Here is a 115,343-nt window from a genome sequence, read left to right as displayed (position 1 = left end):
TACGTTTCCGTAACCTCCTGAAGCAATTACAACAGCGTGAGCTGAATGTCTTTCGATTTCTCCCGTAATTAAGTTACGAGCAATGATACCTCTTGCTTTTCCGTCAATTTTTACTAATTCAAGCATTTCGTGACGGTTGTACATTTTGATTTTTCCACGACCAATTTGACGGTTCATTGCAGAATAAGCTCCTAACAATAATTGTTGTCCGGTTTGACCTTGTGCATAAAATGTACGGGAAACCAAAGTTCCTCCAAATGAACGGTTGTCTAATAATCCACCATATTCACGAGCCAATGGCACCCCTTGAGCCACACACTGGTCAATAATATTAGCAGAAACTTCAGCTAAACGGTGTACGTTAGCCTCACGAGCGCGGTAATCTCCTCCTTTTACAGTATCATAAAATAATCTGTAAACAGAGTCACCGTCTCCTTTATAATTTTTTGCTGCATTGATTCCCCCTTGTGCTGCAATAGAGTGTGCACGACGTGGTGAATCCTGAAAACAAAATGCTTTTACGTTATATCCTAATTCTGCTAAAGTAGCAGCTGCAGAACCTCCAGCTAATCCTGTTCCAACAACAATAATATCTAAATTACGTTTGTTAGCAGGGTTTACTAAATTAATATGATCTTTATAATTTGTCCATTTGTCCGCAATTGGACCATTTGGAATTTTTGAATCTAATGCCATTATAATTGAATATTAATGATTGAAATGATGAAATAGTGCAATAAATACGAATCCTAAAGGAACGATTATGGAGAACCATAAACCAAAACCTTTTAAGCCTTTTGTATATTTATTATTGGCTCCTACTGATTGAAAAGAAGAACTAAATCCGTGACGTAAGTGTAAAGACAACAACACAAATGACAAACAGTATAAACCAGTACGCACCGGACTTACAAATTTCTCAGCTAATTCATGAAAATAACGAGTCTCATCAGCAGGATTAAATGCTACATATTTATATACCATTTCCGGAACCCAGAAATCATAAAAATGCAATACTAAAAATGCCAAAATCACAGAACCTGAAATAATCATGTTACGTGAAGCCCAACTTGCATTAGCAGCTCCATTGTAACTTGCATAACCTACTGGTCTCGCTTTTTTGTTTTGAATATCCAATACAAATCCCATGATAAAGTGAAAAATAACCCCTATAATAAGAATAGGCTGAATAACAAATTGAACCAAAGGATTCAATCCCATAAAATGAGAAATCGAATTAAAAACATCAGCACTGAAAACTGACATCATATTAATAAAAAAATGCTGCGCTAGAAACAACATCAAAAAAAGTCCTGAAAGTGCCATAGCTACTTTTTTTGCTATTGACGATTTCAATAATCCAGATTTTGCCATAATATTTTAGAATATAATTTAAAAAGTACACAAAAATAAATCAATTAGTAACGAACTACAACCTTTTCGTTCTTATTTAGAAACGTTATAAAGTTTTTATTAAAAATCACTCCTTTCAGCAGATAAAAAAAATACAATTAACTGAATTACAATTGATTACAAATAAAAAAGTTTAAAAACATAAAAAAACGACTGTAAAAACAAATTAATTATTGTTATTTAGACGCATAAAAAATACACATTTAATAATTTTTACAGTAAATCCCTTTAAAATCAACAAAAAACACAAAAACACACTATTTTGTGTAGTTAAAAAAACTGCTTTTCCAATATGGGATTTTATCTTTGCTTCTTCATAAAAAAATGAAAATGAAAACAGGAATTGACGCACTATCATTTGACGTAGCCAAACTACATTTACCTATAAAAACATTGGCAGAAGCCAGAAACATAGAACCTGAAAAACTTGAAAAAGGACTGGGTTTGCTAAAAATGACCTTGCCGGACGTGCATCAGGACAGCGTAGTTTTTGCAGCAAATGCCCTGACCAGATTAATCCAGGACAACTCCATTAACTTAAGCGAAATTGCAAGAATCTATGTAGGAACCGAAAGCGCTATTGACAATGCAAAACCTATCGGTTCTTTTCTGATCGATTTGATGGAACAAAAATTTGGTGAAAATACCTTAGCCGAATGTGATGTGGTCGATTTCACGTTTGCCTGTATTGGCGGTGTGGATGCTTTGCAAAATTGCCTTGACTTTATCAAGTTAAATCCTGATAAAAAAGCCATTGTTGTTACTACAGATTTTGCCAAATATGATTTAAATTCCACCGGAGAATACACTCAGGGTGCCGGAGCAACAGCGATGTTAATTACTGTGAACCCAAGAATCATTGCTTTCGAAAACCATTGGGCAACCAATACTAAAGGTGTTTTTGACTTTTTTAAACCACACAGAACTATTTCGAAAGAAACCATTACCGGAAACCCAAACAACGAAGCCTGGTTTGATAATTTAGAAGCCGAAATTGAAATTCACAAAGACCAGCCGGTTTTTGACGGTCAATATTCGAACCAATGTTACATGGACAGAACCCGTAATGCTTATTTCTCATTCAAAAAATTAAAACAAACTTCAGATACTTTATACCAATCCTGGAACAGCATTATCATGCACCTGCCGTATTCGTTCCAAGGTCGGAGAATGCTGTCTGAAATTTATGCTTTGGATGCCGAAAACTCCATTATTTCCGGTAGCGAAACTCCGGCAGAATACCAGTCTAAACTGAAAGAGACCAGCAAAACGCCTGAGTACAAAAACTTTGTGGAAGAGAAATTAATGCCTGCCGAATTAGCTTCTTCACTAATTGGAAACTTATATACAGGTTCCATTTTCATGGGATTCTTGTCGACTTTAGCGCATTTTTATGATTCGGAAAAAGAAATTGCAGGCAACACTTTTGGATTTTTGGCTTACGGAAGTGGTTCCAAATCAAAAGTATTCGAAGGAATCATTCAGGACGAATGGAAATCGGCTTTAGCCAATGTAAATCTTTTCGAAACGCTGAATAAAAGTTTCGAAATTGATTTTAATACCTACGAAAGTCTTCATAAAAAAGAACAAAAACAAAGCGTTCAAACTCCTAAAAACGAATGGATTTTAGATAGAATCGAAAAAGAAATTCCAAATCTTATTGGTGCCCGTTATTACAAATGGATTGATTAAATTTGAGATCATAAATTACTATAATAAAAAACTTTAACCTATACACTTAGTTTGTCATTCCGACGAAGGAGGAATCTCATCAAACTGCTCACGCAACGAAGATTCCTCCTTCGTCGGAATGACAAGATTGTGGTTATGTCTATTTATAGTATTTAGTATTTAAAAGTTAAATAATACAAATAAAAACTTTCTCAAATGAAATACCATCAAATTGATCGCCATTTATTTATAAAAAATCGCAGCAAATTTACGGCTCAAATGAAGCCTAAAAGTGTCGCTGTTTTTAATTCGAACGATATTTATCCCGTGAGTGCCGACAGTACTTTGCCGTTTGCACAACATCGTGACATTTTTTATTTAAGCGGAATCGATCAGGAAGAAAGTATTTTGCTGCTTTTCCCCGATGCACCTTATGAGCATCAAAAAGAAATCTTATTCCTGAAAGAAACCAGCGAATTAATCGCTATTTGGGAAGGGGAAAAACTAACAAAAGAACGTGCTTTTCAAATTTCAGGGATAAAAACAGTTTACTGGCTACAGGATTTCGAAAAAATATTGTTTGAACTAATGACTTATTCAGACACTATTTACATCAACACTAATGAACATTACCGTTCGCACGTGGAAACCGAAACCCGCGAAGCCCGTTTTGTAAAATGGTGGAAAGAAAAATACCCTGCTCATCAGGTAGCTAAAAGCAATCCTATTTTACAACGCCTTCGTTCGGTAAAAGAAAGTGAAGAACTGGATTTGATTCAGCACGCCTGCAACATTACCGAAAAAGGTTTCAGACGCATTCTGGAATTTGTAAAACCAAATGTAATGGAATACGAAATCGAAGCCGAATTGATTCATGAATTCGTTCGTAATCGTTCCAAAGGTTTTGCTTACACCCCGATTATCGCATCGGGAAACAACGCTAATGTGTTGCATTATATAGAAAACAACCAGCAATGCAAAGCAGGTGATTTGATTTTGCTTGACGTTGCTGCCGAATATGCTAATTATTCCAGCGATTTAACCCGAACCATTCCCGTTTCGGGCCGTTATTCCGAAAGGCAAAAAGCAGTTTACAATGCCGTTTTAAGAGTAAAAAACGAAGCAACTCAGATGTTAACTCCGGGAACGCTTTGGAAACAATACCAGGCAGAAGTTGGCAAAATAATGTCTTCAGAATTATTAGGCTTGGGGCTTTTAGACAAAGCCGATGTGCAAAATGAAAACCCGGAATGGCCGGCTTACAAAAAATATTTCATGCACGGCACTTCACACCACATGGGACTCGACACCCACGATTACGGAATCCTGACCGAACCGATGCAAGCCAATATGGTTTTTACCGTAGAACCTGGAATCTACATTCCCGAAGAAGGTTTCGGAATCCGCTTGGAAGACAATGTTGTTATCCAAGAAACTGGCGAGCCTTTCAATTTAATGAAAAACATCCCGATTGAAGTGGAGGAAATTGAGAGTTTGATGAATAGCTAGTTTACAGTGTTCAGTAAATAAGTATTCAATTGACAAAAACAAAGCGAAACGGCTCACAATAAATGTAAGCCGTTCTATTATTCTACTTTTAAATCTTTTACCATTTTTTGTATGCTAAAAATTTCCCATCAAGCATAATCTTAATACGATCTCCTTTTGGATTTTCTTCTTTTTCAATATCCATAGTAAAATCAATAGCACTCATAATACCATCGCCTGCTTTTTCGTGAATTACTTCTTTTATGGTTTCGCCATAGACTAAAACAATTTCATAAAGTCTATAAATTAAAGGATCCGTTGGAGGCATAATAGCACTAACTCCCTTTTCAGGAAAAATTTGCAAAGCTTTTTCGACATCAGTATCTAAATTTAGTATTTCGCAAATTATTTTAGCTTCATTGGCATCAAACGTATTTTGTCCCAAAATTGCCGAAGTAGTCCAAACTATATTTCTATTTATAGCCTGAGCAATATACTGATAGGTAATTTGTTTTTGTTGTTTGGCTTCGATTACCATTGCTGTGCAAACTTCTCTATTCATATTAATTAATTTTAAAATTAGACTTATTCATTAAAAATACAAATCGAAGAATAAATCCGCAACGATTAAGCTCAATTTAAAACAATAAACACTCAAAAACATATTTTTTATTGCGAAAAGTCAATTTTAACCAAACCAAAAAAAATCCCTTAATAACTATACGTCATTGAGGGATTTTAAATTTATCACTTGGTTTTTATTATCCAATTTTTGCAATTTGCACATCCAATGCAAATTTTCCAGTAGCTTCATTTTCATTGATTAATTCGAAAAGTTCTAAAGCTCTACGAGCATTTTTCTCTTCTTCTCTTTGCTCTGAAACATACCACATCATAAAATCTTCAGTAGCATAATCATTTTCTGCTCTACATTTTGCAATTACCTTATTAACCGCTTTAGTTACAGCAATTTCGTTTTGTAAAGCAATTTCAAACACTTCTCTAAAAGAAGCAAATTCTTGTTGTACTTCAGGAACAGAAGGCGTGATCGCAATTCCTCCCATATCAGTAATATACTTAAACACTTTTAAAAAATGCTCACGTTCTTCTTCGGCTTGTTTATATAAATATTCAGCTGTATTAGCATAACCGTTTCTATCCAACCAAGCTGCCATTGCTAAATATTTGTTAGAAGCATCGCTCTCAATTTTAGCTTGCAGGTTTAATATCTGTTCAATTCCCTCAGTTAGTGAAGTATTGGTTCTTAGTAAATCTTTCATGACCTTTAAATTTTATACTACTAAATTATAAAATATAAAGGGATAAGGCTATACGAATGAGAAATTTGTATTTATTCTAAGTAAAATCAAACTAAATTTACGGTTAATATATCGCAAAGCATCGAATGTAAACTCAGGGTAAATTTTGTTCCGTTTAATAATTCTCTAAGTTGAACTATTTCGCAAATAGTAAGCTTACGAGAGAAGTTTCTTTTGGTAGTTTCAATCAATTGTGCATCTGATTGGTCTGATAAATCATAAAGCATATTCAAAATATCAACACTATTTACTTTTCTTTGAAAAATCAAAAAATCCTGAATTTTATAAGTAGAAACAGTATCCGCAAAATTAATAATGACACTATTAGTTACATCACATTGGTAACTATATCCTTTTTCAGTTTCAAATAAAACGTTAGTTGTCAGATCACTCACTTGATTCATAATGCTAAAATAATGCAGCAAATTTATATAAATTAAATGGATTCTACACATAATTAAGACTCATTTAAAATAACAACTACAGCTTTTAGAGTTAAATTTTGAAAATTTTCATCAATATTAGTGTCAAAATCTTACTTCTTTTTAACTCTAAAATTCCATCATTATAAAAACATTTAAAAGAAAACCAAAAAATAACTTTTTGCAATCCTTAGATAAAACTTTATTTTTGCACAAATACAAACCTTTCACTTGAAACAAATTCAATTTAAAAACACTAGCATTTCTTATACTGATTCCGGCAAAGGAACGGCTATTATCCTGTTACACGGTTTTTTGGAAAACCAAACGATGTGGGATGCTTTTGTACCTGAATTTTCTAAAAAATACCGTGTCATCACCATTGATTTATTGGGTCATGGTGAAACCGATTGTATGGGTTATGTTCACTCCATGGAAAATAATGCCGATGTGGTTCATGCCGTTTTAGCTGAATTGCGCATTCGAAAAGCAATCTTTGTTGGACATTCTATGGGTGGTTATGTGGCTTTGGCTTTTGCCGAATTGTATCCGGATTACATCAAAGGATTAGTTTTGTTGAATTCCACTTCAAGAGCTGACAGCAATGAACGAAAAGCAAATCGAGATCGAGCCATTAAAGCCGTAAAACAATCTTTTGCTAATTTTATCTCACTTTCTATTGCAAATTTATTCAGCGAAGAAAACCGCGAAAGACTCCAAGACAAAATAGAATTAGTAAAAAAAGAAGCTTTAAAAACACCGCTTCAAGGAATAGTAGCTTCGCTGGAAGGAATGAAAATAAGAATGGACAGAGAAGTGTTATTGCATTTAACTCAATATCCAAAAATGCTGATTCTGGGAGAAAAAGATCCTGTTTTAAATTACGAAGAAAATTTAGAGCAAATTGAAGAAACGGCTGTTCAATTAGTCACTTTTCCTGATGGACACATGAGCCATATTGAAAATGAAACCGAATTGACTAAAGTTTTATTGGATTTTTTCAAGAAGATTTAAAACTAAACTTTGTGTCCTTTGTGGTTAAATATTTTCTTCAAATGACTTTTCTGGATCTAGAATCTCTTTCAACAACAACACAATTTGTTCCAGATAATTAGTCATTATTTCTTGATTAATAATTTGCTGAACGTCTTTATCGACTTTAAATTGGAACGGTAAAAATCCTGATTTTAGATTTTTAAAGGAAATAATCCCCGCTTCTATTTGTTTTCCGTTGGCTTGCTGTTCATACATAAACGCATAAGCCAGAACCTGAATTATTTTATCATTTTTAAGCTCCTGAGTCAGTCCGTTCCAGGTTTTCAGACTAACACTTGTTTTTTCGACTTTACCGGTCTTATAATCTATAATGCGAATGATTCCGTTGCGCTCTTCAATTCTATCTACTTCTCCTCCAATTTTTACACGAAATGGCAAATCAGGGTGCTCTAAAAATCGTTCATAACGTTGTTCCAAAGCAATAATCTTGACAGCATCACCAGCTTTTATGCTTTCTAATTCCATTTTTAAAAAATTAGACACATTGCGTTTTGCTACTTCAAAAGCTAATAGGTTTCGTCCTTTCTTAATTTCTCCTTCTTTGTAAACAATTTTAAATTGCTTTAAAACCTCAGCATCAATCAATTTGAAACAATTGTCAATATCCGATTCTGAAATAAATTTCCCAATAAACGGTTCATATAAGACTTTTAAAGTTTCGTGAATTATGGTTCCTAAAGTATTCAAAGCGATGTTCTCTTCAACTTCTTCTACTTCTCTAATTCGCAATATTTTTTGGAAATAAAATTGAATCGGATTCCGCATATAACTTGTCAAAGCCGAAGGAGAAAATCCTTCTTCAGCAATTTTTTTCAAACGCTCCATTACCGCTGGTGATTTTTCTATCACCATTGGCGAATAGGCTGTTTCAGGTAAAACAGCATTGTAAATTTCGTGCGATAAATTATGACTTTGTTGTTTTTCGACTTCTAATTGCGTGATAAAACGGCTTTTTTCACCAGCATCGAGTCCTTCGCTTTCGGTATTGTACAACAAATAAATATTCTTAGCCCGTTGCAACAAATGATAAAAGTGATAGGTATAAATAGCATCTTTTTCTTTGAATGTAGGCAAGCCCAGTTCTCGTTTCACATCATAAGGAATAAAGGAATTTTGCGATTTCCCCGCCGGAAATTTACCTTCGTTCATTGAAGTGACAATTACAGTGTCAAAATCCAAAACACGACTTTCCAATACTCCCATAATTTGCAAACCATTCAGCGGCTCACCTTCAAAAGAAACTTCAGCCAAATCAATTACTTGCTTATAAATGGCATGCAAAGTTTCGATTTTATCTATATGCTGGTGTTTCGAATAATAATTAATCAGTTTGTTAATCACTTTAAAAATAGCAAAAACAAAGGCTTTCGTAATCTTCTCCTCTTCATTATCATTGCTTAAATTTTCTTTTATAGCCAATAATAATTTTGAAACCGCTTGCAAAACCGCTATCGAACCTTCTTCCCATTTTTGAAACAACAACAAAAATAAATCAGTCGGATTAGCATTCAATTCCATCAATTTATGATGGCTAATAAAAGTATAATTATTCTTGTTGATGACATCAACCAAAGCGGTGGTTTTAGCATAAGGTTCCACCAAAGGATGGGTCAAAATATCCAAAACATCTTTATAATAAAACACATAACTTTTTGCATTTCTGGACAAAGCGTTGGTGTGCATTTTGAACAATTTGGCAATCAAAATTTGGGCAGGATTATTTTTGCTTGAATAACCCATTGTGATATTCAAAGCTCCAACTGTGGACGGCAAAGAATACAAAAGCGGAACTAATAGATTTTCCTCACCAAGTACAATCGCTACTTTATCCAATGATGTTGTTGGATTTTCTTCTATGATTTTCTCAATAATACTTCCTGAAATTTTGGCTTGTCCAATGCTTTTTGGCGTTCCAATAATCTGAATATTTTTAGACTGCGAAAAATCATCCACAATCCATTCGAAAGGATTGGTTTTATAATGCTTCCAACTTTCTTTAAATCGACGCAAAAACAATCCTGCATCATGATAAGGATCATTTAAAAAAGTTTGGTCGGCATCCCAATAAATTTTAGCTTGGTCATTCGAAATCAAATGCTGAATAATTTTTTCTTCGGAAGCATTCAATGCATTAAATCCTGCAAAAATAAATTGTTTATCAGTAATTGAATTCGAAAAATGATTTAGATTTTCGACCGATTCACGATAAATTAATCCTTGATACCCGATTCCTTTTTGAAGTAAATGTGCATATAAAGATTGGTAATATAGAGGTAGTAATTTCCAAAAATCAATATATTTTTCAAGCAATTGGGTTTTGTTCTCCACTTCAATTCCCCATTTTTTAATATCTTCAATATCCTTTAAATAAGACAAAACATGAGACGGATCTAATAAATAACGGTCAATTTCATTAAAATCCTGTAAAAGTGTTTTCGCCCAATTGGCAAACAACTCAAAAGACTGTTGGCTTGATTTGTCCGTTATAGATAAGTAAACTTCGTAGAATTCAAATAACAACTCTATTGGATCAACAGTGCGAACACCCGCAATATCCTGAATAAAATCTTCTATGCTAATAATCTCCGGAGCAAGAATATTATTTTCAACTTGTTTTTTAAGCGCTTCAATCAAAAAAATCTTAGCTCTTTTATTAGGCAAAACTACTATTGTATTAGCTAATTTAGCTGAATATTTTTCAATTAAAACTTGGGCAATCTTATCTAAAAAAGTACTGTTTATCATTTTATAAAAATAAAAAAAACGCCCCGATAAATCGGGGCGTTCCTATAATTATTTAGAAAGAAATTATTTGATTAATTTCACTTCAGTTCTTCTGTTTAATGCTTTTCCAGCAGCAGTTTTATTAGTAGCAACTGGCATAGACTCACCATATCCTACTGATTTCAATTTACTAGAAGAGATACCTCTATCAAGTAAAGCATTTTTAACTGCAGCAGCTCTAGCCTCAGAAAGTTTTTGGTTGAACGCATCAGAACCATCGCTATCTGTATGTCCTTCGATTAAGAATTCAGAGTTAGCATAATTTTTAAGCAATGCAGCCATAGCATCTAATCTCTTAGGAACATCAGCAGATTTGAAAGTAGATTTTCCAGAGTTGAAATAGATAAATCTAGCTTGAGATTTAAGAGCATCCATAGCTTCCTCAGTTACTTCAGGACAACCTTTGTTGCTAGCTGGACCAGCAACTTCAGGACAAGCATCATCTTTATCAGCTACACCATCTTTATCAGTATCTGGCCAAGGACAACCTGCATTTTCTTTAGGACCAGCAACATTAGGACATTTGTCATCTTTATCAGCTACACCGTCTTTATCAGCATCCGGACAACCTTTTAAAGAAGCTAAACCAGCAACATTAGGACAAGCATCTTCTGCATCAGTGATACCATCACCGTCAGCATCTGGACAACCTTTTAAAGAAGCTAAACCAGCAACTTCAGGACAAGCATCTTCTGAATCAATGATTCCGTCTCCATCAGTATCAGGACAACCATTGAATTGTTTTAAACCAGCAACTTCAGGACAAGCATCTTCTTTATCGTAGATTCCGTCTCCATCTGTATCTTTTCCACCAAATTTGAAAACAATACCTGCAGTGTGTTGAGCATGAGAACGAACTAATGGATCAGAAGTTCCAAATGCTTTTTTGTATGTTGTAGCAAGAGCCAAACCAACATTTTCGGTAAACCAGAAAGTCAAACCAGCACCAGCATTAACTGTTCCAAAACTACTATCTCCCAAGAAAGTATAACCTCCACCTAAGTGTAAGCTTGGATCAATTACTTTAGATTTAATTAAATTCATGAAACTGTATTTTACATTTCCATCAATTCCATAGTACATTAAATCTCCAGGATTAACTACATAATGATCTTGTGATGGATTACCATCCCACATTACTAATTTATCAATTTTGTTAACAGAACCTTGAAGACCAACAGAAAAATTACTTCCAACATAACGAGACACGCTCAAATAAGATACAGAAGGAAGAATGTTCCAGTTCTCTTTTACATTAAATGGCTGAGAAAAATGGTCATCTAACCATCCTCCAGGTCCACCTGCACTAGTTCTAAAATCTACAGCATTTACTCCAAAAGCAATAGCCCATGGGTTGTTACTGTCCTGCGCCTGAGAACTTATCCCCATAGCCATCAATACAGCAACAAAAAGTTTGTTAAGATGTTTCATACTTAAAAAATTTAATTACAATTTAGTTAATTATTAACAAAAGTAACGCGTAATTCTTTAACTACAAAATAGAATATTAAAAAAAAAGTTATAAATTACGACTATCAACTCCTGTTAATCACTACAAAAGAACCACAAACTCAATACAGCAATGAGTTTTAACAACAAGCTTACTATATTAACAAAACTTCTAAAAATAAGAAATTATCAACTTTTTTACGATAAAAAAACTAACAAAATAACATCAAATACAATTATTATGCAAAATCAAAGCCCAACAACCTGAATATCTTCGCTTATATAAACCAGTACTTTCTTTTGAACTTTAAATCCCATCTGCTCAATTGCATACTGATAATCCTCTAACTGTCTATTGTATTTTGCGTTAGGAATACCTGTTTTATAATCCAGTAAAAAAACGGCTTTCTCTTGTGTAATTACCATTCTGTCAGGCTTTACAACAGCCCCTTTTTTCTGTACAATAGTTTGTTCATTTAATACTTGATTTCCTTCTGCGAAAAACAATTCCAATTCTGTATGGTTTACAATTTCCTGAATCTTTTTATAAACCAATTCTTTCTGTGTTGAATTAATCAAGCCATTTTCAATTGCCTTATCAACTGCTAAATCCACATCCTTTTTTGTTTTTACAAAAGACAAAATTTCATGAACTACATTACCATATTCTATCGATTCCTGCTGATGAGTACCCCACATTAAAGCTTCTCTTTGAGCTATTTTGATATTTTTAGGATTTAATGTTACAGCAACATTTTCAATTGGTTTCGAAGTATCAATGTGTTTTGTCTCTGAAGAAATTTTTATTCTATTTCCAAATCCATATTCCAATTTACTTTCATCAAAAAGCCCTTTATTCATCAAATAATTAATAAAAAAAGCACACATATTATTTTTTGGAATCTCTCCTTTTTTGGACAAATTCATATTAGAAACAACATATAATTGTTCTTCTGCACGTGTCAAAGCAACATAAAGCACATTTACATTATCCAACAATTCTTCCTGCTTTTTTTGATCATAAACCAATTTAGCTTCTTCCCCAAAGCCTTCCACAGCACTGCTATTATCGATTAAAGCCTTTGGTAAACCTAAATCCATTTCTTCAGCATCGAGCCACAACTTATCTTTTGGTTTTCTATTATAATCTTCTTCTGCAAAAGGCATAATTACAACTGGAAATTCCAAGCCTTTCGATTTATGAATCGTCATAATTCGAACTGCGTTATTCCCTTCTGGCGAAGGAATACTGAATTTTTCTCCATTTTTATCCCAGAAAATCAAAAAATCAGCTATCCCTGCCTGATTGCGCACATCGCGTTCCAGGACAATATCTAAGAAATACTGTATGTAAGCATTGCCTATTTGATTAGCGGTAGAAAGGAATTTCGAAACAATAATCTCAACAGCTTCATAAAGAGACTTTTTTCGAATATTTTGAAACGAAAGCGAAATATCAAAACTCATCAGCCATTTTTCAAAATCAGCTTCTTGTTTTTGTTGCATTCCTTTAGCTATAAAATCATGAACAGGCATTTGGTCTTGAATATTTTTGGCGATATAATGCAAGAAATTGGCTTTCGATTCTAAATCGGCATTGTTTTTAAGGTATTTTAAAAGATGAATAATCAATCTAACTTCGGTTGCATTTTGAATCATCAAAGTTTCTGAAGACAACAACGGAATATTTTGCTCCGTCAGATAACTAGCAATTGCAATTCCCTCGCTTCTTTTACGGGTTAAAATCACAATATCTTTGTATTCAAAACCTTGTTTTAAAACTTTTTGAATTGTATTTAAAGTAGCTAAAACATATAATTCTGTTTTATCTAACACCTCTTCCTCACTTTCTTCAGCTGTTTCTGTCTTTGGAATAAAAGAAATATTGACATAACCTCCTTTTTTGTCATTTATATGTTGATGACTATGATTTTCGTATAAATCTTTATAATCTGGATGCTCAAATTCAGATGATAACAACTTGAAAAAATCATTATTAAATTCGATAATTTGAGAATAGGAACGGTAATTTTTATCCAGATGTTCTAATTTTTTATCCGGATTATTAAACGGATTATTGTCTTTACTCAATTCAATAAATTGCTCCGCTTTTCCACCACGCCAACGATAAATTGACTGTTTAGGATCTCCCACAATCATCAAAGTTCCCTTTTCTCCATAATCATCCTGACCCGAAAGCGCATTATCGATAAGCGGAATCAAATTTTGCCATTGCATCTCCGACGTATCCTGAAATTCATCAATAAAAAAGTGTCGATACCGCTCACCTAATCGCTCATAAATAAAAGGAGCCGGTTGATTCTGGATTTCACGATGGATAATAGCATTAAATTCGGATATCGAAAGAACATTTTGTTCCTCTTGGATTTTAGCCAACTCATTACTCACCGTATTCAATAATGAAAGCGGCGTTATGTTTTTCAGGAAAGCTCTATAGAAATTTACTTTTTCATTATTAATATATATTGTTGAGAGAGTTGAAAGTAATTCAGGAATAATCTGTTCAATTACATATTGATCTTTTGATCCTTTTTTAATTTTAATTGATTCAAAAGTCTCAAATTTATGATTGTTTTGTCTCGTATCGTTATTAGCTATAAAATCTAAATGTTTTGGAAAGGTTCCATATGGAAAAGATTTCAAATCAATTCCGTTGTTTTCAATTAACAACAATGCAGCTTCGGCAAAGGCTACATTTTCCTTTTCCAAATCTTTACAAACTACAAGCAGTTTCTTCTTAATTTCAACAAACTCTGCAATGGATTTATCATGAAATTGAGTAATTTCATTTCGGTTGTTTTCATTCAAAACCAACTTACCTGTTTCCATTATCTCTCTGGAAATATCCCAGGATTTATCGTCATCGGTTTTTTCCATCGTAAAATCGATGAGCAGCTTAGTTAAGGTTTCGTCTTCACCGGCTTGAGCAATAATGGCATCTATGGCTTCTGTCAACAAATTTTCGGTATCTAAAGTAACTTCAAAAGTCATTGGCAAATTCAAATCGTGGGCAAAAGCACGAATCACTTTATGCGTGAATTTATCGATTGTCGAAATATCAAAAGCGGCATAATTATGAATAATATGCTTGATGATTTGCTTTGATTTGGTTTTAATTTGGATTAACGAGAGTTGTGTATCGATAGCTAAATCCCGCATTAAATCCTGTGCTTTTTTTGAAGGCTCCTCTTTTGCAAATTCAGACAAACTACCTACGATACGGCTTTTCATTTCGTGTACCGCTTTATTAGTAAAAGTGATAGCCAAAATATTGCGATACGCATCATTTTTTGGAGCAATTAAAATGATTTTCAGGTATTCTTTGACCAATGCATAGGTTTTTCCAGAACCTGCAGAAGCGTCGTATATAGAAAAGGAATGTCTTTGCATAAACTTTTTGTTGTTGATTATCCAATGCCCTAGCCCCGATAGAAGCGGCATCCTCTTGTATTGCGTTAGCAAATACAAGAGATAAAGCGGATAGCGGGAAATAGCTCCTAAAAATCAGAAACTATAAAATTGCATTTTTAATGCTTAAAAGTAGTATTTTTGCAGTATGGAAACAAACAGACAGAAAAAAATAGGCGGAGTTATCCAAAAAGATTTGGTGGATATTTTGCAAGGTGAAGTGAGAAAAAATGGAGTTAGTAATTTGGTTATTTCGGTATCCAAAGTGTCGGTGACTACTGATTTATCTGTGGCTACAGTATATTTAAGTATTTTTCCTCAGGAAAAAGCACAAGAAACATTGGACGGAATTAAATCGAATACGACCTTAATTAAGCATGATTTAGCACAAAGAGTTCGTAAACAATTACGCAGAGTTCCTAATTTGGTTTTCTTTATTGATGATTCTTTGGATTACATCGAAAAAATCGACAATGCACTAAAAAACCAGGAAAACCCTATTGAAAACAGAGATTTATTAGAAAAAAGAAGACAGTTCTAGCAATTGAATTTCCCACTATACATAGCCAAACGCTACATTCGTAGCAACAGTAAAAACAATGCCATTAACATTATTAATCGCATTGCGAGCATGGGAATCATTGTTGGCGCGATGGCTTTGTTTGTGGTATTATCGGTTTTTAGCGGACTGAAAGTTTTTAGCCTTTCGTTTAGCAATGATATTGATCCTGATTTAAAAATAACCAGCACCTTAGGAAAATCGTTTTTTGTCACACCTGATCAGGAAGAACAAATCAAAAAAATTGATGGCGTTGTTTCTTATTCTAAAATTATCGAGGAACGCGTTTTATTTACTTTTGACAACAAACAGGAAGTAACTTACCTCAAAGGAGTTGATTCTAACTACAGCAAAGTCAACAACGTCAATAAAATTATTTACAACGGTCAATGGCTTGAAGACAATACTTATCAAGTAGTTGTAGGTTTTGGTCTGGTTCAAAAACTTTCGTTAGGACTACTCGACTTCAATAAACATTTGGAAGTTTTAGTTCCAAAAGCCGGTAAAGGAAACATAGAAAATGCCGAAGAGGCATTTAATTCATCGGAGATTTTCCCGATAGGGATTTACGCCATTAATGAAGATTTAGATTCCAAATATGTTTTTGCCAATTTAGATTTGGCTCAGGAATTACTGGAATACAAACCCAATCAAATTTCGGGAATTGAACTTAAAGAAAAGCCTAATGTTGATGAAAACGCTATCATCGAAAAACTAAACACTATCTTTAAAGGAAAAGTAACTGTTAAAAATAGAGCGCAACTCAATGAATCCTTATACAAAATGTTGAATACCGAAAATATTGCCGTGTATTTAATATTTACCCTTGTGATTATTGTTGCCCTTTTCAACCTGATTGGAGCATTAATTATGATGATTCTTGACAAAAAAGGAAACCTGAAAACCCTTTTTAATCTGGGAACTGAAATCAAAAATTTGCGTAAAATATTTTTATTGCAAGGTACTTTATTGAGCTTTTTCGGCGGACTTATTGGACTCGCTATAGGAATTATAATTGTGTTATTACAACAACATTTTGAGTGGATTATGATTACTCCAACCCTTGCTTATCCTGTTGTTTTCTCTATCGAAAATGTTTTAATAGTAATGGCTACAATTATTACTCTTGGATTTATCGCTTCGTTAATTGCAAGTAGTCGTGTGAGTGAAAAGTTATTGGATTAGATAAAGATTCAATTTAGGTTTCTATTATAAAAAAAGATAAAAACCCCCATTAGTACAAATACCAATAATTCTGGCCAGTATTTTTTTTATTTGGCTAACTCTAGGTTTTACCTCTTCAATAAATCTCTCTTTATCAAATTTAAATAGAAGTATCAAATAGACTATTCCTAAACAAAACAAGATTAAGAAAACAGAATCATGATCTTCTCTTGCATAATAATCTCTCAAAAAGATTCTACACAAAACAGAAATAAGGAAAATCCAAGAAATAATTCTCCCAAATATTTTGATATACTTTTTTGCTTGTTGATTTTCCATAATCTATTTCAAAACATTGTTTTAATGTCTTGTAAATATAGTATCAAAAACTAATTGAAAGAAAAAAAGTACAATTGCTTTTTTTACACCAACTCATAACCTGAATATGCTTCCTCAATCTCATTCAAGACAGCATATAATTCCTCCGGATGATCTAAGGTCACTAATTTTTGTTTGTAGCTTTTAAACGAATGGATTCCTTTGAAATAATTAGTATAATGAGGACGGGTTTCAACAATTCCTAATCGCTCTCCTTTCCAATCCATAGCCCAGGTTAAATGGTTACGCACTGCTTCCACCCTATCAGCAACAGTAGGTTTTGCCAAATGCTCTCCTGTTTTGAAATAGTGTTTTATTTCGTTAAAAATCCAAGGATAACCAATAGCAGCACGACCAATCATGATACCGTCAATACCGTATTCATTTTTATAATGCAATGCTTTCTCAGGACTGTCGATATCGCCGTTCCCAAAAATTGGCATAGTAATTCTAGGGTTGTTTTTTACTCTTGCAATGTGTGACCAATCCGAATGGCCTTTGTACATTTGAGCACGAGTTCTCGCATGAATACTCAAAGCCTGCACACCAATATCCTGTAAACGTTCGGCAACTTCATCAATATTAATCGAATTATCATCCCAACCCAAACGGGTTTTTACCGTTACAGGAAGATTAGTACTATCAATTACGGCTTTTGTCAAACGCACCATCAAATCAACATCTTTCAATACTCCAGCACCAGCACCTTTACAAACCACTTTTTTAACCGGACAACCAAAGTTGATGTCAATTAAATCCGGATTTACTGTTGTTACAATTTTTGATGACAATGCCATCGCTTCTTCATCACCACCAAAAATCTGGATTCCTACCGGACGTTCGTAATCGAAGATGTCTAATTTCATTCGGCTTTTAATGGCATCACGAATCAAACCTTCAGAAGAAATAAATTCAGAGTACATCATATCGGCTCCGTGCATTTTACACAATCTACGAAATGGCGGATCGCTCACGTCCTCCATAGGTGCAAGTAAAAGTGGAAAATCGGGTAATTCTATGTTGCCTATCTTAATCATCTTCTGAAATTTGGCGCAAAATTACAACTTTTAGATGAAAAGATAAAGGAAGAATCAGGAAAGACTTAATTATAAAGCTTTTAGTTTATAAATTATAAACTTTGAAGCTAGCGAATTTAGCGTATATTTGCAGATTAATCGGCTGGTTTTTGAGTTTGCGTTAGGGACTGAAATGACATCTTTTGTAAAACAAAAACAACAGCAGGATATACAATATTGATATTTAGACAAAATGAAAAAGATAAGAAATTTTTGCATTATTGCACATATTGACCACGGAAAAAGTACACTTGCTGACAGACTTCTTGGTGCTACACAAACCGTTACAGCTCGTGAGGAAAAGGCGCAATTACTGGACAACATGGATTTGGAGCGTGAACGTGGGATTACCATTAAGAGTCATGCCATCCAAATGGAATACAAATACAAGGGCGAAGAATATATCCTAAACCTGATTGACACTCCGGGACACGTAGATTTTTCGTATGAAGTTTCCCGTTCGATTGCCGCTTGTGAAGGTGCACTTTTAATTGTAGATGCTGCACAAAGTATTCAGGCGCAAACCATTTCGAACTTATATTTAGCTTTAGAAAACGACCTGGAAATTATTCCGGTTTTGAATAAAGTAGATTTACCATCTGCCAATCCTGAGGAAGTAAGTGACGACATTATTGATTTATTGGGATGTAAATTAGAAGATATTATTCACGCATCGGGAAAAACCGGTTTTGGTGTTGAAAATATTTTAGCTGCCATTATCGAAAAAATTCCTGCTCCAAAAGGAAATCCTGAAGAACCACTACAAGCCTTAATTTTCGATTCTCATTACAATCCGTTTCGTGGAATCGAAGTTATTTTCCGTGTGGTAAATGGTGAGATTAAAAAAGGTCAGAAAATCAAATTCATGGCTACCGGCAATGAATATTTTGCTGACGAAGTGGGAACTTTAAAATTAAATCAGGTTCCTAAAAATGTAATTTCAACTGGTGACGTAGGTTATTTAATTTCGGGAATTAAAGAAGCCAAAGAAGTAAAAGTAGGTGATACTATTACTGATGCAAAAGTTCCAACTACCAATATGATTACAGGTTTTGAGGATGTAAAACCAATGGTTTTTGCCGGAATTTACCCTGTAGATACTGAAGACTACGAAGATTTGCGTTCTTCTATGGAGAAATTACAATTGAACGATGCTTCGCTTGTATTTACTCCGGAAAGCTCGGCAGCTTTAGGTTTTGGTTTCCGTTGCGGATTCTTAGGAATGTTGCACATGGAAATTATCCAGGAACGTTTAGAACGTGAATTTGACATGACTGTAATTACTACAGTTCCTAACGTTTCTTATCATGCGTTCACTAAAAAAGAACCGGATACCATTTTAATTGTAAACAATCCTTCTGACTTACCGGAACCATCAAAACTGGACAGAGTAGAAGAACCTTATATTAAAGCAACCATCATTACTAAAGCCGATTTTGTTGGAAACGTAATGAGTTTGTGTATCGAAAAACGTGGATTAATTACTAATCAAACTTATTTGACGACTGAAAGAGTTGAATTGAATTTTGATATGCCATTGGCCGAAATTGTATTTGATTTCTACGACCGTTTAAAAACAGTTTCTAAAGGTTATGCTTCTTTTGATTATTCTCCAATTGGAATGCGAACTTCAAAATTGGTTAAACTAGATGTATTGTTGAATGGTCAAAACGTGGATGCGCTTTCTGCTTTAATTCACGAAGACAACGCCTATAACATTGGTAAAAAAATGACAGAAAAATTGCGTGAGTTAATTCCGAGACAGCAATTTGACATTCCAATTCAAGCTGCAATTGGAGCAAAAATTATCGCTCGTGAAACGATTAAAGCACTTCGTAAAGACGTTACCGCAAAATGTTACGGTGGAGATATTTCACGTAAACGTAAATTATTGGAAAAACAGAAAAAAGGTAAAAAACGTATGCGTCAAGTAGGAAATGTAGAAATTCCGCAAGAGGCGTTTATGGCTGTTTTGAAATTGAATGACTAGTTTTTTTCTAGAAAATAGAAGAAAGAACAAAGAATATAGAGAGAACCTGATGATGAAAATTGTCAGGTTTTTTATTTAGGTCAATTAAATTTCTTAACTTTAATAAAAATTTTAGTTATGGTCTTAATTATAAAAAAGAAAAACACCAAAAAAGAAATTGATTCTATTTTAGAAAAGAAAGAGAAATCTGCTTCTAAAAAAGGTAACCTTTCTAAACATTTTGGGAAACTAAAACGAAATATTGACGGATTAGAATATCAATTGGAAACAAGAAAAAATGAAGATTGACTTTTTAGCCGACACTAATTTTCTGATTTATTTACACGAAGGAAAGCCTTTTATAGAACCCTTTTTGAATTATAATTTTGGTATTTCTTTTATTTCAGAAATAGAACTTCTAGGTCATAAAAACATTTCTAAACAAGATGAAAAATCCTTAAAAGGTTTATTAAAAGACAGCTTTGTTTTCAATTTTAGTGAAGACATAAAACTTCAAACTATCAAATTAAAGCAGAAGTATTCTATAAAACTTCCCGATGCAATAATTGCCTCAACAAGTATTATTTTTCAAATCCCATTAATTACTTCAGATAAAGGATTTAAAAGCGTTGAAGAGTTAGATTTAATTTTACTTGAAAATTAGATATTCTACAAAAGGCGTTTATGGCGGTTCTTAAACTGAATGACTAGTTTTTTATAGAATATAGAGAAAACCTGATGATGAAAATTGTCAGGTTTTTTGTTTAAATTCAATTTCCAAAAACAGCAAAACTGTATCTTTGAAGTAAAAAATCATACTCATGTTTGATGAATCTCCAAAACGATTTGACCGCATTGTAGCCATTTTGATTCAATTGCAATCCAAAAAGATTGTAAAAGCGCAGGAATTGGCCAATCGTTTTGAGGTGAGTTTACGAACTATTTATAGAGACATCCGTACGCTGGAAGCTTCGGGAGTTCCTATTTATAGTGAGGCAGGTGTTGGTTATGCTTTAATGGAAGGTTATCGATTGCCGCCTGTAATGTTTACCCGAGAAGAAGCCAGTAGCTTTATTGCGGCAGAAAAATTAATGCAGAAATTTACGGATGTGACTCTTGGTAATCATTATGCTTCGGCAATGTATAAACTAAAAGCCGTACTTCGAAGTGATGATAAAGATTGGGTTTCCAGTATTGAATCGAATGTTTTGATGCAAACATCGGAGAAACTTTTTAATGATAAATCACCGAATACTTTAGCCACCATTTTTGAAAGCATCGCCGAGAAAACGCAAGTAATTCTTTCGTATGAAGCCATTGATGCCGATGGAATTACGATGCGACATATTGAGCCTGTTGGTGTTTTTCACGATAACAATAATTGGTACATGCTAGGCTATTGTCATTTGCGAAAGGATTACCGTCAATTTCGAACTGATCGGGTACACGGAATTAAAAAAACAGTAATTCCTTTCTCGATAGAACATGAGGCTTTAGAAACCTATTTGGATAAAAACAAAAATATTCCGACTACTAAAATTCGAATTCTTGTAGATAAAAAAATTGCCAAATATTTAAGCTCTGAACGAAAGTACCACGGCTTTGTTTCTGAAAAGAAAATCGACAACAAAATCGAAATGACTTTTATGTCTTGTGCTACCTTGGAAGGATTTTCGCGTTGGTACTTGATGTTTGGCGATTACGCCACCATATTAGAACCAGAAGGATTGAAAACCAGAATTCTGGAATTACTGGAAATAAACAAACAACGACTTTTATAAAAAAGATCCTAAAACGAAATTCATCTAATGTTTTATTTATAAACCATTAAGAGATTAAGATGAGTTAAGTCTAAATTTTTCTTAATCTCTTAATGGTGAAAATCAAATTTTATCTTTCCCAGAAAAAAGGAGGTTCGATTCCCAAAGCACGCAGATACACATAAGCCTGACCGCGATGATGCACTTCATTATCAATAAAATATAGAATGTTCTGAATGATTGGGAACTCATATTGACCAAACAAATTAAAGGTTTCATTAAAATCCTCAATAGATAATTGTTGCCAATATTTATTAATTTCAGCAGTAGCTTCATCCCATTTTTGCAGATATTGGGCTTTGAAAATTAATTTTTCTCTTCCTTCTTCATTATAAGGCTGAACTTCTCTATTTACAATTCCTTTCATAGCAGGCGCTGCAATAGCTAAAAGTTCATCTGCTAGTTTTGAAAAAGGTCTCATTCCGCCAATTGAAAATTCGAAGAAGTCTTTCTCGGGAAATATTTCAATTACACGACGTGTCAAGGCGCGGTGTCCTTGCCAATGTTGCAATAAATCTTCGGGAATGATTACTTGTGCTGCTAGTGTTTTCATAATTTTAAAGTTTTAATTTTTTACTTCTTCAAAAGTAGATACAGCTGGTGACAACAGTTTGTCAGTAGTATTTTTATTTTTTTCGAAAAAAAATAATACAAGCTATTATTCCTCCAAATAGATTTTTTAATTGGTCAAAACCTTTGCTCCCGAAGCTTCGGGATTGTATCTTTGCAGCTTTGAAACTTACAAACTATGATTGAAGATAAAAACCCACAACGTACCAGCATTGCTCAATTGGGCGAATTTGGATTGATAGACCATTTGACTAAAAATTTTGAAATCAATCAGGCTTCTACCTTAAAAGGAATTGGTGACGATGCAGCTGTTTTAGATTTCAAAGACAAAAAAGTAGTGGTTTCTACTGATATTATGGTTGAAGGTGTTCATTTTGACCTGGCTTATATGCCGTTGAAGCATTTAGGCTACAAAGCCGTAGTATCGAATGTGTCAGACATTTGCGCCATGAATGCCAAAGCCACTCAAATTACAGTTTCGATTGCGGTTTCGAATCGTTTTCCACTAGAGGCCTTAGAAGAATTATTCCACGGAATTACATTGGCGGCCAATGAGTACAAAGTGGATGTTATTGGCGGTGACACTACTTCTTCACAAAAAGGATTAATCATCAGTATTACTGTTTTAGGCGAAGCTGATGAAGAAGAAATCGTCTATAGAAATGGTGCTAAGCCTACTAATTTATTAGTTGTTACTGGCGATATTGGAGCAGCTTATATGGGATTACAGGTTTTAGAAAGAGAAAAACAGGTTTTCCAGGTAAATCCAAATTCGCAACCTGATTTAGAATTATATACTTATTTAATTGAACGCCAGTTAAAACCCGAAGCCCGCAAAGATGTTCGTACTTTATTACATGCTTTAGAAATAAAACCTACTTCAATGATTGATATTTCAGATGGATTATCATCAGAGATTATTCATTTATGCAAGCAGTCAAAAGTGGGATGTAATTTATACGAAGACAAACTACCATTAGACCCGCAATTTATCAATGTGTGTGAAGAATTTGATATTGACAGCACTACAGTAGCCATCAACGGTGGCGAAGATTACGAATTATTATTCACCATCCCAATTGAAGATTTTGACAAAATCAAAGGAAATCCTAACTTCTCTATCATTGGTCACATGACCGAAGAAAGCGAAGGAATTCACCTTGTAACCAGAGCCAACACTAAAATTCCATTAAAAGCGCGTGGCTGGAATGCCCTGAGCGAATAATAAAACCCATATCTAAACAAGCGGCAATCTGAAATTTATTTTTGGATTGCCGTTTTTTTATCACTCTATTTTAATACTAAAATCCTAAAAAAGACAAGAATAAACCTGCATAAATTTGGTTTACACCAAAAATTTATACTGAATCAAATTCAGAAACTTTATTAAATGTATTCATAATAGCGCAACAATTCATCCAATAAAAGAACTGTTGCATCATCAGGCTATTGCTAACTTATTGAACTCAAGGCATCATTTGGCTTTAAAATTAATCATCCTCAAAAAGGAACTCTCTGCCATTATATAACTGTTATACCGCATTTTTTCAAGTTATTTTTTTTGACTAAAAATTTTATTAAGAATATATTTATTCGTAACTTGAATTGTATTTTTTATAATTAATTAAAGAAATAATTGTTTAATATACAATTATTTACTCATTAATTCAACTATTTACTAAAAGGGCAAAAAAACAACTAAAACTCGGTTTTTTAACTACATATTCACTACTTTTTTTTAAATACAAAAAAAGCACAAACTACTGATTTTTAGGGTGTTTACAATAAAAAAACCACTCATTTAACTACATTTTTATTGTTGTTAAAATTGAGGCTGTTAAATCCATCTAATTTTACATTATCGAAATCGAAATACTGTTTCTAAACTACAAACTAAAACACATTAACGATTTTGTAAAACCAAAATTATTAACAACCAAAAACAAAAAATTATGGTCAAAATGAAAAACAGTATGTATTACATTTTACTATTATGTAACATGCTATTTATTGTACCAAACCTAGTTGCCCAAACTGCAACTAAAAAGATTTCCGGTCTTGTTGTAGATCAAAAAGGAGAACCGCTAATTGGGGCAAGTGTATTAATCAAAGGAACAACTATTGGTACAATAACAGATGTAAATGGCGCATTTACTTTACCGCTATCAGGCAACTCTGCTGTATTGCAATTTTCTTTTATTGGATTTACTTCAAAAGAAGTACCCGCTAATGGACAAGATCTTAGAGTAGTACTAACCGAAGATTTTAGCGAATTAAAAGAAGTAGTAGTACAGGTGGGTTATGGTACGGTAAAGAAAAAAGACGCAACGGGTTCAGTATCCCAAATCTCAGCTAAAGAATTTAATAAAGGAGTCAATGTCACTCCGGAAAGTTTAATTAGCGGTCGTATTTCGGGGGTTAATGTAACTGGCGGAGGAGCTCCTGGTGCAAAAGCAGACATTAGAATCCGTGGCGGTTCGTCTTTATCAGCGTCGAATGAGCCTTTAATTGTATTGGACGGACTTCCGTTGAGTAATGCAGTGCCAAGCGGTGCTACCAGTATTCTTTCTACAATTGATCCAAATGACATTGAATCTTTTACTGTTTTGAAAGATGCTTCTGCAGCGGCAATTTACGGTTCGCGTGCAGCCAATGGGGTAATTGTAATTACTACTAAAAAAGGAACAAAAGGCGGCGTGAAAGTAAACTTTAGTTCTCAGTTAGGTGTTAATACTGTGGCCAATCAAGTGGATGTTTTAAGTGCTGATCAGTTTCGGGCTTTAGTAAATGAGAAAGGTTCTGATGCTCAAAAAGCTTTATTAGGAACAGCAAATACGAATTGGCAGGATGAAATTTTCCATACCTCATTGACAATGAATAACAACATCTCCGTAAGTGGTGCTTTGTTTAATAAATTACCAATACGTTTATCTGTGGGAAATGTTGATAATTCAGGGCTTTTAAGAAATACTTCTTTTGAAAGAACTACAACTTCTATCTCTTTGAATCCTGTTTTATTTGATAATCATTTAAGAATTGATATTAGCGGAAATATGTCTTTCGGTAAAAATCAATTTCAGGATGAAGGAGCTGTAATTGGAAGCGCTATTGGTTTTGATCCTACACAACCGGTTTATGATGCCAATTCTCGTTATGGTGGTTATTTTGAATGGTTAGAAGCTAATGGAAATTTACCTTTATTACCAGCAAGAAACCCTGTATCAAGACTAAATCAGGATGAAAGAAGAGCTACTTCTACCAGAAAATGGGGAAATGTTAGATTGGATTATAAATTGCATTTCTTTGAAGATTTAAGAGTAGTTGCTGAAGCAGGTATTGATAGATTTGATAGCAAAGGATATACTGAAGTAAGTACACAAAGTCCTTTAGGATTTCAGCCGAATGCTTTTAGCTCAGGAAACTGGGTCAATTTAGGAAATTACTCCAGTTATACTGATATGCTTCAAAATAAAAACTTAAATACCTACTTTAATTACACTAAAGATGTAGGCAAGTTTAAAATTGATGCTACGGCGGGTTATAACTACCAATTATTCCAAAAAGAAAAATACGAATCCGGAGAAACCAGACAGCCAAATCCTAAAGAAGATGTTATTACTGATCCGAATATCAATCTTCAATCTTATTTTGGACGTTTGAATTTAGGGTATGACAGCCGTTATTTATTGACATTAAACTATAGACGAGACGGAACTTCCCGTTTTTCTGAAGCTAACCGTTGGGGGAATTTTGCAGGAGCTGCTTTTGCATGGAATGTTGCCGAAGAATCTTTCTTAAAAGACAATGAAACTTTATCAAGCTTGAAATTAAGAGTAGGTTATGGAACAACAGGACAACAGGACATTTCGGCTCAGTATGATTACTTACAAAGAGTTACACTGGGTACTATAAGCTCACAGTATATTTTTGGAAACACAGTTTATTCAACTGCCAGACCGGAAGGTTATAATGAAAATATTAAATGGGAAGAATTGGCCGAGACTAACGTAGGTATTGATTATGGTTTCTTTAACGACAGAATTACAGGATCTATCAATTATTTTGATAAAAAATCGACTGATTTATTAGCTGAAATTGCAGTTCCTGACGGAGCGAATATTAGAAATCAAGGTTTCTTTAATATTGGTAGCGTGAGAACCAAAGGAGTTGAATTTAATATTCAGTCGGATATTATTAAAAATGAAAATCTAACTTGGAATCTTGCTTTCAATACCACTTATATCGATCAAAAGATAGATAAATTAGGGATTTCAGTTCCTGGTTTTCAAGGGTATCCTACAGGAGATAATATTGCAGGTGGTGCAGGAAATCAAATACAAATCAATTCAGTAGGATTTACTCCAAGGTCATTCTTTGTGTACGAGCAGTTGTATGATGCCAATAAAAAACCAATTGCAGGAGCTTATGTTGACCGAAATAATGATGGAACATTAAATGATGGCGATCGTTATAGAGCTAACAAACCGGCACCTGACTATACATTTGGTTTATTCTCAACTGTAAACTACAAAAATTTTGACTTTACCATGAACTGGAGAGCCAGCTTGGGTAACTATATTTTTGATAACGTGAGTTCTAATTTAGGTTATTCGGATGCAGGTTTAAGAAGACAAACCGATTTATCAAACGTAAGTATTGATTATCTGAATACAGGTTTCACTTTTGAAGATAACGGTACTTCCAGATACTTATCTGACTATTATGTAAAAGATGCTTCTTTTATAAAATTGGACAACATCACTCTGGGATACTCCTTTGATAAAAAACTATTTAAAGCGGCTTCAGTACGATTTACAGCGGGAGTTCAAAACGTTCTTGTACTTACAAAATACAACGGTTTAGACCCGGAGAAATTCAACGGAATTGATAATAATGTATATCCGAGAGCAAGAACTTTCTTGTTTGGTGTTAATGCGAATTTCTAATAAGTGAACTGAAAAACAAATTTTTAAAAAGAAATAAAATGAAAATAGCATTTAAAAATATATCTTATTTTTTCCTATTGATTTTAGGGTTAAATATGGCGCTTACTTCGTGTACCAACGACTTAGATGTAACACCAGACGATGACGATGAATTTTTATCGGAAACGTTTTTTGAAAATCCTGAATCTTACAAACAAGTATTGGCTAAGCTATATGCGGGTTTGTATGTAGGAGGAAATGATGGAGACGGATCAGCAGATATTGCCGGAATTGGAGGTGATTTCAGTAGTTATTTAAGACTGCTTTTTGTAGTGCAGGAATTCCCTACTGACGAAGCTATTATTGCCTGGGCCGACGGAACTTTACCTACATTAAACACTCAAAACTGGTCTCCTGCCAATGAGTTTTTAGCAGCAACTTTTTCAAGAGCTTTCTATCAAATTAGTGTGGCGAATGAATTTTTAAGACAAACAACCGATGAGAAATTAAACAGCAGAGGTGTTGATGCAAGCTTAAAAGCTGAAATTGCCACTTTTAGAGCCGAGGCTCGTTTTTTAAGAGCTTTCTCCTACTACAATTTGATGGATTTATTCGGAAATGTGCCTATCACAACTGAGAATGATCCTGTTGGGTTTTTCTATCCGGAACAAAAAACCAGAGCCGAAGTCTTTGCTTTTATCGAATCAGAATTAAAAGACTTAGATAATAGTCTTGCGGCTTCAAGAACAAATGAATATGGTAGAGTAGATAAAACGGCAGCTAAATTTTTATTGGCACAAATTTATTTGAATTCTAAAGTTTATACAGGAACCGAAAGATTTAATGAGGCAGGTACTGTATGTGCTGACATCATCAACAATTCCGGATATACTTTTGCTAATGTTCCTTATCGTTATTTATTCTCTGCTGATAACAATACCAATGGAGCTCAAAACGAATTTATTTTTCCAATTGTAAGTGATGGTAATGCCATAAGAGCTACAGGTGGTGGAATGAGTTTTATTTTGCACGCTTCTATTGGAGGAAGTATGGATGCTGCATCCAGAGGTATGGACGGAGGATGGTTTGGAATCAGAACTCGTAGAGAGTTTGTTTCACTTTTTCCTGATGCCACTGCCACTGCCGATAAACGAGGTACTTTTTATACCGATGGACAAACGCTGGATATTGCCAATGTGGGAACTTTTACAAATGGATATGCGGTTACTAAATACATCAACAAAAAAGCGGATGGTTCTGCTGCCCAAAGAAATGATATTCCGGATACTGATTTTCCAATGTATCGATTATCTGATGTGTATTTAATGTATGCCGAAGCAACTGTTAGAGGAGCATCTTCAGGAAATATTGCGACAGCTGTGGGTTATATCAACCAACTGAGAGACAGAGCTGATGCTGCATCAATAAGTGCATCCGACTTAACTCTTGATTTTATTTTAGATGAAAGAGGAAGAGAATTATTCTGGGAATGCCATAGAAGAACTGATTTAATCCGTTTTGGAAAATTCACCGGAGGAAGTAAAATCTGGCAATGGAAAGGCGGAACAGCAAATGGTTCTGCAACCGAATCTTATAGAGATTTAATGCCAATTCCTTCCCGAATTATTCAGGCAAATCCAACATTGGAACAAAATATAGGTTACGTAAACTAATTTTTTAATTTATAAAACGATGCAATTGAAAAATATATCTAAAATAGTAATCGCGTTGATTAGCATCTTAGCCGTTTCATGTAACGCTGATGATGTTGACAACAGACCAATTCTTGAGAGCGTTTCAGCTCCCGAAATGACCTTACCTGTAACAGGAAAAACATTTGTACTTACCGAAAATAATGCGGACAATGAAGCCGATTTGTTCAAATGGAATCCAGCAGCATATTCTCATGATGTAGTAGTGAGTTATTCATTACTGATGGATGTAAAAGATGGTGATTTTGCCAATGCTCAAACATTAGCAAGTACAAATGATATTACTCAGGCATCCATTAGTGTTAAAACGCTAAATCAGGCTGCAATCGAATTGGGCGCAGTACCAGGAACAGCTAAAATGTTTGATGTAAAAGTAAAATGCAATGTTGCTGGAAGTACAGCAATGGAAACGGAGGAAACCATTACCATCAGTATTACTGCCTATTCCGGATTAGTAACTTATCCATTTACCGATTGGTATTTGGTAGGAGATGCCACAGTTGCAGGATGGGATAATAACAAAGGAAACCAACCTTTGTTTAGAAGCGGTAGCAATTCAAAACTGTATAAATACACCGGTTATTTCAAAGCAGGTTATTTCAAAGTAATTTCTACTTTAGGAAAATGGGCACCCATGTATGGAGGCGAAGGAGGAAACTTAGTGTACAGAGCTACAGATGCCGATGGCGATCCGGCTAGTTTTAACATTCCAACCGCAGGTTATTATACTTTTGCAATAGATACCCAAACCTTGACTTATACTTTGAATCCTTATGATGCTTCGGCAGCAACCGTGCATGCAACCATTGGATTAATAGGGTCTTCAAGAACAGGAACTGAAGCAGGATGGAACGATGATACTGATATGGTTCAATCTACTTTTGACCCTCATATCTGGACAATTACTGTAAGCTTATTTGATGGTGAAGCTAAATTCAGAGCAAATAATGCCTGGGATGTAAACTGGGGTGGAGATACTGCTTTTTCAGCTTTTCCGGGTAATGGAACAAGCGGAGGGAATATTCCTGTAGCCAAGTCAAAATACAAAGTCTATTTTAATGATTTAGACGGAAGTTATCTGATGATTCCTAATCAGCAATAAATTAATGAAATAATGAAAAGGCTATCTATCATCAGATAGCCTTTTTTTTCCTAAACCAACTATCATGAAAAAAACACTACTTCTTATTTGTAGTTTTTTTTCAATTATAGCTTTTGCCCAACAGCAAACAGTGACTTATTCAGTAAGTCCTGCTATTTTTGAAGAAACTACAGCAATTACTATAACTATAAACGGAAATAGTATTAACGAATCTAGCTGGGGTGTCACTGGAAATGCCCTGTATATGTGGGCTTGGGCTTTTGGTCTTGATGATACTACTGCCAAAGGAACTCCGGATAACGGAACTTGGGAGGCTTCTTCCGAAGCGAGTAAATTTACCTACAACGCCGCAACCGACACCTATACAAAAACCATAACGCCGGCTACTTATTATAATGCTACAGCATTGGGTAAAATTGGGTTTTTAATAAAAGCCAAAAATGGAACCGGAGATAAAAAATCGCAGGATATTTTTGCAGAAGTGGGTGGTTTTCAATTGACACTCACTGCTCCGTCAGAAAACAGCACCACAATTGTAACTTCGGGGTCTAATTTTACTGTTTCGGCCACTAATACTGGTGGGAATGCTGCCTATGTTTTAAAAGCTAATGGAACAACGCTAAATTCTAACAGCAGTACCGCTTCTTTTTCTTATACACATTCGGGAATTACCGCTAATCAAAATTATGAATTGCAAGTCACGCAGGGAGCAACTGTTATAACTAAGAAATTTACAGTTATTATTAATCCGAATACTGTTTTGGAAGCAATGACTACTGCTTTGGAGGATGGAATTAATTATAATACTACCGATAATTCTAAGGCAACTTTAGTTTTGAATGCTCCGGGGAAAGACTTTGTGTATGTCGCTGGAAGTTTTAATAATTGGCAGCCTACTTCGGCTTATGCCATGAAAAAAGATCCCACAACGGGAAAATTTTGGTTGGAATTAAGCGGGCTGACTTCCGGAACGAATTATACCTACCAATATTGGGTGGTTGATCAATCACCATTGACTAATTCCCCAACGATGGTCAAAACAGCCGACCCCTACTCTACTCTGGTTTTATCGCCTTTTGATGATCCTGCAATTCCGGCTGCATCCTATCCTGACTTACCGTCTTACCCAACAGGGCAGGAACGTGAAGTCACTGTTTTACAAACGGGGCAAACCCCTTACTCATGGAGTGCTGCGACCACTAATTTTGTAAAACCGGATAAAGAAAAACTGGTAGTTTATGAAGTTTTGGTAAGAGATTTTGATGCTAAAAGAAACTATCAAAGTTTAATTGACAGAATTGATTATTTCAAAAACCTGAAAATAAACGCGATTTATTTAATGCCGGTAATGGAATTTGAAGGCAATGAAAGTTGGGGTTACAACACTTCTTTCCACTTGGCTTTGGACAAATTTTATGGAACATCCGAAAAATTAAAAGAACTCATTGATAAATGCCATCAAAACGGTATTGCAGTAATTCTGGATGTCGCTTTGAATCATGCTTTTGGTCGAAATCCAATGGTACGCATGTGGATGAATGATGCTGATGGCGATGGTTGGGGAAGTCCTTCAACTGAAAACCCTTATTTTAATACCGTTGCTAAACATACTTACAATGTTGGTGAAGATTTTAATCATCAACAAGCCTTAACGCAGTATTATGTAAAAAGAGTAATTAAACAATGGATTCAGGAATATCATATTGATGGATTTCGTTGGGATTTGACCAAAGGTTTTACTCAAAATTGTACCGCTTCTGATGAAAGTTGTACCAATGCTTACCAACAGGATCGTGTAGATGTTTTAAAATCCTATGCCGATTATTCCTGGAATTTGGATCCAACACATTACACCATTTTTGAACATCTGGGTACCGATGCCGAGGAACAACAATGGGCTAATTATCGAATTGCTGAATCGCCAAGTAAAGGAATTATGTTATGGGGGAAAATGACTAATGAGTACAACGATTTGTCAATGGGGTATGCCTCAAATATTGCCCGAATGAACAGCAGTAGCAGAGGATTTACTAAAAACAGGCTAATGGGTTATGCCGAAAGCCATGATGAAGAACGGCTGATGTATAAAAATCTTCAATTTGGAAATACTACCAATGCTACTCACAATGTGCGAAACCTAAATACAGCTTTGTCTCGAATGTCGGCTATTGGAGCGGTATCGTTATTGATTCCGGGGCCAAAAATGATTTGGCATTTTGGGGAATTAGGTTTCGAAAATTCCATTTTTACCTGTAATGATGGAACTGTGAATTCAGATTCGGATGTTACTTCTGGCGATTGTAAATTGGCTACCAAGCCTCAACCACAATGGACAAATAATTGGTTAGTAAATGACAATCGCTCTAAAATTTATTCGGATTGGGCCCGAATGATTAAGCTTAAAACCGAAGAGCCGGTTTTTCTAGGAACGGCAACTATAAATAGTGCTAATTCGCTAACAAAAACAATTAAAATTACCGATGCCACTTTGCCAACAACTAGTCTGAAAGATGTGGTAATTTTGAGCAATTTTGATGTGACAACCCAAAATGTTGCAACCGGATTTCCTTATTCAGGCGAATGGTACAATTTGATGGATAATTCAATATTGAATGTAACCAATGTGAATGCTACTATTGCTATTCCGGCCGGTCAATTTCGGATTTATGGTAACAAACCCGCATTTGCTGCTACTGTTCCTTTTGTTTTGCCTTCGGATAATTTTACGGTTGAGGCTAAATCAGAAACTTGTGCCAATAAAAAAAATGGGCAAATTAGTATCACTGCGCTTCAATCTTATGATTATGTTGCCAACATCAATGGAACTAATTACAATTTTGTAAATAATAATTTGACGGTTTCTAATTTGGCTCCGGGTAGTTATCCGGTTTGTATAAGCATTACAGGAAAAACATTCGAACAATGCTTTACAATTACCATCAATGCTGGAGGAACTTTAGTTGGAAAATCGACCCTTTCTTCGAATAAATTGGCAATAGAAATAGCCGAAGGAACAGCGCCTTATCAGGTGGAGTTGAATGGGGTTACTCAATTTGAAACTAACGAATCTATTTTTTCAGTTGAGGTTCAAAAAGGAGATGTTTTAGTTGTAAAAACAGCAGTTCCATGCGAGGGAATCTATACACAAAACATTGCAGATAATTTGGGTAATGTGCTAGCTTATCCTAATCCGGTTCAGGAGGTTTTGACCATTGCAGTTCCTACTTCTAAAAATGAAGTCAACATTGCTTTGTATTCCATTGGTGGACAATTAATTTCTAATAAAAGTTATCCAGTAGTAAATCAAATGGTGCAAATGAATTTAGGGAAATTGGCTTCGGCAGTGTATTTCGCTAAAGTTGAGCTGGAAAATCCTGTAAGTATAACTATTATAAAAGAATAACATGAAAAAGAATATTTATATCCTTCTAATAGCTTCATACATGTTGTTTTCATGTGGTGGAGGTGATTCTTCATCTGATGAAGAAGTTACAAATACAGCACCTACTGTGCCTACATTGACTTTACCGGCTAATAATCAATTGTGTATTAATAATGCAGTAAGTTTCGAATGGAATCTATCAACAGATGCCGAAAAAAATCCGCTTACTTATCAAATTCAAATTGCCACCGATAATCAGTTTGCACAAATTGTAAAAACGACCGAAGGTTCTTCAACCTATCAATCCTTTACATTGAATAAAGGAGTTGCTTATTATTGGAGAGTAAAAGCAACAGATAGTAAAAATGCCTCGAGTAATTATTCGGCTACCTATAGTTTTTATACCGAGGCTGATGCCGTAGCTAATCATACGCCATTTTTACCGCAGATTGTGCAACCGGAACTCAGTTCTTTTGTAAACACAACTACTGCAACTCTTAAATGGACTGCATCCGATGTCGATACTAGTGACGTGCTGGTTTATGATGTTTATTTTGGAACAACATCCACACCCACTACAAAAGTAGCAACTAATATTTCGACTACTTCATGGACAAGTACAACGTTGCAGGCGGCTACCAGTTATTACTGGAAAGTAGTCGTTAAGGATAATAAAGGAGGGGAGACTATAGGTCAGGTTTGGAGTTTTAAAACTAATTAATCACTGCAAATATGAATCTTAAAGGATATAATAAAAAATCGAAAATAGTAAAAGCAGTCACGCTGTTATTGCTTTTGTTTTCATTAAACACTATTGCTCAAATACAAAGAGTAGAGCCTCCGTTTTGGTATGCCGGAATGCATAATCCTGAACTGCAGATTTTATTTTATGGCAAAAACATTGCTGAAAATGAAGTAACTGTTTCCAATGGAATTTCTATTAAATCCATCCAAAAAACAGAAAATCCTAATTATCTTTTTATAACCATTGATACCAAAGGAATTGCTGCACAGGAAATTGTTTTTTCATTTTCGAAAAATAAAAAAGTAATCTTTACTAAGAAATACACCTTAAAACAGCGTAAGGAAAATTCCGCTTCACGCAAAAGTTACGATGCTTCGGACATGATTTACCTGATAATGCCCGATCGTTTTGCCAATGGAAATCCGAAAAACGACAGCCAAAAATCACTAGCCGAAACAGCAAATCGAAACAATCCGAGCGGAAGACATGGAGGCGATATCGAAGGAATAATTCAAAATTTGGATTATATTCAGGAATTGGGTGCAACGGCACTTTGGCCAACACCACTTTGCGAAGACAATGACCCCCAGGGTTCCTACCATGGATACGGACAATCGGATGTTTATAAAATAGATCCGCGTTATGGAACCAACGAAGATTACCTAAAACTGGCTGCCGAATTGCACAAAAGAGACATGAAACTCATCATGGATTATGTGACGAATCATTGGGGAGCAAAACATTGGATGCTAAATGATTTGCCAACTTACGAATGGATTCATCAATTTCCGGGTTATGCACAAACCAATTACCGTATGGCGACACAATTTGATACGAATGCTTCCAAAATTGACGCGAAAATGTGCATGGATGGTTGGTTTGTAAAATCAATGCCCGATTTAAATCAATCCAATCCTTTGGTGTTAAAATATTTGATTCAAAATGCTATTTGGTGGATTGAATATGCAGATTTAGACGGATTCCGAGTGGATACGTATTCGTATAATGATAAAATTGGAATTGCAAAATGGACCAAAGCCATCACTGACGAATACCCTAATTTTAATATTGTGGGCGAAGTCTGGATGCACGATCAGGCGCAAATGGCGTATTGGCAAAAAGACAGTAAACTGGGCGCTATTCAAAACTACAATTCCTATTTGCCAAGTGTAATGGATTTTACCTTACACAATGCAACATCTGTAGCTTTCAACGAAAATCAGGCTGATTGGGACAAAGGACTTATGCGAATCTATGATAATTTTACCAATGATTTTCTGTACCCCAATCCAAATAACATCTTGACTTTTGTCGAAAATCACGATACCCAACGTTTTAACGAAATCTATAAAAAAGATTTCAAAAAATACCAAATGGCAATGGCTCTGATTGCTACCGTACGTGGAATTCCACAACTCTATTATGGTTCTGAAATTGCTATGGCTGGAAATAAAAATGAAGGCGATGGCGCTATTCGTCTGGATTTTCCCGGAGGATGGAATGGCGACAGCAATAACGCTTTTACTCAAAAAGGAAGAACAGCTGAACAACAACATTTTTTTGATTTTACGTCTAAATTGTTCCAATGGCGCAAAACGAATGAAGCGGTACATTTTGGGAAAATGACGCATTATATCCCGGAAAACAATGTCTATGTTTATTTTAGATATACCGATAGTAAAACGGTTATGGTTGTTGTAAATAATAATTTGACTTCAAGTGCCGTCAATCCAAAACGTTTTCAGGAAAATATAAAAGATTTCAAATTTGGTAAAGATGTTTTGTCTGGAAAAGCGGTAGATTTAAAAAGTGAATTTAACATGGAGGCACAATCCGTTTGGGTTCTGGAATTGGAATAAAAAAAACATGATTGTCCGCTAAGCGGACTAGACTAAAAACAGGCCGCAGACCTGTCTGCCGACAGGCAGGTGACACTGATTGAACAGATAAAAACGGATTTTTCATTGCTATTTGTAAATCACAATCTGCGATAATCCGTTAAAATCAGTTTCATCTGTGTGCCATTCTCAATCATTGGTATATGAGACGGATAGTCATTAAAAAAATAGTAGTTTTGTCTAGTCCTAAATTTTAGGATGGTATAAGTATTTTTTGCTTTAAGATAAATTACAATTGATATGAAGATTAATAAGTTGATTTTTGGAATTTTGTTGGTTGCCATTTTTGCTTGCAATAACAAAGAGCAAGTTATCAAAGATCAGCCCGAAAATGTTGTAACTCCGCCCAATATGGTGTGGGTTTCGGGAAATACATTTACACAAGGAGCAAAAGAAAACGATCGATTAGCACTCGAACATGAGAAACCAGCACACAGTGTTGCTGTTGATGGTTTTTTTATGGATATCACCGAAGTTACCAATGCCAGTTTTAAAAAATTTGTAGATGAAACCCATTATGTAACCACTGCCGAAAGACCAATTATTTGGGAAGAATTTAAAAAAACTTTGCCCGAAGGAACGCCTAAGCCAGCCGATTCTTTATTGCAACCAGGTTCGTTGGTTTTTAATGATAAAGTGAAAAATGTTACGGATTATACCGATTTTAGACAATGGTGGAAATGGGTTACGGGAGCCAATTGGAGACATCCGAAAGGAAAAAATTCCAATATCATAGGAAAGGATAATCATCCGGTAGTGCATATTTCTTTTGAAGATGCTCAGGCTTATTGCAAATGGGCTAAAAGAAGGTTGCCAACAGAAGCCGAATGGGAATTAGCAGCTATGGGAAATTTAAAAAATCCTGTTTACAGTTGGGGCGATGATCAATCAAAAATGGATAAAAAGGCCAATACATGGCAAGGTGATTTCCCAAATTATAACGCTAAAAGTGATGGCTATTCAGCTTTGGCTGCGGTGAAATCATTTACTCCAAATTCATTAGGAATTTATGATATTGCCGGAAATGTTTGGGAATATACTCAGGATTGGTACAATGTAAATTATTATCAGGAGTTGTTTTCGAAAGGGGAAACTACCAGAAATCCTCAGGGAGCTACTGAAGCATGGAATCCAAGCAATCAATATGAAAAAGAGCGAATAATAAAAGGAGGTTCTTTTTTGTGTAACGAATCCTATTGTTCCAGTTTCAGAATTTCTGCCCGAATGGGAATGGCTGAAGGTTCCAGTTCAAACCATGTGGGTTTTAGAACAGTTGTTGATTTGAAAATGCTTCAAAAGAATTGATTTTGAAACTGTACAACTATAAAACCGTCTCGTTTTAAAAAAAGCGAGACGGTTTTTTTTGTAGTTTCGTTATTGTGAATTCCAATAACAATTATGAATAGTAATTTTCGTCGTTATATTTTACTTGGGTTGTTTTTGTTTTGCTGTGTATCTCTAAATGCGCAGCAGTCTTTCGTATTTACAGCTATCGATTCTAAAAACGGACTTTCTGAAAATAGAGTGCGTACTATTTTACAACTTCAGGACGGACGAATGGTTGTTATTACCGAAGGAGTAACCAATATTTATGACGGAACTTCCTTTAAATATTTGCATCTAAAAGGAGATAATATTTCCCGATTAACAAGCTATTCAGGGTTTCACCACGGCTATGTGGACAAAGAATATGTCTGGATAAAAGACAAAGGAAAGTTGATGGGTATCGATATAAAACAGGAACGTTTTGTGTCGAAACCCGATAGCGTTTTATTTAAAATGGGAATTCGTGAGCCTATTGCCGATTTTTTTGTCGATACTTCTCAAAATTATTGGGTGCTTACTTCTTCTGATAGATTGTTATTTAAGGATGCCAAAAAAAGAACGGCTTCTATTTTTCTTAAAAATGTTTCGACTCCCAATGGAACAAAAGACCAATTGTATGATGTAGCTGTTGTCAAACAACAACTTTTTCTTTTTTACAGAAACGGATTGATTGTTTGTTATGATTTGAAAACAGCCAAAGAGATGTATAAAACCAATTCTTTATCGAATCAAGAGCAGGCGAAATACAATAATACGCTGATGGTTGTCCAGTCGGATAACTCATTGTACCAGATACGAAATGGATCCAAAGGCGTGATGTTAGGGTATGATATTAAAAAACGAACGCATACAAAAATACTTGAAACCGATTATTGGCTCAATACCATTTCTATTGATAACAAAGGCAATTTATGGGTAAGTTGTGCTATTGGATTGTGGTTTATTGATAAAAACCTAAAAGAAAAACAATTGATTCCATCGTTCAAATTAGTTGATGGAACAGCAATAAATACCGAAGCAAGTACACTTTATAACGATTCACAAGGTGGACTCTGGATTGGTACATTTAATCATGGATTGTTGTATTACCATCCCGATCGATTCAAATTTAAGAATGTTGGTAAAACATTTTTTGGAACACAATTAAAAGATATTGATGTAAGTTGTTTTGAGCAAACGACACAAAATACGATTTTGGTTGGAACAAAAAATGGACTGTACAGTTATTCTCCGGAAACTTCGAAACTTTCCATTTTTACTGGATTGCCAGCCGATGTAGATTGTTTTTCGATGACAAAAGATTCCCAAAATCGGATTTGGATTTGTACACGAAATAAAGGAGTGTATTGTTTGCAAAACAATCAGCTTAAACATATTGATGGGCTTGGTGGGAATTGCCGTTACATTGTGGAAAAACCAGATGGACAATTTTTGGTAGCAACATCCGAGGGATTGGCTGATTTTAATCCTGTGAGTGGAAAGTTTCAGTCATTGCAATTGAGATTGAATGGTGAAACATTAGGTTCGGTTTCTCAATTGATTGTTTTTGATACCCAATCGTTTTTAGGAAGAAGCAACGCTGGATTGTTTGTTTATAATTATAAAAAGAATAAAATCAGCCAACCACTAAAAGAAGCGCTGAAAAATGAAAACCAAAATTATACCGCTATTTTCAAGGACAGTCGTGGAATTGTATGGATTGGAACTCAGGACGGATTAAGTGTTTGGCAACCATCCAAAGCTGAACTGCATACGCTTTTCACCGATGATGGTTTGGTGAATAACAGCATTAAAGGAATTACAGAAGACAAACAAGGGCTAATTTGGGTTACCACCGCGGGAGGTGTTTCCCGTATTGCGGTAGATACTAAGGAAAAAAAGCTTCGTTTTGCTATTGCTAATTTCAACCATTATGATGGGGTGATTGAAAATGAATTTACAGCTTCTGCTACTTTTGCATCGAATAATGGACAGCTTTTAATGGGCGGTGTTAATGGTTTTAATACTCTCGATTTGCAAAAACCTTGGTCGTTTAAACAATTGCAAAAACCATTGTTTACAGGTTTGACGCTTTTTGGAACAAAAGTTAAATCGGGAGAATCCTATGATGGGAATTTCATATTGGAAAATGCAATTGCTACAACTAAAAGTATTGCGTTAAATTACAATCAGAATTTTATAAGTGTTGATTTTTCGGCATTGAATTATGTCAATCCTACGCAAACCTATTATCGCTATCGTCTGGAAGGAGTTGATGATAATTGGCGTGAAATAGTAGCGCAAAATGGAACCGGAAGTGCTTCATATACTAATTTGGCTCCAGGAACTTATGTGCTGAAAGTGAAGGCGGCAAGCAATAGTAGAGAATGGTCGAAAGAGTATTCCGAAATCAAAATTGTTGTAAATCCACCTTTTTGGAAAACGCCAGTTGCTTATGTTTTGTATTTGGTACTCCTCTCGTTGTTGCTTTATTTTTCATTATCTTATTATAAAAAATGGACCAATCAGCAATTAATACGTAAGAATGAAGAAAAATTGAACCAAATGAAGTTTAATTTCTTTACTAATGTCAGCCACGAATTTCGTACCCCGCTTACGTTGATTATTACGCCACTGGAATCCATTTTGAAAGAAATAAAAGAGACCGCTATTGAATCCAGAATTAAATTAGTGCATCGTCATGCGTTAAACTTGCAGCATTTGGTCAATCAGTTATTGGATTTTAGACGATTGGAAATTTCTGGTGAGAAACTGAATCTGACTTTTGGCGATTTGGTGGATTTTGTAAAGCAATTCGAAGACTTATTTAGCAAGCTGGCTCTGGAGAAGCAGATTGATTTTTCGGTAGAGTCTAATATGCCAGAGCTATTCATGTACTTTGATAATGATAAACTGTACAAGGTAATTAATAATTTGTTGTCGAATGCATTTAAGTTTACACCAGTAGGAGGAACAATTACAATGCGAATTTCACAAACAATAGAAAATCAAAATTCCGATTTTGTTCGGCTAGAAGTTATAGATTCGGGTTCTGGAATTTCTGAAAACGATTTACCTAATGTGTTCAATCGTTTTTATCAGGCTTCTACAACTCAAGGAGGAAGCGGTATTGGATTGCATCTGGTGAAAGAATATGTCGAATTGCATTCTGGAGATGTAATGGTGGAAAGTGAACCTAATGTGAAAACGGTATTTGCGGTTACAATTCCAACTAATCTTGTTCCTCAAAAAACCGATTCTGAAACTCTGGTTGCTGTTGCTGAAGATGAAATCAATAATCAGCTTATCCCAGCAACATCTAAAAAAGAGATCCTTTTAGTAGTGGAAGACAATGACGATTTAAGACGTTTTCTGGTAACCGAATTGTCTCATCAATATGAAGTTTTTGAAGCTGCTGATGGCGAAGAAGGAGAAAATTTGGCTTTGTCAAAATCTCCCGATTTAATCATAAGTGACGTGATGATGCCCAAAGTTGATGGATTCGAATTATGCAAACGAATCAAATCAAACGTACAAACTTCCCATATTCCTTTGATATTATTGACCGCCCGTACATCTGAAGATTTAAAACTGACAGGCTATCAATCGGGAGCTGATGAATATTTGGCTAAGCCGTTTAATCTGGAAATACTATTACTTCGAATAGAGAAATTGATTACTCAGAAAAATCAACGGCAATCGGCATTTTCGAAAAAATTAGAAGTGAATCCAAAAGAGATTACGATTACTTCAATTGACGAACAGTTGATCGAAAAAGCGCTTGGCTACATGGAAAAAAATATGGATAATCCCGATTATTCTGTTCAGCAATTTAGTCAGGATTTGGGAATGGATCGAACAGTTTTGTATAAAAAAATGCACTCTATAACAGGACTGGCACCTTCGGAATTTATTCGATCCATTCGATTAAAACGAGCAGCTCAACTTTTAATTCAGGGGCAATATCCAGTAGCTGAAGTAGCCGAAAAAGTAGGTTTCAATACGCAGAAATATTTCAGCAAATATTTTAAAGAAGCTTTTGGAGTGAGTCCGTCAAAGTATGGACAAAACGATAAAAATGCTGATAATGAGTTGTAATAAAGGAATGAACAACAAAATGTACCATTGAAAACAACATATCGTACCACTTTCTTTAAATGAATATAAATAGCTTTGGTTGATATTGATTAACTTAAAATAAACCAAATGAAAAATGCATTTCTGAGTAGAAACCGCCAGTACATTCTGTTGCTTGCGCTGTTTTCTTTTTCGTCATTAGTAGCTCAAAATTATCAAAAAACGGCCTTAGGGGTAAAAATCAAATTGCAGTCGATGGATGTTGAGGTTCAGTTTTACAGTCCAGGTATTGTTCGTATTTTAAAATCACCTGAAGGAGTTGCTTTCAAAAAAGAAAGTCTATCCGTTACCAAAAAACCACAGCAAACAAAATTCACAATTCAACAAAAAGGAGATGTGGTTTCGTTAAAAAGCGAAAAACTGAAAGTGGATGTTGATTTAAAATCGGGTAAAATAGCATATTACACAATTGCTGGAGGAGCACTTTTAAATGAGGCAGCATCAGGATCAAAATTTACTGATTTTGATGATGCAGGATCTAAAACCTATAGTATCAATCAATTATTTGTGTTAGATAAAGACGAGGCTATTTATGGTCTGGGTCAACAACAGCGAGGTAAATTATCACTGCGTAATGCAAAAATCAACATGGTACAAGGCAATGTTGATGATTATGTACCTTTCCTGGTTTCTACAAAAGGCTACGGATTGTTCTGGGATAATTATTCGCCTACTACTTTTGAAGATAAGCCAGAAAGTGCTTCATTCAAATCAGAAGTTGGCGATTGTATTGATTATTATTTTATGGTTGGTGGAAACATTGATGGTTCGATTGCAGGTATGCGAGAGCTTACCGGACAAGCTCCGATGTTTCCATTATGGACATTTGGTTATTGGCAAAGTAAAGAACGCTACAAAAGCCAAGATGAACTGGTAGGCGTAGTGAGTAAATACCGTGAATTGGGTGTTCCGCTTGATGGAATTATTCAGGATTGGCAATATTGGGGAAATAATTATTTGTGGAATGCGATGGATTTTCTAAATCCTGAATTCCCACAACCAAAGAAAATGGTGGATGATATTCACAACATGAATGCACACCTAATTATTTCTATTTGGAATTCATTTGGACCACAAACTAAGCAATTTCGAGAAATGCAACCAAAGGGTATGCTTTTAAATTTTGGTACCTGGCCACAATCAGGATTAGAAACCTGGCCGCCAAACCGTGACTATCCATCAGGTGTTCAGCCTTATGATCCATACAATCCAGGAGCTCGTGATATATATTGGAAGTATTTAAACAAAGGTCTTTTCTCGTTGGGAATTGACGGATGGTGGATGGATTCGTCCGAACCAGATCATCTAGACTTTAAACCTTCCGATTTTGATTTAAAAACGCACCTTGGTTCGTTCCGAAAAGTACGCAACGCTTTTCCATTGATGACGGTAGGAGGAGTTTCAGAACACCAACGTGCAGCAAGTGCTGATAAACGTATTTTTATTCTTACCCGCTCAGCTTTTGCTGGACAACAACGTTACGGAGCGAATACCTGGTCGGGTGATGTGAATTCCTCTTGGCAATCCTTACGCAATCAGATACCGGCTGGTCTAAACTTTTCTATGAGTGCCATTCCGTATTGGAATACGGATATTGGAGGTTTTTTCGCAGGTGCTTATAAAAGAGGATGGGGCGACGGAACTAAGAATCCATCGTTTCAGGAATTGTATGTTCGCTGGCTTCAGTTTGGGGCATTCACTCCTATGATGCGTTCGCATGGTACAGATATTCCAAGAGAGATTTATAATTTTGGAAAAAAAGGCGAAACAATTTATGATGCGATAGTTAAAACAATTGATTTGCGTTATTCATTGCTGCCCTATATTTATTCTGCTTCTTGGGATATTACCAATAATCAATCGACTATGATGCGTGCTTTGGTGATGGATTTTAATGATAAGAAGGTGGTAGATATGAACAATGAGTATCTATTTGGTAAATCAATATTGGTTGCACCTGTTGTTAATGCGCAATATACTCCGGAAACTATTGTAAAATCAAACGAAGAAACAGGTTGGAATAAAGATAATGATGCTAACGGAGCTAAAGTACAAGCTGTTACTTTTACCCAGGCTAAATCGACAAAAGTGTATTTGCCAGAAGGAGCAGCATGGTTTGATTTCTGGACAAATGAGAAAATTAATGGTGGTCAGGAAATTGAAAAAGCAACAACTATCGATGAAATTCCTTTGTACATTAAAGCAGGAAGTATTATTCCTTTTGGTCCAAAAGTGCAATATGCTACGGAGAAAAAATGGGATAACTTAGAAATTCGTGTTTATCCCGGAGCTAATGGTGAATTCACTTTATACGAAGATGAAAACGACAATTACAATTATGAAAAAGGAGCCTATTCTACAATAACTTTTAAATGGAATGAGCAAACTAAAACATTAACTGTTGGAAAAAGAAAAGGAGACTTCAAAGGAATGATAAAAAACAGAACGTTTAATATTATACTTGCAACTAAGGGAAAAGGAACTGGAATGACTGGTACAACTAATTTCGATAAAACTATAAGTTACGACGGAAAGGAAAAATCGGTGAAATTGTAATAGCATTTTTAGATTTTTGAATTCTCTTCAATTACATTACAAAGGCTGTTTCACAAAAAGTGAGACAGCCTTTTTACTAAGCTAATTTTTCATCGATGCTAAAGGCAAACTAAACTTAAAAGTACTCCCCTTACCTATTTCACTTTCTACCCAAATTTCGCCTTGGTGTTTTTTTATAAATTCACTGCAAAGTAACAAACCCAGTCCGGTTCCAATTTCGTTTTCAGTCCCTTTTTGCGTAACTCTCCCATTGATTTTAAACAATTTTTCTTTGATGTTATTAGGAATCCCAACACCGCTATCTATAACAGAAACCTCAGCATTTTGAGCCTGTTTTTTCATTTTCACCTGTATTTGACCGTGTTTATCAGTAAACTTAATTGCGTTTGTCAGTAAATTTCGCACTATGGTATCAATCATATTCTTATCGGCTTCGACTTCGATAAATTCATCCGAATCAAACATAAGACGGATATTTTTATTCAATGCTGCATTTTTATTGAGTTCCAGATTATCCTCAATTAAAGCATTCAACGCAATTTTCTTCGGATTAAACTCAATCATACCGGTTTGTACCTGCGACCATCCTAATAGATTTTCCAGCAGTTTGTAACTGTTTTTGTTGGATTGATGGAGCATTTCGGTAATCTCTTTAATTTCTTCAAGACTATACTGTCCAATATTTTCGGTTAGTATTTCCGAAAGTCCAACCGAAGATCCTAAAGGCCCACGCAAATCATGAGCGATGATAGAAAAAAACTGATTTTTATCTTTTAAAAGTCGCTGGATTTTCAAATCCTGTTTTTCTTTTATCAGTAATAAAAAACCAACGGTACTGGTTAACGACAGCAAAAACAAAGTGACATTGTACATGCTATCAAAAACACTTTGTGCAAAGAAATCCGTTTGCGGATTAAAATAATTATAAATGATTCTGATGACCAATAAAATTTCAAATCCGGAAAAACATAGTCCGTAGAAGGTTCTGAAGAAATTATGTTTTGTATCCGTAAAATAGCTAATAGTTGGTCGTAAATAAATAGCAAATAAACCAATAGAAACAATCAAAACACGGGTATTGATGGTGCTTTCTAAAACTGTTGCGATGTTAAAAACGATTGCTGCCACAATAGTTATCCCTATTTGTATTTTAACCGACTGCTTTGATTTTGTTTTAAACATAGCAAGTATTGCAATTGTTTCATAACAACAGGCCGAAAAAACAATCATATTAGCTATATTAATCGAAAGAAAATCAGGAATGGTATTTCTTAAAAAAAGAAAAACCCAACCTATGGTTAACAATAACTTGCCAAGACCATAGTAGTTTAAAATCTTTCTGTTGTCGGTAGTAGCATAAGAAAACGAGTAGCTAAATATCAGAATACAAACAAATAAATTTCCTAAAAAATAAAGTTGGAAAACAGTTTTGGGGTCTAACAGCAGAAATTGAGACATTATAATTGTATTTCATTAAAAAACCGGGGAGATAAATGTACGAATTAAGAGAATATTCAGCCTTATTTATTAGTGCTTTTTTATATTATTGTCAAAATAAACAACAAAATCAGAATAAAAAAATTAAGAAGAATTAAACAACTTTCCTGAAAAATATCATTTATATTTGGCTAACATAAAATGTAATGTACTATGGAATTCAAATCTAGAAACCCTTTTTTAAACAATAAAAGTTTCTCGCCTACATCAAGAGCAGAACAAGTTCACGAAGCCACTGTTATTGGTTATGATCAGGACATGACCATTTCGGGAACTATCAACAAAACTATTTTATTATTCTTATTGCTTACAGCAGCTGCCATGGTAACCTGGTGGATGACTTTTAACGGAATGAACCCTATTGTTCCGGCCATTGGGGGAGCTATAATCGGTTTTGTTTTAGTTATTATTTCTGCTTTTAAACCACAATATTCCGGCTATTTAGCTCCGGGTTACGCTGTATTTGAAGGCTTATTCATTGGAGGAATTTCAGCAATTTTTGAAGTCAAATACCCGGGAATTGTCATTCAGGCTGTAGGAGCAACATTTGTAACCTTTGCCGTTTGTCTGGGATTGTACAAATACCGAATAATAAAAGTAACCGAACAATTCAAATCTGTCGTTGTTGCTGCTACACTGGCTATAGCTACTTATTATTTGATTTCCTGGCTGTTTTCGCTATTTACAAGCTACCAACCGGTACATTATGGAAATTCGATGTGGAGTATTGGAATCAGTGTTTTTGTGATTATAATTGCCGCCTTAAATTTATTCCTTGATTTTGATCGAATTGAAGAAGGAGCGCAACAAAGAATGCCAAAATACATGGAATGGTTTGGTGCCATGGGATTGATGATTACCTTAGTTTGGCTATACATCGAATTCCTGAGATTGCTATCTAAACTTTCCAGTAAAGACTAATTTCAAATTATAGTATTAAATGTAAACCCTTCCCCAAAAGAAGGGTTTTGTGTTTTTTAAAAGTCAAATTTCAATTGAACTGCAACCACTGTTTTTTTAACTTCGGTATTTAAGTTACTCATAGAAATCCCAAGCAACCGAACCGAATCTTTCATTCGTTCCTGATACAACAATTCTTTTACTGTTTCTAAAATCAATCCTTTATCGGCAATAAAATAAGGCAGGGTTTTACTTCGGGTTTGTTGTGTAAAATCGCTGTATTTTATCTTTAAGGTTACTGTTTTTCCTGAAACATGATGTTTTTTCAACCTTCGCTCTAAACTATTGGCAATGTTCTCCAATTGTTCCAACATAAAGATTTCCGAAGATAAATTAGTTTCAAAAGTATGTTCGGCGGCTACCGATTTCGCAATTCGACTCGATTTCACTTCGCTATTGTGAATACCGCGCACCACATGGTAATAATAACTCCCTGATTTACCGAAATGCTTTTCTAAAAATTCTAATGATTTACTCTTTAATTCCTGTCCGCTAAAAATCCCCAGTTGGTACATTTTCTCGGTTGTCACCTTACCCACACCATAAAATTTGCGAATAGGCAAAACTTCCAGAAACGGAATCACCTCATCGGGAGTAACGGTTTTTTGTCCGTTGGGCTTATTGTAATCACTTGCAATTTTGGCCACAAATTTATTAATCGAAATTCCCGCCGAAGCCGTTAAACCCACTTCATTAAAAATACGATTTCGAATTTCCTGTGCCAATAAACTCGCACTGGGATTTCCTTTTTTATTTTGGGTTACATCCAGATAAGCTTCGTCAAGCGAAAGCGGTTCAATCAAATCGGTATAGTCGCGGAAAATCTTATGAATTTGATTCGAAATTTCCTTGTAACGCTCAAATCGGGGACGGACAAATATAAGTTCCGGACAATATTTCTTGGCCAAAACTCCGCTTATTGCCGAACGAACACCAAATTTCCTCGCCTCATAACTCGCCGCTGCCACTACCCCTCTGTTTTCAGAACCTCCCACAGCAATAGGCTTTCCTCGCAGCTCCGGATTGTCCATTTGCTCCACAGAAGCAAAAAAAGCATCCATATCGATGTGTATGATTTTTCTATGAGAATTTATTTCGAGCATAAAACAAAATTATAGAAAATTATCATTTTAAAACCTACAAAAATTACTTACATTTAATCCTGAATAAAATCAACAAACATTTCATTTACACAAAATAACATGAATATAAAAATACTTTCTTTTCTATTATTTTTCCCAATCTTATTCTGGAGTCAAAACAATAACTCTAATAAAACTGTTTTTAAATACTTCTACAGAGACAAAATAGTTTCTGTAGAAATTTGGAAAGGATCTGACAAAAAAATAGATAGTTTAAAAACCTATCATAATAATGGAAAAATAAACGAAGTTTTTTATTATGACGACAATGGACGTAGAGATTCCAATAGTTTTCAATACGACAGCCAAGGCGAAAAATTAGTTACCTGGAACTTTTCACATGGTAAATTATTAAGCAGAACCGATCATAAACTACCTTTCAGTAACAAAGAAAATGAAGAAAATGCAAAAAAACATCTCCAATTACTTACTCAATTAAACACCAGAACCAACTATAATCCAACCCACATCAACGACCTGTTTCAGAGAGGTAATTTAAGAGCTCGTCTTGGAAACAGAACATTAGCTATTGATGATTTAAAAAGAGTAGAATCGATTATTAAAAAATCCGAAAAAGATACTACTAAAGTAATTTCGGAAGCTATCAAAACCAGTAGAACTAAGTTTAAAAGCAGTCTTTATGATTTATTAGCTAACCAGTTTGGCGCACTTGAAATGGAACTTTCAGCCTATCAATATTATCTAAAAGCGATGGCTGCAGCTCCAAAAGACTATCGGATTTTATATAATTTTGCCAATTATCTGCAGCAAAAAAAATCCACTGATTTAGCCCGCTATTATTTGGAAAAAATTGTTGCCGAGCAACCGCAACACGGTCACGCAAGATGGGGACTGGCTAAACTTTATAGTGATATTGGCGAATATGAAAAAGCCATGGAGAATATTAACATTGCTTTTACCAGAGAAGCAAAGATCATCTCACATTCATCTAATTACGGAAGTAGAGATTTACGAACTACCAGAGGTTTATTGTATCATAAACTGGGGGAATCCGAAAAAGGAATTGAAGATTTACAAGAAGCCTTAAAAATGGACAAAAACAATTCGTATGCGATGAAAAATTTAGGAATTATTTATCTCGATCAAAAAAAATACAGCGAAGCTTGTGAATTATTTGAAAAAGCTAAAGCACTTGATTACACCTTAATTTTTGATGAAAATGATTTAGCTTCTTTGATAGAAAGTGCCTGCAACAATATTCCTTATGTTGAAACCATTACTACTCCAACACCTTTTGTATTCCCTAATCCTGCTACTACAGTGGTTACAATTAAAAACTACGATTACAAAAGTTTTGATTATGACTTTTTTGACTTTGAATCCAATGCTGTTTTACATGGAAAAAGCACCGATGGCACCATTGATGTTTCCAGACTAAACGCTGGTTTTTATATACTTAAAATTTCAAATACTGATTCGCCACAGACATTTAAAATTATCAAAGAATAAGCTATCTTTAAACTTTGTAATTTATCAATAAGATGTTAGAAATAGAAAGAAAATTTTTAGTCACTTCCGATTCTTATAAAAAAGAAGCTTTTTCTAAAAAACGCATTATCCAAGGTTATTTGAGTTCTAATCCCGAGCGCACAGTACGCGTGAGAATCAAAGAAAACAAGGCTTATTTAACTATAAAAGGCAGTTCCAGCGCAAGTGGCATGTCGCGTTTTGAATGGGAAAAAGAAATTGCCGTTGATGAGGCTAAAAATTTATTGTTGCTTTGTGAAAAAGGAGTAATAGACAAAACACGTTTTGAGGTAAAAGTGGGTCATCACACCTATGAAGTGGATGAATTTTACGGCGAAAATGAAGGTCTTGAAATGGCCGAAATAGAACTAAAATCAGAAACTGAAGATTTTGAAAAACCCAATTGGCTGGGTGAAGAAGTAACTAATGATAAACGATATTATAATTCGTATTTAAGCAAAAATCCGTATCGAAATTGGTAAAAAAAATTACTTTATAATTTCTTCGATGGTAACAATCATTGAACCTGCACCTCTATTTCGGGCAATTTCCATAAAGGCTCTTTTTGTCAAATCAATTTCTCTGGATCTTACAAAAGGACCTCTGTCAACAACTTCTACAATAACCGATTTCCCATTGGCCTCGTTGGTAATTCTTAATTTAGTTCCAAAAGGAAATTTTTTATGAGCCGCCGTATAATCGTTATTATTGAATTTTATACCACTTGCTGTTCGCTTTCCATTAAATTTATCAGCGTAATACGAAGCATGAACACTTTTTTTATAGACTTTTAACTTACCAACTACCTCATCCTGAATGGTATCTCTTACAACTTGATTTTTAGCTACAAATGCAAAACCTTTCACCGTATCCTTAGCCAGATTACCCTTAGCAGTTGAAACCGTTTTTGACTTAGCCGAATTTTGAGCATGAGCAAAAAAAACAGTAATAAATAGAAAAAGTAGTGTTATTGATTTTTTCATATTAGCTTTTTAGTTCGAATCTATTTAAAAACAAAAACCAGATAAAAAAAGTCCTGAAAAGGACTTTTTAAGATTTTATTGCATCCATAACGACCATGGAATTCTACTTAAAATAAGCAATAATCCAAATCCGTAGAAAATCGAGAAGGTTTTAAATTTTGATTCGCTTGTGCTTAACTTTTTGTGTTTAGACCAACCAATTGTAATTAGAACAATAGCAATAATATTAATTAATGGATGTTCTAATGACGTTAATCGCAACATTTTGTCTGACATTTGTCCCAGAGAATTTAATCCAAGTGGTGAAACAAAATACAAAATCAAACCAATCAATAATTGAGTATGTGTTCCTATTAATCCAAAAATTGCAATCTTTCTGTCTTTAGCAGTAAATTCTTTTTTAGAAACAAAACCAATAAAAGCATTAATCACTGCAACTACTAATAATAAAAGTGCTAAATAAGCCCAACCTGAATGAAATTTTTGAATGAATTCGTACATGTTTTTGATATTTTTTTTAACAAATATAAACAAAAAAGGTCTAAAAAAAACCTCATTATACTAAAAGCAAATGAGGTTTTTATTCGTATAATATAGCCGTTTTAAAAATAACAACTGATAATCAGTTATTTAAACAAAATCAGCTAAATGTTATTTATTTCTTAAAAAATGCCCCAATAAAGAAGCTGTAGAACTATCGTGATTTTTCACTTCATTCGAATTGATCTCGTCCAGGATAGAATTAGCTAATTGTTTTCCAAGCTCTACTCCCCATTGATCATAACTAAAAATGTTCCAGATAAATCCTTGCACAAAAATTTTATGCTCGTATAAAGAAATCAATGAACCCAAAGATTTAGGAGTTAATTTCTGAATCAAGAAGGTATTTGTAGGCTTGTTTCCGGCAAAAACTTTGAATGGCAAAAGAAAAGCAGCTGCCTCAGCCGACAATCCTTGTTTGTCAAATTCAGCCTGAACTTTTGCTTCCTCTTTTCCGTTTAACAAGGCTTCTGTTTGTGCAAAAAAGTTAGACATCAATTTATCATGATGATTGATATCACCATACAAAGGTTGAACGTAACCAATAAAATCCGTTGGAATCAACTTAGTTCCCTGGTGGATTAACTGGAAAAAAGCGTGTTGAGCATTCGTTCCCGGCTCTCCCCAAATAATAGTTCCTGTTTGATAATCTACTTCTTTTCCATCGCGACCTACACTCTTACCATTACTTTCCATGGTTCCTTGTTGTAAGTAAGGTGCTAATTTTTGTAAATATTGGGTATATGGAATCAAAGCTTCGCTTTCTGCTCCAAAGAAATTATTGTACCAAACGCTTAACAATGCCAAAACAACCGGAATATTTTTGTCAAATTCAGCTGTTTTAAAATGTTCGTCCATTTCGTTAGCTCCGTTTAATAATTCATCAAAATTATCAAAGCCTACCGCTAAACTGATAGACAATCCTACAGCGCTCCAAAGAGAAAAACGTCCTCCAACCCAGTCCCACATTGGAAATACATTATCAGGATTAATTCCGAATTCGGTTACTTTTTGCAAATTAGTAGAAACTGCCACAAAGTGCTTAGCCACATCTTCCTGTGAAGCCGATTGTAAAAACCATTTTCTAATTGTTTCAGAATTAGTTAAAGTCTCCTGAGTAGTGAACGTTTTAGAAACAATAACAAAAAGAGTCGTTTCCGGATTTAACTTTTTAATGATTTCATTCACATGATCCCCATCAACATTGGAAACAAAATGAACATTCAGATTGTTTTTATAATATTGCAAAGCTTCCACTACCATTGCCGGTCCTAAATCAGAACCACCAATACCGATATTAACTACATCAGTAAAAGCTTTCCCGGTATAACCCGTTCTTTTACCTGAAGTAATTTCGTTAGTAAAAGTTTTAATTTTATTTTTTACTTCATAAACCTCCGGAATTACATTTACTCCGTTTACATTGATTACCGCCGATTCTTTTGCTCTTAATGCAGTATGAAGCACCGCTCTGTTTTCAGTTTGATTGATTATTCCACCTCCAAAATAATCCTCAATTCCACTTTTAAGTCCCATTTCATTTGCCAATTCAAGCAACAATGCCATCGTTTCCTGATTGATAATATTTTTAGAATAATCAATTAAAAAATCATTCCAAAGAATACTGAATTTCTCCGCTCTTGTAGCATCTTGTTTGAACATTTGCTGCATAGAAACATTTTTCAATTGACCAAAATGAGTTTCCAGCTTCTTCCATGAAGTTGTTTTTGTTGGGTTTAGAGTACTTAAAGCCATTTATATTTTTGTTTTTAGTGTTTTAGATTTGGGCGTAAAAATACTGAAATTAGTTGTAATAGCAGAAAGGATTCCAACTATATAACAACAAAACCCAACCAGTTTTTACTATAAAAAAACAGGAAACACAAGCCACTAACTATGTATTTCCTGTTCTAATTTGATTTTTCATTTTGTTACAAATTTCCAATACTATCCAATTCTCGCTTTAAAGGCTCGATGGCACTCATAAATCGGGCTTTGTTCCTGCTTTCCATTGGTGTTCCTGTTGGCAATTTTAATTTTAACGCATCAACCTGCACACCATTTTTCCAAAAACGATAACACACATGCGGACCTGATGCTAAACCTGTACTTCCTACTCTACCAATAACGTCTCCCTGATTCACATGCTGACCACGTCTAACTAGGATTTTTGACATGTGTAAATACTGAGTAGAATAAGTCCCATTGTGTTTTACTTTCACAAAATTCCCATTACCTGCGGTATATCCGGTTGCTTCTACCACACCAGTTGCCGTAGTCATAATAGGAGTTCCTGTAGGGGCAGCATAATCGGTTCCTTTATGTGCTTTCCATCGATGCTGTACAGGATGAAATCTATTCATTGTAAATCGGGAAGTAATTCGACTGAACTTAATAGGCGATTTCAGGAAGAGATTTTTCATCGTTTTTCCATCCTCATCATAATAATCCACTTTCCCCGAAGCCTGATTTTGAACAAATGGAAAAGCATACATGATTTTGCCTTTGTATTCAAAAAATGCACCTTCAATATTACTCACTCCGTTATAAATAGAATCATTAATGTAGCGTTCGTTGAAAGCAATCCCAAATCGATCACCTTTTTTTAATTTGAAAAAATCAATTGACCAGGAATAAATTTTAGTAATTTGACTTGCCAAGTTAGCATCAACTCCCGAATTTGAAAGTGTTTCCGACAAAGATCCTTTTAAAACTCCTGTAATTAGTTTACGTTTATAAGTTACCGGCCTCACTTTCTTATAAGCCACTACCGCCGAATCACGCAAATCAAAAACATAATACATTAAGTCGTTGGGCTCATACACAAAAACCTGAAGTTTATTGGTTTTATCCTTAGAACGCAACATGGTAAACGCCTTGTCTGGTCTAATCACACGTACATCAAAAGTATCTTTTATATCGTTTACAATCCCATAGATTTTGCGATCGCCAATATTTTGTCCATTAATAATTGTACCAAAAGTATCTCCTTTTTTTACGGTATCCTGAACCACATTAAAATCGGAAAAATTAAATCCAAAATCAGAATTATCTTTTTTATGCTTTTGCTTAGCTACTAACTGTTTTTTAGCTGTTTCAGAATCTGTTTTTTTACAGGATACTACTAAAGTCAGTGTAATTATAATGATTAAAAAATATTTCAAACTGTTGCTATTTATTGTATTCTACATTTATTCTTGTCCCCAATTTGCTAATTCAGCTTCACTCCATAATTCCGGAAAAAATATTCTTTTTTGATGCTTTGGGTGCATGTATTTTCTCCAGTCACTTCCTCCCGTTGCCTCTCCATCACCCATTCCACTCTCATCAATATACTTTATTGCCACATTCAGATGCTGCATTACCCAGGTAATATTGACCGTATAATCTAAATGACGCATCGCCTCTTTTAACGATGGTAATTCCTGATCCTCAACAGAAAGCTGCTTGTATTTTTGCCAAATATTTTTCGACTTATATTCTTCCATACAATCCAAAAAAGTGGCTTTGTATTTTTTTTCGAACTCTTCTAAGGTGTAAGTTTTTTTTCCTGTTTCAGGATCCGTTCCGGCTGCCTGCCAATAGAGAATATCAAACGCATTTTCATTGGAAATAGTATTATTAAATGATGATCTGAAACGACTATCAATTAAATTAACCACATCAGTTGCTCCAAACTCTATTAAACGGTATTGTGCACTTTGAAAACCGCTGGCCGGAGTGAGCGTATTTCTAAATTTCATATACTGATTTACATCCATCCCGTTTTCCATAATAGAAAAAGAGGTTGTCAACATATCAAAATAACGGCTAATACGCATTAATCTGTCCGTAAAAAAATCGGCTTTAATTTCCTGATGATGGGCAATTTGATTGATTTCTAAAAGTACCATTTTGAATATCAATTCATTAATTTGATGATAGAGAATAAAAACCATCTCATCAGGAAGCACCGTTCTTTGCGTTTGCAAATTCAACAATACATCAGTATGAATATAATCCCAGTAAGTAACAGGTTTAGACCAAAGCAAGCCTTCTAGTTGCGTATCCGTTTTTTGATCAATGGACGCATATTTTTGCTCTATTTGCTTTAGAATACTTGCTGTACTGGCATTAACACTCATTTTTTCTTTATTTTAAAAGAGCTTTTCAATCCTTTAAAAGCGTCTAAATCAGCTTTGAGTGAACCCACTGCCAAGTCGGCCTTAATACGCACCGGCAATCTATTCTCATCATCTGAAACCCAAATTGTTAAACTCTCCTCTTCTTTAAAAACACGACCCGACTGAACTAAAGGTTTAAAAACCATAGAAGGCACTACCCCAAATTTAGTTGTAATATCCTGACGTCCGACGAATTTTAACTTAAATTTTGTGGTTTCATCATCAAAAAACATATCTATTGCAATATATTCTCCAGGATGAATCTTATCAATAGTAGGATAATTGCGTAAATAGTAAAAAGCAGAAAGTATATCCTGAGTGTTTTTTGGAATTACAAAAGTCTTTTCGGTTTTTCTCTTGTAATCTTTTACCGTTATCTTATGGTCTGATTGATTAAAAAATCCTTCCTGATTTTTAGTATAACCGCCTTCATCAATCTTACGTACAAATTGATACGGATTTCCTGTTTCTTTATCAATATAACTTTCGTAGGTGTCATTTACTTTAAAAAAAAAGCGCGATACTCCTGTGGTATAACCTTTGCCCACAACATGAAAAACTTTTTTATTATTGATTACAGCGTCTTTTACTTCAAGTGTTGCAAAACCAGCATTGACAAATCCGTAGTGTACCCTGAATTTAAACCATTCACCTACGCCGTAAGAATCATCAGAATGGGAGTCAAAACTGGTGATTAAAATCAATAATGAGAGTAGCATTATCTTTTTCATAATTTACTTTTTTTATTGATTCAATTTGCAAATTTTGTTCCAAATATATTAAAACAAAAAAACTCAGTCAAATAATGACTGAGTTTTTATGCTATTAACCAACCAAAAAATTATAAATTATTAAATTTATATAAACCAAAAGGAAACCACCCCTTTTGTTTTGATATGACAAAGATACGGCAAGAAAATGCGATTTCTATAGTAAAAATGCAGTTTAACATAATTTTAAAATAAGATTCGGAAGCATCGCCATTTTTTTTTACATATCATAAAAAAAACAGCAATAAAAAATTAAAGTGTTAATTTTACTTTTAAGTCAAAAAATAAAAAGTCAAATTTTATGAGCTTAAAAAGCTTTTGTTAACAAAAAAAAGTCGCAGTTTTAGTCAAAAACCGCGACTTTTAGTCAACTATTAATTTGTGTGTTTAATTACTAAAAAGGAAATCCAACACTAAACCAGGTAAAACCACTATTAGTTTCCGGAGACCAACTGCGTTTTATCTCAATAGGCCCTATAGCCGTTTCTAAACCATAACCTATAGCATAGCCGGAAATTTTAGGGATTGAAACCCAGTTGACGGTTTCAAAAATATCTTCTCCTATATTAGCATAATTAGCTGTAAAATTGATATGGTTATTTTTAAATATTTCGCAATCTAAAGACAGTGTGGATTTAACATAACTATTACCCCCTAAACTCAGGAAATCATAACCATAAAAATGACTGAAATTATTATCCACATTATAGCCAAAACCTCCGAGAATAAAATTAAAAAAAGACACACTTTTAGCACCTATTGCAAAACCGGCTTCTGTTTGAATTTTAGCTGCAAACGATTTAAACAAAGGAATGGCTATTCCAAAATTAGCCTTAGCAATAGAAAATGGTGCAAATTCTTTAGTATAATCAGAAGAAAAGAGATACGAATGAATATCTCCTGAAAAGCTCCATCCTTTTGTTGGAAAAAATTTATTGTCCATGGAATCAAAATCCAGTCGCCCAAAAACACTTAAATAATGACTCCTGTCAATTACAGGATCAATATTATCCAAAGTACGGGAATTAATACTCAAATATTTATGCTCTAAACCGGCTCCTATTAAAAAACGTCTGGCAAACATGGTTTGTAAATACAGCTGATTTGTCAAATCAAACAAATCAACATTCAAACTACTAATACCTAAATCATCAAAATCAAAATTGGTTATTTGCCCCTCAATATTGCGGTTAAACGTATTTAGATAGGATTTGAATCCAAGACTTATATTGTATCCATTCTCTACATAATAATCAAAATTGTACCTGAAATTATCCCCTAAAATAACATCAAGCGAAGCCACATCATTTTTAAAAAAATTCTTTTTATGGGTTAAATTAACTAAAATAGCACTTTTATAAAGTCCGTCATAATGCAAACCAAATTTCAAATAGGTATCTGTTGGATTCTCTTTTAAAACCAAATTCAAATCGTCTTTGTCATTAGTGCCTTCAAATGAATAGTCTATAGCACTAAAATTTTCGGTAGCATTGAGATTATTAATCCCTTTTTGTAATTGATTGTAACTAATTTTAGCTCCTGGTTTAAATCGTAATTTTCCATAAACATAATCCTTAGTATAATTTTTCAATTTGTTGCAATTAACATCTTCAATTTGTAAACTGTCAACCTGAATTTTCAATTTGCTTTTTTTATAATTTCCTGATGCAACACCTAATTGCTTTAAACGTTCAAAAACCGAAAAAGCTGCTTCTTCTCCCTTACTCAAAATCTCCTGACCACTATCAAAAGACATCACACCATAATCTCTTATATCCGGTCGAATATAAATATCCGTTTTCAAAATATTCTCCTTCATCTTATCAACAGAATGAAGATTAGTAATTTGCACCAGAATTTTCGTGGCATCATTAAGGGCTTTTCGATCTAATAAATCATTTTGAACATCGACTCCAATTATGATATCAGCACCTAATTTTCTAACCTCATCTATTGGATAATTATTCACTACTCCTCCGTCAACTAAAAACCGATCCTGATATTCCACCGGAGAAAATAATGACGGAAACGCCGAACTGGCAATCATGGCTCTTGCCAGATTTCCTTTGTTCAAAACCACCTGCTCCCCTGTTTCAATATCCGAACCGATACATAAAAAAGGAATTGGCAACTGATTAAAATCTCTTACATGCCTAACATTTCGGGTAATTCGGCTTAGTAAATTAAAATTATACAAACCTTTAGAAAGCGCATCGGGAATCCCAATTTTGTAGTTGTTAAACGGCAAAACAAGCGCATAAACATCATCGTTTCGTTTCTCGTAAAAATTCTTAGTTTCTCTGGGAATATAGTCACTTAATAATTCATCAAAATTAGTGTCTTTAAAAATCGAATCGAGTTGTGCCGCATTATAGCCCGAAGCATACAAACCGCCAACTACAGCCCCCATACTGGTTCCGCCAATGTAATCAATCTTAATCCCGGCCTCTTCAATTACTTTAAGAACCCCAATATGAGCAAATCCTTTCGCACCACCGCCACTCAGCACTAAGCCTATTTTTGGCTGGTCTTTTCTTTGCGCAAATAAAGTCAGGCCACTAAAAACAACAAGCAATAAAAAGATGTATTTCTTCATAAAAAATATTCTTGCAACGTTAAAATTTAAGGCATTATGGTTTTGTAAAAATCGGTAATTTTTTTGGCTTTTGATACTCCTACAACGTCCGAAATTTCTTTTTCTGTTGCTAATTTCAATCTTTTAACACTTTTAAAGTGCTGAATTAACGTCAACATGGTTTTTTCGCCAATTCCCGGAATGGATTCAATCGAAGAATTCAAGGCCGCTTTACTCCTTTTGTCCCGATGATGGGTAATCCCAAAACGATGTGCCTCATTTCGCAGTTGCTGAATTACTTTCAAGGTTTCGGATTTTTTGTCCAAATACAACGGAACAGAATCGCCCGGATAAAACAGTTCTTCTAATCTTTTAGCGATACCAATGATACTGATTTTTCCCCGTAAACCTAAATCGTCAATACTTTTCAATGCCGATGACAACTGCCCTTTTCCTCCATCAATAATGATTAATTGTGGCAACGATTGTTTTTCGTCTAACAATCTTTTGTATCTGCGATACACCACCTCTTCCATCGAAGCAAAATCATTTGGTCCTTCAACCGTTTTTATATTAAAATGACGGTAATCTTTCTTACTGGGTTTTCCATCTTTAAAAACCACACAGGCCGAAACAGGATTTGTTCCCTGAATATTCGAATTGTCAAAACATTCAATATGTCTGGGCTCTACCGGCAAACGCAAATCTTTTTGCATCTGCGCCATAATTCGGTTAGTGTGCCTGTCAGGATCTACAATCTGCAATTGCTTCAATTGTTCGATTCGATAAAATTTTGCATTTCGAATAGACAAATCCAGAATTTGCTTTTTATCTCCTAATTGCGGTACGGTGACTTTGATTTTTTCGCCTAAATCAACTGCAAAAGGCACAATTACTTCTTTTGACAATAACTGGAATCGCTCTCTCAATTCCACAATAGCTAATTCCAACAATTCTTCATCGGTTTCGGCTAATTTTTTCTTGATTTCCAAAGTATGAGAACGAATAATCGAACCGTGTGAAATTTGTAAAAAATTGACATAAGCGGCACTTTCGTCAGAAACAATAGAAAACACATCAATATTGGTAATCTTAGGATTCACAATCGTAGAACGCGACTGATAATTCTCTAAAACTTCTATCTTTTCTTTTATTTTTTGCGCCTCTTCAAAATGCATATCTTGCGCCAATTGCATCATTAATTTCTTGAAATCTTTCAAACTGTCTTTGAAATTCCCTTTCAGAATTTCCCGGATAGCGTTAACCTGTTTCTGGTATTCTTCTAATGATTCATAGCCTTCACATGGCCCTTTGCAGTTGCCAATATGATATTCGAGACAAACCTTAAACTTGCCACTTTCAATATTCGAATCCGTCAAATCATAATTACAAGTGCGTAACGGATATAATTCTTTTATCAATTCTAAAATAGTATTCACCGTTTTAAAACTGGTATAAGGCCCAAAATATTCCGAACCATCCTTGACCATTCTTCGGGTAGAAAATATTCTCGAAAAAGGTTCTTTTTTGATACAAATCCACGGATAACTTTTATCGTCTTTTAAATTGATATTGTATCGGGGCTGAAGCGTTTTTATCAGATTATTTTCCAGCAAAAGCGCATCGGTTTCGGTAGGAACCACAATGTGTTTTATGGTTACAATTTTCTTAACCAACACATTGGTTTTAGCAGTATCGTGAATTTTATTGAAATAAGAAGAAACTCGTTTTTTTAAATTCTTAGCCTTACCCACATATAAAATCTTGCCTTCTTTATCATAATATTGATAAACACCCGGACTGTCGGGTAAAGTTTGAATTTGAAGTTCGAGAGCTGTTTTTTGCATTAGAATTTTGTTTCAGAAAAAGATAGAGAACATCAAAACAACCTAAAATCATACGGATTTAAAGCTATTATTTGATTTCTAATCAAATTTACGAATTACAAATAATTATTTCTATTTTTAGTTTTTAATTCCACAGCTTAAAATCAAAAATGCAAAACACTAAAAAAGAATTACGTTTAAAATACAAATCACTACGAAAACAGCTATCTGAAGAAGAAATGGAAGAAATGAGTTTAGCCATTGCCAATCAATTGCTGAAACTCAACATTTGGGACAAAAACTATTTCCATGTTTTCCTGCCCATTCAGGAACAACAGGAAATAGACACCGAATTGATTTTACATTTGCTTTCAGGGAAAGACAAAAACATTTTGATTTCTAAATCAGATTTTGAAAGTCGTGAAATGACACATTTTCTTTTAACCGATAATACCCAAATCAAAAAAAACGAATACAATATTCCTGAACCCGTTGACGGAATAGAAGTACCGTCCAAAAAAATAGAAGTTGTTTTTATACCGCTTTTAGCATTTGACAAAAAAGGACATCGTGTAGGTTACGGCAAAGGTTTTTATGATAAATTCTTAGGCGAATGCCAAGCTGAAACCATTAAAGTGGGACTTTCTTTCTTTGAAGCCGAAGCATTAATAGAAGATGTTCACGAAGGCGATATACAATTGGATTATTGTGTAACTCCCAATAAAATCTATCGCTTTTAAATTTGTACCTTCGTGGCTCACAAAGCCCCATTATTTTATGAAACAAATTCAAAATTCAAGATTTTATGCAATCCTTTTAATTGCGATATTTTCTATCTCTTTATCCGGTTGCGCTGTTGGAATTGGAACCAGATCAAGTAGAAGTTCTTATAAATCTAAACCGCTTCCTCCTGGACAAGCCAAAAAGATTACCGGTGAAAAAAGTGCCAAACGTTACGCCCCGGGACAAAACAAATAACACTTAAAAAAGAAGACCTGTTTCGTAATGAAACAGGTCTTCTTTTTATGTTTTATATAACTAAAACTATGCTTCTTTGTGATGAAATGCCTTTTTATTAAACGCAATCAAAATCCCTACTCCTGTTGAAATAGCTACATCAGCTACGTTAAAAATGGCATTGAAAAAAGTAAAATTTCTTCCGCCCCAAACAGGCAACCATTCCGGGAGATTCCCTTGCCAAATTGGAAAATAAAACATATCGACTACTTTGCCATGAAAATAGGTACCATAAGGCTCTTTTGAAAATAATGTTGCCAATTGAGAACTGCTGTCGTCAAAAATGACTCCATAAAAAACGGAATCAATAATGTTTCCGAATGCACCTGCCAAAATTAAAGCGATAGCTACAACTAAATAATTAGAACTGTGTTTCTTTTCAACCGAATCCCACAACCAATATCCAATTCCGCCTACGGCAACTAAACGAAACAAAGTAAGGAACAATTTTCCATAAGTTCCGGGGATTTGAGTTCCCCAAGCCATCCCTTCATTTTCAATAAAATGAATTTTAAACCAATTGAAAACTTCAACTTCTTCTCCTAATATAAAATTAGTTTTGATATATATTTTAGAAATCTGATCTACTATTAATACTAAGAAAATAAGCAGATAGGCTTTTCGTAATGACATTTTAAAAAATTTAAGTGCGTAAAAATAGATAAATTCCAAACATTAAATTCCAAATCCCATCACTAGTTTTGGAATTTGGAATTTAATGTTTGGAATTTGAAATAACAATTATCGTTGCATGTTTTTTGCCTCAATACTCATGGTTGCATGAGGAACAATTTTCAATCTTTCTTTGCTAATTAATTTACCTGTTACTTTGCAAATTCCGTACGTTTTGTTCTCTACACGAAACAAAGCATTCTTTAAATCGCGGATAAATTTCTCCTGACGGATTGCTAATTGAGAGTTAGCTTCCTTAGACATGGTTTCGCTACCTTCTTCAAAAGCTTTGAATGTTGGCGATGTATCATCGGTACCATTATTCAAATCATTCATATAGGCACTTTTTATCAAATCTAAATCGGCTTGCGCTTTCTCAATTTTCTTTTGAATTATCTCTTTGAACTCTGCCAAGTCGGCGTCTGAGTATCGTGTTGCTTCATCTACCATAATCAATATTATTTAGTAATCGTTATTTTAGTTTTAATGTCGTCAAATTCAATTTCTGTGCCATTCTCGATATGCCCTTCAAAAACCAACTCTTCCGTTAAGGTTTCTGATTTGATGTAACCATCATTTTCGTTTACTGCGGCCTCTAAAACAGCATTGTTTTGCAAATACACTTTAATCTTGTCAGTTACCTCAAATCCAGAATCTTTTCTGATGTTCTGAATTCTGTTGACTAACTCTCTTGCAATTCCTTCTTTTTTCAATTCTTCAGAAATAGTGATGTCAAGCGCAACAGTTATTCCGTTCGAATTGGCTACCAGCCAACCCTCAATATCCTGAGAAGTTATCTCTACATCCTCTAATGATAAAGTTACGTCTTTTCCTGCAATGACAATACTTAAGCTTCCTTCCTTATCCAACTGATTGATTTGCTCCGGAGAAAAACCTTGTATCTCTTTGGAAATCAATCCCATATCTTTTCCAAAACGTGGCCCAAGTGCTTTAAAATTAGGCTTAATTTGCTTTACCAACACCCCTGAAGCATCATCTAAAAGTTCGATTTCTTTCACGTTTACCTCTGCTTTTATCAGCTCAGAAACGGCTTCAATTTCAGCTCTCTGTTTCTCGTCAAGTACCGGAATCATTACCTTTTGCAGCGGTTGACGCACCTTGATCATCTCCTTCTTACGCAGCGATAAAACCAGCGATGAAATGGTCTGCGCTTTCTGCATTTTGCTCTCTAACGATTTATCAACAAAGTTTTCAACGTATTTTGGAAATTCCGCCAAATGTACACTATCAAATTTTTCCGATTGTGTTGCCAAAGTTAAGTCTCTGTAAAGCTTATCCATAAAGAATGGAGCTATAGGCGCACTCAGTTTACTTACCGTTAACAAACAAGTATAAAGCGTTTGGTAAGCTGCAATTTTATCCTGAGCATATTCGCCTTTCCAGAAACGACGACGACACAAACGAACGTACCAGTTACTTAAATTTTCCTGTACGAAATCAGAAATGGCACGAGCAGCTCTCGTTGGTTCATAATCGGCATAAGCTTCATCAACTAGTTTGATTAAAGTATGTAATTCTGACAAAATCCAACGGTCAATTTCCGGTCTTTCATTCAACGGAACCTCAGCCTCATCAAATTTGAAACCATCAATATTAGCATACAAACTAAAGAAAGAATACGTATTATAAAGTGTTCCAAAGAATTTTCGTCGCACCTCAGCCACACCTTCAATATCAAATTTTAAGTTATCCCAAGGATTCGCATTGGCAATCATGTACCAACGCGTAGCATCAGGACCGTATTCAGCCAAAGTTGTAAATGGATCAACAGCATTCCCCAGACGCTTAGACATTTTTTGTCCGTTCTTGTCTAAAACCAATCCGTTAGAAACTACGTTTTTATAAGCAATATTATCAAAAACCAAGGTTCCGATAGCATGAAGCGTATAAAACCATCCACGGGTTTGATCCACTCCTTCGGCAATAAAATCAGCCGGGAATGACTTATTGTTGTCAATTAGCTCTTTGTTTTCAAATGGATAATGCCATTGCGCATAAGGCATCGCTCCTGAATCAAACCAAACATCAATCAAATCAGACTCACGTTTCATTGGTTTTCCGGAAGCCGAAACCAAAGTAATTCCGTCAACCACATTTTTGTGCAAGTCGATTAAATCATAATTGCTTTCGCTCATGTTTCCAATTTCAAATCCTTTGAATGGATTTTCTGATTGAACACCGGCAGCTATTGCTTTCTCGATTTCGTTGTACAATTCTTCAACCGAACCAATCAGAACTTCCTCTTGTTTGTCATCGGTTCTCCAAATTGGCAATGGAATTCCCCAATATCTCGAACGTGACAAGTTCCAGTCGTTGGCATTTTTCAACCAGTTCCCAAAACGTCCTTCTCCGGTTGCTTTAGGTTTCCAGTTAATGGTTTCATTCAAATCAAACATTCTGTCTCTTACCTCAGTAATTTTGATAAACCACGAATCAAGAGGATAGTATAAAATAGGCTTATCAGTTCTCCAGCAATGTGGGTAACTATGTACATATTTCTCAACCTTAAAGGCTTTATTTTCTTCTTTTAATCGAATAGCAATCTCTACGTCAACCGAACGTTCCGGTGCCTGATCGGCATCATAATATTCATTTTTCACATATTTCCCTGCAAATTCGCCTAACCCTTCAACAAATCTACCTTGCAAATCTACCAATGGAACTGCTGTTCCGTTTTCGTCTAAAACTAACATTGGCGGAACTTCAGGAGTAGCTTCTTTAGCCACCTTGGCATCATCAGCACCAAAAGTGGGAGCCGTGTGCACAATTCCTGTTCCGTCCTCAGTAGTAACGAAATCTCCCGAAATGACTCTAAACGCATTTTCAGGATTTTGATATGGCAATGCCCAAGGCAATAATTGTTCGTAACGGATACCTACTAAATCAGCTCCTTTAGCTTCAGTTAAAATCTGGTATGGGATTTTTCCTGCCTTGCCGGCAGGCAGGTTGTCTCCTGCTTTGTAATTTTCAAAATCAGCAGCTTCTTCAGTTGCGAAATAAGATTTCCCAAACTGTTTACCCACTAAGTTTTTAGCCAAAATCACATTGATTGGCTCAAAAGTATATTGATTGAAAGTTTTTACTAAAACATAATCTATTTTTGGACCTACTGTCAAAGCGGTATTCGATGGCAAAGTCCAGGGAGTTGTCGTCCAGGCCAAGATATGAATCGTTCCAAAACCTTCTAAAAAGCCCGGTAAACTTTCAGTTTTGGCTTTGAACTGAGCTACAATTGTAGTATCGGTCACATCGCGGTAGGAACCCGGCTGGTTCACTTCATGCGAAGACAATCCAGTTCCTGCTTTTGGAGAATACGGCTGAATCGTATAGCCTTTATACATCAAATCTTTGTTATAGATTTGTTTTAAAAGCCACCAAACAGACTCCATATATTTGGATTTATAAGTCACATACGGATCTTCCATATCTACCCAATAACCCATTTTTTCGGTCAAATCATTCCATACGTCTGTATAACGCATTACCGTTTTTTTACAGGCTTCGTTATAATCTTCTACCGAAATAGTTTTCCCAATATCTTCTTTAGTAATTCCTAATTCTTTCTCAGTACCTAATTCTACTGGCAAACCATGAGTATCCCAACCCGCTTTACGCTTTACCTGAAATCCTTTTTGGGTTTTATATCTGCAAAAAATATCTTTGATAGCACGAGCCATTACGTGGTGAATTCCCGGCAATCCGTTAGCCGAAGGTGGTCCTTCAAAAAACACATAAGGCTTAGCTCCTTCGCGAGTAGTTACACTCTTTTCAAATATATTTTCTTTCTTCCAAAAATCAAGAACCTCCGACGCTACTGTTGGCAAGTCAAGTCCTTTGTACTCAGTAAATTTTGTGCTCATTTTATCCTTTTCTTAAACGAGGTGCGAAAGTAAGGAATTTTGAGGAAATTAGAGAAAAGAGGAAAGAAAAAAGAGCGAATAAACACAATTTCAGAAGGTTTTTGCAAAAAACAAGAAAGTTGTAACAATTAAAACTATTAGAACTTTCTGGCTTTCACCACAAACTTGTCATCCTGACGAAGGAAGACCCGAGCGATAGCGAACTGGCGAAGCAATCTCATCAAGTAACTCCACAAAGTGGCTCCTCTTTGTGGGCACAGAATGCTCCCGAAGTGTCGGGACTGCACTAACGTTTACATATATCCGAGCTATCTGGTGTCATTGCGAGGAACGAAGCAATCTCATCAAGTAACTCCACAAAGTGGCTCCTGTTTGTGGGCACAGAATGCAATTCTGCACTAACGTTTACATATATCCGAGCTATCTGGTGTCATTGCGAGGAACGAAGCAATCTCATCAAGTAACTCCACAAAGTGGCTCCTCTTTGTGGGCACAGAATGCAATTCTGCGCTAACGTTTACGTATATCCGAGCGATCGGGGTTTGCCAAACCATCCCAAATACAAGACCATTTTTCCATTAAGCCAAATGCCCAAATCCGTTGTAGTGGCTGTTAGTAGCGGTTTATTTATTTATCATTTGTTTATATTCCTCAATTTTTTTCGGCAAAGATTTTTTATTTCTTAAAGGATTGTATAGTGCTGAATTATCAAGCATTAAAACTAAATTTATTTTTTCAGATTGATTTAATTCTGCGATATTTTTATTGAAGAAATATTTTGAAGCTTCTTCAACTCCTGTACTTTCAGCTGAAAAATCATATGAAGAAAACAAAAAAGTCAAACAATCTTCTTGAGTAAATATTTTCTCTATTTTGTTTGTGTAGATTATTTCGTTTATTCCATTTCTTATTTGTGAACTGTTTTTTACGTACAGCGTTGGATAGCCAAAATTTCGGATTACTGACAAACAAGGACAATCTTTTTTGCTTTTTATAAATCGATTATTAACATTTTCAATATTATGCGTTTTTTTATATATTGAAATCAAATCAGCATATTTTTTCGATTTAGATTTTTCTATCGATTTTTTGATTTCTATAAAACGTTCATTATTAAACATATTATTGTAATCGCTTATCAAAAAAAAGTAAATTCCAAAAAGAACAATTAACGAACTAATAAAAATCTTAAGAATTAATTTAATTGATTTCATAGTTGTTATTTTCTGATATTTTTAGGTTAAATCGCTACTAACGATTTTCGGCTTGGCTTGAAGTGGCGGAAAGTTAGCAATTTTCAACTTAGAAAGCACAACTCTTCAACTTTTTACAACTGTTCTTAGAAAGCACTTGGCCCGCCATTTTGCCAAGCCGATGTTAGGTGCTGGCGTTAAGTCTATACATGTTGTTTTTTAGTTCGTTAATATTAATTTCATATTCAAATAAAAGTAAGAACTCATTATTTTAACGGTTTTTCAATTACCAAGAATGAGCTTTTAAGAAGAAGAGCATTAGGTATTGTTAGCGTGCCTTTGTTTAGCGTTTTTATGAATACAAAAAAGTAAGTAATATCTGTTAATTCGCCTTGAATTTCTTTTCCTTCATGTGTTACAGCAATTGTGTCACCAACTTTAATAGGATGCTGAAAAAAAAGTATAAGGCAAGCTGTAATGTTTGAAAGTATAGACATTTCTGCAAAAAGAGCAACCCCAAATACAGTCAAAAGGGAACTAGTTACTACTAATACATTTTCCTGTTTTACACTCCAAATAACTACTATTATTACAACAAATATCACAACTAGCAATAGATTTAATAATTTCAAAATATCATTTTTTTCTGTATTTTTAAAATAGGAGTTCAAAATTTTAAGTTTTACAAAATACCTAAGCGTCAATTTTGAAATTAAGAATATTGACCAAGCAATAATGCTTTCAATAATTTGAATTTTATATGGTTCCATTAGCTCTTTTTATTAGTTTTTTCACGCTCACTTCCAATTTTATTAACTGTTTCGTAAAGTAAAGTTGAATTAGCTAGCAAACGGTCAAGCTCTTGTTCAAAAAAGTTTTCTGTATGCTCATTCCATTTTTTAGGTGAATTATTAAGCTCTCTAAAACTTTTTGAAAGCGTGGCTATGTATTCTTTTTTCTGTGGGGCATCATTAATGAATATTGGAGGGTATAATTCATACATCAACATCCAGTTTTTTGCAATTCTTGTTACTCGCCCGTTGCCATCTGCGAATGGGTGTATTCTTATTAATTCGTGATGAAAATAAATAGCTCTTATAATTGGGTTGGCTATGTTTTGCATTTGGTAAAATAGCTCAGACACTAACATAGGAACATAGTCCTTGTCTGGACAAATATGTGCTCCAACCTGAACTAATGTTTGTCTGTAACGATTAGGGTGAATGGCATTGGTCTCAGGAGAAACTAAACGAAGAAGTTGAAAAAGTTGTAATTCTTTATCAAAATTATTGTTTGTTATAATCTCCTCAATTACAAATTCAAGTGATATTTTCAAGTTTTTCAAATATTCTTCCGCTTCCTCTTCGTTTTGAGCTTCTATTTGTGCATTTTTCAAACTAAGAAGCTCCTGTAATTCCTGAACACTTGCAAAATATGAATCTAAAAGGTCGTCATCTAAATGATGTCGACTATATATAATTAGTCTATATATTGACTTAACAAGATGGTCAATCTTGTCGATTTTGGCTTGATTAATTTTTATCTCATTAAATGGTAGTAATTCCAATGTGTCTTTGAATTTGTGGTGATGTTGATCGGTCCGTTACGCTTGCACCTAACGTTTTGGGGCTTTGCAATGGTGGGGCGTTCAAGGCACAAATGTTCAATTAAGCACAAAGTTGATAGAAGTACAAATGTTGAATTTAGCACTTCAGCCCCACTATTGCAAAACCCCTGTTAGTGGCAGTTTTATTTTTTTTCCTTTTTAGTCAAGTCAATATTGAAGTTTGCATTTATGATAATTCCGTTGTTGTTTTGAAACACATTTTGTCCGCTTATTTGTCTACCAAATTGAACGGTTTGGTTTAAATAACCACCTTCAATTCTTACGTTTTTGTTGAACCGATAACCAAGCAAAACGCCAATTCTATTTTGGTCAAAAATATTAGCATTTACATTTTCTCCAAAACCAATGAAAATTTCGTCATACAATGCCAAGTATGGTGTTTTGTCTTTTATTTCTGTACCTTTTAATGGCACTTGTAGTCTTACCATATAACGCATTCTATGTAGTAGCAGAAATTCATCTTCCTTTTCTACACTGGCAGAACTGTATCTTCCTACAAATCTTTGTTCTAACATAAATCGGTGAGAAAAATCAACAATACCTTCTTTGTGTGAAAGTTGTACCATTTGAAATAATCTATGTTCGGTAAAATCTCTGCCAAGTCCGTTTATTGGAATTTCACCATACGGAAAAGTTTCAATCCAAGCATAACCTGCTCTAAATAATACTCTCGAATTAAGTTGATAGTTTACGCCAACTCGTAAAAGGCTTTGTTGCCAATCTGTTATGAAATTGTCTCTACGGAATTGGTACTCGGTATGTAAACCAAATTTCTCTGATAATTTGAAAGTACCAAAATAATTGTACCAACCAATATTTTCGTGTGTATTTATACGATTGTTTTGACCTGATACATTATTACTAATGCACCAAATCAAAACAAGTATAACTATGATTTTTTTTTGCATTTTATTTTACAAATTGAAGTGTTCCATCTGTTAAACGATAAAAAGCACCTACAATTTTGATTTCACCTTTGTCTTCCATTTCTTTAAGAATTGGGCTTTTTGCTCTAATTTCATTAATCGTATGAATTACATTGTTTTCACAAACGTGTCTCACAAATTCATCGTTTTTTGAAGTTTTTTCACCTGCAAAATCTTGGCTCATTGCTACTGCTGGCTTTATTTTAGCAAGCATTGCTGTAATGTTACCCAGTTTCACATCGTCAATAGCACCTTTTACTGCTCCGCAATGTTGGTGTCCTAAAACAAAAACTAATTTTGCACCTGCTACTTTGCACGCAAATTCCATACTACCCAAAATGTCTTCGTTAACAAAGTTGCCTGCTACTCTGGCAACAAAAATGTCGCCCAAACCTTGGTCAAACACATCTTCTACTGGTACACGACTGTCTAAACAACTCAAAACTACTGCTTTTGGAAATTGACCAACGACAGATTTTTTTGCCTGAATAGATAAGTCTCTTGGTGTGCTATTCCCAGAATTAAACCTTTTGTTACCTTCTACGAATTCCTGCAAAACAGCATCTGGTGTCAAGGCTGCTTGTTGTTCTTTGGTCATAACGTGTGTTATAACGTTTTTTGTTACTTCTTTGGTTTCTGTCGAACCTTCATTTTTTGTTTCCGTTTTTGTTCCTTGGTTACAAGAAAATAGGGTTAGTGTTACTAACGCTGTTGCTACAATTTTTGTGTACATTATTTAAATTTATTTTTTTGTTTTGCCTACTTCTTATTACGGTGTTCGGCTTGTCCGTTTTATGTTAAACGATTAGTTGTCTGCATTGTTGGCGGTGTCTGCGAAAAATTGCCACTAACGGCTGCGTGTATGAAACGTTTGGCATTTCGAAGCGATTTCCTATCAAGTTACAACTACTTTTGATACGAGCTAAAACGCTTGATAAACCACTGATTGCCAAATGTTTTATACACGATGTTACCCAACGTAATTTTTTTATTCTAAAATTCCTAATTTAAACATAATTAGTTCTCTTTTTCCTTTTTATTTAACAATTCTCTTAGAATCCATTTTTCGATACTAATTACAATAAAAATCAATGAACCAGCTACAAACGAAATAAATAAACCTTTCCCATCGAGAGACGCTGTTCCAAACACTTTTTGCATAAATGGAGTGTATAAAAACATTGCTTGCAGAAGCATTATTGACCCAATACCCAAAAAGATAAAGCCATTACTGAATAGACCAATTTTAAAAACCGAATCTTTCAGCGACCTGCAATTTATCAAATAAAATATTTGGAAAAATATAATAAACGTTACAGCAATGCTTTGTGAACGAGCCAAAGCATCTGTTTGAGCCATTCCGGTTTTAAGCGAGTATGCATACTCCCAGTTAAAAAGCACGATAGTTACAACTGTCATAAGTATCGAAACAAAAAATACCCTGAAAGTTACAAATCCGTTGAAAAGAGCTTCATCGGGTTTACGGGGGGGACGGTTCATTACATTAGGTTCTTTTACTTCGAATGCAAGTGGCAAAGCCAATGCTATGGCTGCAACTAAGTTTATCCATAACAATTGTACAGGCAACATAGGAAGCAATAATTCTTTCGTTATAGGATTAAAAGGAAAGAACATAATGCCATAAATCAATATAAATGCAAGGCCTAAATTAGTTGGTAATAAAAAGGCGAGAGATTTTAGCAGATTGTCGTAAACCCTTCGCCCTTCTTCAACAGCTGCTGCTATACTCGAAAAATCATCATCGGCCAGTACGATGTCTGCCGATTCTTTCGATACCGAAGTTCCGGTAATTCCCATGGCAACACCAACATTCGATTGTTTGAGCGATGGGGCATCATTCACGCCATCTCCGGTCATAGCAACAACCTCATTGTTGTTTTGCAAGGCTTTTACCAAACGCAGTTTGTGTTCGGGGGCAACACGTGCATAAATATTGGTTGTTTGTATGGTTTTGTCAAGTTCAGCATCGCTCATTTTCGATAAATCCACTCCTGTTACAACAGCTCCATTTGCCGAGAGGTTTAATTCCATACCAATAGCACGGGCAGTTGCATGGTGGTCACCCGTAATCATTTTTACTGTTATTCCCGCATTATGACAAGCTTTTATGGCTTCGATAGCTTCGTTACGTGGCGGGTCAATCATGCCTATTAAGCCAATGAACTCAAATCCATTTTCAACATCATCAACCGATATTTCATCGCTTTTGCTTTGAGTTTTTTGAGCTATGGCAAGCACTCGCATTCCTTTGGAACCAAGCAATTCGATTTGAGAAATTACCTTTTGCATATCCAAGGTTATACCACAAATGTGTGTTGAACAACGTTTTAGCACAACCTCGGGGGCACCTTTGAGAATAATATTGTCGTTAAGGGTCGCCATGTACTGCTTTTCCGAGTCGAAAGGCAATACGTCTTTTCTTGGTATTTCCTGACGTAAACCATCAATTGAAATACCAGCTTTTTCAGCAGCAACCACTAAAGCAACCTCGGTTGGGTCGCCCGATATACTATATTCGTTTGCTCTGTAAACCACGTTTGCATCGCTGCAAAGCACTGCTTTTTTCAGCAAAAGCAACATATCTTCCGGTAAAGCAGCTAGTTCAGCATTGTTCTGTTTGAAAACACCTGCTTTGTGATAACCAACACCTGTTACTTGTATGCTATGGTTATAGTTCCACAGTTCACTTACAGTCATTTCGTTTCGTGTAAGCGTTCCGGTTTTATCTGAGCAAATAACAGTTGTACTACCTAAGGTTTCAACCGCAGGAAGTTTACGAATAATAGCGTTTCGCTTTGCCATACGTTGTACCCCAATGGCAAGGGCAATTGTAACAACGGCTGGGAGTCCTTCCGGAATAGCACCTACTGCCAAAGCTATTGCGAAAATTAAACTTTCTTTAAGTGCATCGAACAATAATAATCCTTGCCCCAATGCACGGTATGTTCCAATAACCATAATAATTGCTGTGATAGCAACAATACCAATGGTTAAGTATTTGCCAATAACACCCAACTTTTTTGTTAATGGCGTTTCTAAATCAACTGTTTCGTTAAGCATGTCGGATATTTTACCAAGTTCGGTATCCATACCCGTTTTTACAACCACAGCCGTGGCAGTACCTGAAACAACTAAAGTGCCACTAAATACCATACATTTTCTGTCGCCAATTACCGCATCGGGTGTTACAGCTTCGGTAGTTTTTTGAGACGGTACCGATTCACCTGTTAAAGCAGCTTCTTCTACTTGCAGGTTTTTTTGCTGGATTATCCTCATGTCGGCGGGAATGCGGTCGCCGGCAGCCACCTGAACAATATCACCGGGAACAATCTCAGAAACAGGTATGGTTATTATATTGCCATTTCGAATTACCATAGCATTTTCGGGAACCATGTTACTAAGAGCTTCAATGGCTTTACCTGCTTTGTATTCCTGAATAAAGCCAATAATTGAGTTCACTACCACTACGGCAAGCACTACCATACCATCGGTAATTTTACCCAATGCGGTAGCCAACGTGCTTGAACCAATTAAAACCCAAATCAATGGATTGTTAATTTGCCGCCAAAGCACTTTTAAAATTCCATCTTTATTTTTACGTTTAAGTTCGTTTAATCCGTACTTCTGTCGTCTTTTATTTACTTCTTCCAATTCAAGCCCCTGTAATGAACTTTCGAAATTTTCAAGAACCTCTTTATAGTCAATGGCATGCCATTTTCCGCTTTCGTTTTTCAACATCTTGGTGAATAATAATGTATGGTTGTTAATAAAAATCTACAATGTAATGCTTTCAACTATTTTTTTTAAAGCTAAAATTATAGTCGAAAAAAATAATCCAAAATATATAAAAGCTCCCAAAACGGAAAAATATCCAAGAAGAATTATAATTCCATCCTTCTGAATAATTCCTATTGATAGAAAAAGAATAATTAATGCAGGCAAAGTATTACTAAAGGGCATTAATCCCAATGGTACCATTAGCAAAATAGAACCAAATAAAATCAAAAAACCATTGATTGTACTAGCAATTTTGTTGCATATAAGGAGACTAAGTCGATGCGGCTTACTCATTTTTTCTAAATAATGGAACCACTTTAACCCTTTGTTTAGAGCAATGCGTAACTTTTCGGCTGGAAATGACTTATTTTTTATAGAGGAAGGTAGCCATAAGCTTTTATTTGTTAGATTACTTATTCCTATAAAAAAGATGAAAATCCCAAATACAGTACTGAAACCAGGTATTGATACCGGAATGAGAAATATTATAGATAAAATTGATGCAAATAGTAATAAACCGTCGTTTCCTAATAGGTTTATTATTTCAGATAATGTCAGATTTCTGTCAGGTATTTTACTAATTATTTTTTTTACTTTTTCTGATAATGTATTGTCAAAAAAATCATCTTTTTTCAAAAAGACAACTAATTCTCTATTTTTGACTTGCAACTTTTTTGACATAAAAATAAATTATTTCCAAACAGATTCAATAGAATTACTTTTAAAAGTCAAAAAGCTCTCCTAAGATGCCTTTCTTTTTTTTGTAACGATATTCATTGTCCCTTGAATGATATTGCTTGCCATGAAATATATCACTTTGTGTGGGAGTATCGTTTTGAGTTGACCTTTCAATGATTTTATCAAGTTCACCGCGGTCAAGCCAAACACCTCGACATTCAGGACAATAGTCAATTTCTATTCCGTTGCGGTCGGTCATAACCAGATTTACATCTTTGCAATTTGGACATTTCATTTTTGCGGTATTTAATTGGTTTATAATTATTTACTTAAAGGTTTTGTAATTTTATTAACTACAGAATCAAGTTTAGTGGATGATTTCTGTATAAGTGAATCAAGTTTTATTACCTTTTGATGTTCTTTATCGATAAGTGAATCGAGAGTTAAAACTTTATCGACCTCTTGGTTTAGCAATGAGTCTAATGATTCTGTTTTTTTTAGTAACTGTTCCATCTTTTCGTCAACTTTTTTGCTTATATCGCTGCAAGAAAAAAATGTAATCGAAAAGAATGCTAGAAAGATGCTATTTTTCAAAACTTTTTCCATAATTGTGTTTTTTTAATGTTTCTCAAAAATACTGTATTTATTGGTTTTAATTATATGCTGTCCTTTTCTTTATTATGTTGGGTAACGTTTCGCAGCTTGGCGAAGTGGCGGACTTTGAAGGACTTACTTTCAATTTAGCACTAAACTTCATTTGAAAACCAAATGTTCAATTTAGCACCGAACCCGCCATTTTGCCAAACTGCTGTTAGCTGTGGTTTTTTATTTCACGTTCATTGTCATTGTTAGATTGTCAAAGTATTCTCCGTCTTGCTTAAAAAAGTTTCTCATTATTCCGTTTTCTTCGAATCCCATTTTTCTATACAAACCTAATCCTAATTCGTTGTCTGTGTATACTTGAAGCCAAAGTAGTTCAAGAATTGTATTTTCTTTTGCCCATTCAATTCCAAATTTTAATAAAGCTGTTCCAAGTCCTGTATTTTTCCATTCTTTCAACATACCCATTCCAATTACGGCTGTATGTTCCATTATTTTTCTTCTACTTCCTGTTAAATCAATATTACCAATTATTTCGTCATTATATTCGGCAACTAAAAGTAATGAATTATCATTTGTCAAAAAGGAATTTATCCATTCCTTTTCTTGTTCAATAGTAAGTTTTATTTCTTGTTCAAGTTTCGGAATATAAGCACTTTGAGGCACATATGTTTTAATACAGTTTAGTAATCTTTCTGCATCGTCAATTTCAGCTTGTCTAATTGTCACAAACTTTTTATTTTTCAGTTCTACTATTTCGGTCTTAAATTTTTGCATTGTCGTTGGTTAAAATCACAGCTAACGTTTTGCAGCTTGGCGATGTGGCGGATTAAGGAAGCCAAACTTTCGGTTTAACACTAACTTTCAAGTACAAAACCAACTTCAAATTAAGCCAAAACCCTCCATATTGCCAAACTGCTGTTGGTGGCTGGCGTTTTGGGCGGTTTCGTTTTTCCGTTTTCTATTTCATCATTTTTAATGCGTTTTCTAATCTTTCTGATGCGTTATCCCAATTTATAATGCTGAATAAATTGTCAACAAAATCGGTTCGCTTATTTCTGAATTTCAGATAATATGCGTGTTCCCAAACGTCAATTACAAGCAATGGAATTACGCCCCATTGTGTCAGTTTTTCGTGATTTTCACATTGTAAAATTGTCAATTTATCGGTGTAAGGTTGATAACCTAAAATTCCCCAACCATTTCCATCAACGTCTTTTGAAGTTTTTGCTAAATACATTTTTAGTTTATCAAAACTTCCAAAATCTTTTTCTATTCGTTTTAATAAATCGCCTTTTGGTAAATTTGCTTTATTGGTTAAGTTTGTCCAAAATATAGAATGTAAAATGTGAGAAGAAAGATGATACGATAATTTTTTTGTCCAATAATCGACAGTTTCAAGATTATTCTCTTCTAAAGATTTTTTTATCATTTGCAAATCTTTGTTTGCTCCTTTTACAGCTCCTCCGTGATGAAAAGTGTAATGCAAATGTAAAGTTTCTGCGTCCATAAAAGGTTCAAGAAAACTTTCAGTATAAAGTAAAGGTTGTTGAAAAAAATTTCCGTCTTTGTCAACTAACAAATCAGTTTTGTTTTCAATTAGACTTTGGCTAAAAACAGAATTTGTTGGTAACAATGTTGCTCCGCCTAATATTAATCCACTTTTTAAAAAATCTTTTCTGTTCATTTTGTTAATTTTTGATTGTAAAGTTACACGGATTTTGTTTAATGCTATCTCTGTTTTTAGTTAATGTTTTTAATTCTTGAGTATTTAAATTTGCAGTTAATTCTTTGAATTGAGCATTCAGATAATTTAAATCGTATTGTAAATTTTCTAATTGCTTTGAATATTTTTCTTTTATAGAAATATATTCTTCGTCTATTTCGGATTTAATTTTACTTTCTTTAGCTTTTAGTTCTTGATATTTATTGTTTTTAGCTAATTTTTGATATAAAAACTCAATTTTGTTTTCAAAAACTTTGGTTTTTGAATTTGCTTCTTTTTCATTTTGGGAAAGTTTCTTTTCAAATTCAGGTGTTGAGTTATGACCAAATTTGTCAGTTTGTTGGTCTGTAATTTGATTACTTTTACTTAAATATTCAACAACAATTTCACTTCTTGAATTTTCTAATTTTGTTATTTGTTCAATAATTGGTTTGTCTATTTTGCTAATTTCAGTTTTAATTTCGGATAATTCTTTTCCTAACTTATTGATTTTATTTAAACTATCATTACTTCTTAATTCTTCGATTTTTGCGTATTTGCACTTAATTTCTTTGTAATTATTCAACCAAGAATTTTCTTTGTATTTGCATCCTGCAAATACAAAGAAAATTAAAAATATTGAAGCTGTTTTCGGCATTTTTAAGATTTGTTTCTCGTTAGTTTTCGGTTCTCGGACGCTTGCCACCAACGTTTTGCCGCTTTGCGAAGGCGGGGATTTTCAGCACTAAACTTCATTAAATGCACAAAGCTTGGATTTAGCACTTCTCTGTCATAGAAGCACGAAACCCCCGCTTTTGCAAAACGGCTGTTAGCGGCTGGCATTCTTCTTTTTCAAGAATTTTTCTGTCACAATACGAACACCTGCACTAAACCAAAAAGGCATTATTACGTCCCCTGCAATTCCGTCACCAACTGTCATATCAACTTGCAATAGGTCACTGAAAAAATAGCGATAACCTACTTGCCAAGATGTCCCTGTCCCTGGAATGTATGGGTCGCCTGAAAAAACTTCGCCCACTAAGTGCATACCTTTATATGCTTTTATCTGTGTCCCTAAACCCCACGTTGAGATTAACTGGTTTGAGCCGTCAACGTGTAAATAATTGCCACCAAGATTTCCGTGAAACAGAAATTTGTCGCCTTCACCAAAACATTGTGAAACTGTCAAGTAGCCAAATGTTCCGTAACCTGCTGGTTTAAATGAACCTTGTCCAACGGGTAAAAATGTCCCAACTACCATTCCAAAACCCGGGGGTTTATTTGGTTTATATTCCTTGAACAGAATTTTTGCTTGTAATAACGGTAAAGCATAAGCAAATGTCTTTTTGCTGTCGTGTTCTACTTGATAACCGTAAACTCCGCCTGCTGTCAATTCAAGTTTTTTGTTAGGTCCGTAAGCACCTAAAATCCAATGTTGCCCCGCTTCTTTGTCCACTCGTATCCAAGATTCAAGTTGAGCAAGTCGTTCTCCAACTACTCTGGCATCGTCTGTTATAAACGGTCTTACCAATACTTCTTTTGTTGAAGTGATGTTGCTGTTTGATGTCAAACCGAAATTTGAGGTCTGTCCTGTTGGTTTAGGTGTCCAATTAAATGCAAGGTCGTTTTGTGCAAACAACTGTCCTGTTGTCAAGAAAAATACTGTTGATAATATCGTTAATTTCATTTTGCAAATCTAAATTTTTTATGGTTCGGTCTGTTGTTTGGGTGTCGCTCTATGCTTGCCGCTAACGTTTTGCGGCTTGGCGTAGTGGCGGATTTTTAGCACAAAAGTTCAATCGAAGAACTGCACTTGAACCTACCACAAAACTGTCATACGAAGCACTGAACCCGCCATTACGCCAAGCCGCTGTTAGGTGCTGGCCTTCTTGTTTTTCGTTCGACTAAGATACTTTTTTTATGTTTAAGTCAGTCGTTTTTGAGGTCTAAAATGCTTGTCCAATACCGAAGTAAAATAATCTGTCTTCTTTTGAATGTCCATAGTCAAATGATAAAACGGTGGATTGATTCCAAGCAATTCTAAGTCCACCGCCATAGGAAGTTTTAATGTTTTTAAAGTTCAAGTCTTGCCAACGGTCTCTTACTGTACCTGCGTCAAAGAACGGTGCTACTCCAAAGGCAAATCTTTGCTTTCCAATTTGAGTTTCTGCAAGTCTAACTCTCAATTCTACATTGGTAAACCACATTGAACGAGCCAAAAATCGGTTGGCTCGATAGCCACGCAATGATTGTCTGCCACCCAATGCGTTGATACTTCCTTCTGGACTCCATTGGTCTTGAAATTCAAAAAATGGTGCATTGTTTCCAAAAATGTTTCCGACACCGAATCGTCCTGCTAAAACAGTCCTTTTTCCAACTGGTATTTTCTGATAGGCTCGTCCTTGAATGAAAAGTTTATCAAAATCGAATTGTGAACCAATGTATTTACTGGAATATTCATTTGCTATTTCAAAGTAATAACCTTTTGTAGGGTCGGGTTCAAAATCTCTTGTGTCAAAAATCAACGCTGTTTGAATAATGGAAACCCAACCACCGTCAACGCCCGAAATTAAACCGTTTTCAAAATCACGTCTTAAAAGTGAAATTCCGTTTGGAGCGGTCGTGTTCTGTCCTGTAATTGGGTCAATTGCATCCGCTTCCATTCCTTCAAAAGTGGCGTAGCTCAAATGTTGTATTTCATAACCACCCATTATCCGCCACTTACCATTTCCAAGTGCATAATCGGCTTTAAGGTTGAGCATATATTCGGTTTCCCTAAATCGGTTTGAGAGTGCATCTGTTACCAAATCAGCTTCTCCAACTCCACCTGGTCTTACTATTTTTCTCGCTCTGTCAAATTCTTTATAGGTTGAAAAGGTTGTGTTTTCGTCCGAGGGTAATCGAAGTTGTCCGAGCGTGGATTCAGTTAGTCCAAAATAAAGGTTAGCAGGATTCTGTTGTGCTTTGAAGTCGACTTTAAATCTCCAACGTGTTCCTTTGTAGTAGGGAACATCCAATTTTAAAATTAATTCTCTTGCATTTGAAGTGTAATAAGCCGCATTGGCTGTCAGTTTCATTAAATAAGGCGTGTAAGGGAATAAAGGGTTATCTCGGTTGCCATTCCAATAAATGTTTGTTCTTGCACCAAAGCCAAATCCCGTAACTGGGTCGGAAGAGAAGTCTGGAATTCCTGTAATAAATGTTCCTTCTTTCTTTTTAGCAAGGTCATCATCAGACATTCTTTTCGATTTGATGAATGAAAGACTATCTATTTCTTGAGCCTTTACGATGGTGATGGAGAACAGAATCAACAAAGTTGCTATGATACGCTTCATAAATTGGATAATTTTTAAGTTACCCTGCAAAGTTCAGAAGCGATTTAGAAGAAATTTTGAATTGCCTTAGAAGCTGATTTTAAAAGTGTGTGTTTCTTTTTGAAAATCGTAGTAGATTTCCCAATGATGTCGTTTACATATTTGCTCAACTATAGCCAAGCCGAGCCCACTTCCTGAACTTTCGTCAGAAGCTTTTTTAAACCGTTTGAAAAGCTGTTCTTGCTCCAATGCAGTCCTTCCTGAATTGCTAATAATAAAGCCCGATTTGCTCAACTTAACTTCAACTGTTCCTTTTAGTAAGTTGTGCCTAATCGAGTTGAGCAATAAATTGTTGATTAGAATTTCAATCAAAATTCTATTTCCTGTAACGATACAATCTTTTTCTATCGATGTTTTTAGGCTCAGTTCTTTGTTTGAAAAATGTTCTTGCAATTGCTCTATGCATTCTTGGGTTAATTCGCTTAAATTTATTGTTTCGCTATCAGCAAACTGATGGTTTTCTATTTTGGCAAGCAACAAAAGATTTTTGTTAACTCGAGAAACCCTTGTCAACGCTTTATTGATGTCTTCAATTAGTTGATATTGCCTGTCTGTTAGAGCTTCTTTTTGCAGAAGTATATCCAGTTTGTTTTTAATGATTGCCAAAGGTGTTTGCAATTCGTGAGAGGCATTTTCGGTAAACTCTTTTTGAGATTTATAAACCGAAACAGTATGTTCTATTAATTTATTCAAAGCCACATTTAATTCTTCAAACTCAAGGATAGTTGATTTTTCAAATGAAATATTGCTTTGAGTATTGAGATTAAAGGCTTTTAACTTCGCCAAGGTGTTTCTGAAGGGTTGCCATAACTTGACGGATAGTCGTCTGTTTAGAATCAGAAAACCGACAACCAAAATCAGAAAAAACAAAAAGGTTAGAATAGCGATTGCAACAACGGTTTCTTCGGTTTCTTCAACATTGGTTTCTAAGGTGAGTAAATAATTTTGTCCATTTATTTCAATCACTCTCGAAAGCCCACGAAATCGGTCAATATCTTCGTGGGTTACATAAGGATTTTTTCTAGATACTGTATAGGTGCTGTCCTTTCTGTTTTTTTCTAAAGTAGTCTTTTGCAGGTTTGTTCCGGGTTGAATTTTGTTCCAAAGCATTATACTTTGATTCAATTCGGTTTCGGATAGATTTAAATTATTGAGTTCGTTTTCAGTTCTGTCGGCAACAATTTCATTGTGTTCATCTAACTCTCGAAGCCAAATGCTATCAACCAAATAAAGGTATGCTGGAACACTTGCCGCTAAAACAATAAGTGCGTAAATGGTGAATGATTTAAGCGATTTGTTTAGTAATTTATTCATCCTTCCCATTTATAACCTGTTCCGTAAACAGTCTTTAAGTAACTTTCGCATCCTGCTTCACTTAATTTCTTTTTGAGATTTTTGATATGAGCATACACAAAATCGTGATTGTCTAACATATCGGCAAAATCGCCTGAAAGATGTTCAGCCAAGGTGCTTTTTGAAATTACTCTGTTTTTATTCCCGACAAAGTAGAGCAATAAATCAAATTCTTTTTTGGTTAGAATAACAAGTTGATTATGAACTGAAATAGTCTTTGCAAGCAAGTCTATTTCTAATTCATTTTGTCGAACGGTATTTGAATTTCTGAATTGTTTTCTTCGGATAACCGAGTAAATCCTTGCTGCTAATTCAGAAAGATGAAAAGGCTTTGTCAAATAGTCGTCTGCACCAATTTGAAGTCCTTTTATTTTGTCGTCTAATGCGTTTTTTGCCGAAATGATAATTACACCGTCTTGCTTGTTTTGCTTTTTTAGTTCTTCTAAAATTTTCATTCCGTTGCCGTCTGGCAACATAATGTCTAACAAGATGCAGTCGTAATGAAATGATTCGATTTTCTCCAATGCTTGATTATAAGTTCGGGCAAACTCACACAAATAGTTTTCTTCTGAAAGATATTCGGAGATGCTGTCGGCAAGTTCGTTTTCGTCTTCTATAATCAGTATTTTCATTCGTCAAAGTTACCATTTCAATTTTGTAGAAATTTTGAATTTGGTTGTTGGTTTGTCTCGGTGGTGTCGTTCTTTAGGCTTGCACCTAACTCATAAATATACGCAACTCTATTGCGCCTATCTGTCTGTATTTGGTATGATATACGCAATAGCTATTGCGTTTATTTATTTTCCGCTAATATATAAATAAATCTTACAAAATTGCTACTTCTTCATAATTTCTCTTAAGGTTTCGAGCTGTATTTCCAGTTTCTGGATATGCTCGTTTTTTTCTTGCAGTTCTTTTTTTAGGGCTTTTTCCTGTATGGTTTCAAAACGGTACGGTAGGTATTCGCCCAGTTGTGCCAAAAAATTATGTTTAAGTACCAAGCTTAGTTTCCACAAAACGGCAAACTGCAGTGTGTCTCTCTTAAAATAAGCCCTTAATCCTTTAGGGGCTATCCCCATTGCTTTGGCAATTGTGCTTTTGGTATGGGTTTGCTGCGTAATATGGTAATGGATAAAATTACCTATTGGGGGGTATTGTCCCGCTTGGGCTTGGTTAGTATTATCAGACATAATCCGCTATTTTTTAGATTAATAGTATCAAATATAAGCAAAATTAGGTCATTGTTTTACCACAATAGACCCTAAAAAAGGCGTATAGGTACTAAAAAACACCCTATAGGGTACTAAAAAAAGGTCTTTTAGTACTTAAAATGCCCCTTATAGTACTTATAAAAGTCTATTTAGTACTAAAAAGAGCCTATTATGATACTTAAAAAGGTCGTTAACATACTTAAAAAAGACTTTTTAGGACTTTTTTAGTCCCTATAGAAGACATTTTATGTCCCTTTTAGGCATAAAAAAGCCCCATTGCTACAATGGGGCTGGAAATAATGTTTAATATCTTAATAAACCACCCCGCCTTTGCTTCGCCAGTTCGCTGTCGCTTGTGTCAGGCACCCCTCCAGCGGAGGGGAAGTAGCGTAATTTCCCCTCCTTTGGAGGAGTGCCCGCCGCGGCGGGCGGGGTGGCTTTTCTGTATTTAGGAGCTTAGCCTTTTTGACAGCATTAGTTTTTAATATTATGCTATTGGAGGTGCCGGAGGTACTGTAACCGGCTCACTAGTAGTTTTGCTTGCAAAACGAGTTTTGAGTTTATCAACAATGCTGTCGGCACCCACCACTCCGGCATCGGCGGCAGCCCCAAAGGATTTATACAGGCTAAGTGCTGTATTATAGGCTTCGCTACCCGCCAGCATTTTAGTATCGTCAATGCGTTCGCACAATTGGTTGGCTAATCCCGAGATTTCGTCCATTTGGGCAAAAAGAGTCAGGTCGCTTTGCATATTAGGCACCGAAATATAGCCGGGAACCAGCGTAGCATTGTTTACCGCAGCATTAAGAGCATCTTCGGCAAAGGCTTTGTTGTTGACATCAATGGCGTTTAAGGATTTCCTTTCGTCGGCAGTAAGTCCTACCAGAAATGGAAGGTTGGTTAAAATGGTTTGAAATGCAGTTTTTACTGCTGTTAGCTGTGCTGCCGTAGCCGTAGTGTTTACACGGTTGTTGAGTAAATTTGACATAAATTAATAGTTTAATGGTTAATAATTAATAAGATTATACACTCAAAGCTAAACTATTTTTCTTTTGGTTTGTAGTTTTTTTAGTTCTTTTTTTGATTTTTTTATAAGTGATAGACTACGGATGGGGTTTTGGATAATTATTGTTTTGTGAATAGCGTCTGGCTTTAACCAGATGATTTGAATTAATAAACTGCCTCGGGGCAGAGCCCACGAGGCATTAGAAAAAAAACCGCAGATTCGCAGATTTTCATATTATAATCTGCGAATCTGCGGTAAAAAACGAAGCAGAACTTCGAGGAATTAAACCTAAAGAGATTAAAACAGAAAAGGCTTTAGCCAAATCTTGATTTAGATTTTGGCTAAAGCCTTTGGGAAGCTTTAATTTGTAAACGGGCTAAAGCCCGTTCCAATTGATACTTTTAAGATTGATTAATAATTTAAAACCCTGTCAGAGTTTTAAACTCTGACAGGATTGACTATAAAGCTGTTCTAATTGAATATTTAAAAATAATCTGTGATAATCCGTTTCATCGGTGTCACCTGCCTGTCGGCAGACAGGTCTGTGGCCTTTTTTTTTAGCTCGCTTAGCTGAAAGTCATAAACAATTCAAGAAAAAACCTCCTTTAAAACATCAAGCGATTTTGGTCTTTTAAAACCATCTAAATGATAGGCGTAATAGTCAATCAGAATTTTTAAAAGCAGTTGTCTTTCGATAACATGAAACACTTTTTGGTCGTTATCGAATTTTAAAGAAATGAGTTTTTTGAACAATTGGGTTTCATGCTCACTTAAAGAACCAATGGCATGAAAGGGAGTAAAAACACCTTCGTTCATTTCGAAAAAAGGCATATCCATATCGGAAGTATCGGGATAAAAACCCAGGTATTTGGTCATTTCGAGCATTAGCATCAAATGAAAATTAGCCATTTCATCATGTTCGTCTAACCAATGCAAGGCAGTTTCCAAAAAAGTAAAAAGCGTCTCATTTTTTTCTTCTTCATGAATGGAATGATGCAAAATTTCCGAAAGAAACAGCACAATGGTACTCTTGTAAATATCAGAATGTATCGACTGAAATGGGGCCGCAATTTTAATTTCCTTAAAATGCTCTAAAGTCCCTTTGTTCTTGTGATTGGCTTCGATTTCCAGAATAGTCATCGGCTGAAAATAAGCCATTTTTTGACTGGTTTTTCTACTCGAAAAAGCATCTCGAACAAAATAAGATTTCAATCCATGCGACAACGTAAAACACTTTACTATCAGACTTTTTTCCTGGTATTTTAAAGCCGAAATAACAATTGCCTTGGTTTTAATTTGCATGAATTTGATTTTTTGCGAAGATAGTCTTTCTAGTCCTTAGTACATAGTCCTTAGTTGGTGAGTAATTAGTCCCGAGCACCTATTAATTAGTCCTTAGTAGTTAGTTTTGTAAAAAGTATATAACGTTTATACTAAACACTAGAAACTAAGGACTTAAAAGACTAAGAACTAAGGACTATGGACTAAGGACTAAGGACTATGGACTCACCAACTAAGGACTAAAAAACTAAACTACCCCTTGAGCCAGCATGGCATCGGCAACTTTTACAAAACCGGCAATATTAGCTCCTTTTACATAATCAACATAACCATCGGCATCAGCGCCGAATTGAACACAGGCTGCATGAATATTAAGCATAATCTTCCTCAATTTTTCATCCACTTCCTCGGCAGTCCAGCTCAATCGCAGGGAATTTTGCGACATTTCTAATCCTGAAGTAGCTACGCCACCGGCATTAGAAGCTTTTCCCGGAGCAAACAAAATTTTAGCATCGTGAAAAACAACCACTGCCTCATAAGTGGAAGGCATATTAGCTCCTTCGGCAACACAAATACAACCGTTGGCCACTAAAGTTTTGGCACTTTCTTCATCCAACTCGTTTTGAGTGGCACAAGGCAAGGCAATATCACATTTTTGTTCCCATGGCTTCGCTCCTTCAATGTATTTTGCATTGGGATATTTTAGAACATATTCGCTAATTCGGGTTCGCAATTCGTTTTTCAAATACATAACATGAGCTAATTTTTCGGCATCGATTCCGTCAGCATCATAAATATAGCCCGCTGAATCTGACATCGTAACAACTTTAGCTCCTAGCTGAGTGGCTTTTTGAACAGCGTATTGTGCCACATTTCCGGAACCCGAAACCGTAACAATTTTGTCTTTCATATCATTTCCTTTGGTAGCCAGCATACTTTGGGCAAAATAAACCACACCATATCCTGTAGCTTCGGGTCTGATTAACGAACCTCCAAAAGAAACTCCTTTACCCGTTAAAACGCCCGTAAATTCATTTCTAATTTTTTTGTATTGTCCAAAAAGATACCCTACCTCTCTTGCGCCTACTCCAATATCTCCTGCCGGAACATCAATATCAGCTCCAATATATTTAGACAATTCAATCATAAAACTTTGGCAAAAACGCATTACCTCATTATCCGATTTTCCTTTTGGATCAAAATCCGAACCTCCTTTTCCTCCACCCATTGGCAAAGTAGTTAAACTGTTTTTAAAGGTTTGTTCGAAAGCTAAAAATTTTAAGACACTCAAATTTACCGTTGGATGAAAACGAAGTCCGCCTTTATATGGCCCGATTGCCGAGTTCATCTGGATACGATAACCTCTGTTCACCTGGATTTCGCCTTTATCATCAATCCATGCCACCCGAAAAATAACAATTCTATCAGCCTCCACCATTCGCTCTAAAAGCATCTTGTTCTGATATTTAGCATTTTGCTCAATAAAAGGAATGACTGTTTCGGCAACTTCTAAAACGGCTTGTAAAAATTCGGGTTCGTTGGGATTTTTAAGAGTTACCCCATTTATAAAATCTTGAATCGCTTGAGACATACTATCTTGGATTTTTAGTTAAAAAAATATTTTATGCTATTTATTATTTTATTCCAATGCTATTGAATACTTTATTTAATCTTACCTAATTTGCTGAATTACGGGACTTTTTCTACATAATAACCGGCATTACTCTTTCTACAAATATACATTTTATAGAAAAACACTATTCATAATTAACTTAAAAAAAGAAAGAATTAACTTATTTTGTATAAAATTCAAATCATCCATTTTATTACACAATATACTAAAATTCGAAAGAAATTTTATGCTAATTAGTTTACTATTATTTGAATAGAGAAATAATGTTTTTATATCTTTGTTCCTACTCGAATGCTAGGAAAATGCTCAGAAATAATTGGCTAACTTTATTTTCACTATTTCTATTACTTGGAATTTCCAATAAAATGAATGCGCAGTTAGGTTTTTCACATGAAATAGGAGCTATTGCCGGCCCGGTTGCTTTTCAGTCTGATTACGGGGAACGCCATGATCTTAGTACAAATGCAGGAAATACCGGAATTGGAGTAGGAATCATTCATTACATCAACTTCTCTTATACCGCAGAATGTGATTGTTACAGTCCTGAAACTTATTTTAACGACCACTTTAAACTAAGAAGCGAATTATCATATAATAAAACCGAATTTGAACACTTTGGCGAATGGGTACGCCCCGAAAGAACTTCACTTCAAGCCGATCAATTGCGTGCCATGAAAGGAAATAGTGCCGTGACTAATTTAGGGATGCAGTTAGAATATTTTCCTTTAAGTATTAGAGACTTCTCGGCAACAATAGGAAGTTTAGGCCCTTTTGTAAGTCTTGGAGCCCAGTTTAGCTATTACAACACCGAAGCTTATTCTACCATGGGACCTTTAGGAACACCATTGACCACCTATCCAAAATACCTGACTCCTACCGATAATCGCCAATATGGATTTTCAACCGAAGGCGGCAGCGTTTGGTCAGTTGTATCCAGCGTAGGAACCCGTTACAAATTAACGCCACTAAGCGATTTAATGGTCGATTTACGATTTCAATACTATTTCTCTGATTGGGTTGACGGCTTAAAACCAAATCCGGATTTATATAAAGAAAATAAGGCCAACGATTGGTTAGTTTGGTTCAACGTAGGCTACATTTACTACTTGCAATAAATATTAAACCATCTCATCAAAAATAATAAAAAGAGCTTCCACTGGAAGCTCTTTTGCTATAAAATATTTTCAAACGAAATGGATTATACCAATTTTCGAATAGCCATAATCACACCAATATGAAGTCCTTCATGAAAGTTATTAAACTCCATCGAGTCGCGATTGTTTTTTAAAACAAATCCTGTAGAGGTAGGATATTCGTTAAAATTTTGAAACAAATTATTTTCAACATCTTTCTCAGTTTGCTCAATTGTAGTATGCAACAAAGACAAAACTTCATCTACTTCTTCCTGAGTTGCCTCATGCTCCGTTTGAGTTCCTTTCTTGTACTTTTCTATCAATTCATCAGAAACCATCACAGGCAAACCAGCCAGTTTATAAACCAATAATTGTTGGGTAACCACAACATGAGCTACATTCCAAATCAAATTATTTTTAAATCCTTCAGGAACCTTATTTAATTGTTCTAAAGTATATCCCTGGATCAATTTAGAAATCATGTTTCTACTGGTCTTGGTAATCTCTAAAATATCTTTCATTGTATTGAGTTTGTAAATTTTGAGCAAAAATACGCATTTAACGTCGCAAATGATTTTTCTTTGCACAAAGAAATAAAAACTATGGCTAACAAAATATACTATCTCGCTTCTTGCGACACTTGTCGAAAAATCATCAAATCATTACCAAAAGACCACAATCTAGTTTTTCACGACATCAAACAAGACCCAATTACTGCTGAAGAACTGGAAGCAATGTATGCGCTTTCGGGAAGTTACGAAGCGCTTTTTAGCAAAAAAGCACAATTGTACAAATCGATGGGTTTAAAAGACAAATCCTTAACCGAAGAAGATTTTAAAAAATACATTCTGGAACATTACACCTTCATCAGTCGCCCGGTTTTTATTATTGATGGAAAAATTTACATTGGCAACAGCCAACAAAATATCCTTCAGGTGATGAAAGCATTGGAAAACAAATAATTTCCAATTTCATACAAACCATTAAGAAATTAAGGAAATTTAGACTTAACATTCTTAATCTCTTAATGGTAAAAAAAGGAAAAACAAAGGCTACAAACTTTTCCTTATCTTTGAGCACTTTTTAAGAAACAATATGATACAATCTATGACGGGTTTTGGTAAAGCCACTTTGCAATTACCAACCAAAAAAATAACAGTCGAAGTCAAATCTTTAAACAGTAAAGGCCTGGACTTAAATGTACGAATGCCTTCGCTTTACCGCGAAATGGAATTGGGATTGCGTACACAAATTGCCTCAACACTAGAAAGAGGAAAAGTAGATTTTTCTATTTATATCGAAAGTACCGCTGAGCAAACTTCGACCAAAGTCAATGTACCTATTGTAAAAGCCTACATCAACCAGTTAAGAGAAGTGTATGCTGATGCCGATGAAACCGAATTGATGAAAATGGCCGTGCGTATGCCTGACACTATGAAAGTGGAAAGAGAGGAAATTGACGAAAACGAATGGGCTCAGATAAAAGAAGTAATCAACGAGAGTTTAAATAACATTCTTTCTTTTAGAAAAGATGAAGGTCTTTCGCTTGAAAAAGAATTCCAATTACGTATTGGAAACATCCGTCAATACATGAATGATGCACTGGCTCTTGATCCGGAACGCGTTCAGGCCATCAAAGACCGTTTGCAAACCGCCATTGATGAGTTAAAAGTAAATGTTGACGAAAATCGTTTTGAACAAGAATTAATCTATTATTTAGAAAAATTAGACATCACTGAGGAAAAAGTGCGTTTGACAAATCATTTGGATTATTTCTTAGAAACTATCAATGGAACAGAAGCTAATGGAAGAAAATTAGGTTTCATTACTCAGGAAATGGGACGCGAAATCAACACCATGGGTTCTAAATCCAATCATGCACAAATGCAAAAACTAGTCGTGATGATGAAAGACGAATTGGAAAAAATCAAAGAACAGGTTTTGAATGTTCTATAGAGTAATTTAGTCCCTAGCACTTAGTCCCTAGAAAAAACTAAGGACTGAACACTAAGGACTAAGGACTAATAATAAAAAAATGAAAAAAGGAAAATTAATCGTATTCTCGGCGCCATCAGGTTCTGGAAAAACAACTATAGTTAGGCATTTATTAAAGCAAGAAGACTTGAATTTAGAGTTTTCTATTTCGGCGGCAACCCGTGAAGCCAGAGGCGAAGAAGTAAACGGAAAGGATTACTATTTTATCTCTTTGGACGAATTTAAGAAACATATCAAAAACGAGGATTTCGTAGAATGGGAAGAAGTTTACAGAGATAACTTTTACGGAACTTTAAAAAGCGAAGTAGAACGCATTTGGGCTTTGGGCAAAAACGTGATTTTTGATATTGATGTGGCTGGTGGATTGCGCATCAAGCACAAATTCCCCGAAGAAACTTTGGCTGTTTTTGTAAAACCACCTAGCGTGGACGAACTAAAAAGACGTTTGAAAGAACGCTCTACCGAAAGCGAAGAAAAAATCAATATGCGAATTGCCAAAGCTCACGTAGAATTGGCAACTGCTCCGCAATTTGATGTAGTTATCAAAAATTATGATTTAGATGTGGCATTAGAAGAAGCGACTCAATTGGTAAAGGAGTTTGTGAGTAAATAGTCCTTAGTAGTTAGTACATAGTCCTTAGTATTAAAAACAATCAACCTAAAACAATAAATTATGAGTGGAGTTAAATCATACAAAGAATTATTAATTTGGCAAAAGGGTATCAAGATTGTGGTTTTAATATATAAACTCACAAAGGATTTTCCGAAAGAGGAAATTTATGCTTTAACAAGTCAGTTAAAGAGAGCCAGTATCTCAGTTCCTTCAAATATTGCCGAAGGATTTGGGCGACAAACAGACAAATCATTTAATCATTTTTTAAATATTTCCAGAGGTTCATTAAACGAAATTGAAACACAACTAATTATCGCAAAAGAATTAGATTTTGTAGTTGATGACAACTTATTTAATGAGATTCTGTTTTTAATAGAAGAAGAAAGTAAAATGATTAATGCCTTCTCAAAAAACTTGAAAGACTAAAAAACTAAGTACTAAAACAATGAAAATAGGATTGTATTTCGGCACTTTCAACCCCATTCATGTTGGACATCTCATTATTGCCAATCACATGGCTGAGCATTCCGACTTAGATCAGGTGTGGTTAGTGGTTACACCACACAATCCTTTGAAGAAAAAAAGCACTTTGCTGGACGATTACCATCGCTTGCAAATGGTTTATCTCGCCACAGAAGACTATCCAAAACTCAAACCATCGGATATTGAGTTCAAATTGCCGCAGCCTAATTATACGGTAACGACTTTAGTGCATCTGGAAGAGAAATACCCAAATCATGAATTTTCACTGATTATGGGTGAAGACAATCTAAAGTCGTTGCATAAATGGAAGAATTACGAAGCCATTTTAGCGCATCATGAGATTTATGTGTATCCACGAATCTCAGCTGAAGCCGAGAATTCAGAATTCAAAAACCATCCTAAAATCCGCTTAATTGACGCTCCTGTTGTTGAAATTTCTTCAACTTTTATTCGGGAAAACATCAAATTAGACAAAAATGTCCGCCCTCTAATTCCTACTAAAGTTTGGGAATATATCGACCATAATTTATTTTATAAAAAGTAAATTATAACTTCAATTTTTTAAACCATATAAGTCATATAAGTTTTGGCTTTATATTATTCTATTCTTTATAATTTATATCGATTTGAAAATAAGACCATATAAGTATGGAGAATTAATCGATGATGGTTTATGTGAAATAAATTGTTCTAACTAACCCAAAACCTTTTTCAACTCTTCTTCAATTTCCTGAGCAGCCAAATTAAACCCTGAATTTTTCGCTGACAAAAGATATACTGCAGTCTCAGGCATTTGGTTTGTTTCCCACAGCAATTGCAATTTTTCATCCTGAATAAAAGAACGTGCATTGATATTCCAAGTAACGGCTACACCTAAATTCTTAGAAAGAACCTTCAGCATTTCGGACTCTGATGGAATAATATAATTCGGAACCATCGAAGGTCGTTTTTTATTGAAAACATGCAACCAAAACAATTTGATATGAGGAATTCCGGAATCATGGCTGTACCATTTTTGATCGTTTAGCCAATTTTCAATGGCGTTATAATCGCTATTCTTGATGTCCGATTGTAGTTTTGTTGCATCAATGTTTTTTGAACCTACGATGATTTGTCTAATGTCACCCAACTTTTTTTGCACAGTGTCAAAGGTGTCATACTTTTTGGTTACAATAGCAAAATCAATTTTTTTAGCATTTACCAATTCGAAAAGCGCATCATTTTCCTGAAAACTAAAATCGATATAATCAAATTTGGAAATCAAAAGACTCGCCATACTACTAAATAAATGTTTCGAGATTCCTACCGTAATTAAACGATTGGCATCAAAAGCTTTAGAACGAAAACCATTTTCCACATTTTCTAAACGATCTAAGGCTTCTATGATTAAGTTATTGAGTAACTTAGCGTATTCTGTTGGTTCAACTCCTTTAGATTTTCTATTAAATAATTTATAACCCACATGGGCTTCCAACATAGAAATTTGCTGACTCACCGCTGGCTGACTGATAAATAATTCTTTGGCAGCCAATGAAAAGTTTCCGTTTTTATATACCGATTTAAAGGTTCGATACCATTCTAAATTCACCATGATATAAATAAATTTATCACAAACATAATTTAAATTATTTTTACTAATAACATATCTGCCCTAAATTTGTAACAACAAAAAAAAATCAATTATGAAAAAATTTAAATTATTCAGCATTATAATCTCAGCTGTAGCTTCTTTGACTGCAACAGCACAAAATAAAACATCTATGAAAAAAGTATTATTTGTAGTTACCAGTCACGATAAACTGGGAAACACAGGAGAAAAAACAGGATTTTGGACAGAAGAATTGGCCGCACCTTATTATGAATTAGCAGATAAAGGAATTCAAATTGACATTGCCACTCCTCTGGGCGGACAACCGCCAATTGACCCAAAAAGTGCCGATCCAGCATCGGCAACTGAAGACACAAAACGATTTGATGCCGACACGGAATTATTGGCTAAACTAAAACACACGCTAAAATTAGCTCATGTAAAAGAATCCGATTATGATGCTGTTTTCTATCCTGGCGGACACGGCCCTTTATGGGACTTAACCAAAGACAGAAATTCGATTGCATTGATTGAATCTTTCTACAACAACAATAAACCTATTGCCTTTGTTTGTCACGCACCTGCGGTATTAAAAGACGTAAAAATAAAAGACGAATATTTAGTAAAAGGGAAAAAAGTAACCGGATTTTCAAACACTGAAGAAGCTGCGGTAGGACTGACTAATGTAGTTCCGTTTTTATTAGAAGAAGTACTTCAAGCCAATGGTGGTATTTATTCTAAAACCGAAAACTGGCAACCTTATGCCGTTGAAGATGGCATATTAATTACAGGACAAAATCCAGCCTCATCTAAACTAGTAGCACAAAAATTATTAGAACAATTAAACACTAAAAAATAAGATGTTAAACTTCGAATTATACAATCCTACCAAACTGGTTTTTGGGAAGGGACAAATAGAAAAGTTAAACACATTAATTCCTGAAGGAACTAAAATCCTATTAGCTTATGGTGGCGGAAGCATTTTCAAGAACGGAATTCACCAACAAGTAATTGACAATCTAAAAGGATTTGAAATTGTAGAATTTGGAGGAATTGAACCGAATCCGCATTTTGAAACTTTGATGAAAGCCGTTGAAGTGATAAAAGCAGAAAAAATTGATTTTATCCTGGCTGTAGGCGGAGGTTCGGTAATTGACGGGGTAAAATTCATTTCGGCAGCTGTTAACTTTGACGGAAATCCAATTGATATTCTTCAAAAACATATTTTAATAAAAGAAAATGCGATGCCATTTGGAACAATTCTAACACTTCCGGCAACGGGAAGCGAAATGAATTCCGGATATGTGGTAACGATTAAAGCAACTCAGGAAAAATTAGCTTCTGGCGGAAGCGCCTTGTTCCCGCAATTCTCCATTTGCGACCCTACGGTAATTCAATCTTTACCAAAAAGACAATTGCAAAACGGAGTTGTTGATGCTTTCACACATGTAATGGAACAATATTTAACCTATCCACACGACGGTTATTTACAAGACCGAATTGCCGAAGGAATTTTACAAACTTTAATCGAAGTGGGACCAAAAGTAGTGGAGAATCCTGCCGATTATGCGCTGGCATCTAACTTTATGTGGAGTTGTACGATGGCTTTAAACGGATTAATCGCAAAAGGAGTTCCAACCGATTGGGCAACGCATATGATTGGTCACGAATTAACAGCACTTTATGAAATTGATCATGCCAGAACATTGGCTATTATTGGACCTAATTTATACCGCGTTTTATTCGAAACCAAAAAAGAAAAACTGGCACAATACGGAAAACGCATCTTTAATTTATCCGGAACTGATAACGAAATTGCTAATGAAGCCATCAACAAAACTGTAGCGTTTTTCCACACGATGGGAATAGACACAAAATTATCGCAATACACAGATGATTACAGCAAAACTGCCGATTTTATCGTGAACCGTTTTGATGAAAGAGGCTGGAAAGCTATGGGAGAAAAACAAAATATTACTTTGGAAAAACTAAAAGCCATTGTAGAATTAAGTTACTAATTCTTACTTATTTCTAAATCAACAAAAAAGGCGTCTTCGAAATTTCTTAGACGCCTTTTAAATAACACCAAAACTAAATTAACTAATTCTAATAATTCTAAAACACAAACTACTTATATACAAAAACTTATAACGAAAGAAACATTCTATTTATTGTAATTATTCAGAAAAAAATTAAAAAAAATTACAATTTCATTTATAAGTCCAATCCCAATTCGAAACAATTCCCCTTGCTTCATTACTACATTTTTAAGTACTTTTGATTAAACTATAAAAAGATGAGTGAAAATATAAAGTTTGCAGTAATTGGCGGTGGAAGTTGGGCAACAGCCATTACAAAAATGCTCTGTGTTAATCTTTCTGAAGTTTCATGGTACATGCGTAATGAATCGGCAATTGAGCATATAAAAGCACATAAACACAACCCAAACTACATTAGCTCTGTTGAGTTTGACACCAAAAAGCTAAAACTTACTAATGACATCAACGAAGCTGTTTCTTATGCTGACTATGTTATTTTTGCCATTCCTTCGGCTTTTTTAGATGCCGAATTACAAAAATTAACGGTTTCCCTTAAAGATAAAATCATCTTCTCAGCGATTAAAGGTATTGTTCCCGAAACGAGTTTGATTGTTGGGGAACATTTTCATTTTCAATACGACATTCCTTATTACAATATTGGCGTAATTACAGGACCTTGCCACGCCGAAGAAGTCGCCTTGGAACGTTTATCTTATCTAACTATTGCTTGTGGCGATGCCGAAAAAGCAAAAAATGTAGCTAAAAATCTGGCTGGAAACTACATCAAGACTAAAATTACAGACGATATTATTGGTACTGAATATGCTGCGATGCTGAAAAACATTTACGCTATTGCTGCAGGAATTGCTCATGGTTTAGGCTATGGCGATAACTTCCAATCGGTTTTGATGAGTAATGCCATTCGCGAAATGAAGAAATTCATTCGAAAAGTACACAAAATGAAACGCAACATCAATGATTCTGCTTATCTGGGCGATTTGTTGGTTACAGGATATTCGGTTTTTTCAAGAAACAGAATGTTCGGAAACATGATTGGGAAAGGCTACACCGTAAAAAGTGCCAAGATGGAAATGAGCATGGTGGCCGAAGGTTATTATGCTGCTAAAAGCGCCTACAAACTCAACCAAGGTTATGGTGCCAAAACGCCAATTATAGATGCCGTTCATGAAATTTTGTATGAAGGTAAAAACGCCAAAACCGTATTTAAAAAACTGACTGAAAAACTGGATTAGTTTAATCCTATTTTAGATAAAAAAAACCGCAGATTCACAGATTATATTCTATGAATTTGCGGTTTTATTCTTTCTAAGAATTCTAATTCATTAGCATGAAGATTAAGCAGATTGATACAGAAAAACTATTAAAAAAATCTGCTGAAATCTGTAGAATCTACGTGAAAATAAATATTTCAAACAATAAAGGATTAGCGCACTAACAGGGATTGTGTAAATCTGCGCAATCAAATTATATTTCGTTCTTTAAAACTTTTAATATATTATCATTTTTCGCAAATTCTTCTCCAATTAATGATTTAATAAATATTAGTTTTAACCTATTTTCAACAATAAACCACATTGGATTACCAAATGTTTTCGGATATCCTTTATCACTATCTCCATAACCATTCCATCTCATAGCAATACAATTTTCTCCATTTTCAAATCTTCCATATGCAATTGAAAAATCATCGTTATCGTAAATTATTTCTTCTATTACAAAATTTCTAGGATTTACTTTTTCAGGATTCATATTAAATAATAAGTTCTGATATTAAAATTAACTTGTATTTATTAGCTTATTTATGTTTCGATTCTAATTGAGATATATCTTCTACTTTTACAATAATACCTTCTTCTGAATTACTTTGAGCCATATATTGTATTACTCCTTCAGATATTAATTTATCAATCAATTTAATTTTTACATTTCCATTAGAATCATATCCTTTATTAAATAGGGTTGCAATTGAAAGCTTTGCCTCACAACCACAACTTTTTAATTCAGAATCTTTGTTGGTGGTTATTATCTCTGATAATTTTACATATTCTGAATTTATTTTTTCATTAGGATAAAAAGATAAAGGGGCTACTCCATATCTATCTTTAATTTTGTCTTTATTTTCACTAAGAATTGAATAAATAGTTTTAGTAACTTCTGGATCGTCACATTTTGGAACATTGTTTTGACAAGAAATTGCAATTATAGATGTTAGTAAAATTAATTTGTTCTTCATAAAAGTATATGTGTTAATTACCTACTTACAGATTTCTTCAGATTCCTATTTTGGTTCTTTTGACCGTTAATACTTTTTAAATTTTGGGGTAATTTTACTAGTACAAGTGTTTATAAAATTTTCTACCAAAATCAGCCTGAAAAATAATTTCCGTTTTTTTTGCAAGCAAATATATAAAAATAATATTGTAAAAGGCAGATTTTTTGTACATTATAAAATACAAAAAACCGCAAATTCACATTTATAATTTGCGGCTCGAGCGATAGCGAATTGGCGAAGCAATTTGCGGTCAATATTTTTTAGCTAATAGCTTATCTCACAATCACCCCTTCTACAAATAGAATAGGTACTTCTTCGGTATTGTTTTCGTTAATGGAATTGGCTTTAAAAATAAATTTCTTGTCGTACAAAGTGTTCCCAATAAAGAAAGTCAGCATGAATTCGTTATTCAAGGCTAAAACACTTTTCTCCACCATTTCTATTTTCACTACCGAAACAGCAGGAACTTCCACAAAAGCATGACGCAAAATAGAGGTTTTCTTCATTTCGCCATCGATAGTTCCAAAAGCTTTAGAAACCACCATAGCGCTTTCGATGTTAAAATCGCTGTCGTTTACTAAATAAGCATACCAAACTTTCTCCATAAAATCATCGCTCCATTCCTGAACGGCAGCAATAAATACGTTTTCTACTTCGGGGATTGTAATATCTTTTTTCATAGTTCAGATGAAGAGTACTTAGTCCCTAGTCCTTAGTAAAGTGTATTTGCTAAGGACTAGGGACTAAAAACTAAGGACTCAAATTATATAATCGATTTGAATTGCTCTAAGAAACGTACATCGTTTTCATAAAACATACGGATATCTCCAATTTGATACAACAACATTGCGATACGCTCTACTCCCATTCCAAAAGCAAATCCGTTATATTCGTCAGGATTGATGCCACAGTTTTTCAAAACATTAGGATCTACCATTCCACAACCACCAATTTCTAACCAACCGGTTCCTTTGGTAATTCTGTAATCCGTTTCGGTTTTTAGTCCCCAATAAATATCAATTTCGGCACTTGGTTCCGTAAACGGGAAATAAGAAGGACGCAAACGGATTTTTGACTTTCCAAACATCTCTTTAGTGAAATACAAAAGCGTTTGTTTCAAATCGGCAAAAGAAACGTCTTTGTCAATATACAATCCTTCCACCTGATGGAAAATACAATGTGAACGTGATGAAACGGCTTCATTACGGAAAACACGTCCCGGAGAAATGGTTCTGATAGGCGGTTTATTGTTCTCCATATAACGCACCTGAACCGATGAAGTGTGGGTACGCAATAAAATATCGGGATTGGTCTGGATGAAAAAAGTATCCTGCATGTCACGTGCCGGATGGTATTCTGGCAAGTTCAAAGCAGTAAAATTATGCCAATCGTCTTCGATTTCAGGACCTTCGGAAACATTGAATCCAATGGTTGAAAAGATATCTATGATTTGGTTTTTTACAATAGAAATAGGATGACGGGAACCAATAGTTACAGGTTCGGCAGCACGGGTCAAATCGCCATAAATTCCTTTAGATTCTTCTTTGCTTTCTAAAGTTTCCTGGATTGATTTTACTTTTTCCTCTGCAGAAGTCTTAAGCAGGTTAATTACCTGACCAAATTCCTTCTTTTGTTCGTTAGGTACATTTTTAAATTCAGCAAAAAATTCTTTTAGAATTCCTTTACTTCCTAAAAACTTAATTCTAAATGATTCTAATTCGGCAGTGTCTTGTGTTGAAAAAGCTTGTGCTTCACCAATATATTCTTTTATCTTATCTATCATTTTCATCCAATAATTGAGTGTGCAAATTTAAGCAAAAAGTTAGAAGTTAGAAGTTAGAAGTTGGAAGTTTTTCTACACTTCTGTCATAAAATAACAACGAATCAATCAATAAGTTGTTTTTCTATAAAATAACTCACAATGGCTTCCTTCATTAAAACCGATTGTTCCCCTGCTTTTAAAGCGGGCAATTGTTCCTTTACTTTGTAATGCGGCCAGCCTTCTTCATCAAAAAAGTCGAACTCATAAAAGCCATAAGGCTCCAGCAAACGACAAATAGCGATGTGCATCAGGTTTAGTTTTTCGTCTTTTTTATATTCTCGGTGTACCTGACCCAATTCCTGAACTCCGATTAAAAAAATAATGGCATCCAAATCCAAATCTTCACCTTGTGAAAATTGATTAGAAAGTATATCGACAAGCTTATCCCAGCGCTCTTTAAGTTGTGTGTCTCTTGACATTTTTTGAAAGTTAGAAATTAAAAGTTAGAAGTTAGAAATTGCTATTCTGATTTTCTACTATCTAAAATTATTAGGGCAAAGATACCAACATAATTCTTTTATCTTTGCTCTTTATTATTTTCTATTTTATTATGGGTTTTTTAGATATTATTTTAGGTGCTTTATTGGCATTTGCATTGTACAAAGGAACGGTAAATGGTCTTTTTATTGAAATCGCATCCTTTTTCTCCTTACTTTTCGGGATTTATTTAGCCGTTAAATTCTCGGTTATCACCAAAGATATTCTTTTAGGATTTGTGCATTGGAACCCCAATACGGTTCAGGTTACGGCTTTTATTCTCACTTTTATTCTGGTAGTAATTGGCATTCATTTTTTAGCAAAAATCCTAACCGGAATAGTGGATTTTGCTTTTTTAGGATGGATAAACAAACTTGGTGGCGGATTATTCCGAACACTCAAAACGGTCTTAATCATTGGAATTGTATTTTCTGTTTTCGAAAAAATAAACTACAATCATTTTTTTGCTAAAAAAGAAACGCTTGACAAATCGACTTTTTACTATCCAATTCAGAAAACGGCGGCTTTTATGTATCCCTGTATCACCGAATGGTATGGAACAATAAAAGAAGAACAAAACTAAACCCGATTAGGGATTTTATGTTTTTCTCTGTAAAAAAATGCAACAAAAAAGCCGCAACATCGCGGCTTTTTTGTTTAACAGTATCATTTAGGCTTCGACAAGCTCAGCCTGACATCATTATATATTATCTTCTTTTCACATAATCCAATTGCTCGTCCTGGTCGATGATTTCAAATTCGGCATCTTTTTCCCAAATTTCCATTTCACAAGGTTTGCAGTTGAATTTCAATTTGTATTCCGTTTCACCGTGTTTTAACGTTAGCGGTTCTTTTACTTTTTCTCCCATAGTATCACGCTGGAAGCGGGCACATTTACCCAATTCGTATTTCACGCAATATTTGGTAGTCATTACACGGGCTTTTCCAGGATCCCATTGCAATTCAAATGCCTTTTCAATCTCGGTTACACCGTGTCTTTTATAAAAAGCTCTCGCTAATTTATTCGAAACATTAAAAGTAAAATCTAATTTTTCGGTTGGATAAGGAATATCCGATTTTGTAATTTGGAATTCTTCTCTATGGTATTCGTTGATTCGAATATCAATCAATTGTTCCAAAGCAATTCTTCGCACTTCATTCACTTTCGAAATCGGCAAGAACCAATTCTTAGTAAATTCTACTTCAATATTGTCAACTATAAAAGGCGTATTTCCTGTTTTAACTAAGTTCTTTTTGATATTCGGGATTACTGATTCCTCGCTTTTTGCCAGTTCTTTTTCAGTAACCAAATTCGATATACTCTGGTGTCCGTCTTCATCCACCACTGTTAATTGGAAACCTTCTTCTGTTTCAGAAAAACGTAGACTTACTCCAATTTTTCGAACTGCAGCGTTTTCTTTTTCAACAATTCGGTTAAATTCAGCATCCGAATTTCGATAAATAACCGTTCCTACAGCAATATTTTTAAAGGTATTAGGCACCACAATATCATTCACAATAATATTGATTTGCACCCCATCGGCAATTCCCTCTTCATTGATAAAAAACAAACCATCACCATTGTTTAGCTTATCATGATTTTCAATTACATAACCATTGGCTTTGATTTCAGTTACTTTACCAATGTACTGTCCTTGCGATTTTGGACTTTCCCAGTTTCCTATTTTTTCTTTACGTTGGTTTACAAAATAATCGGTATACCCTCTATTAAAACTTCTGTCCATTTCCGGTTCGAAATTATAAAAAGTTCTTCCTGAAGAAGCTTTTTGGAACTTATCATTATTTTCTAAGAAAGCATCCAGTTTCTTTCTTAAAAACGAAGTATTATTTTTTACGTAAACAATGTCTTTTAAACGACCTTCGATTTTAAATGAAGTAATCCCCGCCTCAATCAAATTGGGTAATTGATCACTTAAATCCAAATCTTTTATCGAAAGCAAATGACTTTCAGTCAATAAAGTTGTTCCGTTTCCATCAATCAAATTGTACGGCAAACGGCAGTTTTGCGCACAAGAACCACGATTAGCGCTACGTTCTCCACCAGCGATACTCATGTAGCAATTTCCGCTAAAAGACACGCAAAGCGCACCAGAAACAAAGAATTCTAATTCCACATCAGTTGCTGCGGCAATGTCTCTCACCTGGTCTAAATTCAGCTCTCTGGCCAAAACCACGCGTTGCATTCCTATATCTTTCAGAAATTTTACGTGTTTTGGTTCACGATTGTTCGCTTGAGTACTCGCGTGAATAACTATTGGCGGCAAATCCATTTCCATGATCGCCATGTCCTGCACAATAAGCGCATCGACACCAATATCGTATAATTGATAGATTAATTTTTTACAAGCGTCTAATTCGTTGTCGTACAAAATGGTATTGATCACCACAAAAACCTGCGCCTTAAATAAGTGAGCGTATTTGACCATTTCGGCAATATCTTCAACTGAATTGGTTGCATTGGTACGCGCTCCAAAAAGCGGAGCACCAATATATACAGCATCTGCACCCGCATTGATAGCCGCAATTCCCTGAACCAAATTTTTAGCCGGAGCAAGAATTTCTACTTTCTTTTTCATCATTTCCACAATAGGATTCCTTGTTTTTTGGAATCAGAGTGCAAAAGTATAAAATACTTCTCAAAAAAGCAGGGTTTTAGTGGGATTAAGATATAAATAGATTGAAAAACAGATATTTATAAAACATCAAAAGCTTATTTATATTGTATTCATAAAATATAATTCTCTACTGATTTAACTATATTTGTTTAAATCAAAACTCGAAACAAAATAAAAATGCTTTATTTTAATATTATATTCTTTTCATTCCTCAACTTTATAAATTTCAAATTATTATCAAGTAATCGTTTTAGTTTTTTAAAATTAAAGAACATAGCGTTATTTATAATTTCAATTATTTTAATATCAAAAATTTATAAATATTTCTTTATTTCAACACATTTAATTTCTAAAGACACTTACATAATGCTTTTATCATTAAGTTTAAGTGTATTTATTAATTACTTTTTATTAAATGTCGTTCTAACTTTATTTCATTTCATGATTGAAGAATTAAATCTAAAGTTTAATTTTAATCAAAAGGCTATTAAAAAAAGCGTACCATTAATATTGTTTTTAATGATTTCAATAGCCCAAATAACAATATTACTTTTTAAAAAATAGAAACAAAAAAAGCACGAATAAAAATCCGTGCTTTTAAAACTAAGTGTAAATTGAAAAAACTATTCTACTTTAATACTCACAGTAGCAGCATTTATATTCCCTGCTGTAGTAGCTTCTAATGTTATGTTTTCTGCTTTTTTATTCGATTGCAAAATCACTACACATTTTCCGTTGTATAATTTGCGGTAATCGGCTTTAAAAGGTTCTAAACTGGCTTGGTAGCCATTGTCAACTCCAACAATTTTAGCACCACCAGAAACTTTAAAGTTAATTAGATTATCGGCTTTTGGAAGTAGATTTCCGTCTTTGTCCTGCAAAGAAACCGTTACATAAACCAAATCATATCCATCGTTTTTAATGCTCGTTTTATCGGCTTGCAAATTGATTTTAGCTGCTTCGCCAGCAGTACGAATTTCGGTTTCTTTAACTACTTTCCCTGCTTTTTTAGAAATCGCTTTCAAAGTTCCTGCTTCAAAAGGTACTTTCCAGGCAATGTGCAATTCGCCTCCTTTTTTGGCTTTCGAACCCAAAGATTTTCCGTTTAGGAATAATTCTACCTCATCAGCATTATTGTAATACGCCCAAACATCAATCATTTGACCCTGCTTCCAGTTCCAATGTGGTAATAAATGTAAAACATCTTTATCGCTCCATTCACTTTGGTACATATAATACACATCTTTTGGTAATCCCGCTAAATCTACAATTCCAAAATACGAACTACGTGCCGGATACGGATACGGATCAGGTTCGCCCAGATAATCGAAGCCTGTCCAAATGAAAGTTCCTGCCATAAAATCCTGTTTTTTTATGGTTTTCCAGTTTTCTTCGTGCGTAGTTCCCCAGTAAGAAGCAATATTATCATAAGCCGTAACCGTTAAATCAGCATTGCCATCAAAAGGGGCATTGTGTTTTGTTGGCCACATTCTTATGGAATCAGTTGGCATATCATAATGACCACGGGTTTCCAGTGCCGAAACACTTTCGGAAGCAAGTATTTTTTGTCCTTTAAATTTGGTTGGGAAATCTTTATAATCTTCGTGCTTGTAATTGAATCCCAATAAATCCAAAGCGCCCGACTGATAAATGAAATTTTTCTCAATAACATTCTCGGTCAAAGCACTCGTAACTGGACGAGTGGTATCCAGCGATTTTACGATTTGAGCCAGTTCTCTGGTAATAGCAATTCCAGTACTGTCAAATTGTTCCCTGATTTCATTCCCAATACTCCACATCATTACCGAAGGATGGTTGCGGTCTCTTTTGATAAAATCTTCCAGATCCTGTTTGTGCCAAGCATCCCAGTCTTTATGGTAATCATTGGTGACTTTTTTCTTTTTCCAGACATCGGTAAACTCATCCTGAACAATAAATCCCATCTCATCACACAGCTTCATCATTTCCAAAGAATGCGGATTGTGCGACATTCTGATGGCATTGGTTCCCATTTCTTTCAGGATTTTCAATTTTCTTTTGACAGCATGAATATTCTCCACAGCGCCCAAAGCACCGTTATCATGATGCAGGCAAACGCCTAATATTTTGGTAGGTTTTCCATTTAACGAAAATCCTTTTTCGGCATCGAAATTGAAATAACGAACTCCAAGCGGTGTTTCATAAGTATCAACTACAGTCGAACCATCATAAACCTTTGTTACTATCTTGTATAAATACGGATTCTCAGTATCCCAAAGAATTGGGTTTTCTATCTTAGTGTTTTGTTTAACTTGTAAAATTGAATTTGCTGGGATATTTCCATCAGAGATTGCTTTTGCAACTTCAACATTATTCTTATCTAAAATTGTCGAAACTAACTTAAAAAGTTTATTGGTCCCCAAACCATTTTTCACGTCAACATCAATATCAACAATAGCTTTATCTTTGGTGATTCCACGCGTAGTTACATACGTTCCCCATTTTGCTACGTGAAGTTTTTCGCTGGCAACCAATCGCACATTTCTGTAAATTCCGGAACCGGTGTACCATCTGGAATTGGGTTGTGCATCGTTATCAACTTTTACAGCGATGATGTTTTTCTGGGCCCCAAAGTTCAGATATTGTGACAATTCGTAGGCAAATGAAATGTATCCATTTGGGCGCATTCCTAACGAATGTCCATTAATGAATACTTCGCTGTTTTTGAAAACGCCGTCAAATTCAATCGAAACGTTTTTGTTCTTCCAATCTTCGGGAAGTGTAAATGTTTTTCGGTACCAGCCTTTTCCTGCCGGCAAAAATGCCTGAGCCTGTTTGGTTGGATTATCTTTATTAAACGCACCTTCGATACTCCAATCGTGCGGTAAATCTAACGTACGCCAATCATTCGCATCAAAATTAGCCTGTATTGCCGTTGGATAATCACCCAACTTAAAATTCCAATCCGAATTGAAATCGGCTACAATTCTACTCTCTTTTTTTGTTGATGCACAAGCAACCAAAAACAACAATGCAATTGCTATTGTTCCTTTTTGTAAAACACTTTTATGTAAATTCATAAATCTATTTTCTTTATTCTTTTTTCTATTCTCTACTTATTGAAACTCAAAAGATTCCAAACGCAATCCTTTCATGTTATCCGATTCAATTCTGATTTTATATTTTCCGGCATTGATATAACCTCCCGAAGTGGTATTTAAAACCTTCCATTTCTCTGTAGGCGCCGGAAATTCAATTTCATCATTTCGCATCAAAATTCCGTAAGCATCTTCAATAATCAACTTCACCTTTATCGGTTCGGCATTCATATTCATGTATCTAAAACGCATCAGGTATATATTAGCAACACCAGGATTCACTTCAAATTCGATACTATTTGGTGTGTTTTTTGCAAATTCAACATAATCACTCGACTTGAAATTTCCTTTTACCGTTCCCCCACCTTTTATTTTAGCATCTTCTGCTTCGAGTTTTAACGAAGGTCTGTCGTCTTTAACTTTTCCCAAATCGGAAGTTGGGACTACCACAATAGTAAATGATGGCGTACCATCGCCTTTATTACCAAAAAATACGGTTTCTCCTTTTTTTACTTCTTTTTCGAAAATAGTAAAAACATCTCCGTTACTGTTTTTTGCTGTTGTTTCCGATTTTTTATAATCAGTAAGCCAAGGCAAAGTTGTTTCTATTTTCGAATCTACAAATACTGAAACCGTCGCTTCTTCTTTCGAAATAAAAGAACCGCTGGTGTTTTGATTATTCGAAAAACGGATATAATCGGCAGTGTACAAATTAGGCGGTAATTGTGTAAAAGTCACCTCAGAATCTGTGTATTGTTTTTGATTGGTATTTAACCACGAACCAATTTCAAACGAAGTATTTGTCGTAACATCCAAAATATTGTTTGGCGAAGGCGCAGCTGCTTTCACCGATTTGTCTTTGGTAGCAATGGCAATCGCAGACATAATTCCTTCTCCCGAACTTACTTTTGGAAAATCAATTACTAACTTACCATTTTTACTTTTCACCGTGAACGTTTTTTTCACTGCTTTTGAAAAACCAACTTCACTCCAAATGTCAAAATCTTTCAGTACTACATTATCGTTAATTGCCACATCAAAAACGCGCCAATCTTTACAATCCAATCCGCCACCCGTTCCGTACCAAGGCTCAGAAAAATACAAATCGACTAAATATTCGCCATCAGGAACGGGAAATTCATACTTTAGTTTATTCATTCCATAACGGAAATTCTGAAATAAAGCATCATTTTGAGTCCCATCAACTAAATCAGAAGTAGATCGCTGACTGGCAAAATAAGCAGGTACATTTTTAAATTCATCTGCCCAGGAAGTAGAACCCCAAGTGTTCGGTTCGGTTTTATGAACGTCGGCTGACCATACATTTCCTTCCGAATCTTTAAAATCAGGTCCGCCCGCATTCACACGGTAGATATAATTATAATCCTTTTTTGAAACTACAATTTCTTCTTTTGAGCTTAAGCTTTTCAAATTAGGCGCTTCGGGTAAATTATTTAAAACAATATAATCCTGAGCTACTTTTTTGCCTTTAACATAACCCACAGCATACAACACATTGTATTTTATGTTGACTTTATTCCATTGAAAATGTTGTCCTCTTCCCGGGTTTTTCAATTTCCCTAAAGATTGATTGTTGACATCATTAAACAATTCAACCTCATCACAATTCGAATAAACATCAATTCCGTTTTTAACTCCAGGAGCTTCCCAACGATTCGGCCAGGTATGCGAAACAATATAGACCATTGGATTGGTTTTACTCGATGCATAATTGGCCCGGTACATATAATAGGCATCCAAAGGCTCACCCCAAATGCTAAACAACCCTTTGTAATTAACGGGTCCCACCTGATCGATAGCTCTGAATCCTTCACCGTTTTGTTCACGCCCCGGATTTTCATGCGAAGCAAATAACCAGTTGTATTGTCCCGCTATTTTATCTTTTACCGATTCAGCTTCACGGATTTTAATTTCCATTAACTGCGAAAAACGGTTTTCACTAAGAATTCCTTTTTGCGCAAATTCACCTTCGCTGTGCAAATCATGTGAACGCCAGGCACCGTATTCTCCGTTCAATAATTGCGTACTCATTTCGACAGCATAGTTAAAGGGATCTCCTCCGTAAGTTCCGGACCAGTTTTGCACCACATTCCAGTCTGTTCCTTCACCACCATTACAAGTTGTTACTTTGCGTTGTGAAGAAGCTGTTGGATCCATTTCGCGAATGATTTTTGTACATTCTTCCGCAAATTCTTTTGGGATGGTACTTTCATTTTGTAATCCCCACAACACCACCGATGGATTGTTACGACGTTCTTTAATCCATTCGCGCAATAAAGTTTTGAAGTTTTCTTTAAACTCAGGCGTATCGTACCAAATATGAGCCGAAAACTGAGACCAAAACAAAATACCGCTTTCGTCCAGCAATTCCTGATATTTCAAATTATGTGGTTGGTGTGCTTCTCTAAAAGAGTTAAAACCAGCCGCTTTGATTTGCTCAATTCTGGCTTTTATCTGTGTATCCGAAAAAGCATGACTTTGCCCTAATTGATGTTCATATTCGCAAGTTCCATTAATAAATACGGGTTGATCATTTATAAAAAATCGCTTGTCATTGCCCGCTCTATCCACTGGCCAGGAAACCCAACGAATTCCATAAGGCGTAGTAATTTTATCTAAAACTTTATTTTTTTCTAAAATAGTAGTCGAAAGCGTATACAAATACGGACTTTCTGGCGACCATAATTTTGGATTTTTAATTTGAGGTAATGTTTGTTGAATCTCTTTCGTTTCTTTCGAAAGCACCACAGTATTTTTCACAGAAGCTAATTCTTTTCCGTTTTTATCCAAAAGAGAACTAATTACAGTAACATTTCTATCTGACTGACTGTAATTTTGAATCTCAGTGGTTGTATGCAAAATCGCCTGTTCCTTTGAAACTGTCTCATCATTCCAGATATGAATTCCAAAAGGAGCAATTCGGACATCATTAGTTGTAATTAAAGTCACCGGTCTAAAAATTCCCATCGGTTGTGAACCTTCTGAAAATCCCCATTCGCCAGAACAACCACCACAAACCCAAGGTAAATCGGCAATAAAAGCAGGATGAGCTGCTTTGACTACAATTTTGTTATTCGAATTGTATTTTACGGCATTACTAATATCCAACGTAAAAGTCGTTCGACCTCCTTTGTGTTGACCTACTTCAGTTCCGTTTACCCAAACCGTAGCGTAACTGCTTACTCCTTCAAAAAACAGAAACAGTTTTTTCCCTTTTTGTTCTTTGCCAATTTTCAAATTTTTCGAATACCAAGCCGTTCCGTGCAAATTGCCATGTTTCATTTGGCGAAAGCCTTCATATTGATCCCAATTGTGAGGAACATTTACGGATTTCCAATTAGCATCAGCATTTGAATCTTGCGCAAAATCCTGTTTTGCTTCTGGATGAGAATCCACCATAGTAGTTTTCCAACCCGCATTCAACGAAATCTCTTTACGAAATGAAGTTGCTCTTTCTTGAGTTTGCGCCCATGAAACAGTAGTTATAAAAAATAGTATATAAATTAATCTCTTCATTTTTTATGTATTTAACCCTTTCAAAGTACACTCTGAAAGGGTTTTAAATTTTCTATTCTTAGTAAAACAACCAGTCTACTGCTTCTTTTTCGCCAGCATCTATAAAGCCCACATCGCGAGGTTCAATTTTTTGATTTGCATCAATAAATCCTAAAATCAGGACTCTTCCTTTACCTAAATTCAGTTGGTTTTCACCCGCTTTAAAGGTATAAGTATGGATATTTACCCTTGGTAATTCTTTTAAATTCATAGCATTTGCCAAAATTACTTCGGCTTCTCCCATTTCATTTCCGGCTGCATTTGTTTCTAAACTTGGAGGCAATAAAAACCTTTTTTGATCAGAGTTAAAATAACCCACTACCAATTTTACCGGAGTATTATTCTTGAATTTTAAAGTTGTTCCTTCTGTATTTTGCTGATCTTCAACGAATGAAATTCCTTTTAGGTTTTTAAGTTCCGGAGCTACTTTTATCAATTCTGAAATTGGCGTTCCGTACACTTTTGTTCCTTCTTTAACCGCGTAAGAATTTGATTTTGGACTTAACATAGTAACATTAGCCGTTTTCCATGGAGCCACAACTTTTTGTTTGATTTTTCCGTTTTTAGCTTCTTTTAAAAGACTAATATTTCTCTTAAAATTAGCTAATTCTCGTTCATAATGCGGCAACAATTCAGTCCATGTTTTATTGAATCCATCATCTCCACCAATAGGAATTCGGCGTTGTGCCGTTTGCATACTATTAGCATACAAATAAGTGTCTTTAGTTAGTTTCACCAATTCTTCATAATACTCCAAAGCTTTTTCCAAATGAGGAACGGCTTTGTCTAAATCGGTAATATCATTTGAATAACTGTATCTTAGAACCAATAAAGCTGCTTCTACTTTTTCAGAAAAACAATTTGCAAAAGCATTGTAGCAATACACATCATTTTTTAAACGATTGAATTCGTCTTTTTCTTTAGCAACAGCAGGAGTTGCTTTATCAATAGCTTCAACAGCTATTTTTCCGTGTTGTACAATTTCTTTAATAATTTGCGTAGGCGTTTCTCCAATATGCGCTTCATGATTCCATTCTTTTTTGGCATATTCTAAAAGCAATTCGCCCACAGGTCCACAAGACTCATGGAATCCTGGATACACACGCCATTTAGCCGGATTAACCAATTGACTTTCGAACATTCCTAACAATAACGTTTGACGGTTTCCTTCGGTGATTCCGAAACGTCTTAAGGTTTTAGGAGCAATTTCGCCTATTTGTTCATAAGCTTCTAAGATATTCTTTCCTGCTTCTGAATCTGTTCCATATTTTTTAGCAAATTGATTGTCCCAGTAACCAATTTCCTGAGTACGATCTCTTTTACTGTCCCAGGCATATCTTGCCCAGGCTTTGTACCAAATCCAGTCCCGATCCATTTCCATTAATCGTTCTCCCGTTTTGGTTTTATCAGCTGTATAAGGCCAGTCCCAATACGATGCCTGAGGATACAAATGCAGTGCATTTGCTCCATGAATATTATGCATTGCTTTTACTGTTTTTTGGATAAAATCTGGAGAACCATATCTAAAAGGCTCCAAATTTGCCAAAATATGCACATTTTCAATATGAATTGATCCTAAAGAACTCAATTGCTTGTGTGTTTCTCCCCAAGGTCCACCTGGTGTATAAGTGGTCAAAGATTCCCCAGTATACTTACTCATGGTATATAAGTTTTTATACAATGGCAAAGCTTTCGCCATTACCGCTGGAGCATCTGTATCGTGTGAACGTAGGATAATAGGCGGTTCTTCTGTTTTTCCTAAGGCTTTCAAACCATCCTGAACACCTGGAAGGATTGTATTGGTAAACCAATTCACATCATCTTCAACCGTATTCATTGCTTCTCCTAAACATACTAATAGACCAACATTTGGATATTTTTCTATAAATGCAGTGATTGATTTTTTAGTATAATCGGCAATCAACGGCGTAATAACACGCTCTCTTTCCTGAGTTTTAAGGTTATAATGATCTGCAAAAGGTTTAGAAAGAATAATGTTATAAAACATTTGTATCACCCAGATTCCTCTTTTATTAGCTTCAACTGTTAGGAATTTGAAGACTTCTTCATTTTTCTTAAAAGTTTCGTCGCTAACCTCAACAGCAAATGGATATTCTTTTAGCTTTACCAAAGAAGCAAATGGATGTCCGTTCCACAAATACAATGAATTCATACGGTTTTCGACCATCATATCCAGGTATTTTATCCAAAGATCTTTATCATAAAACCAAGGAAAAGATTCTGGAGTATACGGATATTCATAAACGCCGCGACCTCCAAGATAAGTGGTTTTTTGCATCCCAATACAAGTTCCTCTCAATACCATTTCCGGGCTGTCCTGAATGGCTACTTCTGATGGGATTTTGCCTTCTTCTTTAATGCGATTGGCTAATTCTAAAGCGCCATACAAAGCACCAGAAGCATCAGTACCTTCAATGTAAATTATGTTCTTTTGAGTACTAATTTGAAAACCTTCTTTCTTGGTTAATTGACTATCATCAATTTTAGCATTTTTAGAATTTTGTTTCCAAAAATCAGTTCCTTTTTCGCCAATGATAATTACTTTATCTTTTGATTTTTTAGGTGCTTTATCAGCAAAAACTACTTTGAATCCTTTTGCTTTTGCTATTTCTGATAATTTTTCGGCACCAAATTGTGCTCTTGGTGCATGGGCATCACGAACAATAGTAACATTTTGCGCTGACGCAAAAGTGACACAAAGGGCTAAAAAAAGTAAGCTTAAATATTTCATTTGTATTATAATTTTTGTTTTGCCACAAAGACGCAAAGACTCAAATTTTTTAGAAGCCAATAATTTATTAAAACCGTTGAACTTAAATTTTCTTTGTGACTTTGTGCCTTCGTGGCATTTAATTTTTAATTCTGAAAAATTTTCTTCAAATAAGCGACATTCGCTCCGTAATTGGCTTTTACATTATGCACATCCGTAGTATCACGGGAACGTTCTACAATAAGCCAGCCTTTCCAGTTCATCTTATCTAAAGTCGATTTGATTTTAGGCATATCAATGGCTTTGTCATTTTGCAACCAAAAACCATCGGTATTGGAAGCATGAATTTGGGCTAAGTATTTTTTTCCTAAAATTTTAAGCTCAGCCGAAATATCCTTTTTATTTTCGATAGCATTCGAAAAATTGAATGAACTCTTGATGCTTTTACAACCAATATCCTTTAGTAATTTTTTCTCGGCAGTAGCATCTAGTGAAGTTTCGATAGCGATTACACCACCTATTTTTGCCACTTGCTTTCCAGCCCATTGCAAACGTTCAACAATAATCGGACGCAATTCCGGGAATTTCTTCAAATCGCATTGTGTTCCTAATGGCAAATAAGCCACTTTTACATTCATAGTTTTCATGGCATCAATACAATCCTGAACCATTCTTTTTACGGTTTCTCTTTTTGCAAAAGATTGTCCGTAAAATCCAGACATGGCAATGGATGAAATTCCAACATTAAATTCTTTGGACTTATCCTTGAATTTTTTCACCTCAACAGGGTCAGCCAGTTTACTATCAAAAGTTTCACGATTGCCCAAACCGCCCATGTCTAGTTCGATTCCATCTGCTTTAATTTCGCTCGCCAACTGAAATGAACCTAGCTTTTGTCTTTTTAATATCATCCAGTCGCAAACAGCTACTTTATAGCGTTGATTTTTTGAGGTTTGAGCAAATGCAATATTATTAAACGTACTACTCAAAACAGCAAGAACTATAATAAGTGAATTTCTTTTTAAATAAGTTAATTTCATATTATTAGTTTTTACCATTAAGACAATAAGAAAGTTAAGATGAATCCTCAATGAAACTTACTATCTTAATGGTTAAATTTTTGATTTTTATTCTTCTTCCGCTTTAACAGCTTTGACCACTTTATTTTCTTCTCCAGGCCAAATACCATTGTTAATTGGTAAAGCTTTTAATTTTTTAGGATCTACTTTTACGTATTTCAATTTTTGACGTCTCCAGGTGTAAACAATATGCACCATTCCGTCTTTACTCTGTATCATCGAAGGATAGGAATATTGACTAATATTCGAATCTTCTAAAACCAATGCTGCTTTCCAGTTGATTCCATCATCAGAAATAGAAACATTCAACGGTGTTCTAGGTCCTTTAGCTTCTGTTCCCGGAGGCAAAACGTGGTTGTAAACCAACAGGTGTTTTCCGTTTTTCAAAGTCACAGCATCGGTTCCTGAGTTGTTATTTGGCAAACCTATTAACTCTACATCCGACCAGGTTTTTCCATTATCTTTAGAAAAAGTACTGAAGATAGCTCTGTTTTTAGTTCTTCCAATTGCCTGAATGCTTCCATCTTTATGAAACAAAATACTTGGCTGAATGGCATTGATTTTTTGCTTTCCTCTTGAAATGGTATCTCCCATTACCCATGTTTTTCCAAAATCAGGAGTTGATTCCATACGCAAATGCCAGCCATTTCCTTCGGTGCTTGAAGGCAATAATAATGTTCCGTTACTCAACAAAACTGGTTTGTTTTTGATGGGTCCAAGAAAATCTTTACTCGGCATATCAATTTTATCAGACCAGGTTTTTCCTCCGTCAGAAGAAGTTCTGTAAACTCCCCACCATTCAGATGGCTTTGGTCCTATTTTATAAAACAACATCAAATCACCTCCCGGAATTTGGTACAAAACAGGATTCCAGGTTGGAAATCTTGTTCCATCAGACATTACTCCATCGGCAACTTTAACACCTTCATTCCACTTATCACTTCCCTTAGGTTTTATAGCTACGTAAATACAAACATCAGGATGTCTTTCATGTGTACCGCCAAACCAAGACGAAACTAAATCTCCATTAGTGGCTTCCACAATGGTTACGGCATGGCAAGAAGGATAAGGTGCTTTATCATATATAAACTGATCTACTAAAATCCCCTCTTTCCAGGTCTTTTTTTCCAAAGCCGATTTACAACTTGCAAAAAGTATTACGGTTAAAACGAGAAGGCTTGTTTTTAAGGTTTTCATTATCATTGTTTTATATTATTTACATTTATTTGATAAGTTCCCGAAGGCAATTCAAGAACCATTTTATTCTTTTCTATTTTAGAATTTTCATCCACCTTTTGTTTATTCACTTTTACATCAGAAGCATTCGTTGTTGGCAAATAAACTAACGCCGATGAATTGGCCGGAATGGTAATTTTCCATTCTAAAGTGTTTTTGTTTTTCTTCCAATCGCTTTTAATCAGTCCGTAAATGGATTCGTAAGAAGCATTTACAAAAGTCAATCCTGCATTGAAATCTGGTTTCATAATGATTTGTTTGAAACCCGGAGTTTCAGAATTGCTCTTGATTCCCGCCATATTTTCGTAATACCAAATCAATAAATCGCCCAAAAGCATCACGTGGTTTTGTGAATTCATGGATGGGTCAGCAGTATTTCCGTTCCATAATTCCCAAATGGTAGTCGCTCCGTTTTCGACCATAAAGCCCCAACTTGGATAGGTTTTATTAGAAGCCAGTTTGAAAGCTAAATCCCCTCTTCCAAAGTTTGTCAAAGTTCGCATCAAAAATTGTGTTCCAATAACTCCCGTGCTGATATGTCCTTGCTTAGTCACCTCAACTTCGTGAGCCATGTTTTGGAAAACCTTGTCTTTTTCATTTTCCGGAACAATCCCGAAAGCCAAAGGCAAGAGATTAGCTGTAACCGTATTATTAGCGTAAGTATTTTTGTCAACATTAAAAAACTTAGCGTTGAATGCTTTTTTAATTCTTGTTTCTAAATCACCATAATGAGCAATATCAGCATCAGCTTTTGCGATTTTAGCAAATTTTTTCATTATGCCCAAAAGCTGATAATAAAACGCACTCGAAATCAATTCGCCATCCGTTAAACGGGCAGGATCTTTGGAACGAATTAATTCCAATGATTCCGGTGGCACGCACCAGTCACCGTATTTATCCTTGTTCATTAAATCATTTTGCAGATAATTTTCTTCCATATACAGCATCCACTTTTTCATGGACGGATATTGTTTTTTAATGACTTCTGCATCGCCAAATTGATGATACAACATATCTGCAACCGTGATATAGGTTCCTGGCCAGGTTACATTATCACCATAATAACGCCAAAAAGCTGGTGCCACATCTGGCAATCCTCCATCCTGAGTTTGTGAATATTTAATATCATCCAGCCATTTAGCATACAAAGTCTGGTTATTGAATAAAAAACTTTCGCCATAAGCACCCGTTGTTCGGTCTCCCAACCAAGGCTGACGCTCGTTTCGCTGTGGACAATCGATTGGCATTCCTTTGTAATTTCCGCTGATTCCCCACCAGGCATTTTTGAAAATCTGATTCATCGTCGCATCCGAAGATTCGAATGCTCCCGTTGTTTTCATATCGTCATACACCACTTTTCCAATGAAATTGTCCAATGTTGGTTTAGTCAGAAAACCCGAAATTTCGACAAATCGAAAACCGTGAAATATAAAACGAGGTTCCCAGATTTCTTCGCCTTCACCTTTCAAAGTATAAACATCAGTAGTTTTAGCATCACGCAAATTGGCAATATATAGCGAACCATCTGCTTGTAAAGACTCCGCAAATTTCATTGTGATTTTGTCACCACTTTTTCCTTTCACTTTCAGTTGCAACCAGCCCACCATATTCTGACCCATATCCAAAATGTAAGTACCTTTGGCAGTAACCTTAATCGAAATCGGTTTCAATTCACGCATTATTTTCATATTCGGCGTCATCTGTGCTTCGTAAAAACCACCCGGTTCCTGAACATATCTGGCATTCACCCAGTTTTTATCATCAAAATTGGTAGTGTTCCAACCTTTCATTTCCTTGCGGGCATCGAATTCTTCACCGTCATATTCGTTGTTGGATAAAATCGGTCCGTCCGTAGTTAGTTTCCAGGTATCGTCTGTTCGAATAACTTCATTAGTTCCATCAGTATATTCGACAAACAATTGCAAAGCTAATTTTGGGAAACCAAATGACTTAATTTTATAAGGTTTGTAATCCTGACGCATCGCAAAAAACCGTCCGTTCCCTAAAATGGTTCCCAGCATATTTTTGCCTTCTTTTAGTTGCGAAGTCACATCAAAAACATTGTATTTTACGTTTTTAGTATAATCCGTTGGAACCGGAGCCAAAACCTGATCACCAATTTTATTTCCGTTAATGTACAACTCATACAAGCCCATTCCCATAATGTAAACCTTGGCAGATTTGACTTGTTTTTTTACATCAATTTCTTTTCGCAAATAACGCGCAGACAATCTCGAATATTGAGAAACGCTATCATCTTTCGATAATTTTTCATAGCCAATCCAGCGAGTCGATTTCCAGTCGGCATAAGTTAAAATCCCAATACTAAAATGAGCC

General features: G+C 34.9%; 92 protein-coding genes (2 of these 92 cut by a window edge). 34 read left to right on the top strand and 58 right to left on the bottom strand.

Annotation, left to right across the window (positions count from 1 at the left end; translation table 11 throughout):
- Positions 1–696 carry the start of a fumarate reductase/succinate dehydrogenase flavoprotein subunit gene (locus FDM27_RS05990; RefSeq protein WP_140485588.1) on the bottom strand. 1,305 nt of this gene lie to the left of the window's left edge, so only the first 696 of its 2,001 coding nucleotides appear in the window; it begins with the start codon at positions 694–696; its stop codon lies off the left edge, out of view.
- Between the two features lie 12 nt (positions 697–708).
- Entirely contained in the window at positions 709–1,374 is a 666-nt protein-coding gene (locus FDM27_RS05985) for a succinate dehydrogenase cytochrome b subunit (RefSeq protein WP_140485587.1), read from the bottom strand.
- A 369-nt stretch (positions 1,375–1,743) separates the two neighbouring features.
- Between FDM27_RS05985 and FDM27_RS05980 the strand changes: the two genes are divergently transcribed.
- Both FDM27_RS05980 and FDM27_RS05975 read left to right on the top strand, forming a co-directional pair.
- Complete coding sequence (locus tag FDM27_RS05980; RefSeq protein ID WP_140485713.1) at positions 1,744–3,105, top strand: hydroxymethylglutaryl-CoA synthase family protein; 1,362 nt, start codon at positions 1,744–1,746, stop codon at positions 3,103–3,105.
- Between the two features lie 195 nt (positions 3,106–3,300).
- A complete protein-coding gene (locus FDM27_RS05975) occupies positions 3,301–4,593 on the top strand; it encodes an aminopeptidase P family protein (RefSeq protein WP_140485586.1) in 1,293 nt (430 codons plus the stop codon).
- A 97-nt stretch (positions 4,594–4,690) separates the two neighbouring features.
- Here the strand turns inward: FDM27_RS05975 and cynS are convergent, their stop codons facing one another.
- The 3 genes from cynS to FDM27_RS05960 form a co-directional block, all read right to left on the bottom strand.
- Complete coding sequence (cynS, locus tag FDM27_RS05970; RefSeq protein WP_140485585.1) at positions 4,691–5,134, bottom strand: cyanase; 444 nt, start codon at positions 5,132–5,134, stop codon at positions 4,691–4,693.
- Between the two features lie 199 nt (positions 5,135–5,333).
- Entirely contained in the window at positions 5,334–5,852 is a 519-nt protein-coding gene (locus FDM27_RS05965) for a ferritin (RefSeq protein ID WP_140485584.1), read from the bottom strand.
- 86 nt (positions 5,853–5,938) lie between these two features.
- On the bottom strand, positions 5,939–6,295 hold the full coding sequence (locus FDM27_RS05960; RefSeq protein WP_071184557.1) for a hypothetical protein: 357 nt from the start codon (positions 6,293–6,295) through the stop codon (positions 5,939–5,941).
- 249 nt (positions 6,296–6,544) lie between these two features.
- On the opposite strand from FDM27_RS05960, the gene FDM27_RS05955 reads away from it, so the two are divergent.
- A complete protein-coding gene (locus FDM27_RS05955; RefSeq protein WP_140485583.1) occupies positions 6,545–7,327 on the top strand; it encodes an alpha/beta fold hydrolase in 783 nt (260 codons plus the stop codon).
- Positions 7,328–7,351: 24 nt separating this feature from the next.
- Here the strand turns inward: FDM27_RS05955 and FDM27_RS05950 are convergent, their stop codons facing one another.
- From FDM27_RS05950 to FDM27_RS05940, 3 genes are all read right to left on the bottom strand, one after another.
- Positions 7,352–10,114: a PD-(D/E)XK nuclease family protein gene (locus tag FDM27_RS05950; protein ID WP_140485582.1), complete on the bottom strand. Its 2,763-nt coding sequence runs from the start codon at positions 10,112–10,114 to the stop codon at positions 7,352–7,354.
- Between the two features lie 63 nt (positions 10,115–10,177).
- Positions 10,178–11,584: an OmpA family protein gene (locus FDM27_RS05945; protein ID WP_071184554.1), complete on the bottom strand. Its 1,407-nt coding sequence runs from the start codon at positions 11,582–11,584 to the stop codon at positions 10,178–10,180.
- Positions 11,585–11,851: 267 nt separating this feature from the next.
- Positions 11,852–15,013 carry a UvrD-helicase domain-containing protein gene (locus tag FDM27_RS05940; protein WP_140485581.1) on the bottom strand — a complete coding sequence of 1,054 codons (3,162 nt, stop codon included), beginning with the start codon at positions 15,011–15,013 and terminating at the stop codon, positions 11,852–11,854.
- Between the two features lie 166 nt (positions 15,014–15,179).
- Here FDM27_RS05940 and rbfA point away from each other — a divergent pair, with 166 nt between their 5' ends.
- Together rbfA and FDM27_RS05930 are read left to right on the top strand one after the other, a co-directional pair.
- Positions 15,180–15,572: a 30S ribosome-binding factor RbfA gene (rbfA, locus tag FDM27_RS05935; protein WP_071184553.1), complete on the top strand. Its 393-nt coding sequence runs from the start codon at positions 15,180–15,182 to the stop codon at positions 15,570–15,572.
- A 3-nt stretch (positions 15,573–15,575) separates the two neighbouring features.
- Positions 15,576–16,775, top strand: coding sequence for an ABC transporter permease (locus FDM27_RS05930; protein WP_181161639.1), 1,200 nt, complete (start codon positions 15,576–15,578; stop codon positions 16,773–16,775).
- A 24-nt stretch (positions 16,776–16,799) separates the two neighbouring features.
- Here FDM27_RS05930 and FDM27_RS05925 read toward each other — a convergent pair whose 3' ends face one another.
- Together FDM27_RS05925 and dusB are read right to left on the bottom strand one after the other, a co-directional pair.
- Positions 16,800–17,093, bottom strand: a complete 294-nt coding sequence (locus FDM27_RS05925; RefSeq protein ID WP_140485580.1) for a hypothetical protein — start codon at positions 17,091–17,093, stop codon at positions 16,800–16,802.
- Positions 17,094–17,176: 83 nt separating this feature from the next.
- On the bottom strand, positions 17,177–18,169 hold the full coding sequence (dusB, locus tag FDM27_RS05920) for a tRNA dihydrouridine synthase DusB (protein WP_071184550.1): 993 nt from the start codon (positions 18,167–18,169) through the stop codon (positions 17,177–17,179).
- Between the two features lie 232 nt (positions 18,170–18,401).
- Here dusB and lepA point away from each other — a divergent pair, with 232 nt between their 5' ends.
- The 4 genes from lepA to FDM27_RS05905 all read left to right on the top strand — a co-directional run bounded on the left by lepA (position 18,402) and on the right by FDM27_RS05905 (position 21,958).
- A complete protein-coding gene (gene lepA, locus FDM27_RS05915; protein WP_140485579.1) occupies positions 18,402–20,198 on the top strand; it encodes a translation elongation factor 4 in 1,797 nt (598 codons plus the stop codon).
- A 117-nt stretch (positions 20,199–20,315) separates the two neighbouring features.
- Complete coding sequence (locus FDM27_RS16040) at positions 20,316–20,486, top strand: hypothetical protein (protein ID WP_157499507.1); 171 nt, start codon at positions 20,316–20,318, stop codon at positions 20,484–20,486.
- The gene (locus tag FDM27_RS05910; protein WP_071184548.1) at positions 20,476–20,841 is read left to right on the top strand and encodes a type II toxin-antitoxin system VapC family toxin; all 366 of its coding nucleotides are present in this window, start codon (positions 20,476–20,478) and stop codon (positions 20,839–20,841) included. Before FDM27_RS16040 ends, FDM27_RS05910 begins: the two co-directional genes overlap by 11 nt.
- Before the next feature lie 157 nt (positions 20,842–20,998).
- Positions 20,999–21,958: a helix-turn-helix transcriptional regulator gene (locus tag FDM27_RS05905; RefSeq protein ID WP_140485578.1), complete on the top strand. Its 960-nt coding sequence runs from the start codon at positions 20,999–21,001 to the stop codon at positions 21,956–21,958.
- Positions 21,959–22,067: 109 nt separating this feature from the next.
- On the opposite strand, the gene FDM27_RS05900 is transcribed toward FDM27_RS05905, so the two are convergent.
- Complete coding sequence (locus FDM27_RS05900) at positions 22,068–22,550, bottom strand: DinB family protein (protein ID WP_140485577.1); 483 nt, start codon at positions 22,548–22,550, stop codon at positions 22,068–22,070.
- A 195-nt stretch (positions 22,551–22,745) separates the two neighbouring features.
- Here FDM27_RS05900 and thiL point away from each other — a divergent pair, with 195 nt between their 5' ends.
- From thiL to FDM27_RS05850, 10 genes are all read left to right on the top strand, one after another.
- Positions 22,746–23,792: a thiamine-phosphate kinase gene (thiL, locus tag FDM27_RS05895; RefSeq protein WP_071184545.1), complete on the top strand. Its 1,047-nt coding sequence runs from the start codon at positions 22,746–22,748 to the stop codon at positions 23,790–23,792.
- A 736-nt stretch (positions 23,793–24,528) separates the two neighbouring features.
- Positions 24,529–27,513, top strand: coding sequence for a SusC/RagA family TonB-linked outer membrane protein (locus FDM27_RS05890; protein WP_255510493.1), 2,985 nt, complete (start codon positions 24,529–24,531; stop codon positions 27,511–27,513).
- A gap of 38 nt (positions 27,514–27,551) precedes the next feature.
- Positions 27,552–29,165 (top strand): RagB/SusD family nutrient uptake outer membrane protein, encoded by a 1,614-nt coding sequence (locus FDM27_RS05885; RefSeq protein WP_140485576.1) that lies wholly within the window; start codon positions 27,552–27,554, stop codon positions 29,163–29,165.
- Positions 29,166–29,190: 25 nt separating this feature from the next.
- Positions 29,191–30,306 carry a SusE domain-containing protein gene (locus FDM27_RS05880; protein WP_140485575.1) on the top strand — a complete coding sequence of 372 codons (1,116 nt, stop codon included), beginning with the start codon at positions 29,191–29,193 and terminating at the stop codon, positions 30,304–30,306.
- A gap of 64 nt (positions 30,307–30,370) precedes the next feature.
- Positions 30,371–33,709 carry an alpha-amylase family glycosyl hydrolase gene (locus FDM27_RS05875; protein ID WP_140485574.1) on the top strand — a complete coding sequence of 1,113 codons (3,339 nt, stop codon included), beginning with the start codon at positions 30,371–30,373 and terminating at the stop codon, positions 33,707–33,709.
- Position 33,710: 1 nt separating this feature from the next.
- On the top strand, positions 33,711–34,409 hold the full coding sequence (locus FDM27_RS05870; protein ID WP_083382066.1) for a SusE domain-containing protein: 699 nt from the start codon (positions 33,711–33,713) through the stop codon (positions 34,407–34,409).
- A gap of 11 nt (positions 34,410–34,420) precedes the next feature.
- Entirely contained in the window at positions 34,421–36,292 is a 1,872-nt protein-coding gene (locus FDM27_RS05865) for a glycoside hydrolase family 13 protein (protein WP_140485573.1), read from the top strand.
- Between the two features lie 279 nt (positions 36,293–36,571).
- On the top strand, positions 36,572–37,636 hold the full coding sequence (locus FDM27_RS05860; protein ID WP_140485572.1) for a formylglycine-generating enzyme family protein: 1,065 nt from the start codon (positions 36,572–36,574) through the stop codon (positions 37,634–37,636).
- A 93-nt stretch (positions 37,637–37,729) separates the two neighbouring features.
- Positions 37,730–41,734 (top strand): ATP-binding protein, encoded by a 4,005-nt coding sequence (locus tag FDM27_RS05855; RefSeq protein WP_140485571.1) that lies wholly within the window; start codon positions 37,730–37,732, stop codon positions 41,732–41,734.
- A 108-nt stretch (positions 41,735–41,842) separates the two neighbouring features.
- Positions 41,843–44,329 carry a TIM-barrel domain-containing protein gene (locus tag FDM27_RS05850; protein WP_140485570.1) on the top strand — a complete coding sequence of 829 codons (2,487 nt, stop codon included), beginning with the start codon at positions 41,843–41,845 and terminating at the stop codon, positions 44,327–44,329.
- An 81-nt stretch (positions 44,330–44,410) separates the two neighbouring features.
- Here FDM27_RS05850 and FDM27_RS05845 read toward each other — a convergent pair whose 3' ends face one another.
- Positions 44,411–45,787: a sensor histidine kinase gene (locus tag FDM27_RS05845; RefSeq protein WP_071184538.1), complete on the bottom strand. Its 1,377-nt coding sequence runs from the start codon at positions 45,785–45,787 to the stop codon at positions 44,411–44,413.
- 192 nt (positions 45,788–45,979) lie between these two features.
- On the opposite strand from FDM27_RS05845, the gene FDM27_RS05840 reads away from it, so the two are divergent.
- Positions 45,980–46,747 (top strand): Bax inhibitor-1/YccA family protein, encoded by a 768-nt coding sequence (locus FDM27_RS05840; RefSeq protein WP_140485569.1) that lies wholly within the window; start codon positions 45,980–45,982, stop codon positions 46,745–46,747.
- Positions 46,748–46,803: 56 nt separating this feature from the next.
- On the opposite strand, the gene dinB is transcribed toward FDM27_RS05840, so the two are convergent.
- A complete protein-coding gene (dinB, locus tag FDM27_RS05835; RefSeq protein ID WP_140485568.1) occupies positions 46,804–47,889 on the bottom strand; it encodes a DNA polymerase IV in 1,086 nt (361 codons plus the stop codon).
- A 99-nt stretch (positions 47,890–47,988) separates the two neighbouring features.
- Here dinB and FDM27_RS05830 point away from each other — a divergent pair, with 99 nt between their 5' ends.
- Together FDM27_RS05830 and FDM27_RS05825 are read left to right on the top strand one after the other, a co-directional pair.
- The gene (locus FDM27_RS05830) at positions 47,989–49,398 is read left to right on the top strand and encodes a T9SS type A sorting domain-containing protein (RefSeq protein ID WP_140485567.1); all 1,410 of its coding nucleotides are present in this window, start codon (positions 47,989–47,991) and stop codon (positions 49,396–49,398) included.
- Positions 49,399–49,430: 32 nt separating this feature from the next.
- The gene (locus FDM27_RS05825; RefSeq protein WP_140485566.1) at positions 49,431–49,898 is read left to right on the top strand and encodes a CYTH domain-containing protein; all 468 of its coding nucleotides are present in this window, start codon (positions 49,431–49,433) and stop codon (positions 49,896–49,898) included.
- Positions 49,899–49,904: 6 nt separating this feature from the next.
- On the opposite strand, the gene FDM27_RS05820 is transcribed toward FDM27_RS05825, so the two are convergent.
- The 8 genes from FDM27_RS05820 to uvrC form a co-directional block, all read right to left on the bottom strand.
- Positions 49,905–50,399: a septal ring lytic transglycosylase RlpA family protein gene (locus tag FDM27_RS05820; protein ID WP_140485565.1), complete on the bottom strand. Its 495-nt coding sequence runs from the start codon at positions 50,397–50,399 to the stop codon at positions 49,905–49,907.
- Positions 50,400–50,474: 75 nt separating this feature from the next.
- Positions 50,475–50,900: a hypothetical protein gene (locus FDM27_RS05815; protein ID WP_071184530.1), complete on the bottom strand. Its 426-nt coding sequence runs from the start codon at positions 50,898–50,900 to the stop codon at positions 50,475–50,477.
- A gap of 150 nt (positions 50,901–51,050) precedes the next feature.
- The gene (pgi, locus tag FDM27_RS05810) at positions 51,051–52,694 is read right to left on the bottom strand and encodes a glucose-6-phosphate isomerase (RefSeq protein WP_071184529.1); all 1,644 of its coding nucleotides are present in this window, start codon (positions 52,692–52,694) and stop codon (positions 51,051–51,053) included.
- Between the two features lie 176 nt (positions 52,695–52,870).
- Entirely contained in the window at positions 52,871–54,103 is a 1,233-nt protein-coding gene (locus tag FDM27_RS05805; protein ID WP_140485564.1) for a peptidoglycan DD-metalloendopeptidase family protein, read from the bottom strand.
- A gap of 27 nt (positions 54,104–54,130) precedes the next feature.
- Positions 54,131–55,063 (bottom strand): tryptophan 2,3-dioxygenase family protein, encoded by a 933-nt coding sequence (locus FDM27_RS05800; RefSeq protein ID WP_071184528.1) that lies wholly within the window; start codon positions 55,061–55,063, stop codon positions 54,131–54,133.
- Positions 55,060–55,833: a DUF3108 domain-containing protein gene (locus FDM27_RS05795; protein ID WP_071184527.1), complete on the bottom strand. Its 774-nt coding sequence runs from the start codon at positions 55,831–55,833 to the stop codon at positions 55,060–55,062. The genes FDM27_RS05800 and FDM27_RS05795 overlap by 4 nt, the downstream gene beginning before the upstream one ends.
- Positions 55,834–56,266: 433 nt before the next feature.
- On the bottom strand, positions 56,267–58,468 hold the full coding sequence (locus tag FDM27_RS05790; protein ID WP_140485563.1) for a patatin-like phospholipase family protein: 2,202 nt from the start codon (positions 58,466–58,468) through the stop codon (positions 56,267–56,269).
- A 26-nt stretch (positions 58,469–58,494) separates the two neighbouring features.
- Positions 58,495–60,294 (bottom strand): excinuclease ABC subunit UvrC, encoded by a 1,800-nt coding sequence (gene uvrC, locus FDM27_RS05785; protein WP_140485562.1) that lies wholly within the window; start codon positions 60,292–60,294, stop codon positions 58,495–58,497.
- Positions 60,295–60,443: 149 nt separating this feature from the next.
- Here uvrC and FDM27_RS05780 point away from each other — a divergent pair, with 149 nt between their 5' ends.
- Positions 60,444–61,013 (top strand): 5-formyltetrahydrofolate cyclo-ligase, encoded by a 570-nt coding sequence (locus FDM27_RS05780; protein WP_140485561.1) that lies wholly within the window; start codon positions 60,444–60,446, stop codon positions 61,011–61,013.
- Between the two features lie 37 nt (positions 61,014–61,050).
- Positions 61,051–61,251, top strand: coding sequence for a hypothetical protein (locus FDM27_RS05775; protein ID WP_071184523.1), 201 nt, complete (start codon positions 61,051–61,053; stop codon positions 61,249–61,251).
- Between the two features lie 66 nt (positions 61,252–61,317).
- Here FDM27_RS05775 and FDM27_RS05770 read toward each other — a convergent pair whose 3' ends face one another.
- The 23 genes from FDM27_RS05770 to gdhA all read right to left on the bottom strand — a co-directional run bounded on the left by FDM27_RS05770 (position 61,318) and on the right by gdhA (position 86,186).
- Complete coding sequence (locus FDM27_RS05770) at positions 61,318–61,923, bottom strand: lipoprotein signal peptidase (RefSeq protein WP_071184522.1); 606 nt, start codon at positions 61,921–61,923, stop codon at positions 61,318–61,320.
- A gap of 108 nt (positions 61,924–62,031) precedes the next feature.
- Complete coding sequence (locus FDM27_RS05765) at positions 62,032–62,412, bottom strand: TraR/DksA family transcriptional regulator (RefSeq protein ID WP_071184521.1); 381 nt, start codon at positions 62,410–62,412, stop codon at positions 62,032–62,034.
- 8 nt (positions 62,413–62,420) lie between these two features.
- Positions 62,421–65,843, bottom strand: a complete 3,423-nt coding sequence (gene ileS, locus FDM27_RS05760; RefSeq protein WP_140485560.1) for an isoleucine--tRNA ligase — start codon at positions 65,841–65,843, stop codon at positions 62,421–62,423.
- Positions 65,844–66,466: 623 nt separating this feature from the next.
- Complete coding sequence (locus FDM27_RS05755; protein WP_110345101.1) at positions 66,467–67,057, bottom strand: transglycosylase domain-containing protein; 591 nt, start codon at positions 67,055–67,057, stop codon at positions 66,467–66,469.
- A gap of 245 nt (positions 67,058–67,302) precedes the next feature.
- Positions 67,303–67,806: a mechanosensitive ion channel domain-containing protein gene (locus tag FDM27_RS05750; RefSeq protein ID WP_140485559.1), complete on the bottom strand. Its 504-nt coding sequence runs from the start codon at positions 67,804–67,806 to the stop codon at positions 67,303–67,305.
- Positions 67,806–68,603 carry a Fic family protein gene (locus tag FDM27_RS05745; protein ID WP_140485558.1) on the bottom strand — a complete coding sequence of 266 codons (798 nt, stop codon included), beginning with the start codon at positions 68,601–68,603 and terminating at the stop codon, positions 67,806–67,808. The genes FDM27_RS05750 and FDM27_RS05745 overlap by 1 nt, the downstream gene beginning before the upstream one ends.
- Before the next feature lie 182 nt (positions 68,604–68,785).
- Positions 68,786–69,571, bottom strand: coding sequence for a DUF2490 domain-containing protein (locus FDM27_RS05740; RefSeq protein WP_140485557.1), 786 nt, complete (start codon positions 69,569–69,571; stop codon positions 68,786–68,788).
- 1 nt (position 69,572) lies between these two features.
- Positions 69,573–70,322 carry a carbonic anhydrase family protein gene (locus FDM27_RS05735; RefSeq protein ID WP_140485556.1) on the bottom strand — a complete coding sequence of 250 codons (750 nt, stop codon included), beginning with the start codon at positions 70,320–70,322 and terminating at the stop codon, positions 69,573–69,575.
- Between the two features lie 284 nt (positions 70,323–70,606).
- On the bottom strand, positions 70,607–73,348 hold the full coding sequence (locus FDM27_RS05730) for a cation-translocating P-type ATPase (RefSeq protein WP_140485555.1): 2,742 nt from the start codon (positions 73,346–73,348) through the stop codon (positions 70,607–70,609).
- 36 nt (positions 73,349–73,384) lie between these two features.
- The gene (locus FDM27_RS05725; protein ID WP_140485554.1) at positions 73,385–74,068 is read right to left on the bottom strand and encodes an exopolysaccharide biosynthesis protein; all 684 of its coding nucleotides are present in this window, start codon (positions 74,066–74,068) and stop codon (positions 73,385–73,387) included.
- Between the two features lie 40 nt (positions 74,069–74,108).
- A complete protein-coding gene (locus FDM27_RS05720) occupies positions 74,109–74,360 on the bottom strand; it encodes a zf-TFIIB domain-containing protein (RefSeq protein WP_140485553.1) in 252 nt (83 codons plus the stop codon).
- Positions 74,361–74,386: 26 nt separating this feature from the next.
- Entirely contained in the window at positions 74,387–74,671 is a 285-nt protein-coding gene (locus tag FDM27_RS05715; RefSeq protein WP_140485552.1) for a hypothetical protein, read from the bottom strand.
- A 219-nt stretch (positions 74,672–74,890) separates the two neighbouring features.
- Complete coding sequence (locus tag FDM27_RS05710; RefSeq protein ID WP_255510492.1) at positions 74,891–75,394, bottom strand: GNAT family N-acetyltransferase; 504 nt, start codon at positions 75,392–75,394, stop codon at positions 74,891–74,893.
- A 232-nt stretch (positions 75,395–75,626) separates the two neighbouring features.
- Positions 75,627–76,352, bottom strand: coding sequence for a superoxide dismutase (locus tag FDM27_RS05705; RefSeq protein WP_099715584.1), 726 nt, complete (start codon positions 76,350–76,352; stop codon positions 75,627–75,629).
- 4 nt (positions 76,353–76,356) lie between these two features.
- On the bottom strand, positions 76,357–77,028 hold the full coding sequence (locus FDM27_RS05700; RefSeq protein WP_140485550.1) for a hypothetical protein: 672 nt from the start codon (positions 77,026–77,028) through the stop codon (positions 76,357–76,359).
- A gap of 171 nt (positions 77,029–77,199) precedes the next feature.
- Positions 77,200–78,057, bottom strand: a complete 858-nt coding sequence (locus FDM27_RS05690; RefSeq protein ID WP_140485548.1) for a hypothetical protein — start codon at positions 78,055–78,057, stop codon at positions 77,200–77,202.
- 259 nt (positions 78,058–78,316) lie between these two features.
- Positions 78,317–79,705 carry an Omp85 family outer membrane protein gene (omp85, locus tag FDM27_RS05685; RefSeq protein WP_140485547.1) on the bottom strand — a complete coding sequence of 463 codons (1,389 nt, stop codon included), beginning with the start codon at positions 79,703–79,705 and terminating at the stop codon, positions 78,317–78,319.
- Positions 79,706–79,771: 66 nt separating this feature from the next.
- Positions 79,772–81,058: a sensor histidine kinase gene (locus FDM27_RS05680; protein WP_140485546.1), complete on the bottom strand. Its 1,287-nt coding sequence runs from the start codon at positions 81,056–81,058 to the stop codon at positions 79,772–79,774.
- Positions 81,055–81,729 (bottom strand): response regulator transcription factor, encoded by a 675-nt coding sequence (locus tag FDM27_RS05675; protein WP_140485545.1) that lies wholly within the window; start codon positions 81,727–81,729, stop codon positions 81,055–81,057. Before FDM27_RS05675 ends, FDM27_RS05680 begins: the two co-directional genes overlap by 4 nt.
- Before the next feature lie 204 nt (positions 81,730–81,933).
- Positions 81,934–82,287 carry a transcriptional regulator gene (locus FDM27_RS05670; protein WP_140485544.1) on the bottom strand — a complete coding sequence of 118 codons (354 nt, stop codon included), beginning with the start codon at positions 82,285–82,287 and terminating at the stop codon, positions 81,934–81,936.
- A 508-nt stretch (positions 82,288–82,795) separates the two neighbouring features.
- The gene (locus FDM27_RS05665) at positions 82,796–83,296 is read right to left on the bottom strand and encodes a hypothetical protein (protein ID WP_140485543.1); all 501 of its coding nucleotides are present in this window, start codon (positions 83,294–83,296) and stop codon (positions 82,796–82,798) included.
- Positions 83,297–83,902: 606 nt separating this feature from the next.
- On the bottom strand, positions 83,903–84,616 hold the full coding sequence (gene recO / locus FDM27_RS05660) for a DNA repair protein RecO (protein WP_140485542.1): 714 nt from the start codon (positions 84,614–84,616) through the stop codon (positions 83,903–83,905).
- A gap of 226 nt (positions 84,617–84,842) precedes the next feature.
- Positions 84,843–86,186: an NADP-specific glutamate dehydrogenase gene (gene gdhA, locus FDM27_RS05655; protein WP_140485541.1), complete on the bottom strand. Its 1,344-nt coding sequence runs from the start codon at positions 86,184–86,186 to the stop codon at positions 84,843–84,845.
- A gap of 344 nt (positions 86,187–86,530) precedes the next feature.
- Between gdhA and FDM27_RS05650 the strand changes: the two genes are divergently transcribed.
- Positions 86,531–87,343 (top strand): THC0290_0291 family protein, encoded by an 813-nt coding sequence (locus tag FDM27_RS05650; protein ID WP_071184513.1) that lies wholly within the window; start codon positions 86,531–86,533, stop codon positions 87,341–87,343.
- An 83-nt stretch (positions 87,344–87,426) separates the two neighbouring features.
- Here the strand turns inward: FDM27_RS05650 and FDM27_RS05645 are convergent, their stop codons facing one another.
- The gene (locus FDM27_RS05645) at positions 87,427–87,882 is read right to left on the bottom strand and encodes a DinB family protein (protein ID WP_071184512.1); all 456 of its coding nucleotides are present in this window, start codon (positions 87,880–87,882) and stop codon (positions 87,427–87,429) included.
- An 81-nt stretch (positions 87,883–87,963) separates the two neighbouring features.
- Between FDM27_RS05645 and FDM27_RS05640 the strand changes: the two genes are divergently transcribed.
- The 5 genes from FDM27_RS05640 to nadD all read left to right on the top strand — a co-directional run bounded on the left by FDM27_RS05640 (position 87,964) and on the right by nadD (position 90,996).
- Positions 87,964–88,323, top strand: coding sequence for an arsenate reductase family protein (locus FDM27_RS05640; RefSeq protein ID WP_140485540.1), 360 nt, complete (start codon positions 87,964–87,966; stop codon positions 88,321–88,323).
- Between the two features lie 133 nt (positions 88,324–88,456).
- Positions 88,457–89,317: a YicC/YloC family endoribonuclease gene (locus tag FDM27_RS05635; protein WP_140485539.1), complete on the top strand. Its 861-nt coding sequence runs from the start codon at positions 88,457–88,459 to the stop codon at positions 89,315–89,317.
- Positions 89,318–89,396: 79 nt separating this feature from the next.
- On the top strand, positions 89,397–89,969 hold the full coding sequence (gene gmk, locus FDM27_RS05630; protein ID WP_140485538.1) for a guanylate kinase: 573 nt from the start codon (positions 89,397–89,399) through the stop codon (positions 89,967–89,969).
- A 60-nt stretch (positions 89,970–90,029) separates the two neighbouring features.
- Complete coding sequence (locus FDM27_RS05625) at positions 90,030–90,395, top strand: four helix bundle protein (protein WP_140485537.1); 366 nt, start codon at positions 90,030–90,032, stop codon at positions 90,393–90,395.
- 19 nt (positions 90,396–90,414) lie between these two features.
- Entirely contained in the window at positions 90,415–90,996 is a 582-nt protein-coding gene (gene nadD, locus FDM27_RS05620; protein WP_140485536.1) for a nicotinate (nicotinamide) nucleotide adenylyltransferase, read from the top strand.
- A 150-nt stretch (positions 90,997–91,146) separates the two neighbouring features.
- Here the strand turns inward: nadD and FDM27_RS05615 are convergent, their stop codons facing one another.
- The gene (locus FDM27_RS05615; RefSeq protein WP_140485535.1) at positions 91,147–92,043 is read right to left on the bottom strand and encodes a LysR family transcriptional regulator; all 897 of its coding nucleotides are present in this window, start codon (positions 92,041–92,043) and stop codon (positions 91,147–91,149) included.
- 91 nt (positions 92,044–92,134) lie between these two features.
- Here FDM27_RS05615 and FDM27_RS05610 point away from each other — a divergent pair, with 91 nt between their 5' ends.
- From FDM27_RS05610 to FDM27_RS05600, 3 genes are all read left to right on the top strand, one after another.
- Entirely contained in the window at positions 92,135–92,899 is a 765-nt protein-coding gene (locus tag FDM27_RS05610) for a type 1 glutamine amidotransferase domain-containing protein (protein ID WP_181161638.1), read from the top strand.
- 1 nt (position 92,900) lies between these two features.
- Entirely contained in the window at positions 92,901–94,058 is a 1,158-nt protein-coding gene (locus FDM27_RS05605) for an iron-containing alcohol dehydrogenase (RefSeq protein ID WP_140485534.1), read from the top strand.
- Positions 94,059–94,336: 278 nt separating this feature from the next.
- A complete protein-coding gene (locus FDM27_RS05600) occupies positions 94,337–95,332 on the top strand; it encodes an NAD(P)H-dependent glycerol-3-phosphate dehydrogenase (protein WP_140485533.1) in 996 nt (331 codons plus the stop codon).
- Positions 95,333–95,564: 232 nt separating this feature from the next.
- On the opposite strand, the gene FDM27_RS05595 is transcribed toward FDM27_RS05600, so the two are convergent.
- The 5 genes from FDM27_RS05595 to FDM27_RS05575 all read right to left on the bottom strand — a co-directional run bounded on the left by FDM27_RS05595 (position 95,565) and on the right by FDM27_RS05575 (position 98,613).
- On the bottom strand, positions 95,565–95,849 hold the full coding sequence (locus tag FDM27_RS05595; protein ID WP_140485532.1) for a hypothetical protein: 285 nt from the start codon (positions 95,847–95,849) through the stop codon (positions 95,565–95,567).
- Between the two features lie 46 nt (positions 95,850–95,895).
- Positions 95,896–96,333, bottom strand: coding sequence for a hypothetical protein (locus FDM27_RS05590; RefSeq protein WP_140485531.1), 438 nt, complete (start codon positions 96,331–96,333; stop codon positions 95,896–95,898).
- A 311-nt stretch (positions 96,334–96,644) separates the two neighbouring features.
- Positions 96,645–97,052 carry a hypothetical protein gene (locus FDM27_RS05585; protein ID WP_071184502.1) on the bottom strand — a complete coding sequence of 136 codons (408 nt, stop codon included), beginning with the start codon at positions 97,050–97,052 and terminating at the stop codon, positions 96,645–96,647.
- An 83-nt stretch (positions 97,053–97,135) separates the two neighbouring features.
- The gene (gene pheS / locus FDM27_RS05580; protein ID WP_071186209.1) at positions 97,136–98,155 is read right to left on the bottom strand and encodes a phenylalanine--tRNA ligase subunit alpha; all 1,020 of its coding nucleotides are present in this window, start codon (positions 98,153–98,155) and stop codon (positions 97,136–97,138) included.
- Between the two features lie 101 nt (positions 98,156–98,256).
- Positions 98,257–98,613, bottom strand: coding sequence for a hypothetical protein (locus tag FDM27_RS05575; protein ID WP_071184501.1), 357 nt, complete (start codon positions 98,611–98,613; stop codon positions 98,257–98,259).
- 131 nt (positions 98,614–98,744) lie between these two features.
- On the opposite strand from FDM27_RS05575, the gene FDM27_RS05570 reads away from it, so the two are divergent.
- Entirely contained in the window at positions 98,745–99,254 is a 510-nt protein-coding gene (locus FDM27_RS05570; RefSeq protein ID WP_071184500.1) for a CvpA family protein, read from the top strand.
- Positions 99,255–99,378: 124 nt separating this feature from the next.
- Here FDM27_RS05570 and FDM27_RS05565 read toward each other — a convergent pair whose 3' ends face one another.
- From FDM27_RS05565 to FDM27_RS05535, 7 genes are all read right to left on the bottom strand, one after another.
- Positions 99,379–101,268, bottom strand: coding sequence for a peptidase U32 family protein (locus FDM27_RS05565; RefSeq protein ID WP_140485530.1), 1,890 nt, complete (start codon positions 101,266–101,268; stop codon positions 99,379–99,381).
- A 662-nt stretch (positions 101,269–101,930) separates the two neighbouring features.
- On the bottom strand, positions 101,931–104,366 hold the full coding sequence (locus FDM27_RS05560; protein ID WP_140485529.1) for a sugar-binding domain-containing protein: 2,436 nt from the start codon (positions 104,364–104,366) through the stop codon (positions 101,931–101,933).
- A 36-nt stretch (positions 104,367–104,402) separates the two neighbouring features.
- Positions 104,403–107,921 (bottom strand): malectin domain-containing carbohydrate-binding protein, encoded by a 3,519-nt coding sequence (locus FDM27_RS05555; RefSeq protein ID WP_140485528.1) that lies wholly within the window; start codon positions 107,919–107,921, stop codon positions 104,403–104,405.
- A gap of 58 nt (positions 107,922–107,979) precedes the next feature.
- Positions 107,980–110,712, bottom strand: a complete 2,733-nt coding sequence (locus FDM27_RS05550) for a glycoside hydrolase family 20 zincin-like fold domain-containing protein (protein ID WP_140485527.1) — start codon at positions 110,710–110,712, stop codon at positions 107,980–107,982.
- Positions 110,713–110,837: 125 nt separating this feature from the next.
- Positions 110,838–111,731: a sugar phosphate isomerase/epimerase family protein gene (locus tag FDM27_RS05545; protein WP_255510488.1), complete on the bottom strand. Its 894-nt coding sequence runs from the start codon at positions 111,729–111,731 to the stop codon at positions 110,838–110,840.
- Positions 111,732–111,818: 87 nt separating this feature from the next.
- Positions 111,819–112,967 (bottom strand): sialidase family protein, encoded by a 1,149-nt coding sequence (locus tag FDM27_RS05540; protein WP_140485525.1) that lies wholly within the window; start codon positions 112,965–112,967, stop codon positions 111,819–111,821.
- A gap of 2 nt (positions 112,968–112,969) precedes the next feature.
- On the bottom strand, positions 112,970–115,343 hold the 3' portion of the coding sequence (locus FDM27_RS05535; protein ID WP_140485524.1) for a glycoside hydrolase family 78 protein. Its footprint extends 380 nt past the window's final position; only the last 2,374 of its 2,754 coding nucleotides appear in the window; its start codon lies off the right edge, out of view; the stop codon is at positions 112,970–112,972.

This window comes from Flavobacterium sp. GSA192 (genome assembly GCF_006386525.1).
Lineage (GTDB): Bacteria > Bacteroidota > Bacteroidia > Flavobacteriales > Flavobacteriaceae > Flavobacterium > Flavobacterium commune.
The sequence above is the reverse complement of the archived record's forward strand: the minus strand, read 5'-3'. Positions and strand labels throughout refer to the sequence as shown.

Excerpts from the sequence above, each read along its gene's own strand:
- FDM27_RS05985 (WP_140485587.1), bottom strand. The coding sequence starts at position 1,374 with ATGGCAAAATCTGGATTATTGAAATCGTCAATAGCAAAAAAAGTAGCT.
- FDM27_RS05980 (WP_140485713.1), top strand. The coding sequence starts at position 1,744 with ATGAAAACAGGAATTGACGCACTATCATTTGACGTAGCCAAACTACAT.
- FDM27_RS05975 (WP_140485586.1), top strand. The coding sequence starts at position 3,301 with ATGAAATACCATCAAATTGATCGCCATTTATTTATAAAAAATCGCAGC.
- cynS (WP_140485585.1), bottom strand. The coding sequence starts at position 5,134 with ATGAATAGAGAAGTTTGCACAGCAATGGTAATCGAAGCCAAACAACAA.
- FDM27_RS05965 (WP_140485584.1), bottom strand. The coding sequence starts at position 5,852 with ATGAAAGATTTACTAAGAACCAATACTTCACTAACTGAGGGAATTGAA.
- FDM27_RS05960 (WP_071184557.1), bottom strand. The coding sequence starts at position 6,295 with ATGAATCAAGTGAGTGATCTGACAACTAACGTTTTATTTGAAACTGAA.
- FDM27_RS05950 (WP_140485582.1), bottom strand. The coding sequence starts at position 10,114 with ATGATAAACAGTACTTTTTTAGATAAGATTGCCCAAGTTTTAATTGAA.
- FDM27_RS05945 (WP_071184554.1), bottom strand. The coding sequence starts at position 11,584 with ATGAAACATCTTAACAAACTTTTTGTTGCTGTATTGATGGCTATGGGG.
- FDM27_RS05940 (WP_140485581.1), bottom strand. The coding sequence starts at position 15,013 with ATGCAAAGACATTCCTTTTCTATATACGACGCTTCTGCAGGTTCTGGA.
- rbfA (WP_071184553.1), top strand. The coding sequence starts at position 15,180 with ATGGAAACAAACAGACAGAAAAAAATAGGCGGAGTTATCCAAAAAGAT.
- FDM27_RS05925 (WP_140485580.1), bottom strand. The coding sequence starts at position 17,093 with ATGGAAAATCAACAAGCAAAAAAGTATATCAAAATATTTGGGAGAATT.
- dusB (WP_071184550.1), bottom strand. The coding sequence starts at position 18,169 with ATGATTAAGATAGGCAACATAGAATTACCCGATTTTCCACTTTTACTT.
- lepA (WP_140485579.1), top strand. The coding sequence starts at position 18,402 with ATGAAAAAGATAAGAAATTTTTGCATTATTGCACATATTGACCACGGA.
- FDM27_RS16040 (WP_157499507.1), top strand. The coding sequence starts at position 20,316 with ATGGTCTTAATTATAAAAAAGAAAAACACCAAAAAAGAAATTGATTCT.
- FDM27_RS05910 (WP_071184548.1), top strand. The coding sequence starts at position 20,476 with ATGAAGATTGACTTTTTAGCCGACACTAATTTTCTGATTTATTTACAC.
- FDM27_RS05905 (WP_140485578.1), top strand. The coding sequence starts at position 20,999 with ATGTTTGATGAATCTCCAAAACGATTTGACCGCATTGTAGCCATTTTG.
- FDM27_RS05900 (WP_140485577.1), bottom strand. The coding sequence starts at position 22,550 with ATGAAAACACTAGCAGCACAAGTAATCATTCCCGAAGATTTATTGCAA.
- thiL (WP_071184545.1), top strand. The coding sequence starts at position 22,746 with ATGATTGAAGATAAAAACCCACAACGTACCAGCATTGCTCAATTGGGC.
- FDM27_RS05890 (WP_255510493.1), top strand. The coding sequence starts at position 24,529 with ATGAAAAACAGTATGTATTACATTTTACTATTATGTAACATGCTATTT.
- FDM27_RS05885 (WP_140485576.1), top strand. The coding sequence starts at position 27,552 with ATGAAAATAGCATTTAAAAATATATCTTATTTTTTCCTATTGATTTTA.
- FDM27_RS05875 (WP_140485574.1), top strand. The coding sequence starts at position 30,371 with ATGAAAAAAACACTACTTCTTATTTGTAGTTTTTTTTCAATTATAGCT.
- FDM27_RS05870 (WP_083382066.1), top strand. The coding sequence starts at position 33,711 with ATGAAAAAGAATATTTATATCCTTCTAATAGCTTCATACATGTTGTTT.
- FDM27_RS05865 (WP_140485573.1), top strand. The coding sequence starts at position 34,421 with ATGAATCTTAAAGGATATAATAAAAAATCGAAAATAGTAAAAGCAGTC.
- FDM27_RS05860 (WP_140485572.1), top strand. The coding sequence starts at position 36,572 with ATGAAGATTAATAAGTTGATTTTTGGAATTTTGTTGGTTGCCATTTTT.
- FDM27_RS05855 (WP_140485571.1), top strand. The coding sequence starts at position 37,730 with ATGAATAGTAATTTTCGTCGTTATATTTTACTTGGGTTGTTTTTGTTT.
- FDM27_RS05850 (WP_140485570.1), top strand. The coding sequence starts at position 41,843 with ATGAAAAATGCATTTCTGAGTAGAAACCGCCAGTACATTCTGTTGCTT.
- FDM27_RS05845 (WP_071184538.1), bottom strand. The coding sequence starts at position 45,787 with ATGTCTCAATTTCTGCTGTTAGACCCCAAAACTGTTTTCCAACTTTAT.
- FDM27_RS05840 (WP_140485569.1), top strand. The coding sequence starts at position 45,980 with ATGGAATTCAAATCTAGAAACCCTTTTTTAAACAATAAAAGTTTCTCG.
- dinB (WP_140485568.1), bottom strand. The coding sequence starts at position 47,889 with ATGCTCGAAATAAATTCTCATAGAAAAATCATACACATCGATATGGAT.
- FDM27_RS05830 (WP_140485567.1), top strand. The coding sequence starts at position 47,989 with ATGAATATAAAAATACTTTCTTTTCTATTATTTTTCCCAATCTTATTC.
- FDM27_RS05825 (WP_140485566.1), top strand. The coding sequence starts at position 49,431 with ATGTTAGAAATAGAAAGAAAATTTTTAGTCACTTCCGATTCTTATAAA.
- FDM27_RS05820 (WP_140485565.1), bottom strand. The coding sequence starts at position 50,399 with ATGAAAAAATCAATAACACTACTTTTTCTATTTATTACTGTTTTTTTT.
- FDM27_RS05815 (WP_071184530.1), bottom strand. The coding sequence starts at position 50,900 with ATGTACGAATTCATTCAAAAATTTCATTCAGGTTGGGCTTATTTAGCA.
- pgi (WP_071184529.1), bottom strand. The coding sequence starts at position 52,694 with ATGGCTTTAAGTACTCTAAACCCAACAAAAACAACTTCATGGAAGAAG.
- FDM27_RS05800 (WP_071184528.1), bottom strand. The coding sequence starts at position 55,063 with ATGAGTGTTAATGCCAGTACAGCAAGTATTCTAAAGCAAATAGAGCAA.
- FDM27_RS05795 (WP_071184527.1), bottom strand. The coding sequence starts at position 55,833 with ATGAAAAAGATAATGCTACTCTCATTATTGATTTTAATCACCAGTTTT.
- FDM27_RS05790 (WP_140485563.1), bottom strand. The coding sequence starts at position 58,468 with ATGAAGAAATACATCTTTTTATTGCTTGTTGTTTTTAGTGGCCTGACT.
- uvrC (WP_140485562.1), bottom strand. The coding sequence starts at position 60,294 with ATGCAAAAAACAGCTCTCGAACTTCAAATTCAAACTTTACCCGACAGT.
- FDM27_RS05780 (WP_140485561.1), top strand. The coding sequence starts at position 60,444 with ATGCAAAACACTAAAAAAGAATTACGTTTAAAATACAAATCACTACGA.
- FDM27_RS05775 (WP_071184523.1), top strand. The coding sequence starts at position 61,051 with ATGAAACAAATTCAAAATTCAAGATTTTATGCAATCCTTTTAATTGCG.
- FDM27_RS05770 (WP_071184522.1), bottom strand. The coding sequence starts at position 61,923 with ATGTCATTACGAAAAGCCTATCTGCTTATTTTCTTAGTATTAATAGTA.
- FDM27_RS05765 (WP_071184521.1), bottom strand. The coding sequence starts at position 62,412 with ATGGTAGATGAAGCAACACGATACTCAGACGCCGACTTGGCAGAGTTC.
- ileS (WP_140485560.1), bottom strand. The coding sequence starts at position 65,843 with ATGAGCACAAAATTTACTGAGTACAAAGGACTTGACTTGCCAACAGTA.
- FDM27_RS05755 (WP_110345101.1), bottom strand. The coding sequence starts at position 67,057 with ATGAAATCAATTAAATTAATTCTTAAGATTTTTATTAGTTCGTTAATT.
- FDM27_RS05750 (WP_140485559.1), bottom strand. The coding sequence starts at position 67,806 with ATGGAACCATATAAAATTCAAATTATTGAAAGCATTATTGCTTGGTCA.
- FDM27_RS05740 (WP_140485557.1), bottom strand. The coding sequence starts at position 69,571 with ATGCAAAAAAAAATCATAGTTATACTTGTTTTGATTTGGTGCATTAGT.
- FDM27_RS05735 (WP_140485556.1), bottom strand. The coding sequence starts at position 70,322 with ATGTACACAAAAATTGTAGCAACAGCGTTAGTAACACTAACCCTATTT.
- FDM27_RS05730 (WP_140485555.1), bottom strand. The coding sequence starts at position 73,348 with ATGTTGAAAAACGAAAGCGGAAAATGGCATGCCATTGACTATAAAGAG.
- FDM27_RS05725 (WP_140485554.1), bottom strand. The coding sequence starts at position 74,068 with ATGTCAAAAAAGTTGCAAGTCAAAAATAGAGAATTAGTTGTCTTTTTG.
- FDM27_RS05720 (WP_140485553.1), bottom strand. The coding sequence starts at position 74,360 with ATGAAATGTCCAAATTGCAAAGATGTAAATCTGGTTATGACCGACCGC.
- FDM27_RS05715 (WP_140485552.1), bottom strand. The coding sequence starts at position 74,671 with ATGGAAAAAGTTTTGAAAAATAGCATCTTTCTAGCATTCTTTTCGATT.
- FDM27_RS05705 (WP_099715584.1), bottom strand. The coding sequence starts at position 76,352 with ATGAACAGAAAAGATTTTTTAAAAAGTGGATTAATATTAGGCGGAGCA.
- FDM27_RS05700 (WP_140485550.1), bottom strand. The coding sequence starts at position 77,028 with ATGCCGAAAACAGCTTCAATATTTTTAATTTTCTTTGTATTTGCAGGA.
- FDM27_RS05690 (WP_140485548.1), bottom strand. The coding sequence starts at position 78,057 with ATGAAATTAACGATATTATCAACAGTATTTTTCTTGACAACAGGACAG.
- omp85 (WP_140485547.1), bottom strand. The coding sequence starts at position 79,705 with ATGAAGCGTATCATAGCAACTTTGTTGATTCTGTTCTCCATCACCATC.
- FDM27_RS05680 (WP_140485546.1), bottom strand. The coding sequence starts at position 81,058 with ATGAATAAATTACTAAACAAATCGCTTAAATCATTCACCATTTACGCA.
- FDM27_RS05675 (WP_140485545.1), bottom strand. The coding sequence starts at position 81,729 with ATGAAAATACTGATTATAGAAGACGAAAACGAACTTGCCGACAGCATC.
- FDM27_RS05670 (WP_140485544.1), bottom strand. The coding sequence starts at position 82,287 with ATGTCTGATAATACTAACCAAGCCCAAGCGGGACAATACCCCCCAATA.
- FDM27_RS05665 (WP_140485543.1), bottom strand. The coding sequence starts at position 83,296 with ATGTCAAATTTACTCAACAACCGTGTAAACACTACGGCTACGGCAGCA.
- recO (WP_140485542.1), bottom strand. The coding sequence starts at position 84,616 with ATGCAAATTAAAACCAAGGCAATTGTTATTTCGGCTTTAAAATACCAG.
- gdhA (WP_140485541.1), bottom strand. The coding sequence starts at position 86,186 with ATGTCTCAAGCGATTCAAGATTTTATAAATGGGGTAACTCTTAAAAAT.
- FDM27_RS05650 (WP_071184513.1), top strand. The coding sequence starts at position 86,531 with ATGCTCAGAAATAATTGGCTAACTTTATTTTCACTATTTCTATTACTT.
- FDM27_RS05645 (WP_071184512.1), bottom strand. The coding sequence starts at position 87,882 with ATGAAAGATATTTTAGAGATTACCAAGACCAGTAGAAACATGATTTCT.
- FDM27_RS05640 (WP_140485540.1), top strand. The coding sequence starts at position 87,964 with ATGGCTAACAAAATATACTATCTCGCTTCTTGCGACACTTGTCGAAAA.
- FDM27_RS05635 (WP_140485539.1), top strand. The coding sequence starts at position 88,457 with ATGATACAATCTATGACGGGTTTTGGTAAAGCCACTTTGCAATTACCA.
- gmk (WP_140485538.1), top strand. The coding sequence starts at position 89,397 with ATGAAAAAAGGAAAATTAATCGTATTCTCGGCGCCATCAGGTTCTGGA.
- FDM27_RS05625 (WP_140485537.1), top strand. The coding sequence starts at position 90,030 with ATGAGTGGAGTTAAATCATACAAAGAATTATTAATTTGGCAAAAGGGT.
- nadD (WP_140485536.1), top strand. The coding sequence starts at position 90,415 with ATGAAAATAGGATTGTATTTCGGCACTTTCAACCCCATTCATGTTGGA.
- FDM27_RS05615 (WP_140485535.1), bottom strand. The coding sequence starts at position 92,043 with ATGGTGAATTTAGAATGGTATCGAACCTTTAAATCGGTATATAAAAAC.
- FDM27_RS05610 (WP_181161638.1), top strand. The coding sequence starts at position 92,135 with ATGAAAAAATTTAAATTATTCAGCATTATAATCTCAGCTGTAGCTTCT.
- FDM27_RS05605 (WP_140485534.1), top strand. The coding sequence starts at position 92,901 with ATGTTAAACTTCGAATTATACAATCCTACCAAACTGGTTTTTGGGAAG.
- FDM27_RS05600 (WP_140485533.1), top strand. The coding sequence starts at position 94,337 with ATGAGTGAAAATATAAAGTTTGCAGTAATTGGCGGTGGAAGTTGGGCA.
- FDM27_RS05595 (WP_140485532.1), bottom strand. The coding sequence starts at position 95,849 with ATGAATCCTGAAAAAGTAAATCCTAGAAATTTTGTAATAGAAGAAATA.
- FDM27_RS05590 (WP_140485531.1), bottom strand. The coding sequence starts at position 96,333 with ATGAAGAACAAATTAATTTTACTAACATCTATAATTGCAATTTCTTGT.
- FDM27_RS05585 (WP_071184502.1), bottom strand. The coding sequence starts at position 97,052 with ATGAAAAAAGATATTACAATCCCCGAAGTAGAAAACGTATTTATTGCT.
- pheS (WP_071186209.1), bottom strand. The coding sequence starts at position 98,155 with ATGATAGATAAGATAAAAGAATATATTGGTGAAGCACAAGCTTTTTCA.
- FDM27_RS05575 (WP_071184501.1), bottom strand. The coding sequence starts at position 98,613 with ATGTCAAGAGACACACAACTTAAAGAGCGCTGGGATAAGCTTGTCGAT.
- FDM27_RS05570 (WP_071184500.1), top strand. The coding sequence starts at position 98,745 with ATGGGTTTTTTAGATATTATTTTAGGTGCTTTATTGGCATTTGCATTG.
- FDM27_RS05565 (WP_140485530.1), bottom strand. The coding sequence starts at position 101,268 with ATGAAAAAGAAAGTAGAAATTCTTGCTCCGGCTAAAAATTTGGTTCAG.
- FDM27_RS05560 (WP_140485529.1), bottom strand. The coding sequence starts at position 104,366 with ATGAATTTACATAAAAGTGTTTTACAAAAAGGAACAATAGCAATTGCA.
- FDM27_RS05555 (WP_140485528.1), bottom strand. The coding sequence starts at position 107,921 with ATGAAGAGATTAATTTATATACTATTTTTTATAACTACTGTTTCATGG.
- FDM27_RS05550 (WP_140485527.1), bottom strand. The coding sequence starts at position 110,712 with ATGAAATATTTAAGCTTACTTTTTTTAGCCCTTTGTGTCACTTTTGCG.
- FDM27_RS05545 (WP_255510488.1), bottom strand. The coding sequence starts at position 111,731 with ATGAAATTAACTTATTTAAAAAGAAATTCACTTATTATAGTTCTTGCT.
- FDM27_RS05540 (WP_140485525.1), bottom strand. The coding sequence starts at position 112,967 with ATGAAAACCTTAAAAACAAGCCTTCTCGTTTTAACCGTAATACTTTTT.